The sequence below is a fragment of the Acinetobacter sp. UBA1496 genome (genome assembly GCF_002324975.1).
Taxonomy (GTDB): Bacteria; Pseudomonadota; Gammaproteobacteria; order Pseudomonadales; family Moraxellaceae; genus Acinetobacter; species Acinetobacter variabilis.
Genome location: NZ_DCRI01000091.1, coordinates 8,672 through 118,614, shown reverse-complemented (window position 1 = coordinate 118,614; position 109,943 = coordinate 8,672). Strand labels below are relative to the sequence as shown.

General features: G+C 42.6%; 94 protein-coding genes, 7 tRNA genes and 3 pseudogenes. 39 read left to right on the top strand and 65 right to left on the bottom strand.

Going from position 1 to position 109,943, the window contains the following annotated elements:
• From B3143_RS10345 to B3143_RS10335, 3 genes are all read right to left on the bottom strand, one after another.
• A partial coding sequence (locus B3143_RS10345) for an AbiH family protein (protein WP_286740390.1) occupies positions 1-979 on the bottom strand: 979 nt, incomplete at its 3' end.
• 79 nt (positions 980-1,058) lie between these two features.
• Entirely contained in the window at positions 1,059-1,436 is a 378-nt protein-coding gene (locus B3143_RS10340; RefSeq protein WP_004787040.1) for a hypothetical protein, read from the bottom strand.
• 143 nt (positions 1,437-1,579) lie between these two features.
• Positions 1,580-2,989 carry an FAD-binding oxidoreductase gene (locus B3143_RS10335; protein WP_286740388.1) on the bottom strand — a complete coding sequence of 470 codons (1,410 nt, stop codon included), beginning with the start codon at positions 2,987-2,989 and terminating at the stop codon, positions 1,580-1,582.
• 354 nt (positions 2,990-3,343) lie between these two features.
• Here B3143_RS10335 and serA point away from each other — a divergent pair, with 354 nt between their 5' ends.
• Positions 3,344-4,576, top strand: coding sequence for a phosphoglycerate dehydrogenase (gene serA / locus B3143_RS10330; protein ID WP_286740386.1), 1,233 nt, complete (start codon positions 3,344-3,346; stop codon positions 4,574-4,576).
• A gap of 124 nt (positions 4,577-4,700) precedes the next feature.
• Entirely contained in the window at positions 4,701-5,567 is an 867-nt protein-coding gene (locus B3143_RS10325) for an EamA family transporter (RefSeq protein WP_286740384.1), read from the top strand.
• Positions 5,568-5,612: 45 nt separating this feature from the next.
• Here the strand turns inward: B3143_RS10325 and B3143_RS10320 are convergent, their stop codons facing one another.
• Positions 5,613-6,740 (bottom strand): hypothetical protein, encoded by a 1,128-nt coding sequence (locus tag B3143_RS10320; protein ID WP_286740382.1) that lies wholly within the window; start codon positions 6,738-6,740, stop codon positions 5,613-5,615.
• 332 nt (positions 6,741-7,072) lie between these two features.
• Here B3143_RS10320 and B3143_RS10315 point away from each other — a divergent pair, with 332 nt between their 5' ends.
• Positions 7,073-7,957 carry an EamA family transporter gene (locus B3143_RS10315; protein ID WP_286740380.1) on the top strand — a complete coding sequence of 295 codons (885 nt, stop codon included), beginning with the start codon at positions 7,073-7,075 and terminating at the stop codon, positions 7,955-7,957.
• 63 nt (positions 7,958-8,020) lie between these two features.
• On the opposite strand, the gene B3143_RS10310 is transcribed toward B3143_RS10315, so the two are convergent.
• From B3143_RS10310 to truB, 3 genes are all read right to left on the bottom strand, one after another.
• Positions 8,021-8,488, bottom strand: a complete 468-nt coding sequence (locus B3143_RS10310; RefSeq protein ID WP_005233643.1) for a hemerythrin domain-containing protein — start codon at positions 8,486-8,488, stop codon at positions 8,021-8,023.
• Between the two features lie 127 nt (positions 8,489-8,615).
• Positions 8,616-9,383, bottom strand: coding sequence for a sulfite exporter TauE/SafE family protein (locus B3143_RS10305; RefSeq protein WP_286740377.1), 768 nt, complete (start codon positions 9,381-9,383; stop codon positions 8,616-8,618).
• 15 nt (positions 9,384-9,398) lie between these two features.
• Positions 9,399-10,304 (bottom strand): tRNA pseudouridine(55) synthase TruB, encoded by a 906-nt coding sequence (gene truB, locus B3143_RS10300; protein WP_286740376.1) that lies wholly within the window; start codon positions 10,302-10,304, stop codon positions 9,399-9,401.
• Between the two features lie 153 nt (positions 10,305-10,457).
• On the opposite strand from truB, the gene B3143_RS10295 reads away from it, so the two are divergent.
• The 3 genes and pseudogenes from B3143_RS10295 (at position 10,458) to B3143_RS10285 (ending at position 13,649) form a co-directional block, all read left to right on the top strand.
• Entirely contained in the window at positions 10,458-11,486 is a 1,029-nt protein-coding gene (locus B3143_RS10295) for a lipase secretion chaperone (protein ID WP_286740375.1), read from the top strand.
• 665 nt (positions 11,487-12,151) lie between these two features.
• Positions 12,152-12,499: pseudogene (locus B3143_RS15195) on the top strand (triacylglycerol lipase); the annotation flags it as partial.
• A gap of 169 nt (positions 12,500-12,668) precedes the next feature.
• Positions 12,669-13,649: a lipase family alpha/beta hydrolase gene (locus tag B3143_RS10285; RefSeq protein WP_286740400.1), complete on the top strand. Its 981-nt coding sequence runs from the start codon at positions 12,669-12,671 to the stop codon at positions 13,647-13,649.
• A 65-nt stretch (positions 13,650-13,714) separates the two neighbouring features.
• Here B3143_RS10285 and rplS read toward each other — a convergent pair whose 3' ends face one another.
• The 12 genes from rplS to ispH all read right to left on the bottom strand — a co-directional run bounded on the left by rplS (position 13,715) and on the right by ispH (position 25,474).
• A complete protein-coding gene (gene rplS, locus B3143_RS10280) occupies positions 13,715-14,086 on the bottom strand; it encodes a 50S ribosomal protein L19 (RefSeq protein ID WP_004787066.1) in 372 nt (123 codons plus the stop codon).
• Between the two features lie 194 nt (positions 14,087-14,280).
• Positions 14,281-15,021 (bottom strand): tRNA (guanosine(37)-N1)-methyltransferase TrmD, encoded by a 741-nt coding sequence (gene trmD / locus B3143_RS10275; RefSeq protein ID WP_286740374.1) that lies wholly within the window; start codon positions 15,019-15,021, stop codon positions 14,281-14,283.
• A gap of 42 nt (positions 15,022-15,063) precedes the next feature.
• Entirely contained in the window at positions 15,064-15,612 is a 549-nt protein-coding gene (gene rimM, locus B3143_RS10270) for a ribosome maturation factor RimM (protein WP_286740372.1), read from the bottom strand.
• Positions 15,613-15,642: 30 nt separating this feature from the next.
• Positions 15,643-15,900 (bottom strand): 30S ribosomal protein S16, encoded by a 258-nt coding sequence (gene rpsP, locus B3143_RS10265; RefSeq protein WP_004281198.1) that lies wholly within the window; start codon positions 15,898-15,900, stop codon positions 15,643-15,645.
• Positions 15,901-16,042: 142 nt separating this feature from the next.
• Positions 16,043-16,513, bottom strand: a complete 471-nt coding sequence (locus tag B3143_RS10260) for a type IV pilin protein (RefSeq protein ID WP_286740370.1) — start codon at positions 16,511-16,513, stop codon at positions 16,043-16,045.
• A gap of 1 nt (position 16,514) precedes the next feature.
• Positions 16,515-17,024 (bottom strand): type IV pilin protein, encoded by a 510-nt coding sequence (locus B3143_RS10255; protein WP_286740369.1) that lies wholly within the window; start codon positions 17,022-17,024, stop codon positions 16,515-16,517.
• Between the two features lie 4 nt (positions 17,025-17,028).
• On the bottom strand, positions 17,029-21,477 hold the full coding sequence (locus tag B3143_RS10250; RefSeq protein WP_286740367.1) for a hypothetical protein: 4,449 nt from the start codon (positions 21,475-21,477) through the stop codon (positions 17,029-17,031).
• A gap of 10 nt (positions 21,478-21,487) precedes the next feature.
• Positions 21,488-22,237: a PilX N-terminal domain-containing pilus assembly protein gene (locus B3143_RS10245; RefSeq protein WP_286740365.1), complete on the bottom strand. Its 750-nt coding sequence runs from the start codon at positions 22,235-22,237 to the stop codon at positions 21,488-21,490.
• Between the two features lie 9 nt (positions 22,238-22,246).
• Positions 22,247-23,263 carry a PilW family protein gene (locus B3143_RS10240; RefSeq protein ID WP_286740363.1) on the bottom strand — a complete coding sequence of 339 codons (1,017 nt, stop codon included), beginning with the start codon at positions 23,261-23,263 and terminating at the stop codon, positions 22,247-22,249.
• A gap of 1 nt (position 23,264) precedes the next feature.
• Entirely contained in the window at positions 23,265-23,789 is a 525-nt protein-coding gene (gene pilV / locus B3143_RS10235; protein ID WP_376745099.1) for a type IV pilus modification protein PilV, read from the bottom strand.
• Positions 23,789-24,361: a pilus assembly FimT family protein gene (locus B3143_RS10230; RefSeq protein WP_286740359.1), complete on the bottom strand. Its 573-nt coding sequence runs from the start codon at positions 24,359-24,361 to the stop codon at positions 23,789-23,791. The genes pilV and B3143_RS10230 overlap by 1 nt, the downstream gene beginning before the upstream one ends.
• 162 nt (positions 24,362-24,523) lie before the next feature.
• Entirely contained in the window at positions 24,524-25,474 is a 951-nt protein-coding gene (gene ispH, locus B3143_RS10225) for a 4-hydroxy-3-methylbut-2-enyl diphosphate reductase (protein WP_286740358.1), read from the bottom strand.
• A 135-nt stretch (positions 25,475-25,609) separates the two neighbouring features.
• Between ispH and gmk the strand changes: the two genes are divergently transcribed.
• The 6 genes from gmk (at position 25,610) to bfr (ending at position 30,415) form a co-directional block, all read left to right on the top strand.
• Positions 25,610-26,233, top strand: a complete 624-nt coding sequence (gmk, locus tag B3143_RS10220) for a guanylate kinase (RefSeq protein WP_004787090.1) — start codon at positions 25,610-25,612, stop codon at positions 26,231-26,233.
• Positions 26,234-26,310: 77 nt separating this feature from the next.
• Positions 26,311-26,592 carry a DNA-directed RNA polymerase subunit omega gene (gene rpoZ, locus B3143_RS10215; RefSeq protein ID WP_004650579.1) on the top strand — a complete coding sequence of 94 codons (282 nt, stop codon included), beginning with the start codon at positions 26,311-26,313 and terminating at the stop codon, positions 26,590-26,592.
• Between the two features lie 217 nt (positions 26,593-26,809).
• Entirely contained in the window at positions 26,810-28,915 is a 2,106-nt protein-coding gene (locus tag B3143_RS10210; protein WP_286740357.1) for a RelA/SpoT family protein, read from the top strand.
• Between the two features lie 75 nt (positions 28,916-28,990).
• A complete protein-coding gene (locus B3143_RS10205) occupies positions 28,991-29,374 on the top strand; it encodes a RidA family protein (protein WP_005233608.1) in 384 nt (127 codons plus the stop codon).
• Positions 29,375-29,529: 155 nt separating this feature from the next.
• Positions 29,530-29,724 carry a bacterioferritin-associated ferredoxin gene (locus tag B3143_RS10200; protein ID WP_004787097.1) on the top strand — a complete coding sequence of 65 codons (195 nt, stop codon included), beginning with the start codon at positions 29,530-29,532 and terminating at the stop codon, positions 29,722-29,724.
• Positions 29,725-29,950: 226 nt separating this feature from the next.
• Entirely contained in the window at positions 29,951-30,415 is a 465-nt protein-coding gene (gene bfr / locus B3143_RS10195; RefSeq protein WP_286740356.1) for a heteropolymeric bacterioferritin subunit Bfr, read from the top strand.
• Between the two features lie 54 nt (positions 30,416-30,469).
• Here bfr and B3143_RS10190 read toward each other — a convergent pair whose 3' ends face one another.
• From B3143_RS10190 to B3143_RS10115, 16 genes are all read right to left on the bottom strand, one after another.
• On the bottom strand, positions 30,470-32,107 hold the full coding sequence (locus B3143_RS10190) for a PglL family O-oligosaccharyltransferase (RefSeq protein WP_286740355.1): 1,638 nt from the start codon (positions 32,105-32,107) through the stop codon (positions 30,470-30,472).
• Positions 32,108-32,199: 92 nt separating this feature from the next.
• A complete protein-coding gene (locus B3143_RS10185; protein WP_286740353.1) occupies positions 32,200-33,666 on the bottom strand; it encodes an O-antigen ligase family protein in 1,467 nt (488 codons plus the stop codon).
• 48 nt (positions 33,667-33,714) lie between these two features.
• Positions 33,715-34,185 carry a pilin gene (locus tag B3143_RS10180; protein WP_286740352.1) on the bottom strand — a complete coding sequence of 157 codons (471 nt, stop codon included), beginning with the start codon at positions 34,183-34,185 and terminating at the stop codon, positions 33,715-33,717.
• Between the two features lie 199 nt (positions 34,186-34,384).
• The gene (locus tag B3143_RS10175) at positions 34,385-34,945 is read right to left on the bottom strand and encodes a TPM domain-containing protein (RefSeq protein WP_286740351.1); all 561 of its coding nucleotides are present in this window, start codon (positions 34,943-34,945) and stop codon (positions 34,385-34,387) included.
• A complete protein-coding gene (locus B3143_RS10170; RefSeq protein WP_376745098.1) occupies positions 34,939-35,982 on the bottom strand; it encodes a TPM domain-containing protein in 1,044 nt (347 codons plus the stop codon). Before B3143_RS10170 ends, B3143_RS10175 begins: the two co-directional genes overlap by 7 nt.
• A gap of 36 nt (positions 35,983-36,018) precedes the next feature.
• Complete coding sequence (locus tag B3143_RS10165) at positions 36,019-36,612, bottom strand: LemA family protein (protein WP_376745097.1); 594 nt, start codon at positions 36,610-36,612, stop codon at positions 36,019-36,021.
• 185 nt (positions 36,613-36,797) lie between these two features.
• Entirely contained in the window at positions 36,798-38,219 is a 1,422-nt protein-coding gene (locus tag B3143_RS10160) for an FAD-dependent oxidoreductase (RefSeq protein ID WP_286740350.1), read from the bottom strand.
• A 72-nt stretch (positions 38,220-38,291) separates the two neighbouring features.
• Positions 38,292-42,767: a glutamate synthase large subunit gene (gltB, locus tag B3143_RS10155; RefSeq protein ID WP_286740392.1), complete on the bottom strand. Its 4,476-nt coding sequence runs from the start codon at positions 42,765-42,767 to the stop codon at positions 38,292-38,294.
• Between the two features lie 486 nt (positions 42,768-43,253).
• Positions 43,254-44,069, bottom strand: a complete 816-nt coding sequence (locus tag B3143_RS10150; RefSeq protein WP_286740348.1) for a hypothetical protein — start codon at positions 44,067-44,069, stop codon at positions 43,254-43,256.
• A 12-nt stretch (positions 44,070-44,081) separates the two neighbouring features.
• Complete coding sequence (gene aroB, locus B3143_RS10145; RefSeq protein WP_286740346.1) at positions 44,082-45,161, bottom strand: 3-dehydroquinate synthase; 1,080 nt, start codon at positions 45,159-45,161, stop codon at positions 44,082-44,084.
• 28 nt (positions 45,162-45,189) lie between these two features.
• Positions 45,190-45,726, bottom strand: a complete 537-nt coding sequence (gene aroK / locus B3143_RS10140) for a shikimate kinase AroK (RefSeq protein ID WP_005233593.1) — start codon at positions 45,724-45,726, stop codon at positions 45,190-45,192.
• 36 nt (positions 45,727-45,762) lie between these two features.
• Entirely contained in the window at positions 45,763-47,928 is a 2,166-nt protein-coding gene (pilQ, locus tag B3143_RS10135) for a type IV pilus secretin PilQ family protein (RefSeq protein WP_286740344.1), read from the bottom strand.
• A gap of 16 nt (positions 47,929-47,944) precedes the next feature.
• A complete protein-coding gene (locus tag B3143_RS10130; RefSeq protein ID WP_034169727.1) occupies positions 47,945-48,472 on the bottom strand; it encodes a pilus assembly protein PilP in 528 nt (175 codons plus the stop codon).
• Positions 48,472-49,188, bottom strand: a complete 717-nt coding sequence (locus B3143_RS10125) for a type 4a pilus biogenesis protein PilO (protein WP_180013423.1) — start codon at positions 49,186-49,188, stop codon at positions 48,472-48,474. The genes B3143_RS10130 and B3143_RS10125 overlap by 1 nt, the downstream gene beginning before the upstream one ends.
• Entirely contained in the window at positions 49,185-49,823 is a 639-nt protein-coding gene (locus B3143_RS10120) for a PilN domain-containing protein (RefSeq protein WP_005233586.1), read from the bottom strand. The genes B3143_RS10125 and B3143_RS10120 overlap by 4 nt, the downstream gene beginning before the upstream one ends.
• Positions 49,823-50,881: a pilus assembly protein PilM gene (locus B3143_RS10115; protein ID WP_004787132.1), complete on the bottom strand. Its 1,059-nt coding sequence runs from the start codon at positions 50,879-50,881 to the stop codon at positions 49,823-49,825. The genes B3143_RS10120 and B3143_RS10115 overlap by 1 nt, the downstream gene beginning before the upstream one ends.
• A 166-nt stretch (positions 50,882-51,047) precedes the next feature.
• Between B3143_RS10115 and ponA the strand changes: the two genes are divergently transcribed.
• Positions 51,048-53,576 carry a penicillin-binding protein PBP1a gene (gene ponA, locus B3143_RS10110; protein WP_286740339.1) on the top strand — a complete coding sequence of 843 codons (2,529 nt, stop codon included), beginning with the start codon at positions 51,048-51,050 and terminating at the stop codon, positions 53,574-53,576.
• 58 nt (positions 53,577-53,634) lie between these two features.
• Here ponA and B3143_RS10105 read toward each other — a convergent pair whose 3' ends face one another.
• The 9 genes and pseudogenes from B3143_RS10105 to B3143_RS10065 all read right to left on the bottom strand — a co-directional run bounded on the left by B3143_RS10105 (position 53,635) and on the right by B3143_RS10065 (position 64,003).
• Positions 53,635-54,438, bottom strand: a complete 804-nt coding sequence (locus B3143_RS10105; RefSeq protein WP_286740337.1) for a putative RNA methyltransferase — start codon at positions 54,436-54,438, stop codon at positions 53,635-53,637.
• A gap of 58 nt (positions 54,439-54,496) precedes the next feature.
• Positions 54,497-55,615, bottom strand: a complete 1,119-nt coding sequence (gene mraY / locus B3143_RS10100; protein WP_286740335.1) for a phospho-N-acetylmuramoyl-pentapeptide-transferase — start codon at positions 55,613-55,615, stop codon at positions 54,497-54,499.
• Entirely contained in the window at positions 55,616-57,019 is a 1,404-nt protein-coding gene (locus B3143_RS10095; protein WP_286740333.1) for a UDP-N-acetylmuramoyl-tripeptide--D-alanyl-D-alanine ligase, read from the bottom strand.
• A gap of 8 nt (positions 57,020-57,027) precedes the next feature.
• Positions 57,028-58,524 (bottom strand): UDP-N-acetylmuramoyl-L-alanyl-D-glutamate--2,6-diaminopimelate ligase, encoded by a 1,497-nt coding sequence (locus B3143_RS10090; protein WP_286740332.1) that lies wholly within the window; start codon positions 58,522-58,524, stop codon positions 57,028-57,030.
• 11 nt (positions 58,525-58,535) lie between these two features.
• Positions 58,536-60,359: a penicillin-binding protein PBP3 gene (gene ftsI, locus B3143_RS10085; RefSeq protein ID WP_286740330.1), complete on the bottom strand. Its 1,824-nt coding sequence runs from the start codon at positions 60,357-60,359 to the stop codon at positions 58,536-58,538.
• A gap of 15 nt (positions 60,360-60,374) precedes the next feature.
• A complete protein-coding gene (gene ftsL, locus B3143_RS10080; RefSeq protein ID WP_286740328.1) occupies positions 60,375-60,707 on the bottom strand; it encodes a cell division protein FtsL in 333 nt (110 codons plus the stop codon).
• Between the two features lie 10 nt (positions 60,708-60,717).
• Positions 60,718-61,629, bottom strand: coding sequence for a 16S rRNA (cytosine(1402)-N(4))-methyltransferase RsmH (gene rsmH / locus B3143_RS10075; RefSeq protein ID WP_286740326.1), 912 nt, complete (start codon positions 61,627-61,629; stop codon positions 60,718-60,720).
• A 191-nt stretch (positions 61,630-61,820) separates the two neighbouring features.
• Entirely contained in the window at positions 61,821-62,840 is a 1,020-nt protein-coding gene (locus tag B3143_RS10070; RefSeq protein WP_004787154.1) for a sulfate ABC transporter substrate-binding protein, read from the bottom strand.
• Between the two features lie 267 nt (positions 62,841-63,107).
• Positions 63,108-64,003 (bottom strand): annotated as a pseudogene (locus tag B3143_RS10065) (sulfate ABC transporter substrate-binding protein).
• 395 nt (positions 64,004-64,398) lie between these two features.
• Between B3143_RS10065 and B3143_RS10060 the strand changes: the two are divergent.
• The 6 genes from B3143_RS10060 to B3143_RS10035 all read left to right on the top strand — a co-directional run bounded on the left by B3143_RS10060 (position 64,399) and on the right by B3143_RS10035 (position 67,810).
• A complete protein-coding gene (locus B3143_RS10060; protein ID WP_004787160.1) occupies positions 64,399-64,704 on the top strand; it encodes a hypothetical protein in 306 nt (101 codons plus the stop codon).
• Between the two features lie 139 nt (positions 64,705-64,843).
• Positions 64,844-66,352: a glutamate--tRNA ligase gene (gltX, locus tag B3143_RS10055; RefSeq protein ID WP_004787161.1), complete on the top strand. Its 1,509-nt coding sequence runs from the start codon at positions 64,844-64,846 to the stop codon at positions 66,350-66,352.
• 57 nt (positions 66,353-66,409) lie between these two features.
• Positions 66,410-66,485 (top strand) — tRNA-Ala (locus B3143_RS10050).
• A gap of 36 nt (positions 66,486-66,521) precedes the next feature.
• A tRNA-Glu gene (locus tag B3143_RS10045) sits at positions 66,522-66,597 on the top strand.
• A 143-nt stretch (positions 66,598-66,740) separates the two neighbouring features.
• Positions 66,741-67,082: a hypothetical protein gene (locus B3143_RS10040; RefSeq protein ID WP_004787163.1), complete on the top strand. Its 342-nt coding sequence runs from the start codon at positions 66,741-66,743 to the stop codon at positions 67,080-67,082.
• Positions 67,083-67,474: 392 nt separating this feature from the next.
• Positions 67,475-67,810, top strand: coding sequence for a sel1 repeat family protein (locus B3143_RS10035; RefSeq protein ID WP_286740323.1), 336 nt, complete (start codon positions 67,475-67,477; stop codon positions 67,808-67,810).
• A gap of 47 nt (positions 67,811-67,857) precedes the next feature.
• Here B3143_RS10035 and ettA read toward each other — a convergent pair whose 3' ends face one another.
• Positions 67,858-69,519, bottom strand: coding sequence for an energy-dependent translational throttle protein EttA (ettA, locus tag B3143_RS10030; RefSeq protein ID WP_005233568.1), 1,662 nt, complete (start codon positions 69,517-69,519; stop codon positions 67,858-67,860).
• Between the two features lie 318 nt (positions 69,520-69,837).
• Between ettA and B3143_RS10025 the strand changes: the two genes are divergently transcribed.
• The 11 genes from B3143_RS10025 (at position 69,838) to B3143_RS09975 (ending at position 82,910) form a co-directional block, all read left to right on the top strand.
• Positions 69,838-71,115 carry an O-acetylhomoserine aminocarboxypropyltransferase/cysteine synthase family protein gene (locus B3143_RS10025; RefSeq protein WP_286740321.1) on the top strand — a complete coding sequence of 426 codons (1,278 nt, stop codon included), beginning with the start codon at positions 69,838-69,840 and terminating at the stop codon, positions 71,113-71,115.
• Positions 71,116-71,410: 295 nt separating this feature from the next.
• Positions 71,411-72,298: an SDR family NAD(P)-dependent oxidoreductase gene (locus tag B3143_RS10020; protein WP_286740318.1), complete on the top strand. Its 888-nt coding sequence runs from the start codon at positions 71,411-71,413 to the stop codon at positions 72,296-72,298.
• 215 nt (positions 72,299-72,513) lie between these two features.
• A complete protein-coding gene (gene hisIE / locus B3143_RS10015) occupies positions 72,514-73,296 on the top strand; it encodes a bifunctional phosphoribosyl-AMP cyclohydrolase/phosphoribosyl-ATP diphosphatase HisIE (protein ID WP_286740316.1) in 783 nt (260 codons plus the stop codon).
• A 19-nt stretch (positions 73,297-73,315) separates the two neighbouring features.
• A complete protein-coding gene (locus B3143_RS10010; RefSeq protein ID WP_286740315.1) occupies positions 73,316-74,818 on the top strand; it encodes an AAA family ATPase in 1,503 nt (500 codons plus the stop codon).
• Positions 74,819-74,857: 39 nt separating this feature from the next.
• Entirely contained in the window at positions 74,858-76,252 is a 1,395-nt protein-coding gene (locus B3143_RS10005) for an AAA family ATPase (protein ID WP_286740314.1), read from the top strand.
• Between the two features lie 437 nt (positions 76,253-76,689).
• Entirely contained in the window at positions 76,690-79,527 is a 2,838-nt protein-coding gene (locus tag B3143_RS10000) for a monovalent cation/H+ antiporter subunit A (RefSeq protein ID WP_286740312.1), read from the top strand.
• 4 nt (positions 79,528-79,531) lie between these two features.
• Positions 79,532-79,897, top strand: a complete 366-nt coding sequence (locus tag B3143_RS09995; protein WP_286740310.1) for a Na+/H+ antiporter subunit C — start codon at positions 79,532-79,534, stop codon at positions 79,895-79,897.
• The gene (locus B3143_RS09990) at positions 79,897-81,705 is read left to right on the top strand and encodes a monovalent cation/H+ antiporter subunit D (protein ID WP_286740308.1); all 1,809 of its coding nucleotides are present in this window, start codon (positions 79,897-79,899) and stop codon (positions 81,703-81,705) included. The genes B3143_RS09995 and B3143_RS09990 overlap by 1 nt, the downstream gene beginning before the upstream one ends.
• The gene (locus B3143_RS09985) at positions 81,705-82,223 is read left to right on the top strand and encodes a Na+/H+ antiporter subunit E (protein WP_286740306.1); all 519 of its coding nucleotides are present in this window, start codon (positions 81,705-81,707) and stop codon (positions 82,221-82,223) included. The genes B3143_RS09990 and B3143_RS09985 overlap by 1 nt, the downstream gene beginning before the upstream one ends.
• Complete coding sequence (locus B3143_RS09980) at positions 82,220-82,495, top strand: monovalent cation/H+ antiporter subunit F (protein ID WP_004787192.1); 276 nt, start codon at positions 82,220-82,222, stop codon at positions 82,493-82,495. Before B3143_RS09985 ends, B3143_RS09980 begins: the two co-directional genes overlap by 4 nt.
• A gap of 10 nt (positions 82,496-82,505) precedes the next feature.
• Positions 82,506-82,910, top strand: coding sequence for a Na+/H+ antiporter subunit G (locus B3143_RS09975; protein ID WP_286740304.1), 405 nt, complete (start codon positions 82,506-82,508; stop codon positions 82,908-82,910).
• 72 nt (positions 82,911-82,982) lie between these two features.
• On the opposite strand, the gene B3143_RS09970 is transcribed toward B3143_RS09975, so the two are convergent.
• The 11 genes from B3143_RS09970 to tpiA form a co-directional block, all read right to left on the bottom strand.
• Complete coding sequence (locus B3143_RS09970; protein WP_004810065.1) at positions 82,983-83,387, bottom strand: ribosome-binding factor A; 405 nt, start codon at positions 83,385-83,387, stop codon at positions 82,983-82,985.
• Complete coding sequence (gene infB / locus B3143_RS09965) at positions 83,387-86,098, bottom strand: translation initiation factor IF-2 (RefSeq protein ID WP_005233539.1); 2,712 nt, start codon at positions 86,096-86,098, stop codon at positions 83,387-83,389. Before infB ends, B3143_RS09970 begins: the two co-directional genes overlap by 1 nt.
• A 10-nt stretch (positions 86,099-86,108) precedes the next feature.
• Positions 86,109-87,593: a transcription termination factor NusA gene (gene nusA, locus B3143_RS09960; RefSeq protein ID WP_004787201.1), complete on the bottom strand. Its 1,485-nt coding sequence runs from the start codon at positions 87,591-87,593 to the stop codon at positions 86,109-86,111.
• A gap of 35 nt (positions 87,594-87,628) precedes the next feature.
• Positions 87,629-88,153, bottom strand: a complete 525-nt coding sequence (gene rimP / locus B3143_RS09955) for a ribosome maturation factor RimP (protein ID WP_034169753.1) — start codon at positions 88,151-88,153, stop codon at positions 87,629-87,631.
• A gap of 224 nt (positions 88,154-88,377) precedes the next feature.
• Positions 88,378-88,454: transfer RNA gene (locus tag B3143_RS09950), tRNA-Met, on the bottom strand.
• Between the two features lie 88 nt (positions 88,455-88,542).
• Positions 88,543-88,619, bottom strand: a tRNA-Met gene (locus B3143_RS09945).
• A 72-nt stretch (positions 88,620-88,691) separates the two neighbouring features.
• Positions 88,692-88,768: transfer RNA gene (locus tag B3143_RS09940), tRNA-Met, on the bottom strand.
• An 81-nt stretch (positions 88,769-88,849) separates the two neighbouring features.
• A tRNA-Met gene (locus tag B3143_RS09935) sits at positions 88,850-88,926 on the bottom strand.
• 53 nt (positions 88,927-88,979) lie between these two features.
• Positions 88,980-89,064 (bottom strand) — tRNA-Leu (locus B3143_RS09930).
• Positions 89,065-89,117: 53 nt separating this feature from the next.
• Entirely contained in the window at positions 89,118-89,447 is a 330-nt protein-coding gene (gene secG, locus B3143_RS09925) for a preprotein translocase subunit SecG (protein WP_004787204.1), read from the bottom strand.
• A gap of 13 nt (positions 89,448-89,460) precedes the next feature.
• Entirely contained in the window at positions 89,461-90,252 is a 792-nt protein-coding gene (tpiA, locus tag B3143_RS09920) for a triose-phosphate isomerase (RefSeq protein WP_262736410.1), read from the bottom strand.
• Positions 90,253-90,531: 279 nt separating this feature from the next.
• Here tpiA and pilB point away from each other — a divergent pair, with 279 nt between their 5' ends.
• Genes pilB through coaE form a run of 4 tightly spaced genes read left to right on the top strand, consistent with a single transcriptional unit; the run spans position 90,532 to position 94,968 of the window.
• Entirely contained in the window at positions 90,532-92,241 is a 1,710-nt protein-coding gene (pilB, locus tag B3143_RS09915) for a type IV-A pilus assembly ATPase PilB (protein WP_286740302.1), read from the top strand.
• A 30-nt stretch (positions 92,242-92,271) separates the two neighbouring features.
• The gene (locus B3143_RS09910; RefSeq protein ID WP_004787210.1) at positions 92,272-93,501 is read left to right on the top strand and encodes a type II secretion system F family protein; all 1,230 of its coding nucleotides are present in this window, start codon (positions 92,272-92,274) and stop codon (positions 93,499-93,501) included.
• Complete coding sequence (locus B3143_RS09905; RefSeq protein WP_286740299.1) at positions 93,501-94,361, top strand: prepilin peptidase; 861 nt, start codon at positions 93,501-93,503, stop codon at positions 94,359-94,361. Before B3143_RS09910 ends, B3143_RS09905 begins: the two co-directional genes overlap by 1 nt.
• A gap of 1 nt (position 94,362) precedes the next feature.
• Positions 94,363-94,968, top strand: coding sequence for a dephospho-CoA kinase (gene coaE / locus B3143_RS09900; protein ID WP_286740296.1), 606 nt, complete (start codon positions 94,363-94,365; stop codon positions 94,966-94,968).
• A 38-nt stretch (positions 94,969-95,006) separates the two neighbouring features.
• Here coaE and B3143_RS09895 read toward each other — a convergent pair whose 3' ends face one another.
• The 3 genes from B3143_RS09895 to B3143_RS09885 form a co-directional block, all read right to left on the bottom strand.
• Positions 95,007-95,924, bottom strand: a complete 918-nt coding sequence (locus tag B3143_RS09895) for a DMT family transporter (protein ID WP_286740294.1) — start codon at positions 95,922-95,924, stop codon at positions 95,007-95,009.
• A gap of 43 nt (positions 95,925-95,967) precedes the next feature.
• Positions 95,968-96,717 carry a 23S rRNA (guanosine(2251)-2'-O)-methyltransferase RlmB gene (gene rlmB, locus B3143_RS09890; RefSeq protein ID WP_005233526.1) on the bottom strand — a complete coding sequence of 250 codons (750 nt, stop codon included), beginning with the start codon at positions 96,715-96,717 and terminating at the stop codon, positions 95,968-95,970.
• 142 nt (positions 96,718-96,859) lie between these two features.
• Entirely contained in the window at positions 96,860-97,183 is a 324-nt protein-coding gene (locus B3143_RS09885; protein WP_004787221.1) for a pyrimidine/purine nucleoside phosphorylase, read from the bottom strand.
• A 437-nt stretch (positions 97,184-97,620) separates the two neighbouring features.
• Here B3143_RS09885 and recN point away from each other — a divergent pair, with 437 nt between their 5' ends.
• The 3 genes from recN to ruvX all read left to right on the top strand — a co-directional run bounded on the left by recN (position 97,621) and on the right by ruvX (position 100,742).
• Positions 97,621-99,282 carry a DNA repair protein RecN gene (gene recN, locus B3143_RS09880; RefSeq protein ID WP_286740293.1) on the top strand — a complete coding sequence of 554 codons (1,662 nt, stop codon included), beginning with the start codon at positions 97,621-97,623 and terminating at the stop codon, positions 99,280-99,282.
• A 469-nt stretch (positions 99,283-99,751) separates the two neighbouring features.
• Positions 99,752-100,306: a YqgE/AlgH family protein gene (locus B3143_RS09875; RefSeq protein WP_004787233.1), complete on the top strand. Its 555-nt coding sequence runs from the start codon at positions 99,752-99,754 to the stop codon at positions 100,304-100,306.
• Positions 100,299-100,742 carry a Holliday junction resolvase RuvX gene (gene ruvX / locus B3143_RS09870; RefSeq protein ID WP_034169762.1) on the top strand — a complete coding sequence of 148 codons (444 nt, stop codon included), beginning with the start codon at positions 100,299-100,301 and terminating at the stop codon, positions 100,740-100,742. Before B3143_RS09875 ends, ruvX begins: the two co-directional genes overlap by 8 nt.
• Positions 100,743-100,979: 237 nt before the next feature.
• Here ruvX and B3143_RS09865 read toward each other — a convergent pair whose 3' ends face one another.
• On the bottom strand, positions 100,980-101,600 hold the full coding sequence (locus B3143_RS09865; protein WP_286740292.1) for an alpha-ketoglutarate-dependent dioxygenase AlkB family protein: 621 nt from the start codon (positions 101,598-101,600) through the stop codon (positions 100,980-100,982).
• Positions 101,601-101,760: 160 nt separating this feature from the next.
• Between B3143_RS09865 and B3143_RS09860 the strand changes: the two genes are divergently transcribed.
• Positions 101,761-103,563 carry an ABC transporter ATP-binding protein gene (locus tag B3143_RS09860; RefSeq protein ID WP_286740291.1) on the top strand — a complete coding sequence of 601 codons (1,803 nt, stop codon included), beginning with the start codon at positions 101,761-101,763 and terminating at the stop codon, positions 103,561-103,563.
• Between the two features lie 166 nt (positions 103,564-103,729).
• On the opposite strand, the gene B3143_RS09855 is transcribed toward B3143_RS09860, so the two are convergent.
• The 5 genes and pseudogenes from B3143_RS09855 to B3143_RS09835 all read right to left on the bottom strand — a co-directional run bounded on the left by B3143_RS09855 (position 103,730) and on the right by B3143_RS09835 (position 108,499).
• A complete protein-coding gene (locus B3143_RS09855) occupies positions 103,730-104,236 on the bottom strand; it encodes a hypothetical protein (RefSeq protein ID WP_286740289.1) in 507 nt (168 codons plus the stop codon).
• Between the two features lie 42 nt (positions 104,237-104,278).
• Positions 104,279-104,596, bottom strand: a complete 318-nt coding sequence (locus B3143_RS09850; RefSeq protein ID WP_286740287.1) for a hypothetical protein — start codon at positions 104,594-104,596, stop codon at positions 104,279-104,281.
• Positions 104,593-105,645 (bottom strand): annotated as a pseudogene (locus B3143_RS09845) (glycosyltransferase family 2 protein). The gene B3143_RS09850 and the pseudogene B3143_RS09845 overlap by 4 nt, the downstream one beginning before the upstream one ends.
• A gap of 686 nt (positions 105,646-106,331) precedes the next feature.
• The gene (phoU, locus tag B3143_RS09840; protein ID WP_004787240.1) at positions 106,332-107,051 is read right to left on the bottom strand and encodes a phosphate signaling complex protein PhoU; all 720 of its coding nucleotides are present in this window, start codon (positions 107,049-107,051) and stop codon (positions 106,332-106,334) included.
• 98 nt (positions 107,052-107,149) lie between these two features.
• Positions 107,150-108,499: a TolC family outer membrane protein gene (locus tag B3143_RS09835; protein WP_034169765.1), complete on the bottom strand. Its 1,350-nt coding sequence runs from the start codon at positions 108,497-108,499 to the stop codon at positions 107,150-107,152.
• 281 nt (positions 108,500-108,780) lie between these two features.
• Between B3143_RS09835 and B3143_RS09830 the strand changes: the two genes are divergently transcribed.
• A complete protein-coding gene (locus B3143_RS09830) occupies positions 108,781-109,818 on the top strand; it encodes a hypothetical protein (RefSeq protein WP_312074688.1) in 1,038 nt (345 codons plus the stop codon).
• Positions 109,819-109,943: the final 125 nt, after the last annotated feature.

Below are 109,943 nucleotides of genomic sequence, written 5' to 3'. Positions count from 1 at the left end.
ACTTTCGCAAGAGATCTAATTTTTGATGATATTTAGTAAATCCATATGCTTTTAGATTTATCAGCCCCTCACCTTTGATATCTGAAATACCTAAAACAATATTTTGCTTTCCACCACATTTTCCGTGTAAGTATTCAACTTTAATTTCATTTTTATAGAATTTTCTGAATGTATTTGTATAGTTAAATGAAAAAATATGATTCGGAATTTCCCAATTTTCATTTAAAACCTTGTATTCATATTTAGGCTTCAATTGGTCAACCACCAAAGATAAATACAAGTTAAAGATTTCTATAAAATCCTCTAATTTTTGATGTAAGTTGGATATGATTTTGTCGGTTTTGACTTTATAAGTTCTATTTTGATAAAAAACATAATCATTTTCGATATGAAACTTAAAATCCTGATCTTCTTCTGTATCATATTCAACTTCAACTACTTGATAATATATCCCCAATTCATCATCTTCAAACTCTCGTTGAGCATAATATCCACTTTTAATTATTTTTAACAATTCAAGAATATTACAGTATTCTCTTGTTAAAAAAATCTGACCTACTGAAACGTCCTCACCAAAGCCTATTTCTTCTGAAGATAAGCCCCGCTCACTTATTATCGTTTCTATTCTTGAAACAAAAGTGGAAATTACCTTTAGCACTTCTTCAATTTTCTGTTCAAAGTCGATCCATGTTTTGATCTCTTGAACGTGATTTTTAAAATATTGATACCAACTATTTTCAGTTAATGAATTTCTAATTTTAGAAAGTTGTTCTTTGTCTAAAACAATATTTTCTGTTAAATAATATTGTTTTGTTTTCGCTATAAACCCATCTTCACGATATTTTGAAAACAACTCATCAAAACTCATAGATTCACTTTCTGATGCTTCAATAGCCGTCATCACATCCATAAAATGATCATATTTGGTCGGCAAATAGTGTGACAAATCAAAACCATTCCCCACAATTAAAATATTCATTTTTATAGAACCCCAAAAGCAAAAAAGCGCATCCTGAAGATACGCTTTTAACGAAGTTTTGTTTAAAGATCAAACATTATTATGGACAGACTGCTTTCTGGAAAGTTTTGGTATTTGAACCACGTACACATTGATAGAGCTTCTCAGTATTGTGCATTTTCCAGTTCTTCTCTTCTTTTCTGAAATGATAAATGGTTTGAATCGATCTGACCGAATCATCCATCAGACCTGTTTCAGTTACTTTCACCTGTCCAACTGTAGGTGACTCAACACGATTAAAGAACTGACGAATCTCGACTGTTGCCAGTTCTTCACGCAGGTCAGGCCTCATTTTAAGCACCTGATCCAAAGGTGTATCTGAAGAAGACTGCACTTTTGCAATCACTTTCTGGGTGGTTGTACAACCTGATGTCATCACACCCAGACCTAAAATTGTAACCGCCAATAACCGTAACATATTGTTTAACCCAGATTATCTTTATTATGCAGAAATTATCATGCCGGGCTTTTCAGCTTAACGCTATTTAGACTCTGTAAGTCCAGTTACAGAGCAATAAAAAAAAGCGCACCTTTCGATGCGCTTTTGTAAATCTATTCTGATTAAAGATCGAATAGTTTGCCTGGGTTCATGATGCCATTTGGATCGAACACTTTTTTCAAGGCTTTCATGTATTCGATTTCTTCAGCTGAACGAGTGTATTCAAGATAAGGTTTCTTGGTCATACCCACGCCATGTTCCGCAGAAATTGAACCGTCATATTTTTTCACGGTATCAAATACGTACTTGTTCACGACTTGGCATTTTGCAAAGAATTCATCTTTGGTCAGGTCAGCCGGTTTCAGGATGTTCAAGTGCAGGTTACCGTCACCGATATGACCAAACCAGCAGATTTCGAAGTCTGGGTAGTTTTCATTCACGATCGAATCGATTTCTTTAATGAATGCCGGTACATGAGTGATCAGTACAGAGATGTCATTTTTGTACGGAATAAACGGAGCAATCGACTCAGAAATGTCTTCACGCAGACGCCATAAGCTATGTACTTGCTCAAGAGTTTGGCTCATCACGCCATCCAGCACCCAACCCTGTTCCATACAGTGCTCGAAGATTTCCATCGCCTTGTCCATAATCGGCTCAAACGGCGCTTCAAATTCAAGCAATACATAGAATGGACATTCAGTTTCAAATGGACGCTGTACATGACCATTGGCCAATACTTTTTGCATCGCCAGCTCACCGAAGAACTCGAATGCAGTCAGGTCGATTTTTGCCTGGAATGCATGTAACACTGGCATGATCGCATCAAAATCAGGTACGCCCAGTACCAGCACTTGCAGGTCTTGTGGCTGACGCTCAAGTTTGATTTCTGCTTCAGTGACTAAACCTAAAGTACCTTCACCACCGATGAACAGGTGTTGTAACGCATAACCAGTCGCGTTCTTGATCATGCCTTTGTTTAGACGCAGTACATCACCTTTACCAGTCACCACAGTCAGGCCAAGCACCCAGTTACGGGTCATGCCGTATTTGATCACTTTAATCCCGCCAGCATTGGTCCCGATGTTTCCACCGATCTGGCTTGAACCAGAAGAGGCAAAATCTACCGGGTAATACATGCCCTGCTCTTCAGCATAGTTTTGCAGCTGTTCAGTCACTACACCGGCCTGTACGCGTACCATACGGTCAGCCGGGAAGAATTCCAGAATCTGGTTCATCTTGTCCATGCTTACCACAATCTCGCCATTCGCAGCGACAGCGCCTGCAGATAGACCTGTACGACCACCTGATGGTGTTACTGCAACATTGAACTGGTTGGCAAGCTTCACAATTGCTTGAACTTGTTCAGTCGAAGATGGGAAAACGATGACCGATGGGTTTGGATCAAAGTGTTTGGTATGATCACGACCCCAATTCTGGAGGCTGTCCGCATCAGTTTTAATACGGTTTTCACCCACAATTGCAGTCAATTGGGTCAATAACTCTGGGGTTAAAGCGACTGGAGCATTCATCGTTTGCAGACCTAGCATGAATTAAACAAGAGAGACCTCGCCGGTTTATTTGTATATTTTTCAGGCATTAAAACCTGTATACAAAGCAGGCGAAACATGATGATTAAAGCACCAAAACTGGCAGCTTAAACAGCATGGCGCAATATTATAAGCTATTTTTGGGGCTTTCCCTTAAAAAATGACAATTTTGATAATATACCTTTGAAAATGATAGTTTAATTCAACCAGTTCTATCATTTTCACTACTATCACTTGCAAAAATAGCTGATATTGTAGTCATCAAGGAAATGTATAACCGCCCTATTCCTGTGCTATTATACGGCGACTAAATTTGGCCTTTGTAGCGGAGCCGTAATGAGCCAACATCTATCTCTACCTAAAGATAAAATCCGTTTTCTATTGTTAGAAGGCGTTCACCAGAACGCAATCGACACATTGAATGCAGCTGGATATACCAATATCGACTATCGCAAAACAGCGCTTGAGGGTGAAGCACTGAAAGAAGCGATTAAAGATGCACACTTCATTGGTATCCGTTCCCGTACTCAGCTCACTGAAGAAGTGTTTGAAGCTGCGAACAAACTGATCGCGGTAGGTTGTTTCTGTATCGGTACCAACCAAGTGAATCTGGATGCAGCAATGCGTCGCGGTATTCCGGTATTCAACGCACCGTATTCAAATACACGTTCAGTTGCTGAACTTGTACTTGCTGAAGCGATTCTTTTGCTTCGCCGTGTACCTGAAAAATCTATAGATACACATGCAGGCGGCTGGAACAAATCTGCTGTAGGTTCGTTTGAAACTCGTGGTAAGACTTTAGGTATCGTTGGTTACGGTTCAATTGGTTCACAACTTTCTGTCCTTGCTGAAAGCCTGGGTATGAAAGTGATCTATTTCGACACAGTGACTAAATTACCACTCGGTAATGCACGTCAGGTCGGCACAATGGGCGAACTTCTTGCAAATGCCGATGTTGTTTCTATTCACGTTCCTGATGTTCCGTCTACACGTAACTTCATGACCAAAGAACAATTCGCGCAAATGAAAGAAGGTTCAATCTTCATCAATGCGGCACGTGGTACATGTGTTGTGATCGAAGATCTGGCTGAAGCGTTGAAATCTGGCCACCTTGCAGGTGCTGCGGTTGACGTATTCCCGAAAGAGCCTAAAGCAAATGGCGAAGAATTCGTTTCTCCACTACGCAACATTCCAAATGTGATCCTGACTCCACACGTGGGCGGTTCTACGATGGAAGCTCAGGCAAACATCGGTCTGGAAGTTGCTGAGAAATTTGTAGCTTATTCAGATAAAGGTATGACGCTTTCTGCGGTGAACTTCCCAGAAATTGCGCTTCCATTGACTGAAGGCAAACACCGTCTGCTTCACATCCACAAAAACATCCCGGGTGTTCTGTCTAAGATTAACAATCTGTTTGCTGAACACGGCATCAACATCTCTGGTCAGTCTTTAATGACCAAAGGTGATGTAGGTTATCTCGTAATGGATGTAGATGCGACTGCATCTAAAGAAGCACTTGATACGCTACACGAAGTTGAAGGCACGATTCGCGTACGCGTATTGTTCTAATTCAACTACTGAAAAAACCGCAGGCTTCGGTCTGCGGTTTTTTTTATTTTTTAGGGATTTATTTTCCCTGAGTACAGTCCGCTCCTGTGCGCCGTATTCGATTACTTCGAAGCCAAATTTAGTCATGCCAGATTTTAAAATTGCACCGATGGTGCAAGCGCCACTGATTTTGCTAATCGCCATGATCAGCATGCAAAGCAGTGGCTCCTTTGCCAAATATCTGTTTGGCCAGTTCCCGATCCTGACCGTTTCAGCCATGCGCCTGCTCTTAGGTGCAGCCGTGTTGGCGTTGATTTTTAAAATCTGGCAAATCAATTTCCGTCAGGTCAAATGGTCAGCGATTATCAGTTATGGCATCGCGCTGGCTGGCATGAATATGCTGTTCTATCTGGCGATTGATCGCCTGCCACTTGGTATTGCAGTTTCTTTTGAATTTATTGGGCCCTTAAGTGTTGCGCTTTTTCATGCCCGGCAGAAGTTTGATTTTATCTGGGTCGGACTGGCAATTCTAGGGCTGGTGCTGCTGTTTCCCTTTGATCAGACTGCACAGCCGCTTGACCCGATTGGTATTCTATTTGCCTTGAGTGCAGGTGCCTGCTGGGCACTGTATATCGTCGCGGGACAGAAGCCTTCTGGGGTTTCCGGCAACCATACCGTGTGCTTAGGCATGTTTGTGGGCATGCTGGTGCTGATGCCGATTGCCCTGTTCGCGGGAATGCCTGCTCATGTGTTTGAGCCAAGTAGCCTCATGTATTTTGTTATTTTGGCTACTCTTGCCAGTGCCTTACCCTTTACTTTGGAAATGATTGCACTGCGTAATTTAACTGCTTTGAGTTTTGGCACTCTAATGAGCCTGGAACCTGCGGTTGCAGCACTCTCCGGTTTCGTATTCTTAGGCGAGACTTTATTGTGGACACAATGGCTGGCACTGGCCACTATTATCAGTGCATCGATTGGCTGTACGGTGACCACACAAAGAAGAAAGCATTAAATAAAAAAGGCGCTCAAGCGCCTTTTTAAGATGATTGATTTAATTTTAGCGTGGCGCTGCATCTTTAATAGCTGTATTTAATGCAGTAGCTGCTGTCACATTATAGCCATCACATGCCGAAGCAAGATGGTCATACAGGTAATCTGTCCATTTAAGCATTAGAGGAGTTGCACCCTCTTCCTTTAAATTGTCCAATGCAGCTTTTCTTGCCTGAGCAATATAATCGGCATGATCAATATGCTCTCCATGTTCCGAGAAAGTACTGGAATAAATTTCACCCTGATATTCGATCACCCCAAAGTATTTGTAATATTGCTGCGCATCGTCTTTATATTCGGCTTTTTTAAATTTCAGATTAGCCATCGTGCCATCTAAAATGGTTTTCGCCATCTCTTGAACAGACTCGCCTGTCTGCCATTCAGCCAATGTACGATAGCCAGTTTTAATATCCGGATCAAATTCAATAAATTCTTCCTCAGGATGTTCTGCCAGAATACGGAAACATTTAGATCCGTTCGGGAAAGTACGCGCCTTCTGCAAACCGACGAAATTGGTAGCAAACTGATTGTAATATTTACGTTCAGCATCGGTAGTATCAGTATTAAAGAAAACTCTGGTTTCGGTATCGTCATACATCTTCACGACAGCAATATTGGTACGTTCAGTTAAGGCTTTACCTGACAGGTCGTACCACTCCAGGTGTCGATGATTGCTGATGTTATTTTCCGGAATAGTGACGGGACGACTAGTAAATTGTTCAGAAGCATTTTCCAGTACTTTTTCCAGTTTATAACCTAATGCTGTACGGGCACGATCTGCAGGGAATACGCCTTTCTCTGTAACATAAATTGGGAAAGTCATGTCTTCATCAAGATCATATTCAGTATCAACAGCCCGGTTATCATCTGCATACAAGATGCCGTCAGTAATTTTATTTTTATGACTGGCCAATAGAAGCTTTTCCGACTCCATATCTGAAGCATCAATATTCGGCAGGTTGAACTGATAGGTATAGAATTCAGAAATTGTATCTGATGTTCCAGGATTGCTCGGATTACCAGGATTGGTTGGGGTGGGTTGACCTGCGACTGGCTCGTTATTATCAGAATCAGAGCCACCACATGCAGTCAGCATAAGGCTCAAGACAGCACAAGAGAGTAATCTTAATTTCATTATTATCTACCTTATTATTTTTTCATCGTTTTATTTTTCATTGTTATTTTAAAGTTGACCCAAACCATGAGGTCTAAGCCATTTTAATAAATATAAAATTAAGATCAAATTAAAAATTGATTAATTTGTAACCACAGTCTCATCAACAATTAACGTTGAATTTAATTTTTTCGGTGGGGGACGAAATCAAAAATTCAAATTCACTGATCCAAAATCCGCTTCGCATTCACAAAATATTCTTCTGCCCTACTCATCAAAAATTAACCGGTTTGATATACTTCCGCTTTCTCCTGTATCTCGATTATACCCTTCTGGTATAAGTAGTTTCTCCCATGCCAAACGTCCAACTTGTTGCTGTGTTGTACATGGTTCTCTCCATGACTTCATACCAGATCAGTGCATCCTTCGCCAAGCAACTTTTCCTAGTGCTTGACCCGATCACCGTCACTATTTTAAGACTCTGCTTTGCCGCCATTATTGTTTGTGTCATGTTCCGTTCCTGGAAAGTTATTCGACGTTTACAATTCCTGAAATGGCGGGATCTGCTCTGCTATAGCGCTTCTCTGGGCGTGATGAATATCCTGTTCTATATGTCGCTCGGGAAACTCCCGCAAGGAATTGCAGTCGGACTAGAATTTATTGGCCCGCTAGGCTTGGCCTTAATCTCAATTCAAAATCGTAAGGATTATGTCTGGGTGTTACTGGCAATTTTAGGTATCGTGCTGATGGTGCCATGGGGGGAAGCCAATAGCAGTAACTTTGACCTGCTTGGTGCAGCCTATGCCCTAGGAGCTGGCCTCTGCTGGGCCCTATATATCTATTTTGGGCAACGCGTGGTACAGCAAAATATCGGGATGCATGCACTGACGATTGCCATCAGTATTTCAGCCTTGTGTTTGTTGCCAATCGGACTATATAACAACGCCTCTGCTTTGATTGATACTCAATATTGGGGCAAGGCCATTACCATTGCAGTACTGGCAACCGCCATTCCTTATGCACTGGATTTAAAAGCGCTCCAGCACTTGAATAAAACCAGTTACGGCACGCTTTCCAGTCTTTCTCCAGCTCTGGCAGCACTAGTAGGTTTTATCTTGCTGGGTGAAAAAATTACGCTACTTCAAACGGTCGCACTGGTTTGTATTATGCTGGCTTCAGTTGGCGTGACTATGCGGGAAGCACGGCAGCAATATAAAACCCGGAAAATAGAAAGCTGAATAAATAAAAAAAAGATGGTACTCTGGCCATCTTTTTTTATCATGAAAATTTGAATTTCAATATTAGCTTTTAACCAGCATGTCTTTTTTCATTTCTTTATAACGCTGATATTCAGTTTTGTACTGATCCGCTAAAGCCTGTTTTTGTTCATCTCCCAGAATTTTCCCGGCCTGCTGGAAGAAAGCATGCTCTTCTTCTTTCAAATGATGATGAACTTTATCTGAGAGTCTCTTGGCAATTGCAATCCAGCTAGGGCTACTAAATTCAGTTTCAGTCAGTTCCTCAATCATTTCATCCATTTCATGATGTTCTGCCAAGGCGTGACGGGTAATATTCAAGCCGGGATCTGTCATCATCAAAGGAATATAAAAGTAACGGTCTTCTGCCGTTTCATGCGCAAACAGTTCATTCTTCAGCTGCTTGAACAACTCACGACGTTCCGGTGAATCCCCCGAAGTTTGCAGTAATTTTTCTGCCAGATCACGCTGGATTTCATGACTTTCCCTTAATGCTTCAAAAATGGTGGTCATGTAATTGTTCTCCTGTTTTTGTCATGCCTTTGCTTCAGCATAGAGTGAAACCGGCAAATGGTCAGGAATATTTATAAGGCGAATTTGTATAAAAAACTTTAATATTGAGAATAGTTTACATCTATTTTTAGGCTAAAAACATCTGATAAGCCATACGGCAAATCAGCAAACTGACCAGGATCAGAAACAGAATCCGGATAAAACCGCTGCCATATTTAAAGGCCAGTTTAACACCCAACAGCGAACCGCAAATATTCGCAGCCGCCATCATGGCACCCACCAGAAATAGCACATGACCTGTAGGAATAAAGAAACTCAGTGCCGCAAGATTGGTAGTGAAATTGGCAATTTTCGACAGTGTTGAGGCATGCAAGAAATCCACACTCAGATAACGAATAAAGAAAAAGATAAAAAAACTGCCTGTCCCCGGGCCAAAAATTCCGTCATAAAAACCGATGGCCAGACTGCCTAGTGCTGCCAATATTAGCATCTTTTTATTCAGCTTTTGCTCGACGTGTACCCGACCAAACTGCTTTTTCATGAATGTATAGATTGCAATCACGATCAGCATGATCAGCACAAAAGGCTTGAGAATATCCACCGGAATCAAGGTGACACTGGCTGCTCCAATAAATGAGCTAATAAAGCTGCACAGCGCAATTACACCAAGTAAAACCCATGGCAGTTTGACCTGTCTAAGATAGGAAAAGGCTGCCGAGCCTGTACCAAAAATGGAGGCCAGCTTGTTAGTGCCAAATACTGTGGCGGGTTGCAACTGCGGCAGGCTACTCATAATTGCCGGGATTTGGATCAAACCGCCACCACCAACGGCAGCATCAATCGCTCCTGCCATAAAGGCAAAAAGCACCAGACTGAGGATAATCTCGATGTCCATTGTTATTCAACGCGACTAGAGATTAAGAACACGTTTGGGTACCAGACGTTTTTTATCCGTGATTTCAGCCAGGCCTAAGCATTTCTCACCATCAAAGACCAACACCTGTGGCTCTGCCGGATGGTCGATATTACTTTCCATACCTCGGCTAAAATATTCTGCACGACCTTCCGGTGCCTGAATCTGCGGGAAATGCTGTACCGGTGCATAAGCTGGCAGTAATATCGCTTCACGTTCTGCCTCAGTCAAGCTTTCCAGATATTCAATGGTATAGCTTGGGATAATATCAAAATGACCGGTTTGAATCCGATGAAGGTAAGTCAGATGACCATAGGTACCGAGTGCTTTGGCAATATCTTCGCCGAGTACCCGGATATAAGTGCCTTTGGAACAGGTCACATCCAGCGTAATACTATTTTCAGTAAAAGATAAAAGCTCAATTGCATAAATGGTTATTGGACGTGCTTCACGTTCGATCTCAATGCCCTTACGCGCCAGCTCGTACAGCGGACGACCTTCCTTTTTCAGAGCCGAATACATCGGTGGCACTTGCTGGATCTCGCCAACAAACTTGGCAATTGTCTCCTGAATCAACTCTTCATTCAGTTCAGGGACTGGTTTTTCCAGCAGAACTTCCCCTTCGACATCACCTGTAGTAGTGCTATGTCCTAGAAAAACTGTAGTCTGGTAACGCTTGGTTGAATCCAGCAGATAATGCGAAAACTTGGTCGCCTCACCCAGACAGATCGGTAAAAGACCGGATGCCAATGGATCTAGTGCACCAGTATGTCCAGCTTTTTGCGCACGATATAACCAGCGTACTTTTTGCAATGCAGCATTCGAGCTGATGCCTAGAGGCTTATTTAATAGAAATACACCGCTGATATGACGACGCTGAATTTTAGGAGATGAGGATTTCATGGCAAAAAGTCAGACATTTTATAAATTGGCGCAATGGTAAAACCCCTGCCAATTATTTACAACTTTTCTACAGCATATAAGGGGCAATATCTCCTATCCTGCCGAATGCAAAATTTAAAATAATCCGATAATTAAAATAAAGGTGCATAGGATATGCAGAAATATAAACTATGGATCGTGATTGCGCTCATTGTATTGTGCTTGATTACCCTGATTCTATGGCTGGCTCCTAGGGATGAAGCACAGGCACGTGTCTTAGGCCCGCAATCCACCAATGAAAGCAGCGCTCAACAGGCAGCAGCACTGGCTAATGGCCCCGTAAATAACATATTCCTGAGTCCAAGCCAGCAGGATACGGAAATTAATTGCCAGATGCAGATGGATGCCAGCAATCGCCTGATTGTCAATGAACAGACCCGTAACTGTTTTGAATATTTTATTACCCAATATGGAGAAAAAACCCTCGAACAAATCCAGCGAGATTTTAAGGCCTATATTCAGCAAAATTATCAGGATCCTGCACTCTCACAAGTTCTAGATCTTTGGAACCGTTATATCCAGTATCGTCAAGGTTTGGGAGAACTGACTTCACCTGTAGGTCTGGATCAAGAAGATCCAGCTTACTACCGCAGTATCTATGCCAGCACCCAGAATCTGCGTAAGTGCTTTTTCTCTGATTATGAAATTGAAGGACTGTTTGGCACTGACGATACCTATCATGAATATACCTTAGACCGTATGGCAGTCATGGCGGATAAAAAATTGAGCGAAGCAGAAAAAGCCCAGAAACTAAAAGAACTGTTTGCACAGTTACCGCAGGACTGGCAAGAAAACCTGGAGCAACTGAATAAACTGGAAGATCTACGCAAACTTACGGCTGATATTAAAGCGCGTGGTGGTTCTGCGGAAGAAATCCGTCAGATGCGACTGAATCTGGTCGGGCCTGAAGCAACCCAACGTCTGGAAAAACTTGATGATGAACGTGCGAATTGGAAATCCAGTGTGACGCGTTACTTGGGCGAGCGGGATAACATCCTAAAAAGTGGCCTGAGTGAAAATGCCAAACAGCAGGCAGTTGATCAGTTGCGTCAGAAACATTTCCAGCGCCCTGAAGAACGGCTCCGTGTAGGTACATTTGAACAGGTCCATGATCAGGGTGGAACCTTACCCTTTGCCAATTAATTTTCAGCTAAAATTGCTCATTGACGCCGTAGCTAAACAGTACTGCTACGGCGTCGAATATCTTCTCTTATTCCCTTTCTTTTTGTCTCATCTCTTATATAAAAACAGTAACGACAATCATCTATTTTGAGAGTTTAACAGAGCCATTTTCCTCTGAAAGCCTTGATTTTCTTTGACTGATTACTTTTTTTAACATAGTTATTTGTTTCCAACTATTTCAGACTAAACATTCATCAATCTTAGATTTCAAAGATTTAACAATAAAATACATACGTATATAAATTGCAAATTTATGAACTCATCAATGCTCACCGGGCATGGCCCAAAATGATATGGAATTGGCTCATCAGCATGAAAAAATGCTTCTGCTTCAAAATAATAATTTTTGCACGTGATTGAAGATTAGGTCTGCACGATCGAGACATCCAACTTCAATATTTAACGCGCATCAATACTCCCGAGCAATGATTGCTTTTTATAACAATAAAATGTACAAAGGAACGGTTATGCGTACTTTTATTAAAACAACACAGATGCTGGCGCTTTCCTTGGCAGCAGGCCTCGGTTTTGGCTTTTCAACACAAATCCAGGCAGCAGCAAGTGCAGTTCAGGTCACTGAAAAAGCCAAATCAGACTATGCCAAAACCAAGTATCCCATTGTGATGGTGCAGGATGGTGTCTTAGCCTCCACGGAAAACTGTAATAAAAATCTGAAACCAAAAGACCGTAACGGTATCTATTATTATTCTTGGACCGGTGTGGCTCAAGCGACCAATGCACTGGACATCGATACCATCCTGATGCAGCTTGGCCCTCTATCTTATGGCAATAAAGACAATGATGGCATGGTCGCCCGTTGTAGTGCATTCATTGGTAAAGTGATTAATGACCAGTACAAGCTGAACCATACCGATCTGGCCAATATGATGTTTGGTCTTAAAGGCCTGTTTGCTCCAGATCCGGTGGCGATCTACCGTCAACATGCCAATCGTTTAAAACTTCAGAACCTCTAATTTTTATCGCCCTTATATCTACGGATATAAGGGTTTTTCGTTATTTTTACTTTAAAAAACTAAGGAGATAAAAAACTCAAAATGCTTAATGGGTCAGCTTTCAAGCTGGCTATTCCCCACATTATGGCGAGGATCGCCTTAACACAACAACAAGAATGAGGAAATAATGATGAAATATGGAGTATTAACGGCAGGACTGCTCATGGCAGCGACCTGTTTCACCGCTCATGCCTCCACCCAGGCCAGTCAGGTGACGGCGAAAGCCAGTTCACAATATGCCAAAACCAAATATCCCATTGTATTTTCACATGGTATGGCGGGTTTCATCCGGGTTGGTACTGATCAGTTTGGACTGGATTACTGGTATCAGATTTTACCTGATTTAGCCCGTAATGGTGCGAATGTCTGGGCAACACGTGTCTCCCCTTTTAACTCATCTGAAATTCGCGGTGAACAACTTTTGGAGCAGGTTAAGGAAATTGCCGCAATTACCGGAGCAGATAAAGTTAACCTGATCGGACATTCACATGGTGGACCAACAATTCGTTATGTGGCTGGCTCAGAACCTAAACTGGTAGCTTCATTAACCACAGTAGGTGCACCACACAAAGGTTCGCCGGTTGCAGACCTGATTCTAAAAGCTGAAGGGACTGCTATTGAAGCGCCACTGGTCGGTACGATAAATCTGGTTTCTAAAGCTATTACCTGGGCTCAAGGTCTGGACCCAAACTCTTATCCATATGATTCACTTGCGGGTGGTAGCAGTCTAACCCTGGCAGGCTCTGCAAAATTTAATCAGAAATATCCAATTGGTATGCCAAGCACTGCTTGCGGTGAAGGTGCTTATAGCTGGAAGCATGCGGATGGGCAGATTTACAATTATTCATTCACAGGTGTAGGCCAAGTCACTAACCTGCTTGATCCTGACTCAGCACTTAAAGTCACTGCTTTGCTCATTGATGGGGGTAAAGAAAATGATGGCCTGGTATCACGCTGTAGCGCCAAGTTCGGTAAAACCATTCGTGATAACTACAACTGGAATCATCTGGATGAAGTGAATATGGTACTAGGATTGAAAAACCTGTTTGCTCCAGATCCAGTAGATGTTTACCGTCAACACGCCAACCGACTAAAACTACAAGGTTTATAAAAAAATAGCGAGCATAAAAAAATGCGCCCAGAGGCGCATTTTTTTGCTTTAAAGCAAGGCTAAAATTAACCTTGTTTACGAGCTGGCAACTTTTCACGAATACGTGCAGCTTTACCAGAAAGTTCACGTAGGTAGTAAAGTTTAGCACGACGAACATCACCACGACGTTTAACTTCAATCTTAGCAACGATTGGAGAGTGAGTTTGGAATACACGCTCAACGCCAACACCGCTAGAAATTTTACGTACTGTAAACGCAGAGTTCAAACCACGGTTTTTCTTAGCAATTACAACGCCTTCAAACGCCTGTAGACGTTCACGGTCGCCTTCTTTTACTTTTACTTGGACAACTACTGTGTCACCTGGTGCAAAAGCTGGGATGTCTTGTTTAAGCTGAGCATTTTCAACAGCTTGTACTAAAGGATGCTTACCGCTCATGGGGTATCTCCAATATGTGCGAGTCAGAAGAGGTCTGATTATCGCTGGGTATAGAGGCTGAATCGCATAGACCCGATTGACTTTCCCTTTATGCTTGACCGCTTCAATGCATAAAGAGCCTATTTAACATTAAGTAGTTTAGTTTGCTCGAAGCATAGCTTCTCGCCTTGCGCTCGGGTAAAGCAATGCTTTACTCACCCTCGCTCATCTTTTAGCCATTTCTTTTGCTGCTTGGTCAGTTCAACTTTTTCTACCAACTCAGGTCGGCGTTCCAAAGTGCGCTGATAACGCTGCAAAAACCGCCATTTCTCAATATTGGCATGATGTCCCGATTTCAAGATGTCCGGTACATCCATACCTTCAAAATGGTCTGGCTTGGTATATTGTGGGCAATCTAACAGACCATCCACAAATGAGTCTTGCACGTGTGATTGTTCATCTGACATTGCACCCGGAAGTCTCCGGATAATACTGTCCAATAAAACCATCGCAGGGAGCTCGCCACCCGATAACACGTAATCTCCAATCGACCATTCCTGATCAACATATTTCTGGATCAAACGTTCATCGACACCTTCATAACGACCACACAGTACAATCAGTCCGTCATATTTAACGAAATCCTGTACCGCAGGTTCATTTAAGGTTTTTCCTTGCGGTGACATATACACCACTGGAACATGAACTGCACCCGCTTGCGCTGCAAGCTCTTTGGCACGATGAATTGCTTTCGCTAATGGCTCAGCCATCATCACCATACCGGGACCACCCCCAAATGGACGTTCATCCACCCGTTTGTAGTTCCCTTCAGCAAATTCGCGTGGATTAATACAATGAATTTGCATTAAATTGTGTTTTGCTGCGCGCCCGCTAATACCGTAGGCTGTAATCGCTTCAAACATTTCAGGAAAAAGCGTAATGACTGCAAAGAACACCGCAGACTCCTCATTTTCCTGCTGCGTTAATCCTGTTAAGGATTAATAATCTACGCCCCAATTTACGTAGATACGACCAGCTTCGAGATCAACTCGCTGTACCACATCTTTATGCCATGGAATCATTCGCTCTTCGCCATCGACACTTTCAGCAGTAGCGCGAACTACCATCACGTCATTGGCACCTGTCTCAAACATTTCATGGATTTGACCGAGATTAACTTCCTGCTCTTCTTCATCCAGACCTAATACAGTTAGACCTTTCAAATCAGACCAGTAATACTCATCCACGCCTGGTTGAGGCAGTTGCGATTTAGAAATCCAGACATTAGCACCAACCAGACCGTCTGCTGCGGTACGATCACTCACACCTTTTAGCGAAACAACCAAGCCCTTGCCATGTGGTTTCCAACGTTTTACATCGACAATTTGCCAACCTGCTTTGGTTTCAATGTACCAAGGAAGGTAGTCAAATATATTGCTCATAGGTTCTGTATTGGAATAGACCCAGAGCCACCCATTTAATCCATATGCTGAACGCAACTGTCCAATCTGAATACGATCTTCGGGAACATTCTGTGTTGGTGTCATGGGCAAGCTACTACCTAATTTATATAAAAATTATGCAGCAACTGCAGCTTTCTTAGCTTGAGCAGCTAAAGAAGCAACACGATCAGAAGGTTGAGCACCTTGAGAAACCCAATGAGCAAAACGGTCAGCATCTAAACGAAGTTTTTCTGCTTTACCTTGAGCTGTAGGGTTGAAGAAACCAATACGTTCGATGAAACGACCGTCACGTGCATTACGGCTATCAGTCACAATGATTTGATAGAACGGACGTTTTTTAGCACCACCGCGTGCAAGACGAATAACAACCATGATAGAACCTTATAGTTTTTACGGATTATCCATGTACCGACCACCGGAACACTTCAAACCCCTTTCATAGAGGGCAATATTTTACGCGAAGTTTGCCCTGAATGAAAGATCAAAAGTTGGTTATCCACAATTTTGAATTTGGTTAGCGTCCATCCCAGTTTGATGTGGCAGATGGAGTACATGCTGTACCAGAATTATCTGTACCTTGGGTCCAACAACGCTCACCTTTAAAATTCAAACCAATATGACCATCACGATATTGTGTTGCAGTCGAAATTGGGGTTGCAATCAAGACCCATCTTTCAGAACCTAAAGGTGTCGTATCTTTTAGACTCCCATCTGTATCAATCCATTTTAAAGCTACTGTATAAAGAGGAGTTCCTTGTTCCGGATAGACCGCTTTAATCCCAAAATCATTAGCAACTGTGCCTTTTACCTTAAAATTTGCAATTTTATAACGCTGTATCTGGGAAGCAATCTGCAGCATACTTGCCTGCATCTCCGTTCTTTTTGTTTTACGCACATGCTGTTGATAGGAGGGATAAGCAATTGCAGCCAAAATACCAATAATAGCAACTACGATCATGAGCTCAATTAACGTGAATCCCTTCATATCACCAATCCTCTGAACCTATACCACAAGTACTATAGGTAACTAATTTACTAGTTTTATTCTTACAACGCAGACCTGTACTCGTTAATAAAAAACTATAGTTTCTTGCATCATGACTTTCAGCTTTAATTGCCCATGCATTTCCAAGTGCATCATCTTCAGTTAAAAGAGGATTACTATCCCCATGATCTACAATTGTCAATGTATAAGTTGGGTTGAGAGTTAATGTCTGGGTTCCAGAATTGAAATTTGTTCCACCTGTATATAAATAACTTGCATTAAATCCTTTATAACTAAAATTACGTGATTTAAATCTTTGTAGTTGTTCTGATAATTTTCCTATTTCTTGTTGTGCCTGTGCAGCAACTCCTTTACGAATGAAATATTGGTACGAAGGAAAAGTAATCGTTGCAAGAATTGCAACTATAACCACAACGACCATCAGTTCAATCAGGGTAAAACCCTGATTGAATTTAGACACCTTAAAGACTGAGTTCTTATTCTTTTGCATTATATCATTCCATTTTCGCATAGCGTTCAAACCAACGGTTTGGAATGAAACGGATTGACCCACCAGCAGCAATAAACTTTTGTCCAACCTTACAGTCCGCACCCTCACATGGACTACAATTTTCCCCCTCACAAATATCATCCGGATCAGGCACAACAATTGATTTAGTATTACTGCCATCTACTGAACCAACATTCAAACCGATAATACCTGCACCCAAATTATATTTATAATTTGCATTTTCTGGACAAACACCTGTCGGCAGACATAAACGCTGCGTAAAACTATGCCCCTTAACTCCTGCACCACAACTTGTGGTTGTACCATTATTTGACGCATCATACATAGTGACATATAGACTGCCTTCCATAGCAATCATCGGTGTTATCCCTTTAATAATACTTGGACCAGCCTCACTAGTACCATTAAATTTCTTTTCAAAATGGTAGTACCACCCACCCCATCCACTATCAGGATTTGCTAATGCGCCTTTCACTAAAGTTTCATCCACATCATCCCGAACTACTTTATTAATATATTTCAGTTTTGTTGTAGAAGCATTTTCATCTTTAGTTGCTAATATTCTTGCTCCTAAATTTGTATTTGGAAAAAACTTCCCATCAGGATGAATATCATAATCATAGATTGCATATACACCATCATATGTAAGTCCTAGCGTGTCTTTTTTACCCGTTACTGAAGGTGAGTCTGTTGTTCCTAAAAGTGGTGAACTCTTATTTCCTGAAATAAATGTTGCAATTACAACATGTGCACCTTCTTTACGATGAGCACTATGATGAGCTGTAAAAACAGGGGCTATGTAGAAGCGAGGGCTTGTGCCATCAGTCTTATGCAAATTTAGAATTTTACTGACTTGAGAGTTAAAACTATCTTTTGTTCCGCTAAAATCAATTCGGAATGCTTGGCCTGCCAGATCTCCAAAATAAAGATGATCAATAATTCCATCATTATTACGATCAATAGTTTTAATATCACTTGCTACACTATATTTCAAATCATCATGTGTTGCATGTGCAACCTCATCACCCTTACCGTTTTTAGCTGAATCCGCATACCATAAAAGATCACCATTATCAGCATCAAACATATAAACGCCAGAGCCTCTTTTATTATCTTGAGGTTGAATATAATCATAATGTTCGTAACCGGCATAACCTGTACGTATTCCATCTGTATATAAACCATCTCCATGATCACCACCAGCATCGTAGCCACCACCCACAAACATAACCAGCTTACGTTCACCCTTCCAGTTTACATAATCAAGTTTTGGCTTAGACCAACTTTGTGCCATGTTTTCAATCGCAGAGAATGATTTACCAGCAGGGTTATCTTTGGAATAGACTTTTCCGCTTGAGGGATCAATATGAAACTTAAGCTTTGGATTATCAATATCAGTTAAGTCTAGGGAATAGTAACTGCGACCTCCCATACGCATACCACCATACACCCATTGTTTACCATCAAAATTTTCTTTTTCTGCTGGAGTTTTTCCAAGAATGGGGCGGGATGCACCTTTAACAGTTAACGTACCATCATCTTTAGTAACATATACTGTATGAGCTGTCCATTCTCCATCTAAACCATAATATAAGGCATCCTTACCACCTGCTAGATTCCCGGCATTCACCTTAAAAGTTTCAGCTTGCTTTTCTATCATCTCTTTAGGAACGAAGCTGAATTTTTCTTTACCGCTAGAAGCATCTACAATACTTAATAAACCTTGTGTCGTTCCAAACATAATATAGTCTTTACGACCAGTGGTACTAATTTGAATCTTTCCAGTGGTTTCATTTTTCGCTGCAACCGCTTTACCTTCTTGAGTCAATAAAACAGGTAGGGAATGATAGATACTTCCCATTTGGCGTAAATTTTCTTCTGCAGTAGCTGTTGATAAATCTAAATTATTTGTATCTGTAGAATCAGAAATATTGATTCCAAGAAGTGCCATTAGACTGCGAACACGATCAGCATCATCTGTTTTTGTTTTTTCGTCAGTTGTATAGTCATAGCTAATTTGTTTAAGATCAAAATCTCTAGTAATTTGCTCATCTTCATCTGCAGTACCATCAAAATTATATTCTGTCAGCAATTTACGACCAGCGTTTGTGGTTGCTTCTCCTTTATCGTTTACATCATTAACCAGTCCCAAAAGAAGCTGACTTAAAACCCCACCTTTTTTGAAAATTGGTGTGTTTTCACCATACGTTACTCCGGTTTTGGCCCAATCATCAGTCAGATCCTGTAATTTACTTTTCTTAACGACGGCAAATGCACTCCCACCCGATTTAGATGAATAAATCCCTCCATTCACAACATGATATTTTTTAAGATTACCAAACCAGAGCTGCTGCCTATCAGAAGGATTTACTTTTGGCTCAAACTGTGGTGAGTAAGCAAAAGGCTGAATAACTTCAGGATTTAAAGCATCTATTGGAATAGTGGATGAACCCGTACTCATACTTGGAACATCTTTATTTAATGAAGTGATGAAATCATTAATACTTTTGGATACATCTTCTGGACTTGAACCAGAGATCCATCCGCCTCCTCCAACGTTACCCCAATCTTTTGCATCTTTTACGTCATCAGTTTCTGTACCACCAGCTCCAAAACTACTACCAAAACCCACTACCGCAGTTTGAATTTTGACATTTGCTGGATTTTTTTCTGGATCTAATAGGGCCTGTGCGAATTTACCTACGCAAGCCCATCCATTTTCTACCCGATCATAAGCTGATCGTTTGCCAAGAGGACTACTTAAACAGCTAAACTCATTACCTTTAGAACCTAATGCTGTCTTCATTAAACCGTAGGCAGTGCCACTTTTTCCATCTTCACCTGTAATTACTCCTCCAGGTTGTGGCTGACCATCTGTTAAAAAATAAATCCCTTGTCCACTACATTCTTTTTTCGCTGAATTATCTTTTTGAGAAGTAATTGATACTGGTGCATTATATTTATTATCTTTAATAGAATCCGATACAGATAATTCAAATCCCGAATAATTTTCTGGACTTGGACCAGTATAGTAGTAGCCATTATATGAATAATTTTGACCATTACTTCTATAATTGAAAGTAGAAGAACTACTATCTTTAGTATACCCGGATGGCGCAGTAAAATTTACTCCATCATTATACCAATAATTCCAGCTAGTACATTCTGTTATACTCCATACATTGCTAGAGCATTTCGCGTAGTTTCTTTTACTATTAGTTACCCTTCCATCATCCATACCGAAATACACTTTCAAGTTCGTTGGCATATTAGTAACTGTGGTCGTTCCTAATAAATATGCTGCTGCCTCAGCATATGCATATGGTGTAGGAGTACCATTATTTGCCTTTAAATCTTTTAAAGTAGAAAGTAAAAGATCCCTTTGTGTTGTATTTCGAACTTCATCCTTATATTTTGTAACTGTCTCAGTATAGGACTCCGTGCGATATCTTGTTTCTTGTTTTGTAGTATCTATTTTTTCTCCATATTCTTTACAATCATTTTGATTCCCTTCACTACAGTTTTGAATAAATACAGATGTATTAAACCTACTAGGCTTATCAGGAGATCCTGTTTTAGTTATTGTTGGATCCCATCTCGAACAATCTTTATTATCGGTACCATTCCATTGATCACAAGTTCTATAATATATTTTAGTGCTCTTTCCACTTTTATTAGAATAGATACGCCATAATGTTTTCTTATAAGAATAAGGGACCTCTACTATATATGGAACTTCTCTTGTTTTTTCAACTAGTTCTTCATAAGGAACTTGGACTGTATAGGTACTTAATACCTCTCCTAATGCACGTGCAGGTATACGAATATATCCATTAGTTCCAGCAAAGGTCGATAATCCTAAAATAATTTTATCATCAATTTTTGGTACTGGCGGGTTACCTAATAATGCATACCGCAAACCATCCTTTAAACGAGTTAGACGATCAAAACAACGGTATGAATTATCGGCCTGCTTTTCACAACCTGGTATCCATTTTCTGTCAACATGACCTTCAGGATGGGACCAGTAACCTGTAACTTTTGGCCTAGTATTGGCATTTGACGCTGTAACTGGACAATAATAACGTGTGTAATAAGTTGTAGTAGTTGTATCTGAACTAACGTTAGATTTAGAACCTACACAGACTTCATAGTCTTCTTGTATGCTCATAGAGGTATTAGTATACCCATCTCCATACCCCATACTACCCGACAGATCCAGCATCAACATAAGTGTAGTCGTACCAATACTATCTTCTGGAATTTTATAGATTTCTAAATCAGCGGCATAATTCAATGTACTTGCACAAATTAAAGTTGTTATTGTTGCTGCAACAGCACTTACTTTTAATTTTTGAGTTACATCTGAAATATTCATTTTTTTATCCAATACATCATCGTAACGAGTTTTTCTCAAATTTAATTTTTTCATGATATTTCCCCTATGATGCACGTACTGGTTTCAAGGTATATTCCATTTCTTGCGTACTGTATGGAACATTAACACTGGCCAAACAATCAGTAACTGTATCATTTTCAACCACTTGATCTTTAAAACTTGTATAATCACTCAAACATTTATTAATTTGTGTATCTGAACTTTCACTTAATTTAGGAACGATAGAAGTCGCTGTAATAACAACTTTTTGAATGCCCGTACTTTTTGAGGTTTCCTTATCATCCCCTTCCATAAGATGCTTCCAGTCACGGTCACTTGATGCAGCCCGAATACTTACTTGAGTCATTACAGCATTACGTCCACTCAAGAAATCGCCTATACGATTAACCTGACAGAAACCATTTTTCCCCATTTCAGTGTTCTTGATGGTCGTGCCTTCCCAATAAGTAACACTTGCAATACGACTTCCCACAAAGTTATCTGGAGTTTCACCGCGAATACAGAAAACAAGTTCTTTACCTTTATTTTCAGGTCTTAACGTATAGTTCAGCATGCCATCACCAATACGCATGTTTGTAAAAACAAGTTCATCATCAGTTTTATTTTCTAAAGTAAAAAATACCGAATCACTGGTTTGCTTAAGTAAAGCCTCAGCTTGAGCATTCGTTGAAATTTTCAAAGAATTGATACTTCCTCGTATAGCCCAAGTTCCAACTAATGTCAGAAGAACTAGCATCACTAACACTACAATTAAGACTGCTCCTGATTGAGTATTTCTAGGATTCCTATTCATCCCTACCCCCTACTCAATACCAAAGCCATTGCGAATAGCAATGGTTTGGGTCACGACACTACGTAAATATAAATTATTCTTATTATCCAGATTAAGAATGGCACTTGTATTTAAAACATTGTATGGTTTATCTTCATCAAAAAATTCATTATTCCCTACTGTATCTGTAGAACGAACCAATAACCCTATTTGTATTGAGACGATTTGTGGTTTTTCACCAGTTAATGATCGATAATCTTCAATACCCAAATAACTGAAACAATCCAAACGTGAATCTGCTTCAATATTCTCTGTCACACTCTCTTCCGTACCATCTTCTTTTTGATTTTTTTTAGTGCTAGTAATCGCATTACAGTGTGCATTAGCACCATCATAAGCTACACCTAAACGCACACTAAAATGATCAACTCGTGGAATAATAATTTCTCCATTCCCACTTAAGCCACTTAATGTTGTATTTGTTTTAGCAGTATCTTCTGTATAACGAGTGGCCTTACAGGCCAATGCTAGTGGTTCGTTTGGATCATTTCGATTTGTGTCTTTTCGTAGAAAATAGCGTTCTACTACATAGTCACTTACAGTTAAACCCGTACCTTCACAATCAAATTGATTAGGCGTACTGACTTTATATTGAATAACTAATTGATCACTTGCTTGATCTTCTAAATTAGATTCACCAATTCCACCACGAGATAATAAATTATCATTAATTGTAAAATTTAAATTTCCATCGACGTCTTTATTATTAGAAATATTTGCTGGTGATAACACCACTCCTCCATATAAAACATCATCTTTGATATATGGTTGAGAAGAATTTAAATTAGCCAATCGAATAGAATTAATGACAGAACCTAATCCAAATAAAGCTGAACTTTGTAAATTCATCATGGCTTGCTGCATAGTTACACTACGTTGACTGGTTAAAAATAACTGTAAGGCAATAGCACTAATTAATAACCCTAATACAAGCGAAATCATCAATTCAATTAATGTGAAACCGCTCTGTTTAGTATAGATTTTCATATTAAAATGCCTCCATAACTAAACATTTAGAACCCACAACGTATGCACCAGTAGTTATATCAACACAGTTACTAAGATCCGAGGCAGTAATATTTGTTTTTTCCCATGCAACATATATGCAATTCAATGTACTTTTCACACAATCTTCGATAATTACAGTTTGTCCATTATCTGAAGCCTTAGCCAAAATTTCTGTGGCATCATGTTGAGCCATCATAGTGGAATCACATTTAGGAATTTCTATATTTTTAGGAGTAGTAACTTTATTAACCCCAATACATGCATTTACTGAAACAGCATTGTTAATAGCATTTTTATAATCTGATAAGGCTGTACGATTAACTCTCATGCGCTCAGCCAAATCCCGCGCATTATTCATTGCAACAGTATGTTCAGTTGCCTCTTGAGCAGCATCAATTGCTCTTAATTGCAAAGCCGAAAATCCCAATACTCCCAATGCAAGTATAAATAAAGCTACCAAGACTTCTATTAAACCAACGCCCTTTTGATTAGTACTATTTATCATCAACATACACCCGTTTTTATAATATCTACTGTGCCAGTTTTCGAAACAAAAATAGTCTTGCTTGTTTTAATTTTGGAATTACACAAAGTAAATTCTAAAGGTACTATTTGAGGAATTTTCTTGGGATTATCATCAGGATTTGTATCACATGGTGTTGTCCTAGCCGGAGGAACCAGATTACAAACTGGATTGTCTATAAACTTTTCACGCTGCTTTGCTGTTCCTAATCCAGTAAAAACAACATCAATTGCATCACTTGTAAGCTCAATATCATCATTTCGAGGAATCCAATAAAATATAGTTGCCGTATTTGCAGGGCAAACTACTTTTGTCTCACTCGTCTCTGAATCTGTTTCTGTTGGACAAGTCAACTTAATCGTAATATTTTTCCGCAATGAAATTGCTTGCCCTCTTGCCTCTCCAAAAACTAAAGCAAAATCGCGAGCAGTAGTATCTAATTTTCTTTTCGCAACCAAATCCCCGAAAGAAGGCGCTGCTATCATGGCAACAATCGACAACACCCCAATCGTCACCATCAGCTCAATTAACGTAAATCCCTTATTCTTTCGCATCCCGTCCCCAAACAACAAAACTTTCCCCTATTAAAAATAATATCTATAAATTTTACAAAACCTACACAGAGTAGATAAAAGGCATAAAAAAACAGATAACTGTCATATTATAGCTATCTGTTTATTTTTTAATAAAAAATAAATTGTTAAATAGTTGGCAATTTAAGCCTGTGTTACAGGAATACGTAACTCTTTTGGCAGACTAAATGTAATATTCTCTTCTCGTCCATCCAGCTCTTTGGGTGCCTGTGCACCCCAATCCTGTAAACGCTGAATCACCTGCTTAATTAAAATTTCCGGGGCGGAAGCTCCAGCAGTTACACCAATTTGAGATTTACCTGCAAACCATTCCTGCTTTAGCTCATCGGCATTATCGACCAGATAGGCCGCCTTCCCCATACGTTCCGCCAGTTCACGCAAACGGTTTGAATTTGAAGAGTTTGGAGAACCTACTACTAGAACCACATCACAACGTTCAGCCAAGTCGCGCACTGCATCCTGACGGTTTTGCGTGGCGTAGCAAATATCATCTTTACGCGGGCCTTGGATCAGGGGAAATTTCTGGCGAAGCGCATCAATGACTTTCGCTGTATCATCAATGGATAAAGTGGTTTGCGTGACAAAAGCTACTTTTTCAGGATTGCGTACCGTTAAAGCAGCGACATCTTCTTCATCTTCAACCAGATAAATCTCACCACCATTTTTTTTGTCATATTGTCCCATGGTGCCTTCAACTTCTGGGTGACCCTCATGACCAATCAGGATCGCTTCCACTCCTTCGCGTGCATATTTCGTCACTTCAATATGTACTTTAGTGACCAACGGGCAAGTCGCGTCAAAAACTTTTAAACCACGGCGTTCAGCCTCAAGCTGTACGGCTTTCGAAACACCATGTGCACTAAAAATCACGATATTGTCATCTGGAACTTCATCTAGCTCATCGACAAAGATTGCACCGCGCTGGCGTAAGTCATCAACTACGAATTTGTTATGGACTACTTCATGACGCACATAAATAGGTGGATTAAAGCATTCTAGGGCACGGTTCACGATCGCAATGGCACGATCCACACCGGCACAGAAACCACGCGGGTTAGCTAAAACAATTTCCATAAAAATCCTCAATACTCACTCAATTTATGGCGCTACAATTGAAATAAATGTAAAACAATCGACGTACAACTATTTAGTTTAAAGCCGGTCTACTCTAAAATAGAGAAGATATTTTATCATATCAGGAAAAATATCATGTCGGGTCTCTTGTTTGTCGTTTCTGCAGCGTCTGGAACGGGCAAAACATCCCTCGTTAAAGCATTACTTGAACGCGTCAACAATCTTCATGTTTCTGTTTCTCATACGACACGCGGTCAACGACCTGGCGAACTCGATGGCGTACATTATCATTTCTCGACCAAAGAAGATTTTTTAAACCTGGTCGAGGAAGGTGGTTTTATTGAATATGCCGAAGTCTTTGGTAATTATTACGGCACAGCACAAGCGACTGTAAAAGAACAACTTGCTAAAGGTCATGATGTATTACTTGAAATTGACTGGCAAGGTGCACAACAAGTTCGTCGACTTTTTCCTGAGTCTAAACAGATTTTCATTCTTCCACCAAGTCAGTTTGATTTGCGTCAGCGTCTTTCTAATCGTGGTACAGACTCTGTTGAAGTGATTGAACACCGTCTTAGCTGTGCAGTCGAAGACATGCAGCAGTATGTCAATTTTGATTATGTCATTATCAATGATGACTTTAATAAGGCATTACATGATCTTGAATCTGTGATTATTGCCAATCGACTAGTCCTTTCCCAGCAAGCGACCCGCCATGAAAAATTGATCCAGGCTCTAATTACTCCAAGCGAACAGTGATTAAAACTTGAGTCTCCAGACAAAGCATTTTATACTGTGCAGTCTGTTGAAATTTACTATTCAAAACGAGAATTCTTATGGCACGCGTAACCGTTGAAGATTGTTTAGACCATGTAGACAACCGCTTTGAGCTTGTACTAGTGGCAAGCAAACGCGCGCGTCAATTGGCACGTCAAGGTATTGAACCAACTGTAGAATGGGACAATGACAAACCGACTGTAGTTGCTTTACGTGAAATCGCTGCAGGTCATGTATCAAAAGATATTTTGAAACAACGTGATCAAGATTATCAAACTTCAAGTTTAGACCTTGCACTTTCTGCAAATAATCTAAATTTAGATGGTTTTTCTTTCCAATAAGAATAAACCATTCTAAAAAGCCTAGTTTTAAACTAGGCTTTTTTTGTTCTGTGACTTTTATATTTTGTGCAGAACGGTTATAACATAAGGGTTAGCTCTAAAGTCAGTATAAATTTTTCACTCGTTGATATGAAAAAACTGACCCACTTTATGTTATACATTTCATACGAGCTTTCTCTGTTTTATTTGTTAAAAAATCCAGTTTTAAAGGTGTTTTATGCCAGGCCCACAGGTCAGTGAAGCTAAGCAACAGTTAAAAATCATCATCGACGCGTACTTAAGTGAAAGCGATGTCGAACGTGTGCTTGCGGCCTGTGATTATGCCGATATTGCCCATGATGGCATTACTCGTAAAAGTGGTGAACCTTATATTCTGCACCCTATCGCAGTGAGCTGTATTCTGGCCCATATGCGTCTGGATACTGAAACCTTAATGGCAGCGCTTCTGCATGATGTCATTGAAGATACCGACTTCAATAAAGATGACATTACTGAAAAATTTGGCAGCACGGTTGCAGAGCTGGTTGATGGGGTCACCAAACTCAGCCATTCTAGCGATAAAGAATATAATAAAGCAGCCTCTTTCCGAAAAATCCTGCAAGCGACTCTACAGGATCCACGTGTCATTATTGTGAAACTGGCAGATCGCTATCACAACATGACTACACTGGAAGCATTACGGCCGGATAAACGCGCCCGTATTGCCCGAGAAACCTTTGAAATTTTTGTTCCAATGGCACGCTTGGTCGGCATGAATGAAATGGCAGATAATCTGGAACATCTCTGTTATCAGAATCTGGATCTGGATATGTACAATGATGTCCAGGCCGCCCTTTTAGAAACCAAGCCTAAACGTTGTGAATATCAGGCCGAATGGGAACAGAAACTTAACGAATTACTACAGCAATATGCGATTGAAGGCCGGGTTAAAAAGAAAAACAATAATATCGAGCTATTACGCCATTTTGTAAAAAATGATATTGATCTACAGGAACTTACGCATAGCCACGCATTTGAAATTATTTTACAGAGCATTGCCGACTGTGACCGCCTTGCCGATATCCTGACTGAAAGTTTTACGGTTCAAAATTATCAAGACAATATCCGTCGCCCCCTCCCAGGCGGCAACCAGTCATTAACCATGCGCTTAAAAGGTGAAGAGACCACCCTATCGCTGACCATTCAAACTGAACTGATGCGTAAAGCTGCGCGCTTTGGTGTTGTACTGGGCGAAAATGCGCCTCAAGCCTGCCGCTCTGCTATTCAGGCATCTATGCAAAATCTAAACGTATTGGTTGATGGCGAATGTGCCAAGACTACGTTCAGTGAATTACTGGATTATCTGCATCAAGAAAAAATTTGGGTTTACACCCCTCACGGTCATCTGCATGAATTACCGCAAGGTGCGACTGCTGTTGATTTTGCCTATGCCGCCAGCCTGTTCCTGGGTAACCATGCTATTGGCGCCAAAATTAATGGTGAAACCAAACCACTTTCTACACCATTATTGAGTGGTCAGGTCGTTGAAGTCATTACCGATGTTCTTGCAACCCCAAACCCGGACTGGCTCAGTTTTATTAATACCCAAAAAGCCCGTCGTGCCATTCAGAATATTTTGCGTGATCAGGATATTGATGAACAGCGCCTTGTCGGTCAACAGGCTCTTAACCGTGCCTTAAAACTTTTCCAATGTTCTATTCTTGATCTGACCGAAGCTGACTGGAAAAATGTACTGGAGTGGCGCCATGTACCGACTAAAGAACAACTATTTGAACAGATTGCTGTAGGTGACTTATTACCGCAACTGGTTGCCAACCATTTATTCGCACATGATCAGCATCAAAATGTAAATAGTTCAGGTCGCCTTATTCAGGGTACAGAAGGTGTAGATGTTAAATATGCACATTGCTGTAACCCGGTACTTGGTGATCCAATTCAAGGTCATCTGACTCGTCGTGGCTTAATTGTGCATCGTGCCCGTTGTCATAATTTATTGCAGGAACAACATATGCATCCTGAAAATATTATGCCTCTACAATGGACGACCGAAGATCTGGATGATGTCAGCTTTACTGCCTATCTCTGTATTGATCAAGCCATGGACGATGAACAGATTTCCGATCTGATTTATCAATGTCGTAAAGGCCATACAGGTGTAGAAATGGTACGTAATTATGATGGCAAAACTTATGTAAATATTGTGGTGCATAACCGTAAACAGATTGCCAAGATTATTCGTGATTTACGCATGCATTTTGGTTTTCCACGTATTACTCGCTTAGAACAGTCGCTCAATATTGCTGAAACATCTAAAGCCAGTTAATCATTTAAAACGATAATGCTTTTGTCAGTTGAATTGATCTAATATGATGTATGTTGATGATAAAAGGAGAAATTGATGTCCCGCCAAGTGATCCATACTGAAAATGCCCCGGCTGCCATAGGCACCTATTCACAAGCAATTCTAGTCGGGGATACACTTTATTTATCCGGCCAGATTGGTCTGGATCCATATAGTATGGAACTGGTTGAAGGCATCGAAGCTCAGATTCGCCGTGTATTTGATAACCTGAAAGCGGTTTGTGAAGCAGCAGGTGGCTCATTGGCTGATATTGCGAAACTGAATATCTTCTTAACTGACCTCTCTCATTTTCAGCTCGTCAACCAGATTATGGGTGAATACTTTGCTCAACCTTATCCAGCACGTGCTGCCTTAGGTGTTGCAAGTTTACCTAAAGGTGCTTTAGTTGAGATGGATGGCATCGTTGTTATCAATCAATAAGTTATAGAAAATTAAGAGATACCACCTATCAGGTGGTATTTTTTTATCTGAATCATCAATCACTATAAAAAGCATTTTCAAATGATTTTTATTGACAAACGATAACAATTATCAATAATATCTCTTATCTTATTTATTCACTGTGGTTGTATCCTATGTACGTTTGTCTATGCCGTGGCATTACAGATCAAGACATTAAAGATGCTATTGCAAATGGCGCCGAAAGTTACCGCGATGTACGCGAAATGCTTGACCTAGGCACGTGTTGTGGCCGTTGTGCTCCAGAAGCGCGTATGATCATCAGTGATGAAATTTCCCAGATTGCTGCCCGGCTAGCGGTTGCTGCCTAAAGCGGATAACGATAATTATAAAATCAATGGTCTCGTATCATTACTCCTCCCCCGCCTCTGACTCTGGCGGGTTTTTATTGCTTTATATTTCACCCGAAGCTTTTTGATTGCGATTTTCATTTGCAGTTCAATAAATTACTCGCCATTGCTCGCTCGATTGATTTAAGATAAGTTATTCAAAAACCCATAGCGATAAATGGGTCAACAGGCTATATGGAGTGATACGATGAAAGGCAATCGTGATGTAATTAATCAGCTGAACCAGGTGTTGTATCACCACCTTACTGCAATTAACCAATATTTTCTGCATTCCCGCATGTTTAATGACTGGGGCATTGAAAAACTGGGTTCGGCAGAATATAAAGAATCCATCCGCCAGATGAAGCATGCTGACAAGATTATTGAGCGGATTCTATTTCTGGAAGGTCTGCCAAACCTACAACACCTAGGCAAACTCTATATCGGTCAGCATACGCAAGAAGTGCTGCAATGTGATGTGCGCAAAGTCAAAGAGAATATTGAAACCATCCAGCAGGCAGTGGCTTTAGCAGAAACTCAAATGGATTATGTGACTCGAGACCTAGTACGTGAAATTCTGGAAAAAGAAGAGGAATATCTAGACTGGACTACGACTCAGCTAGATCTCATCGAAAGTATTGGTATCGAAAACTATATTCAAAGTCAGCTTTGATTTCTGAAAGATATAAAAAAGCCATCATGATGATGGCTTTTTATTAGATTCAAATTATTTCGGCATATCTTTGAGGACATCTTCATAACTCAGTTCAGTCTTTTGGATCGTATTCAAACGCCAGAGCTGATGATGAGCCTCCTCAACATAACCATTATAAGCAAGCAGCCGAATATATTTTAATAAGTTGTATTTAGTTGGATAACTCACCACTAATTTTTCATATTCATGGATTTCGTTTTGACTCATCTTGGTATAGGGATTTACACGAATCCAGTCAATACGATGATTAAATTCAGTCAGCAAGAAGATCGGCTTTTGATTGGTAATTTTTCCAGGCTTTAATTCATAACGGATGCTCTGCCCCAATTTTGGCACCGCTGTATCATAATCACGGTAAATCACTGCAATTAAAATAACACCGGTAATAAAGATTACTTTCATCAACCATGATGGCATGACAAGCTGTTTAGTTACATCAGCTCGCTGTGACAATACTGTACCAATAATAAAACCAACTGGTAGCAGGAAATAGGCATAATGCTGTGGGAACTCAAACATGGCATGGGTGACAAAGGCACCGATCATTAATATGCCAATGACTGACTCCGGTGTCTTGACCCAGCGCTGCATTTGATAGCCCAGATAGCCGAAATAAGCCAGGAAAGGCACACCAATCACTGCCCCGTTCCAGATCAGGAAATCAATAATAAAGTTATGTGCACTCCGGATCCAGACTGGACCCTGTACCGTATCGGTAATTGAGACAAATGCGACACTGGTCTGATACCAGCCATAGCCCCACCACGGCTGTGCCTGAATGGCAGCCAACATCTGTTCCCAAATGGCGAGCCGTGACATATCTCCTGTGGCACGGGAGACAACATCACGACTTTGCACCACCTGTGCATCCATAGTCTGTACAGCCAACTGACTCAATAATGGAAAAGCGACAATACAGGAAATAAAAAAGATGAACCACGCTATGCTGTAATACCATTTCAGGCGAATAATACCTTTATATTGATAGAACACCAGATACAATATAATTGCGGTCGCGGCAACCCATGCAGTACGTGACTGGCTTAAAGCCACTCCCATCACAATCACAGCAGCGCAGGCAAACAGCCACTTGGTCTGGATTTTTTTCTTTTCATACAGATAAAGACAACTCATTAATGCCATGACTAAAAAAGTTGCCATATTATTTGGTTGGGCGAAGTTAGCATAAGGCCGCTGAGTACCACTGATATTGACCATGCCCGGCAAAGTTGTATCCAGATTCATCCACTGGCATAGTGCAATTAAACCTGTAATTGTTCCTGAAGCTAAAAACACATAGCTAAGGTTGATAAAGGCTTCTTCCCGATTATAAGCTCCTGTTGAAAGGTTATAACCCAACATACTTGCGAGCCAAAAGCTAAAGACAAAAATAAAGCCCATCATGGCGGTACTAAAGAAAAATACTTGCCCCATAAGAAATTGAATCAGCGGGACACAGGCAAGTATCAATAATGGCAAACTAACTACAGGAATTCTTAATTTTTCTTTTAAGCAAATTGCAGCTAATGCAAATAGTGCAAAAAAGGCATACAGCTCACCTGTATAGGTCACCCAAGGACGATAGTGCACGGGCATAAGCCATGCGAGGGAGATGAGGATAGCTGCGATGAGGGCAAGCATGAATTTCATGGAAATATCAAGCAGTGGAAGTTTGGCACATGATAAACAAAAACTAGATTAAAGGGTAATCTGCTTTTTATTTATCATGATATGCTTCAGTACTAAAAGCTCACTTCTCTGCTTCGATTTAAATTTTCATCATAAAAACCATTTTGTATATAATATTGAATATGAATGGGATAAGCATAACGATATATTACTCTTCTCATTTCATGCTCAGTTAATGTGTTACAATATAATTTGGAATAATCATACATTAAATCCATTAAAATGGGAGCTTCCAAACTTTCAAAAATCTCACACTTTTGAGATTGTGAAAAAAATGCTTCACGCGAATATTTTTTAAATTCAAGATAAAAAATAGATATTAAAATATTGTAAATTAAAAATAAAATTAGAAGAGTAAACCTGCTGATTTTATAAATCTTAAAATTTTTAGATAAGGATAATGCAGGTATAACAAATATTAAAAAATATAAATATCTGAATGGATATTCAAGCAAAGAGTGTATGATAAATGGTGTTAAAAATAGCAGTATCTCATAACCATAAGTCTTATCTTTAATTACCTTTATAAAAAATATGATTAAATAAAAACTAAGAATTATGCCGCCAATAACCCCAAACCATAAAAATAAGTCTAAAAATAGATTATGAGAAGATACGTAAGGTGTTTTAAAATTGAGATTTCCAAATAATCTGGATGTTCTAACTCCATTTATACCATAACCGACCCATGGGTTGGCTAAAATTGAACTAATACTATCGCTCCATAATGCTAATCTTGAATCATTTATTGTTTCATTGAGGTTTTTTACAGAATTTCTAGAATTTTTTGAAAAAAGGTAATTAGATAAAAAATATATTAGAATTAAAGTTCCAAAAAAGGTCATACTAAATTTAATACTTTGTTTAGTCCTAAAAATAAATCCTAAAAAAGCTAAAGATAATAATGCAAGAACGCCTGTTCTTGAGCCTGTTAGAAAAACAAAGAGTATTAAATAGATGGAGATAATATATAGTAATTGTATTTTAATTATTTTTTTATTATATAGTAATATGCTTGACACTATTCCCATCATAAAAAGTGTGGATAAATGATTTGGTTGTCCAATATTTCCATAAAAACGTTTAGTGCCTGTATGTTCGAGTATAAAAATACTATTAATATTAAAATATTGAAATAAGATAATTATGGAATTGATTAAACATAAAAATATAATTGTTTTTAATATTAGAATAATATGTTCTTTATTTTTTTGGGTTTGACTAATTATTAACACCAGCAGAATAAATATTGAATAAATGCTTACCAAAATAAAGTCTTCTAGAAAATAATAATCTAATAATAAATATTGTATAAAAGAAAATAACAACAAAATGATAGGAAAAATAAAAAGTTCATTGATTTTAAATTCTTTATTTCTTATTAAAGGCAAGGATAGAAAGCAAGGTATTAATAATATAAAAAATTCATTTTCAGCAACAAGCCAAGGAGCATAATGATATGGATATAGCCAACCTAGAACTAATAAAGCTAAACTAATGATGCTTATATATTTATACATATATATAAAACAAGGGCTAAAATAGCCCTTGCCTATGTTTAGCTCTTATTAAGCTACTGAACAACCTTTAGGAGCTATACCTGTATTAATTTCAGTACCAGTTGCGTTAGCAATTTTACAAGCCCAACCACCAACATTACCACCATTATTTGATGCATCTGGTGCCACATCCGCACTACGCTCTAATGTCAATGTAGCACCAGTGATTGTAGCAGAACCTTGTAATACACAATTAATTGATCCAGTTGTACCAGTCGCAGGTGCTGTAACAGTAACACGAGAACAGTTATTAGTACTAGTTTTTAGACCTATAGCTGCAGCAGATAAACCTGATGAATTTCCTTCAGAAAGTGCAAGTTCAAACTGAGTTTTAGCTGGACTAATTTCAGCTAAGGCAGCCGTAATTTGTGAACGAGCTGTATATTTTTGATATTGCGGAATCGCAATCGCAGCCAAAATACCGATAATTGCGACAACAATCATTAATTCAATAAGAGTAAAACCTTTTTGAGCGTTCATAACATTCTCCACAAATGTTTTTTGTTTATTTATAAGCTTAAAGAAAAGCTAATTTATACTTAGCAGCAAACGTGCCAAGTTTTATTATAATAATTTTGGCAGAAAAAACAGCACTTTAAAAAAATATTTTTCTTTTTGTAATTATTATGTTTTATTTTGGTCAACTAACTGACAAAAATTGTCAATTAATTGACCAGAATCACCCCAGAATGATTGGTTTATTCCCTAATTCATTCTTTAAATCATCTATTCTACGATCATAGTATTGATCTAAAACTTTTCCAATCTGTTTCACACCTTCAATTACACCGTCTTTAAATTTCTGCTGGACTAGATGCTGAATAATGTTTTGGCAGATTTTATCCCAGACTTGTTGGGTCGTCGCATTTTTAATTCCACGGTCAATCACGATTTCAACCTTATGTTCACAAAGATTCAAATACAGGAGTACTCCACTATTATATTCTGTATCCCACACACCGAGCTCAGCAAACAACTGCCGGGCACGACACAGCGTATCCTGATAATAGGCAGAGCGAGAAGGTAAACAGCCTTCAATCACCACCTGTATTTCTCCGACGTGCCCATGCTCAGCTTCTTCTACAGCTAATGCAATCGCGTTCTGGTCTTGCTTAGAGAAAAACCGCTTGGTTGCAGGCATATAAAAGAAGTGCTTAACCCAGCGCTTAAAACTTGGTTGAGCATGTTCTTCCAGCTTAGGCTGCGTGACAATATCTGTTGTATCTGTAGTTGTTACCATGAGCCTGATGCTCCTCCCCCACCAAAACCTCCGCCGCCTCCACCGAAGCCGCCACCTCCAAAACCACCACGCCCACTACCGCCACCACGACCTCCACCTGCCATAAAGGCATGCAGGATCAACTGAGCAAGTGAGGTCACGAGCAAGAAGAAAACTCCAGCACCAATTAATAGGCTAGCGACCAATCCCATGCCATTAACTAATCCAGCTGCAGTACCTGCTACTGCAGCAGTCGCTGCACTCAGCTTCCTGCCAAAGATCATAGAACCAATGACACCAGCGACGATAATAAAAACAACCGAACCAAAAGTCGCTTGAGAGGCCTGTTGCGCTTTGTAAGCCTGCTCCTGACGTTCCTTAAGCTCAGCTGCTGCTTGAGCTGCAATTTCTGGATCCAGATTTAGAATACGCTCAATTTCTGCCAGCCCAGCATCTATCCCTTGCGCATACTGACCCTGCTTAAACAAAGGTGTAATTTTGTTATTAATAATCCGTCCAGCCACAATATCCGGCAGAACGCCTTCTAACCCATATCCAGTTAAAATCTGGATACGATGGTCATTTACCGCAATGGTCATTAACAAACCATTATCATGTTCTTTTGAGCCCAATTGCCAGCGATCCGCCACACGCATGGAATAGTCAAAAATATCTTCCTGACCCGTGGTAGGTATAATTACTACGCCGATCTGAGCCTTACCTGCCTGATAGAGATTAATGATTCTTTGACTAAGTTGCTGTTTTTCTGCTGCCGTTAATAAATTTGCCTGATCAATCACCGGTTCATTCATGCTAGGCAAGTTGCGCTGAACCTGACCTTCTGCCATATCATTGGCAATTTGGGGCTGCGGCGCTGTATCTGCAGATTCTACATTTTGATCCGTAGTATTCGTTTTAGGCTGCAAAATTTCACGTGCAACAATGATTTCTTCTGTATCGGTTGCCGTTGCTGTTTCACTCCAAGCAGGGTTCATCAGGCTCATAATAAGACTAAGGAATATACCTGTACAAAGCTTTACAGCGCTCATATGCATCATTGCAGCCACCTTATTAGTGATTACCCAAGATCAAACTTAATTAAATGAAACCTTAGGTGCCTGTTGCGCACTCTGCTCTGCACTAAAGTTTGGCTTGGTATCCATCCCAATGACTTTGGCCGTCATTACCTGCGGGAACTGACGTGCATAAGAGTTAAAATCTTGTACAGTGGTAATATAGCGGTTACGTGCTACCGCAATACGGTTTTCAGTACCCTCAAGTTGTACCTGCAGGTCACGGAACTGCTCATTGGCTTTCAGATCAGGATAATTTTCAGTTACTGCCAGTAGACGTGACAAGGCACTGGTCATTTGTGCTTGAGCTTCCTGATAACGCTGGAACAGTTCAGGATCTTCCAGCACTTCACGATCAACTTTCAAACCTGCAACATTGGCACGTGCCTGAGTCACTTCAGTCAATACCTGCTCTTCATGCGCCGCATAGCCTTTGACGACATTGACCAGATTCGGCACCAAGTCTGCACGACGTTGATACTGGTTCTGTACTTCAGACCATGCCGCAGTTACTGCCTCATCCTTAACTTGTAAGGTGTTATAGCCACAACCTGTAAGTGTCAGGGTACTGGCTAACATCAGAGCAATGAAAGATTTTTTTAATTCAGGGATCATCTTTTATCCTCAATTCTTTATTGATATTTATTTAATAAATTTGATTTTAAACATAATTTTCAACCGTATTGTTAAATTTTATAATTTTTTCTTTCCTCTGCTTAGCGTTCTAGCTGCTCTCCATTTTCTTGAGAAAAAGAAAAACCCGCTGAATGCGGGTCTTTCTAAAAATGATAAGGAGCGAATTAAACGTCAAGATAATCCAGAATACCTTCTGCTGCCTGACGACCTTCCCAAATCGCAGTCACGACCAGGTCAGAACCACGGACCATGTCGCCACCGGCAAAGATTTTTGGATTTGAAGTCTGGAATTTGTATTGCTGTTGTTCAGCTGCAAGTACGCGACCAGAACCATCCAGGTTGATTTCTACGTCAGTGAACCAGTCTGCAGGGCTGGTACGGAAACCAAATGCCAGCAATACCGCATCTGCAGGCAGAATTTCTTCTGAACCTGGAATTGGTTCTGGACTACGGCGGCCACGGCTGTCTGGTTCACCCAGTTGAGTCGTTACTACTTTTACGCCAATTACTTTGCCATTTTCACCCACGATTTCGATAGGTTGACGGTTGAACTGGAATTCCACACCTTCTTCACGCGCATTTTTTACTTCACGACGTGAACCCGGCATGTTCGCTTCATCACGACGATAAGCACAAACCACTGACTCAGCACCTTGACGGATTGAAGTACGGTTACAGTCCATCGCGGTATCACCACCACCGAGAACAATGACTTTTTTGCCTTCAACACTGATGTATTCGGATGGGTCTTTTTCCCAGCCCTGGCAACGGTTCACGTTAGCAATCAGGAAATCCAGTGCATCATACACACCATCCAGATCTTCACCAGCAAAGCCACCTTTCATATAAGTGTATGTTCCCATACCCATAAAGACAGCATCGTAGTCAGCGAGTAACTGGTCGATGGTGACATCGGTACCAATTTCAGTATTCAGACGGAATTCAACACCCATGCCTGTGAAAATTTCACGACGGCGTTTCATCACGTCTTTTTCCATCTTGAATTCTGGGATACCGAAAGTCAGCAGACCACCAATTTCAGGACGTTTATCAAATACCACTGGTTTAACACCATTACGTACCAGAATATCAGCACAACCTAGACCTGCAGGACCTGCCCCAATGATAGCCACTTTTTTATCAGTCCATTTCACATGAGACATGTCTGGACGCCAGCCTAAAGCGAAAGCGGTATCATTAATATATTTTTCGGCATTACCAATGGTGACTGCACCAAAACCATCATTTAGGGTACAAGCACCTTCACACAGGCGGTCTTGAGGACAAACACGACCACAGACTTCTGGCAAAGTATTGGTCTGGTGACAAAGTTCTGCCGCCTGGAAAATACGGCCTTCTGCAAGTAACTTCAACCAGTTTGGGATATAGTTATGAACCGGACATTTCCATTCACAGTACGGGTTACCACAACCTAGACAACGATGTGACTGATTTGCAGCCACTTCAGTTGTGAAAGGTTTATAAATTTCCACAAATTCTGCTTTGCGGACGTCAATCTCTTTTTTCTCTGGATCTTGGCGTGCGACATCCAGGAATTGAAAGTCATTATTTAGGCGCTCTGCCATCTCTCTCTCCGTGGGTAGACCCAAGGCTTTATTCGCATTACCTTAGGTCTGCCTATATCTGCAGTAGTGGAATTATTGTGGATCAGCTTGAGTTGTTTTCAACAAGGTCAATAAGTTAGCTGCTTTCGGTTTTACCAGCCAGAACTTACGACTATAGAAATCAAACTCATGGCGGATCTTGTACGCCCAAGCACTACCTGTTTCTGCAATATGTTCATCTAAAATGCGAAGCAAGAAGGTCTGATGTTCTTCCATCGCTTCAGTTGAGATACGGTTCAGTTCAATCAACTCATGGTTGTAATGATCTACGAAATCATTGTCCAGGTCCAATACATAAGCGAAACCGCCGGTCATACCTGCACCGAAGTTATGGCCTACTTTACCCAGGACGGTCACGATACCGCCAGTCATGTATTCACAGCAGTGATCGCCTGCACCCTCAATCACGGCAAAGGCACCTGAGTTACGAACTGCAAAACGCTCACCTGCAGTACCCGCAGCAAACAATTTACCACCAGTCGCACCATACAGACAGGTGTTACCAATGATGGCAGTATTTTGGGTCTGGAACGGAGAACCTTTTGGCGGGAAGATCGAGATACGACCACCTGCCATACCTTTACCCACGTAGTCGTTTGCATCGCCTTCAAGACTAATGTGCAGACCACCGGCATTCCAGACACCGAGTGACTGACCCGCTGTACCAGTCAGATTTACTTTAACTGGATGTGCTTCCATACTCAGGTTGCCATAACGTTTGGCAATTTCACCTGACAGACGCGCACCAATCGAACGGTCACAGTTACCTACTGTGAAGCTGTATTCACCACCTGTACCTGCTTCGATTGCTGGAAGAATTTCTTCTACCATCTTCTCAGCCAGAATACCTTTATCGAATGGTTCATTACCCTGTACTTCACAGTACTGTGCTTTGCCTTCTGCTGCTGGATGTGACTCTAGCAGCTTGCTCAGGTCAAGGTGAGCATGTTTGTCAGTTTCACCTGGCAGGATTTCCAGCAAATCTGTACGACCAATCAGGTCTTTCAGGCTAGATACGCCAAGTGCCGCCAACCATTCACGAGTTTCTTCAGCAATGAAAGTGAAGAAGTTGATCAGCATTTGTGGTTCGCCGATGTAGTGCTCTTGACGCAAATGATCCTGCTGAGTCGCAACACCGGTCGCACAGTTATTCAAATGACAGATACGCAGGTATTTACAACCTAAGGCAATCATTGGTGTTGAACCAAAACCAAAGCTTTCTGCACCCAAGATCGCTGCTTTTACGACGTCCAGACCAGTTTTTAAACCACCATCAGTTTGAACGCGCACTTTGCCACGTAAGTCGTTTACACGAAGTGCTTGATGCGCTTCACTTAAACCTAATTCCCATGGAGAACCTGCATGGTGAATCGAAGACAATGGAGATGCTGCTGTACCACCGTCATAACCAGAAATAGTAATGAAATCGGCATACGCTTTCGCAACACCTGCTGCAATCGTACCTACACCCGGCTCAGATACCAGTTTCACCGATACCATTGCTTGCGGATTGACCTGTTTCAAGTCAAAGATCAACTGTGATAAATCTTCGATTGAATAGATATCGTGATGTGGCGGTGGCGAAATGAGGGTAACGCCCGGTACAGAATAACGTAAACGGGCAATCAAGCCATTCACTTTACCACCAGGTAACTGACCACCTTCACCCGGTTTCGCACCTTGAGCCACTTTAATCTGAAGTACTTCTGCTGATGTTAAGTACGCTGGAGTTACACCAAAACGGCCTGATGCAATCTGTTTGATTTTTGAGTTACGGATGGTGCCATAACGCGCTGGATCTTCACCGCCCTCACCAGAGTTAGAACGACCACCGATGGTGTTCATAGCAATCGCAATCGCCTCATGTGCTTCAGGAGATAAGGCACCCAAAGACATACCCGCAGAGTCAAAGCGAGGCAGAATATCTTCTACAGACTCAACCTGATCCACTGGAATTGAGTTGTCAGTTTTCAGCTTGAACAAGTCACGGATGGTTGCAATCGGACGATTGTTTACCAGCTCTGCATATTCTTTAAAGTCTGCATAATTACCTGAACGTACTGCTTTATGCAGTGAGTTAATCACATCCGGGTTAAACGCATGGTATTCCTTACCGAAGACAAATTTCAGCATACCACCCTGATCGATTGGCTTACGGTTTTTCCAGGCCAAATCTGCCAGTTGCTTCTGGTCATTCTCAAGGTCAGTAAAAGTTGCCCCCTGAATACGGCTCGGAACACCTACGAAGCATTTGTTCACAACTTCATTGGATAAACCGACTGCTTCAAACAGCTGACCGCCACGGTAAGAAGCCACAGTTGAAATACCCATCTTAGACAGGACTTTCAGCAGGCCTTTTTCAATCCCCTTACGGAAATTGTTTTGCGCATATACCGGATCACCCAGCAATTCACCTTTAGCCACCAGATCATTGATCACGTCATATGCCAGGTACGGATAAATTGCTGTCGCACCAAAGCCAAGCAGAACGGCAAATTGATGTGGATCACGTGCGAAACCGGTTTCAACAATCAGGTTCGCATCAGTACGTAGGCCAGTATTGATCAGATGATGGTGTACTGCACCAGTGACCATCACAGCATTGGCTGGCAAGTAACCTTCACGGATTTTCTTGTCTGAAAGTACCAATAAAGTTTTGCCGTCACGAATCGCTTGCGCTGATTCTTCGCAAATACGAGCAATCGCAGCTTCTAAGCCTTCAGTTTCAGCATAGTTCAGATCAATATCTGCAATCTCATAACCTGTACGGCCTAGCGTACGGATCTGATGCATTTTTGAATTAGACAGAACCGGACTTGAAATAATCAGACGGTCTGCATGTTCTGGACCCTGTTCGAAAACGTTTTGTTCACGACCTAAACAGGTTTCTAGTGACATTACAATCGATTCACGTAATGGATCGATTGGCGGATTCGTTACCTGAGCGAACTGCTGACGGAAATAGTCTGATACATGACGCACCTGACGTGACAGAACCGCCATCGGTGTATCGTCACCCATAGAACCTACAGCTTCCTGACCGCTTTCAGCGATTGGACGCAGCAACTGGTCTCGTTCTTCGAAAGTTACCATGAACATTTTCTGTGCCGCTTTCAGGTTGTCACCTTTCAAACCTCGCTCACATAAATATTCTTCAAGTTCAGGGCTACCTTGTAGACGTACAGCATTTTCACGTAACCATTCACGGTACGGACGCATACGTTTCAAGTGATTATTCACATCCTGAGTGTCTAGCACTTTACCAGTATAAGTATCGATCACCAGCATTTGGCCAGGACCTACACGTCCTTTAGAAATGACATCTTCAGGTTCATAACCCCATACACCGATTTCTGAAGCCAGTGTGATGTAGCCATTTTTAGTGATGACCCAACGTGCCGGACGCAAGCCGTTACGATCCAGCATACAGATCGCATGACGACCGTCTTGGATAACTAAACCAGCAGGGCCATCCCATGCTTCCATATGTTTAGAGTTGAACTCATAGAATGCACGTAAATCAGCATCGAGCGTTTCAACGTTCTGCCAAGCAGGTGGAACCAGCATACGTAGTGCACGGAACAGATCCATACCACCACCCACTAGAATTTCCAGCATGTTATCCAGACTAGATGAATCTGAACCAGTACGGTTTACGATTGGATTCAGCTCAGTCAGACCTGGCAGTAACGGGTTTTCAAATTTAGGCGTACGCGCCATTGCCCAGTTACGGTTAGCCGTAATAGTGTTGATCTCACCATTATGTGCCAGGTAACGGAATGGCTGAGCCAGTGGCCAGCGTGGCAATGTATTGGTAGAGAAACGTTGATGGAAAACTACGATATGTGATGCCAGACGCTCATCAGCCAGGTCAGTATAGAAGTCAGCAATCGCTGCTGGCATCATCAGACCTTTATAGCTGATTACAGTTGAGCATAAGGTCGTCACATAGAAGTATGAATCACTGGCTAACTGCTGTTCAGCACGACGACGCGCAAGGAACAATTTACGGTTGAATTCAACTTCAGTTACACCGATTGGGCAGTTAACAATCACCTGTTCAAAAGCTGGTAGAGACTGCATTGCAATCTCACCAAGCGCATCATTATTCGTCGGTACAACACGCCATGCGATAACACGACAGCCTTCTTCTTCAATTTCTTTTGTCAGGACTTGTTTTGCATGTGCGGCTAATGCTGGATCCAGATTCAGGAATACTGTACCCACAGCAAAAATCTCACTTAAGGTAATGTCGCTTAAGCGTTTGGCCTCTTCACGGAAGAATTCTTTAGGCATTGCCAGCAATAGACCACAACCATCACCGGTTTTGCCATCAGCAGCAATACCGCCACGGTGGGTCATACAACTTAAACTATGAATTGCGGTCTTGACCAGATCATGACTAGCATCACCCTGCATATGGGCGATTAAACCGAAACCACAGTTATCTTTAAACTCATCCGGTTGGTATAAACCTTGAGCGGGAGCTACATTATTAGGCGATGGCATGTGCATAGCGTACCCTTCTTTTCACTAAGCCCAATAGGCTATTAAACAATCTAAATTCTGCTGTGCGTGACTGTCTGATTTGCTCCGCAAGCTAAGCAGCTTTATAGAGCAAAATATCATTGAGTATCTTTTCAACATAATCCTTTTTCAAACGGAATGCATGAAAAATAACATTCATTTTGCTGATGGATAAGATAAAAATAAGCAACAAAGATGACAATTACGCCTATTCATCGAATCATTTTCGCGCCAAAACAGGGAGATTAATTCAATTCATGCACCAATAAAGCAAATTTCATGCCAATTTAAGGAGCAAAAATCAAAACAACACAAATGACAAAGATTTAGCCTACAAAAGGAAAATTATGATTATTTATGGTGCGTATTTTTTGCACCAAAAGCGCACATTTATAATAAAGATAAAGTGTCTGTGCGCTATTTTAGACCGGCCTAGTTAAATGGATCACTAATCTCGTTTTCTTGAGGTCAAGCATTGCCATTTGATGAGCGCGGAATTCCTTCGACATGACTTTGAGATTTCTGTACATCCACTACATTACCTTTCTGATCACGTCGAACAATCGTGGTACTTGTGGTGCTTTCTTTAGGAGTGACCACAGGCGCTGAAGGTTGAGCTTTCGGTCTTATCTGTACAGATTCATCAACTTTCGGTAAAGGTACATTTTTCAACTGAATTTCATAAAGTTTTTGATTACTTGCCAGTTCTTCCGAACCCATACTTTTGACCAAACTGGCATATTGTTGCATGGCCACAACTTTAGGCTGGACGGATTTAGGCAGATTGAGGTTGAGCGCTAATAAAGCCTGTTGAGCTTCTGCTGCGGTTTTATACAAACCATATAACAATACATATTGTTCAGGCTGGTTCTCACCTGAAAGCCTTAAATAAACAAAAGGCTTACGATCCTGCTGCTTTTTCAGGAAGGTTTTTAGAATGGCTTCATTACCTACATGAAATAGCTCAATCGCATGCTGTTTCTTTACTTCACCAATATATTTGGTTCCGCGGAATTCAGGCTCATGACTAACATTGACAACAATTCGAGTATTGAGATCAAGAGGCTTAACTTCATCAGAAAGTGCACCAAGATGGGTCATTGAGGCCACTTTTTCCGGTTGAATCTGTAATTCAACTTCGGTTTCCGGCTTCTTCTCTACTTCTACAACTTCATCTGTATCGGTAATAGCCCAAAAAACCAAGGCAGCAAATAGACAGCATACGCCACAGACCAGCCAGAAATAATGCTGAATCTTTTGCCAAGGGGTACGTAATGCTGTCATAAAAATTTAAACCTATGCCTGATGAGCTAAAATCGCCTGTTGCATCAACTCGACATCAAAGTCTCGAGTAATGACCGCTTTTCCAAGTTGCTGCAATAATACAAGACGAAGCTGCCCATTTAAAACTTTCTTGTCGTGAGCCATGTAAGCCAAGAAATCGTCAAGTGGGATTTTAGGACAAACAATAGGTAATTGCGCACGAGAAATGATTTTTTTTGTACGCTCAAGGTCTTCTAATGAAATCCAACCCATGCGATTGGATAAATCTGCTGCCATCACCATCCCCGTGGCTACCGCTTCTCCATGTAACCATTCACCATAGCCCAGATAGGACTCGATCGCATGACCAAAAGTATGACCGAGATTAAGTAAAGCACGCTCACCCTGCTCTTTTTCATCATTCGCTACAATACGGGCTTTATGCGCACAAGAACGATAAACCGCTTCGGCCAGCAATTGCTCATCACGAGCAATAAGACCTTTCATATTGGCTTCTAACCAGACCAGAAATTCTTCATCACCGAGCAAGGCATATTTAATCACTTCAGCCAAACCGGCAGATAGCTCACGATCTGGTAAAGTTAACAGCTGTGACATATCTGCCAGCACCACTTGTGGCTGCTGGAAAGCACCAATCATATTTTTACCCAGTGGATGATTAATCCCGGTTTTACCCCCCACACTGGAATCCACTTGAGAGAGTAAAGTCGTTGGCACCTGAATAAAATAGACACCACGCTGGAAACAGGCAGAGGCAAAGCCGGCCATATCTCCAATAACACCACCACCGAGTGCCAGAACCGTACAGTCGCGGTTAAAGCCTGCCTCAAGCAATGCATCAAAAATTAGGTTTAGATGTTCAATATTTTTGTATTTCTCACCATCCGGCAAAATACAGGTCGCCACAGTTTTACCCAAATTTTTCAATGCAGCCTTATAGCGATCCAGATAGAGTGGTGCCACCGTCTCATTACTGACAACCATCACCTGTTTGCCATGAATATAAGGCTCAAGCAATTCCTGAGGATTCAAGTTACTACCAATAAAAATAGGGTAACGACGTTCACCGAGTTCGACATGTAAGGTTTTCATGAGGGGATAACCACTTTTTCAACTGAACTTATTTTTTTGGAAGGATGAGATTCAGAATACGCTGCGCCAGATCTCGTGCAGCTCCCTGATTGGTCTCAATAATGTAATGTGCGACTTCCCGGTATAACGGATCCCGCACTGCAAGCAAATCTCTGAGTTTCTGTTCAGGATTTTCGACTTGTAACAAGGGACGGTTTTTGTCGCGATAGGTTCGCTGAAGCTGAATTTCAACTGGAGTGTAAAGATAAACAACGATGCCTCGCTGCTTTAAATAATCCCGATTAGGAGCCTGAGTAATTGCACCACCACCAGTTGCAAGTACCAACTGTGGACGTGAGGTTAACTCATCAATTACAACAGTTTCACGATGACGAAAACCCTTTTCACCCTCTTTTTCGAAGATCCAGGGAATCGTAGCCCCTGTTTTCCGCTCAATTTCATGATCGCTGTCCAGAAATTCTCGTCCTAACAGTTCTGCTAAATGTCGTCCTACTGTTGTTTTACCGGCCCCCATCGGCCCTACCAAATAGATATTTGGCAGGGTTTCAAACTCTTTGCTTGGCAAGGAGTCACCTATTCATTTTGTTAAATTCAAAATATATTAATGATTTCTTGAAACACTGTCATTAACAATTCGAGGTGTAACAAAAATCAGTAACTCACGCTTGTTATCTGATTTAACATCTTTACGGAACAAACGACCTAAATAAGGTAGATCACCCAAGAAAGGAACTTTAGTTTGCGCATTTCGAGTTTCTTGCTCAAAAATACCACCTAACACCACTGTTTCACCATTATCAACCAGTACATTAGTATTGATCTGATTTTTATTAATGGTTAACTGTCCAGTTGGTGTCGGATTTCCTGGTGAGTCACTGGTAATATTCAACTCCATCTGTACTTTACCATCTGGAGTAATACTTGGTGTTACATCTAAACTTAAAGTTGCATCAATAAACTCTGTAGTCGACACTGCATTAGCACCACCGCCTTCTGAAGACTGATAAGGAATTTGGGAACCAGATGCCACAGTCGCTTTTTGCTTGTCAGCAGTGAGCACTTTTGGCGTAGAAATCACTTCACCATAACCGTCTGCCTGTAGCGCAGAAAGTTCAAGATCCAGCATAAAATCCGAAAGGCTAATTAAGCCAAAAGCAATACGGCTAGCCCCTTGACTGGTTACCCCTAAATCTACATTCAGGTTATCTGGGCGCTGAATATCATAGGTAAATCCGCCTAGATCACTTTCCTGAGGGTCTCTCAAATCCCATAGGGTAGTGTCACTCCCCCCCACAAGAAGGTGATTATTATTGGTAATCCCTTGAGACAGGATTCCCCATTTCACACCCATTTCTTTGGTAAAATCAGTCGTTGCACGAACGATACGCGCCTCAACCATCACCTGTTTCACTTGCACATCAAGCAGATCGACCATATTACGGATTTTATCAATGAAAGGCTGGGTATCATTCACAATAATCGTATTGGTACGAGCATCAATAGAGATAGAGCCACGTGAACTTAATAAACTTTCTCTATCATCATTGTTACTCGTGCCATTCGAACTCCCTGATCCTGATGCGCTCTTATTTTGAGTAATCAGTTTTTCAATATCTGCTGCTTTTGCATAACTAAGCTGCATATATTCAGTTTGAATCGGCGCAAGTGCAACACTTTGCTTTAAGGCCTTAGCTTCTTCCTCTTCAGCCTTAATTAATTCTGCCACTGGTGCAATCCAGATCACATTACCATTACGACGCTTATCCAGATTTTTGGTTTTTAATACAATATCTAAAGCCTGATCCCAAGGAACTTCCTTGAGGCGTAAGGTAATATTACCCTGTACGCTATCTGCAGCAACCATATTGATATCGGTAAAATCGGCTAATAACTGTAGAACTCGACGGACTTCAATATCCTGAAAATCTAGAGAAATCTTCTTACCTGTATAAGCGACTGATTTAGGACGTAAAGGCCCTTTAACTTCTGGACGCTTCAAACTGATAGTCAGCTTATTATCTGTCTGGAAAGCCATATATTCATAGCTTTCCGCAGACTGAATGGTAATCACGCCTGATCCATTCTGGTTGACTGCATCTACGGTTGAAACGGGCGTGGCAAAATCATTCACATTCAAACGTCGGGTTAAATGTGCCGGAATCTTGGAGCCCAGAGTCCGCACAATCACTTTGGTTCCCTGCTGCTGTACATCGACTGGTGTGTTCTGACCTGCCAGATCAATTACCACCAGTCCTTCACCTTGCGCACCCCGCTGGAAACCAATATTGGTAATCCCTTGAGCGACCTGCTGTTGTACAGGCTGAGCAATAGCAACTGGAGTAGCAGAATTAATTTTTAAAATAAAGGTATTGCCTTCCACACGTGTCGTAAATGCACCTGCATTAGCGAGATTCACCGTCAGTCGAGAACGCTGTGCATCTGAGCTAATATCGACTGAACTAGCTTCAGCAGTCGCGACTGGAATACTAGACTGTTTTAGATTTTGTTGTGCCTCATTAAAATCCAGAATCAGGCGTGATGGAGATTCCAGCTGATAGGCTTGAGGCTGAGGTGGCAGACCATTAAACATCACTCGGATTTCAGTTCCCTGTCCAGGAATCTGCATTGGTACCACATTGGTCATTGAAACCTGCGCACTCGCTGCTTGCATCACAGCAATCGCGACAGCCCCCATAGAAAACTGACGAAACACATGATTCATTGTATTAGCATCCCCAAAAATAAATTCTTTAATACTCTTATTCATTTTTATTCCTTAAAACTTATGGCGCTGGCCCAATCAAAACCAGACTTCGTGGACGTTCCACATATCCCTCACGGCCATCTGGAATAATCTCAATCAAGTCAATCTGTGTCGGCGTAATTCTCGTTACACGACCGTGATTAAGTCCCATATAGCTGCCACGTTGTATCCGTTCAATTTCCCCATCAGGCGTTTGAATCAAAGCCAGAATCTGCCCCGCCTGATTCCGCATACTGCCTTTCATGCTTAAAGTTTCTAGTGGATAACTCTCTAAAGGCTGTAATTGGCGTGACAAGTTTGGATAAACCCGCTTACCTGCCATAATTTTCAATTCGGCTGCTAAAGAGCTTGGCAAGAAAGGGCTTTTCAGCTGATGAGCTGCGTAATTAAACATTTCTGTCGGAATAAAATCCGGCGCCGGTTCAATCGGTAATGGTGGTTGATTACGAATATTGGCCATTTCCTGATTGACTGCATCAATTCTTGATTCACAGCCCACCAATAAAAATCCGAGCGTTAAAGCTGAAGTAATTTTAATAATATTCATTACTGAGCTCCCTGCGTATCAGTTGTGGCTGGAGTAGATGAAGCATCTGCATTACCAACATAACGGTAGGTTTTCGCTTTTACCACATAATCAATGACAGGAATTTCAGATTTCTTTTCTTTATTTTCAGTCCCTGTAATGGTGAAGTCATGCAGTGTAACGATGCGCGAAAGTCCTGCAATACTGCTCACAAAAGAACCAAAGGCATGATAATCCCCAGTGGCTTCAATCGCGATCGGCTGCTCAATAAAGAATTCCTGCTTGATTTCAGGTTCAAGACGAATATTCTTGAATTTCAGTCCAGAGTTCACCCCACTCAGGTTAATATCTTCAACCAGGCCAGGAATTTCAGTTTCTTTCGGTAGTTGTTCTAATTGCTGATTAAAACGTGCTTCCATTTCTTGCAACTGAATCTGGTACTGCTGTAAATTACGCAGCTTGGATTCCTTTTCCCGGAATTCATTTAACAGGTTTTGTTCTTGAGCACTGGCTTGTGAAATCGCTTCTATTTTGCCGCGAATAAACCCGAAATACCCCAGCATAAAAACCAGAATAACAATAAATATCCAGCAGGTAATTTTGACTGATAATGGCCAGCTACCATAATTATTTGGATCTAGTGTATTGAATTGTTGAAAGAACTTTTCAACTGTCATTTTTTTTCTAGGAACAGCCACTACGTCTTGGCTTAATTCATCGAATCCGTCATTACTCATGATGATGCCTCCGCTGTAGTTGTGGCTGGTGTTTGTCCTTCTTTAAGTGTTGGCTCAGCGATTTGATCCAGATCAACCGTGACCGTAAAGCTGCCATAAGATTCTTCCACTCGAGGAATCACTGATGATGGCGCTTTATCTTTTGGTTCTTCAGCAACCAGGAAAGCATTCATAAATGCATTACGATACCAGGTAGAAGCCTCCAGATTACGTAGTAATTCAGCCACTGTATTCGGACTTTCCGCCTTACCTTCAATGGTGAATTTATCGCCGGTACGCTGGAATTTGGTAATGTACATATTGCTTGGTGTGACCCGTACAATTTCATCAATCAGGTGAACTGCGATCGGCCGTTGAGTCTGTAAACCCTGAATCAGCTTCATACGTTCAACAATTGCATTACGCTGGTCTTGTAAGCCATCCAATGCTTTCAGCTGTACATCCAGATTCTGGTTAGTACTGACCACCAGCTGGTTTGCCTGTTCCTGATCCTGAAGTTTTTGATCGTAATAGAACCAGGTTGAACCTGCTGCTGCCAATCCTAGAAAAAGTGCCCCTGCGCAAATCGCTACAAATTCATTATTTCTTTTAATTCTTAGCTCATCGCGCCAAGGGAGTAAGTTAATCTTTGCCATTAATCAAAACTCCTCAATGCCAAACCACATGCAACCATGAGTGAGGACGCGTCATTTTCAATTTTTTTAATATCAATTTGAGGAGAAAAGCCCATTTGCAGGAATGGATTGGCAATGGTGACCCGGTAGCCGAGTTTTTGCTGTAATAGTTTTGCCAGACCTGGAATATTGGCATTCCCCCCTGCCAATAAAATATGGTCAATCTCGTTAAACTGAGATGAAGAGAAGAAGAACTGTAATGAACGCGCTGCCTGCTGCACGACTGCATCTAGAAAAGGTTCCAACACTTCGATATCATAATCATCGGGTAAGGCACGGGTTTTTTTAGCACGTCCTGCTTCCTCAAAAGACAATCCATAACGGTTCTGGATTTCCTGAGTCAGCTGTTTGCCACCAAAAACCTGCTCACGGGTATAAATGATCTTGTTATTCTGCATGACGGATAAGGTCGTCATACTATGACCAATATCCAGGATCCCGACAGTATTTACCCCCATCGGTAAGGTATCCGAAAACACCTTGAATGCATTTTCTAATGCAAAACTTTCGACATCTGCAATTTTTGGATTGAGATTGGCAATTTGCAGTACTTCAGAACGCGCTTCAACATTTTCGATTCGGGTTGCTACCAACAGGACATTGACCCGGTTCGGATTGGTTAAACGGTCTGGCAGAACTTCAAAGTCCAGGCTGGCTTCATCAAGTGGGAAAGGAATATATTGCTCAGCATCTTCACGAATCTGAACTTCACGTTCATCATCCGACATATCGGCATCCATTTCGATGATCTTGGTGATGACCATAGAAGTTGGAATCGCAAAGGCTGACTGACTGGACTGGGTATTGGCCAAATTAATCGCACGCCCCAACGCATCACCCACCGCTTCTGGATTTAAAATGTTTTTTTCAACGACACTACTTTCTGGTAGTGGCACCAAAGCATAACTTTCTACCCAGTACCGACCGTTCTTTACAGAGAGCTCTAAAACTTTAACAGAAGTCGAACTAATATCGACTCCTATTAACCCCTTATTTGGCTTACGATATAACCTGCGCACAATACAATTCCTATTATTTTTTTATCCCCAATAAAAACAAACTCATCAATCTGTGCCGGCCTATAATTTTATACAGATACAATAACTCATCTAACAATATGTATATCTAAAGGATATACTGACCGGTAATTAGTTTGCCATTAGCTCTTATTAAAACTTACTTGTTATGAAAAAGCTATCTTGTTCAGGCCTTGTTCATCCATTTTTTTTGATCATTATCATTATTTTGATCTCAATTCCGATGGGTTTCTATGGCATGTATCTCTATATTGCCCCATCTTTGCCTGAAATGTCTACGCTTAAAAAGGCACCTTTATTAAAGCCTTTACAAGTTTTTAGCTCAGATAATAAGCTCATTGCAGAGTATGGTGGCAAGCTTTCTGTTCCTGTGAATTATGAACAGATTCCGAAAGAATTTATTCACGCCTTCCTCGCTGCAGAAGATTCTAGTTTCTTCGAACACAGCGGGATCAGCTTTAAAGGTTTAGGACGTGCAGTCAGTGAAACCATTACTGGCTCTGATGTACAGACTGGTGGTTCGACCATTACCATGCAGGTCGCCAAAAACTACTATTTAAGTCCCGAACGTACTTTAAAGCGTAAGCTGACTGAAATTTTCCTGGCACGTAAAATAGAACAGAATTTAAGTAAAGAAGAAATTCTGACTTTATATGTCAATAAAATTTTCTTGGGAAAAAATGCTTACGGCATCGCGGCAGCAGCCAAAATCTATTACAACAAAAGTTTAGATGAGCTTTCGATTGCGCAAATGGCAATGATCGCCGGTCTTCCTAAAGCACCTTCTCGCTACAATCCGGTGGCCAATCCTAAACGTGCACTGGAACGCCGTAACTGGATTTTAGGTCGTATGCTGCAATTGGGTTATCTGAATCAAAGCCAATATCAGGAAGCCATTGCTGAACCGATTAAACTGGATATGCCTGACCGCAGTACGCGTAACAAATTTCCCTACGTCGGTGAAATGGTTCGCTCTGAACTGGTAGAAAATTTTGGTGAACAGGCCATAGATTCAGGTTATAAAGTTTACACGACGATCCACAGTGAACGTCAGGCTTATGCTGAACAGGCGGTACAGGATGGTTTAGAAGCTTATGATCGTCGTCATGGCTGGCGAGGTGCTGAGGCTCATGATCAGCCCCTGCAAAATTTCCGTGTCTATGCCAACACTTACCCTGCTGAAGTGACTAAGGTCAATAATAATAGCTTTGAAGCATTGATGCAGGATGGTACAACCGTAACTGTGCCTTGGTCAGGCATGTCCTGGGCTCGTCCTTATCGTAGTGCAGATAGTGTAGGTGCTGCACCAAACAGAGCATCACAGATTGTTAAAGTTAAAGATATTGTTCGTTTAAGACCTAATGAGAATAAAAGTTCCTGGGCACTGGTACAAACACCTCAGGTACAGGGCCAATTAATTGCATTAAACCCGAATAATGGTGCGATTGAAGCCATTGTCGGTGGTTATAATTTTTATCAATCCAAATTTAACCGTGCGACTCAAGGCTGGCGTCAGCCGGGTTCAACTATTAAACCCTTCGTTTACGCTCTGGCTTTAGAACGTGGTATGACTCCACACACCATGGTCAATGATGCACCGATTACTATTGGTAAATGGAGTCCGCGTAATTCGGATGGCCGTTATTTAGGGATGATTCCTTTACGTCGTGCTTTATATCTGTCACGTAACACGGTTTCAGTTCGCCTATTACAAACCGTCGGTATTGAGCGTACACGTCAGTTATTTATGGATTTTGGCTTGCAGGATAACCAGATTCCACGGAACTATACAATTGCTCTAGGTACACCTCAGGTTTTACCAATCCAAATGGCTACTGGTTATGCTACGTTCGCCAATGGCGGTTATCGGATTCAGCCACATTTTATTACGCGGATCGAAGACGCCTATGGCAAGACTATTTTTGAGGCTAAGCCTGAATATGCCTGCATCTCGTGTATTAATGCTCAGGAAGAAAGCCCTCAACCAACAGGCGCGCTCACTCCTGATGATGAAGCAATTGAAATCAATAACAAAACCTTAGCACAGAAACCAGAGACACCAAAAATCTCGGCTGAAGACAGTAATTACCGTCAGGCAGAACGTATTCTAAAATCTAGTTCTGCTTATGATATGGCCAATATCCTGCGTGATGTGATTCAGCATGGTACAGGACGTGCTGCTTTAAGAATTGGTCGTAGCGATATTGGGGGTAAAACTGGTACTACCAATGATGCCAAAGATGCCTGGTTTGCAGGTTTTAATGGCAAGCTGGTCACCGTTGCCTGGGTCGGTTTCGACCAGCCAAAAACTTTAGGTCGCCGTGAATATGGTGGTGTCGCAGCCTTACCAATCTGGACCGACTTTATGGGTAATGCCTTAAAAGGTACACCAGAAGCTTGGGTTCGTCTGGATCGTAATGCTAAAGCACCAATTAACCGTAATAAAGTAGTGCAAGGTGAGCAGGAACAGCATGATCCGTCGTCTCCACCTTTAGCGACGCCTCTGTATCGACCTGCTCCGGTTGTAGCACCTAAACGACAAAGCAATGATTTTGAAGATTTGCCTGATCAGGAAATCCGCATACCGGATGATGAAAGAGTGGCGCCAAGAGACCAGCCAACACAGCCAAATCGGGTGTTGGATCCTTTGGAAAACTTGATTGAAGAAATTGAATAATCTGAACCAATAAAAAATCCCTCATTATTGAGGGATTTTTTATTTCTGGATTTTAAATTTATTTCTTCTGAAATACATAAATCTGGAATTGGGCCATTAAATCAAATTGATCCTGCTGCTCAAGTGCCAAACGGCGTTCAGGTTTAGCTTTATAAGCATAAGGGGTCATGGTAATCAGGTTTTTTAAATCTGCTTGAGCCAAAGTCATTGGCGCATCAACCACCTGTTCACTTACCAGATTAAATGCATCCTGCAACTGCTCAACAAATTTATGTGGCTCGTGTGCTTTTACTTCCTCAAATAAGGCTTCACGCATCGCATATAAATGTTGTGGTGCAGGGGTTACCACCATCAAATAAGATTTTGCCTTTAATACCCGTAAGATTTCTTGTTTCGGAATCGGACTAAATAAGCTGGTACACAGATCAATGGATTGATCCAGTACCGGCAAGGTCGCCCCTGTTCCTACCACCCAGGTAATTTCTTTATTCAGTTTAGCTGCAACCTGAACTGCATTTTTGGCAATATCTACGCCGACACATTGCATTACTTCAGCCTGCATAGCATTGGTGTAATAACCTTCGCCACAACCAATATCGAGCAAGTTTTCAATCCGCAGTTCACGGATTTTCTTGACTACAGCCTGTTGCAGAGGCGCATAGTGACCCGCACTCAGAAATGCACGGCGTGCCTGCACAGATTCAGGCGTATCACCTGGATTTTTACTATGTTTATGCTGCACCACATGCAAATTCACATAACCCTGCTTGGCCACATCATAGCTATGCTGATTGTCACAGCGCCATGTACGTTCATTTAAGCGTAACTGCTCACGACAAACAGGACACATCAGTAAGTTCATTTTTTAATTTCTCCAAAACAAAAAAGCCGGCATGCGCCGACTTTTTCAAATGCATTTCTTAGCGTAATTTTAAGGTCATTAGGCCAAAAACTACCAGCATAATTGTAATAATCCAGAAACGAATGACGACTTGAGTTTCACGCCAACCTTTCTTTTCATAATGGTGATGTAAAGGTGCCATTAAGAAAACGCGTTTATTACGCATCCGCAGTGAACCAATCTGCAAGAATACAGAAATTGCTTCCACCAGGAATACACCTGCCATAATCGCAAACACGATTTCCTGACGCACCATCACGGCAATCGTACCCAGCATTGCACCTAAAGATAATGCACCCACGTCACCCATAAACACCTGAGCTGGGTGAGCGTTATACCAGAGGAATGCCAGACCGGCACCAATCATCGCAGCACAGATGACTACCAGTTCGGAAGAATATTTCACATAAGGAATATGTAAGTAGTTAGCGAAACGTACATCGCCTGCCAGATAAGCAAATACCCCTAAACCTGCTGCAACCAGAACAATTGGCATGATCGCCAGACCATCCAGGCCATCGGTCAGATTTACGGCATTGGATGCACCATTAATCACGAAGTAAGTGAAAATAATGAAGCCAATTCCCAGCGGAATCACGGACAATGGAATGGTGTGATCCTTAAAGAATGGAATCAGCACATCCAGCATATTGGCAGTTACAACCGGATTCGGTTGCTGCTGTGCAATCACATACAGTGCAATACCAGCACCGATTGAACCTACAGACGTCCAAAAGAATTTCTTGCGTGCAGGTAAACCGGCATTGTCTTTATAACGGATTTTAATCCAGTCATCTGCCCAGCCCACGGCGCCAAAAATCACCATCACCGAGAGCACAATCCAGAGATAAGGATTCGTCAGGTCTGCCCACAGTAAGGTGGAGATCCCGATCGAGAGCAGGATTAGTACCCCACCCATGGTCGGTGTACCCATTTTCTTGGCATGATTCTCAGGAGCAAATGAACTTACTGCCTGACCATATTTTAGTGCCTGCAATTTGCGAATCATGATCGGACCCAAGACCAAACCGATAGTCATTGCGGTCAAGACGCTGAGCAAAGCACGTAAAGTTAAATAACGAACCACCTGAAACGTGCTATCAAAGCCCGCCAGATGGTCAAATAGCCATAACAGCATTTAGAGTTTCTCCATCAATGCAGCCATCAATGTTTCCATATGGGTAAAACGTGAACCCTTGAACAGGAAAGACATTGGCTGAGGATGATGTGTTTCAATCAAATCAATTAAAAACGGTAATGCCTGCTCCTGATTCAGGAAAGCCTGCATCTTCTTACCATATTGCGTACTACGTGCACCTTCTTGTGCAGCTGGAGCAAATTCACCCACAGCCACCACAAAATTAATGCCTTTGACCGATACCAGATCCCGACCGAGTTTATAATGCTCGATCGCGGCAGATGAACCCAGTTCACCGATATCACCGGTCACCATCACCCGAATACCCTGCTGCTGCGCTAAAACTTCAGCCGCTGCACGCATCGAGCTTGGATTGGCATTGTAGGTATCATCAATAAATAAAAAATCTTTATGCGGTATAAAGTTCAAACGACCTTTGGCACCAACAGCTTGTTCAAGGCCAGCCACGATATCGTCCAGACTAATACCAATCGCCAAAGAGAAAGCCACTGCCGCAGTTGCATTTTGCACATTATGTTCACCAGCAAATGGCAGATTTACGGTTTTACTGCCTTGCGGTGTATTTAGCGTGAAAGTCGCAGATTGCGGATGTAGTTCTACGTCAGTTGCATAGACGTCACCACCCTGACCAAAACTCAAAGTTTTCTCGGTTTTGACGGCTGCACGGATCTGCTCGGCATAGTCATCTGCTGCAGGCACAATCGAAGTTTCAGAAATATGCGAATAGATTTCAGACTTGGCGCGACAAATCCCATCACGGCCACCAAACTCACCTAAGTGTGCGGTACCGATATTAATAATACCGGCCGCGTGCGGCTGTACCAGATTGGAAGTGTAATCAATTTCACCCTGATGGCTTGCACCCAATTCCATCACCGCATACTGATGTTCAGCACGTAATTCCAGTAACATCATTGGGACACCCAAATCATTATTCAGGTTACCGCGAGTGACTAAAGTCGGTGCCAGACGCGACAGGATACTACCCAGCATTTCCTTAGTCGTGGTTTTACCGCTACTACCAGTCAAAGCAATGACTTTAAGCTGTGAGTTTTGCTGACGACGATAAGCGCCAAGATGACCCAATGCCAGACGAGTATCTTCAACTACTAGCTGGCAAATATCTGTGTCAACAGGTTGGCTGACAATCGCGATTCCACAGCCCTTCTCAGCCACTTGAGCAATAAAGTCATGCGCATCAAAACGCTCACCTTTAAGTGCTAGGAAAACATCCCCTGCTTCGGCATGACGGGAATCAGTTAAAATCCGCTTAATCTGACCTTCAGGTTTTTTATCATTCAGCCAATAACCATGAGTGGCTTGCTGTAACTGTTCAATTGTCCATGGCTCTAGAGGCACGGTACTTGTTGTTGAAGTATGCATGTAAAATCCTAATGCGCTGGAAATGCTAAATCACGGTTGTGATGCTGGGCATCAATCGCGGCCTGTACCTCGACCACATCATCAAACCAATGTCGCACCCCATCAATCTCCTGATAATTTTCGTGTCCCTTACCGGCAATCACTACAATGTCACCTGGCTGCGCCTGGTCGACTACAAAGCGGATTGCTTCACGACGGTCATGAATTTCATGATAGATTTTGTCTGAAAAATCGATACCTTGCTTCATGTCAGCGAAAATCTGGTTTGGATCTTCAGTACGTGGGTTGTCCGAAGTCAACACTGCAATATCAGCGCCCTCAAGTGCAGCCTGAGTCATCAGCGGACGTTTACCACGGTCACGATCACCGCCACAACCAAAAGCAACCCAGAGTTTTTGACTGACATGGCGCTTCAGTGTAAGCAAGACCTGAGTCAGAGCATCTGGAGTATGTGCATAATCCACGACAAATAAACGCTCGTCATCACGAATAACCTGCATACGGCCTGGGGCACCTTTCAGCTCAGGTACAGTTGCGATTAAATCGGCTAATGTAAAACCGGCTTGCTCTGCCACAACCAAGCTCGCAACCAGATTTTCGATATTGAAATGACCCAACAAAGGACTATGCACAGTAAATGTATCTTGTGCAGTGATCAATTTAAATTCAGCACCGGAAATACTGTACTGGATATCCTGAACCTGATAATCGGCTGCTTGTGACAAAGAATAAGTTAGAATTTTCGGCTGATTTGGATTGGCTTTCGCAGCATTCAAGATCACCTCTGCATGTGCGTCATCAATATTGATGACTGCAACTTTCAGAGATTCATAGCTGAATAAACGCGATTTTGCTTCTGCATAAGCTTCCAGCGTACCATGATAGTCGAGATGATCTCGACTTAAATTGCTATAAGCCGCAATTTCAATCGCACAACCATTCAGACGACCCTGCTCCAGACCATGCGAACTCGCTTCAATTGAAGCAAATTCCGCATCTGCCTGTGCATAGGCATGCAAGGCATTTTGCAATTGCAGGGCATCGAGTGTGGTATGAGAAGAGGCTTCCAGATTCGGCAAAATACCATTCCCTGTAGTCCCCATAACTGCGCAGGCTTTGCCTTGCAGCATCAGCAACTCAGCAACCAGACGGGAAATTGTGGTTTTACCATTGGTACCAGTTACGGCCAGAATACGGGCAGCCTTGACTAGCTGAGTCGCTTGCAGATAGCGCTTCTGCCACTCGCCCATCAGGTGACGGACATTGGGTACTACCAAAGCTGGAGTAACACCCAACTCCTGCTCAGAAATCACGGCCAGTGCACCCAATGACAGGGCTTTTTTGGCATATTCTGCAGTTTTTTCAGGTTGAGACAAGCTGGTCAGGGCAATAAAAATTTGCCCCAGTTTAACTTTGCGGCTGTCCAGTTCGAAACCCTGAAAGGATTGTCGCATCCATTCAGCAGGTTCTTGAACGGCGTAGAGATCTTGAAATGTAATGAACATTGATCACCTATTTACTGGACTTTGGGAGATTCTAAAGGTTTGTCCAACGGGACATTCAGCAGGCGTAAAGACTCCTGCATCACACGGGCAAAGACAGGTGCAGATACCGTACCACCATAGTAGGTGCCTTGTGGGTTTTCTACCACCACCACCATAGCGATCCGTGGGTCACTGACTGGTGCCACGCCGGCAAATAAAGCACGGTATTCATTGGTCGAATAACCTTTACGGTCGGCACGCAATTTATGCGCAGTACCCGTTTTACCTGCAACACGATAACCAGGTACAGTTGCACGGGTTGCTGTACCACCAGGCAAAGTTGCTGTTTCCATCATCAGCAGAACCTGTTCTGCGATTTGAGGATCAATCATCTGCTCGCCTTGTGGCTGTTCTTCTAACTTATATAGACTTAAAGGCACTTTCACACCTTTGTTCGCCAGCATGGCATAGGCATCAGCCAGTTGCAGCACAGTCGCATTCAGACCATAACCATAAGCCATGGTTGCTACTTCAGACACATTCCATTTACTTGGCGGCAGAATCAAACCAGAACTTTCACCCGGAAATTTCACTGCGGAACGCTGACCAAAACCAAGACGTTTATAGAAAGTCGGTAAAGTTTCATACGGCAGTGACAAAGCTAATTTAGCTACACCGACGTTTGATGATTTCTGGATAATGCCACCCAGTGTTAACTGACCGTAGTTATGCGTATCACGAATAGTGTGATTCCCGACCCGCATACTACCTGGAGTCGTATTGATCACCGAATTGGCCGTATATTTCCCACTCTCTAGAGCCATCGCCACTGTTAGCGGCTTCATGGTTGAACCCGGCTCGAAGGAATCGACAGCACCACGGTTACGCATTGCATCTTTATTTAATAAGCCATTCTTGTCATTCGGGTTATAAGAAGGCCAAGAAGACATTGCCAGAATTTCACCAGTTTTGACATCGACTGCAATCGCCGTTGCGGAGCGGGCATTATTGGCAACACCCGCTGCAGTGAGTTCACGGTACATAATGTACTGTAAACGTGAGTCGATACTCAGGGTAATATTTTCACCCGGTTCGACTTCTTTAATCACTTCCGGTTCTTTAACCCGGTTGCCTTTTTTGTCACGGATAATCTGCTGTTCACCATCCTGACCGGCAAGACGGGTATTCAGCTGCATCTCCAGACCTTCGATCCCAGTTCCTTCACTATTGGTCAGACCAATAATCTGGGAGTTTGGCTGCGGCTGCGGATAATAGCGCTTATAGTTTTTCTCGGTATAGACGCCCTGGAAATTACGCTTCATGATCAGTTCCGCCTGTTGTGGCGGCACTTCTTTTTTCAGGATCAGATAACGTGAACGTGGACGCTCTTCCATTTTTTTGCTCAATTCAGCACGATCCATACCCACTGCATCAGCCAGCTCATCCAGATTCAGGTTTTTATCTGGGAGTTGACGTTTCAGTTTACGGCTATTCGGCTCTTTCTGTAGCGCCAGCATGGTCTCATCATAAAGTTTTTTATTATCAAAATAGTCACGTGGGTCAATCACGATTTTCATAATCGGCGTACTGATCGCCAGCGGAATACCATTACGATCATAAATTACGCCACGCATAGCCTTGACGGTATTGGTTCGCAGAATATTGGCATTGGCTTTATTTTGCAGAAAATCCTTATTAATAATCTGCACATAAAAAGCTCGGCCGATCAGTGTCACAAAACACAGCAGCACCACGGCCCACATGATGTAAAAACGGTTGATATAAACATTTAAGGCATTTTTCTCGGCGACGGACTGCTTTTTACGTACCGGTTGCTTCTTTCTCTTGTCTACCATGTTCGAGCGCTAGCCTTATTTTTTCTCATCTGAAGGTTGTGGTAAGGAAATTACGACACTCTGTGAAATCGGAGGTGAATACATCCTTAACTGGGTCACTGCACGGGTACCAATCTGCGCGGTCGCACCAAAGGTCTGCTGTTCAATCAGCAAACGTCCCCACTCTGCATTCAGGTCATCCCGTTCACGCAGATAGGTACTCAGTTTGCGGTTATCCTGACGGTATTCAAAGACCTGGAAGACGACAAATATCGCACTGATGAAGACCATCAACATTAATATGAGGTAAACAATGACTTTTTTCAGCCATAACTTTTCTGTTTTTTTATCAACCACTTCAGTCTTCATGATGTGCCTATTAAGCTAAACGTTCTGCCACGCGCAGCCATGCGCTACGTGAACGAGGATTGGCTTTAACTTCCTCATCACTTGCCTTGACCCGGGCGATTTTCTTTAAACGTCGCGTATCCTTTTGTTGTTGCGGCATTCCCCAGCCTGAGTTTTCTTCAAGCGTTGATTCTTTTTGAATAAACTGTTTAATCAACCGGTCTTCTAGTGAATGGAAGCTGATCACAGCCAAACGTCCCTCCGGTTTCAAAACCTCAACCGCTTGAGGGAGGAAAGTTTCAATATCTTCTAATTCTTTATTAATAGCAATACGAATTGCCTGGAAAGTTCGGGTGGCAGCATGTTTATTTTTTTCCCATTTTGGATGGGCAACTTTCACAATTTCCGCCAGTTTGGCTGTGGTATCAATATATCCAGCAGCCTTGATCGCTTTGGCTATACGGCGACTATAACGCTCTTCACCATACTGAAAAATCACATTAGCCAGTGCTTCTTCTTCAATATCTACCAGCCATTCGGCTGCAGTCGGACCTTGCGAGTTGTCCATGCGCATATCCAGCGGGCCATCTTTCATAAAGCTGAAACCGCGTTCTGCCTGATCCAGCTGCGGTGAAGACACCCCTAAGTCAGCCATCACACCATCTACACTTGCAATACCCCGCTCAGCCAGTGCCTGTTTTAAATCAGCGAAGCTGGCATGAATAATTTTAAACCGTGAATCTTCCTGTTCCAGTTCTGCAGCAACAGCCAATGCTTGCGGGTCTTTATCGAAGGCGTAGACGCGTGCATTTTCATCCAATTTGGAAAGCAATAAACGTGTATGCCCACCGCGGCCAAAGGTTCCATCCACATAAATTCCCGTATTGCGACCAGCCAATAAGGCATCAATCGTTTCGTGAAGTAATACAGAAATATGTGACATAAAAACTCAATCAATAGGGCGAAAAATTTAACTGCACATTATCACTCTGTTTAGCTAAAGCTCCAAACGACTTTTTGTAGATAAATATTAATTTCTATAGAGAAAACCGTTTTTATTTTTCGACAGTCGATAAAAAAGCCTCCATCGAGGAAGCTTTTTTTATATTTTAAATTTATTTTTTAATCAACAGATTAGCGCTTCGAGTTATAGATCTGGTCGAAGATTGCGCCATTCACAAAGTGAGTTTTCTGTGCATTGGCCCAGCCACCGAACACTTCATCAATAGTAAAGGTTTTAATTTTCGGGAACTGTGATGAATATTTGGCTAAGACTTTCTCATTACGTGGACGGTAGAAATGTCGTGCTGCCATATCCTGACCAAGTGGAGAATAAAGATAGTTGATATAACCTTTAGCTAACCATTTGTTACCATTTTTATCCACTGTACGATCTACGATGGCTACAGAGGGTTCAGTCAAAATGGTCAAAGATGGATAAACGATATCAAACTTATTTTTACCCAGAGTTTTTTGCGTTACCAGAGCTTCATTTTCCCAAGTTAACAGCACATCACCAATATTACGTTCAGCAAATGTAGTCATCGATGCACGTGCAGCAGAGTCCATCACTTTGACGTTTTTATAAAGCTTGCCGACAAATTCTTGGGCTTTGGCTTTGCTACCACCCGGCTGTTTCTCTGCATAACCCCAAGCTGATAGGTAAACCCAACGTGGCAAACCACCCGTTTTCGGGTTTGGTGTAATAATTTCTACGCCCGGTTTAGTCAGATCTTTCCAGTCTTTAATTCCTTTAGGGTTACCCTTACGCACCATGAAGACAATCGTTGAAGTATAAGGTGCAGAATTATGCGGGAACTCTTTTTGCCAGCCTGGCTGAATCTGACCAGATCTTACGATCTCTTCAATATCGTTTGCCAATGCCAAAGTAACCACATCACCTTTTAAACCGTCGACCACAGAACGGGCCTGTTTACCTGAACCGCCGTGAGACTGTTTAAAGTTCACATCAATACCGGTTCGTTTTTTCCAGTAGGCACCAAAAGATTTGTTGAATTCGTCATAGAATTCACGGGTTGCATCATAAGAAACGTTCAGGAATTCACGATCCGCGGCTTGGCTCGCAGTTGCAGTAAATGTCAGACCTGTTGCCAATAAGGCAGCACTAACCAGTGATTTTAATTGAGTTTTCATAAGAGCATCGGGAGATTATCTTTATTAGATATAACTATATGAAATAAAGTTATTTTTCGCAATTGAGCAAACAAAGTGCATACAGGGTAATATTTAGTTATTTTTTGTTTTAATTTGATGTTTTATATAATAAAAATATCTAGATTAAAGACTTATCCTATTTTTATAGCATTTTATGCATTAGATATAAAAAAAACGGATAATAAATTATCCGCTTTCTAAATTAAGGTTCGGTAATTAAAATCATTTACGGTTTTCCGCAGAGATCTAATCGTAAATCGCCCCATTCACAAAATGGGTTTTCTGCGCTTTTGCCCAGCCGCCAAAGACTTTATCAATAGTAAAAGTCTGGATTTTTGGGAATTGCGCCGCATATTTTGCTGCTGCTTTGACATCACGTGGACGGAAGTAATATTTCGCTGCCAGCTCCTGCCCTTTTGGTGAATATAAATAGTTTAAATAACCTTTGGCTAAATTGCTGTTGCCATTTTTATCCACGGTCTTGTCGACAATCGCTACTGATGGCTCAGCCAGAATGGAAATCGAAGGATAGACAATTTCATACTTATCTTTACCCAGACCTTGTGTAGCCAATAATGCTTCATTTTCCCAAGAGAGTAATACATCGCCGATCCCGCGCTCAGCAAAGGTCGTTAAGGACCCACGCGCACCTGAATCCAATACTTTGACATTAGCATAGAGTTTTTTCACCAGTTCTTTGGCTTTGGCGTAATAATTTCAACGCCTGGTTTGGTTAGGTCATTCCAGTCTTTAATCTGTTTTTGATTACCTTTACGAACCAGAAATACAATTGTAGAAGTATAAGGAGCCGAATTACTTGGGAACTCTTTCTGCCAGCCCTTTTCGATTAAACCGGTATTGACGATTTCTTCGATGTCATTGGCCAGTGCCAAAGTAACTACATCGGCCTGCAAACCATCCACCACAGAGCGTGCCTGTTTACCTGAACCACCATGCGACTGTTTAAAATTGACCGCTTGCCCGGTTTTCTGTTTCCAGAACTTACCAAATTCTTCGTTATATTCCTGATAGAATTCGCGGGTCGGATCATAGGAAACGTTGAGAAAGTCTTTTGCAGCATAGCCAGGAATGGCACTTCCGCCAAGTAATACTAAAATAGTAAATGTTATTATCTTTTTCATGATTAGTGCTCATTGCTAATTTATCTTTATCCAGCACTATATAAATAAAAAAGTAATTAACAATCATGCGCTTATAATATTTTATTCAATCATATTCTATTTTTGATATATATACTCACAATTCATTTCGGATACATTTTCTCCTAAAAATTTAATATCCTGCTACAATATAAGACAGTTCTTCACGATCTCTACACATTTATCTGTTACAAATAGGCAACTTAAATGTGGAAATTCTAAGATTTAGTAATTTTCCACAGAGAAATATTAGTTTTTTGTAAAAAATGTGACCTGGTTCTACTTTTTTATATCTGAATGTGATTAGATTGTAGTCAGTATTATAACAACATTTTTAGCAAAACAAGATTAACCAGAGCTAAGGAGGAAGTTTGGATATGAAATTTAAAATATTCACAGCCAGCATCCTAAGTCTTATCATGCTGTTCTCGATTCAACTTGGCCATGCCGTAGTTGTAAAAACAGAGCTACCTAAAGCCTCTGTAAATGCAATTGAAGTGAAAACCTCACCAATTGAAAAAGCAATTCAGCAACATAAAGCTGATAAAAATGCTTTTCATACTGAGGATGAACTTAAAGCGCTGACTGCGTTCAAATCAAATCCGACTCAAAGCTTTTTTGCAGCTCAAAACCTGCACTTTACCCGTTTTGTGCAAAGTATTTTTTCTCCGAGCAATTCATAAGACTTAGTTTTAGTTCTCCACCTTCGTTATATTTTGCTCATCCTGAAAAGCCACATCATTCAATGTTGAATAAAGCATTAAGTGATGTGGCTTTTTCGTTATAATAGCTGCAATTTTATATTTAAGATTAGATCCGGCTATGACTGTTCGTACTCGTATTGCACCTTCTCCTACCGGTTTCCCGCATGTGGGAACTGCCTATATTGCCCTGTTCAACCTGTGTTTTGCCAAACAGCACGGTGGTGAATTTATTCTTCGTATTGAAGATACGGATCAGCTGCGTTCTACTCCTGAATCTGAAAAAATGATTCTGGACTCACTACGCTGGTTAGGCCTGAACTGGTCAGAAGGCCCAGATGTCGGTGGTCCACATGCACCATACCGTCAGTCAGAACGGATGAGCATCTATAAAAAATACGCAGAAGAACTGGTAGATAAAGGTCATGCCTTCTACTGTTTCGCAACAGCGCAAGAACTGGATGAAATGCGTGCTGAACAGCAGGCGCGTGGCGAAACTCCACGCTACGATGGCCGCGGTCTAAAACTGTCTAAAGAAGAAGTGGTACGTCGTCTGGCAGCTGGTGAACCGCACGTGATCCGTATGAAAGTGCCGACTGAAGGGGTATGTACCTTTAATGACATGCTTCGTGGTGAAGTAGAAATTCCCTGGGCGCAAGTCGACATGCAAATTCTGCTAAAAACTGATGGTCTGCCAACTTACCATCTGGCAAACGTGGTTGATGATCACCTAATGCAAATTACGCATGTGATTCGTGGTGAAGAATGGATTCCATCTGCACCGAAACATCAGTTGCTGTACAAATACTTTGGTTGGGATATGCCAGTCCTGTGCCATATGCCGCTACTGCGTAATCCGGATAAATCAAAACTGTCTAAACGTAAGAACCCGACTTCAATCAACTATTATAAAGACATCGGTGTATTGCCAGAAGCGTTGCTGAACTATCTTGGCCGTATGGGCTGGTCAATGCCAGATGAGCGTGAAAAATTCACTTTGGCTGAAATGATTGAACACTTTGATATTAACCGTGTCTCTCTGGGTGGTCCAATCTTTGATGTTGAAAAACTAAACTGGTTGAATGGTCAGTGGATTAAAGCTCTCTCTCCTGCTGAACTGCTAGATACCTTACTGGCTTGGAAAGCAGACCGTGCCAAACTGGAAGAAATCGCTGCTGCAATTCAACCACGGATCAATCTGCTGTCTGAAGCAGTGAATTGGTCAGCGCATTATTTCAACCATTTCCCGACTTTGACTAAAGAACAGTTCGAAAGCAAAAAACTTTCTGAAGAACAAGTTCGTCAAAGCCTGCAATTTGCGATCTGGCGTCTGGAAAGCCTGTTCACCTGGAACAATGACACTGTCAGCCAAACACTGATGGATCTGGCGAATCAGATGGGCGTTAAATTACGTGACTTTATGCCAGCGTTCTTTATTGCCATTGCCGGTTCAACCGCTTCTACCCCAGTTATGCAGACCATGGTTACCATTGGTCCGGATCTGACTTTTGCCCGTCTGCGCCACGCGCTGGAAGTTGTCGGTGGCCCTAGCAAAAAGGAAGTAAAAGCTTGGGAGAAACTGAATGAGAGTCTGAAACTGCCGAAAAATGAAGCAGTTGATCAAGCTTAATTTATTTTTTAGTTGACGGCTGAACGTTATATCCATAATATAGCGCTCACACAGACTGGGGTCATAGCTCAGTTGGTAGAGCGCTACAATGGCATTGTAGAGGTCAGGAGTTCGATCCTCCTTGACTCCACCAAATAAGTCTTGCTTTACCTATGTATTTGCCTCATTTGTCCCTATCGTCTAGAGGCCTAGGACATCGCCCTTTCACGGCGGTAACCGGGGTTCGAATCCCCGTAGGGACGCCATATTCAAGATGGCAACATCTTAATAAAAAACCCAAGCATTGTGACTTGGGTTTTTTATTGTCTGTCTGTTTTATATTGGCGGTATTTCGGTTTTTGCGTATCTTCCGATAAAATAATCAGTAATTTAGAATTTTGGAGTTGTAATGCAATATCGTTGCCCTAAATGTCAAAGCCCAAAAATCATGCCCGTGGCTCAGCCAGGTCAACCGGCGGCGCGTCCTGTCGTGCCTAAAAGCCTGATCATGCTGGTGCCTGCCCTGTTTGTATTATTGCTATTGGTCATCATTAGCATCGCGATGTGGATTTTTGGAGATGGTGCAGGTACGACTTTACAGACCGCTACTGTGATCGTGTTTATAATCTGTCTGATCGCAGGCTTCATGTTCTATAAAGATTTGCCTGATTTTAAAATTTCCATGCAGGCTTTCATGCAAAGCCAAAAGAAATGGAAATGCCGTGAATGCAATCATGAGTGGGAAATCTGATTTCTAGAGTTCACTCATTTTCAAAGCCGAAAAATCTTGCATGCTTATGCAAGATTTTTTTATTAGTAAAACTAAATCTTCTAACCCCTAATATCAAAATGTCGACTAGAACAACAAATTCATATTTCTTCCAATTTGCTTCACTTTTAAAATGAAGTTTTTTATTTCTACTGCTTGTTTTTGCTCATTAAATACACAAAAATATCAACATGAGACTAAAAGCATGCAATTCATTACCGAAATAAAACCGCTTTATATTGTAGTCTTTAGTGGATAGTTTAATTAATTATTAATAATGGCAAAGGTGAGGAATAAAAATGCTTAAACTTAAAAAAGTCATACATTTTCTGTTTTCTCACGATGAACCAACAAATTCAGACATGGAAAATTCTATGTCTGAAGCAGATACCTATTATCTGGAAGCTGTGCAGCTTGAAAAGCTTTGCCATATTTTAAAGCAACGCCAAGCCGAACATTTTCAAATTACGCAGTTAGAGCAGCAAGAAAGTTATCAACGAAATGCTTTCTGGAACTACTTAAGTGCAGCAACACGTGGACACACCAAAGCGCAATACCGATTAGGTAAACACTTTCTTAAAGGTGGTCTAGGTTTAGATCAGAATTATTTTCATGCTGAAGAATGGCTGAATAAGGCTAAACAGCAAGGTCATTTAAAAGCTGCGCGGCTGTTATCGAATACTTATAGCCAAATGAGTGTCCAATATTAAAGAAAAAAACCAGCCTGAAGGCTGGTTTTTTTCTTTATGCGCTTTGATTAAGCACCAATTTTGCGGTATTTCTGACGCTTCGCTGCCAGATCATCACCATATTTCTTACGGCGATACTCTTCAAACTCGGTATAGTTACCGGTGAAGAACTCTGGAGTCTCATCTTCAAATGACAAGATGTGAGTCGCAATACGATCCAGGAACCAACGGTCATGCGATACCACCATCACACAGCCTGGGAATACCAGAATTGCATCTTCTAACGCACGTAAAGTTTCTACGTCCAGGTCGTTTGATGGTTCATCGAGCAGGATTACGTTCGCACCTTGTTGCAGGATTTTCGCAAGTTGTAAACGGTTACGCTCACCACCTGACAATTCACCTACGCGTTTTTGCTGATCTTGGCCTTTAAAGTTAAAGCGTCCAATATAAGCACGAGATGCAATTTCGTAATCACCCACTTTCAGGATATCCAGACCGCCAGACACTTCTTCCCAAACGGTTTTATTGTCATCCAGGGTGTCACGGATCTGACCCACATAAGCAACTTTTACAGAATCACCTAAAGTTACCGTACCGGTATCGGGTTGCTGTTCGCCCGTCATCATACGGAACAGTGTAGTTTTACCTGCACCGTTTGGACCTACGATACCGACAATCGCTGTTGGTGGTACTGTGAAAGACAGGTCTTTATACAGCAGTTTGTCACCAAAGGATTTGCTGATCCCTTCAACTTCAACCACCTTGTTGCCCAGACGTGGACCAGGTGGAATATAAATTTCAGAAGTTTCATTACGTTGCTGGAATTCGCGAGAGTTAAGCTCTTCAAAACGCTCCATACGTGCTTTATTTTTCTTCTGCTGGCCTTTCGCATTTGAACGAACCCATTCAAGTTCTTTTTTCAATGCTTTAGCAAAAGATTCTTCCTGCTTGTTCTCTTGTTCTAAACGTGCATTTTTCTGTTCCAGCCAAGAAGAATAGTTACCTTGGTAAGGAATACCATGTCCGCGGTCAAGCTCCAGAATCCACTCGGCCACGTTATCCAGGAAGTAACGGTCGTGCGTAATCGCCACGATAGTGCCCGGGAAGTCTTTCAGGAAGCGTTCCAGCCAAGATACAGATTCTGCATCCAAGTGGTTGGTTGGTTCGTCAAGAAGCAACATGTCTGGTTTAGACAGCAGCAAACGGCACAATGCAACACGACGGCGTTCACCACCTGAAAGCATGGTTACATCTGCATCCCATGCAGGCAGATTTAATGCTGCTGCAGCCTGTTCCAACTGGTTATTCAGGTTATGCGCATCCCAAGTTTGGATAATTGCTTCCAGTTTTTCCTGTTCTTTCGCCAAAGCATCGAAGTCTGCATCCGGATCTGCATAGTCTGCAAATACCTGATCAAGGCGTTCTAATGCATCAAGTGCTTCACGTACGCCGTCTTCAACGTTGCCACGAACGTCTTTGGTTGGATCAAGTGGTGGTTCTTGCTCGAGGTAACCGATTTTGATACCCGGTTGCGCACGTGCTTCACCAGAGAAATCTTTATCTACGCCCGCCATAATACGAAGCAAAGTAGATTTACCTGCACCGTTCAGACCAAGCACACCAATTTTTGCACCTGGGAAAAATGATAAGGAGATATCCTTGAGGATTTCGCGCTTCGGCGGAACCATCTTGGACACTCGGTTCATCGTATAAATATATTGGGCCACGTAGGACTCCTCAATTGAAAAACCAAATGGGGAAGAAACAACCTCCCCCTGCTCAATCATGAGCGAAAAAATAATCGGCTATTATACGCAGAAAGTCTTAAAAACATAAGCCATTCACGTGAAGTTAATGCCTTGTTACAAGTTTAATCCTGTTTATTTTTCAAACAGTATTTCTGACACCTAAACTTGCATTATTTTGCTGATGCTATATCGTTAATTAAGATATTTATTTGAATAAATATGCACTTTTCTTCATATTTCAAGTGCTAATATTTGAGCAGTTTCAATACAGCAGAAAACACAAGAAGACCAACGATCATGACTTATAAAGCAGAAACTTTAGCGATTCACGCAGGCTATAGCCCGGAACCTACTACTAAAGCTGTTGCGGTTCCCATTTATCAAACTACCTCATATGCTTTTGACAATACTCAGCACGGTGCAGACCTGTTTGATTTAAAAGTTCAGGGCAATATTTATACCCGTATCATGAACCCCACCACGGCAGTGCTGGAACAACGTATTGCAGCTATGGAAGGCGGGATTGGTGCGCTGGCATTGGCTTCGGGTATGGCTGCGATTACCTATGCGATTCAGACCATTGCTGAAGCGGGTGACAATATTGCTTCAGTGTCTACTTTATATGGCGGCACCTATAACCTGTTTGCGCATACGCTGCCTAAACAAGGGATTGAAGTTCGCTTCTTTGATTATCAAAACCCAGAGGCATTACGTGGCCTAATTGATGACAAAACCAAACTGGTTTTTGTGGAATCGATCGGTAATCCACTAGGTAATATCATTGATCTGGAAGCGATTTCCAAGATTGCCCATGAATATGGCGTACCAGTCATCGTTGATAATACAGTTGCCACCCCAGTCCTACAGAAATCTTTTGATTTCGGTGCCGACATCGTGGTGCATTCACTGACCAAATATATTGGTGGTCACGGGAATTCGATTGGCGGCATTATCGTGGATAGTGGCAAGTTCCCATGGGGGCAACATGCCAAGCGTTTCCCTGCTTTGAATACACCGGATCCGAGTTATCATGGTGTGAATTATGTCGAAGCTTTAGGTGAAGCGGCGTATATAGCGCGTGCTCGTGTCGTACCTCTGCGTAATACCGGGGCAGCGATCAGCCCGCAAAATGTATTTTTAATTCTGCAAGGCTTGGAAACTTTGAGCCTGCGTATGGAACGTCATACTGAAAATGCGCTGAAGGTTGCAGAATATTTACAACAACATCCGAAAGTAAAATGGGTCAATTATGCCGGTCTGAAAGATCACCCGCAGCATGCTTTGGCACAAAAATATGTGAAAGGTAAACCGTCTGCCATTCTGACTTTTGGTGTAGAAGGTGGTCGTGAAGGCGGTGCCCGTTTTATTGATGCCCTGCAACTGTTTACCCGTCTGGTCAATATTGGGGATGCCAAGAGTCTCGCCTGTCATCCTGCAACCACCACCCACCGCCAGCTCAATCCTGAAGAGCTTAAATCAGCAGGTGTGAGTGAAGATATGGTTCGTTTATCAATCGGGATTGAACATATTGATGACCTGATTGAGGATCTGGAACAATCTCTCACAGCAGTTTAAGCGCCATTTTAAAGCAGAAAACTCCAGCAAAAATGCTGGAGTTTTTTTATTTATTTTTTGAATACAATCACTTGCTTTGTTATTTATTTTCATGATAAAAATCAATTGAAACGGCGAACACAAATAGAGCAATTACTCTAATTTTTATTTTATTTTCAATAGTTTAATGTATAGATTTTTTTAAATAATTAGTTATCATATTAGTACTCATCTTCGCTCTTATTTCTGTTAGAGCCATCTTTGATTTTTTAATAAAAATAATTTGAACGCAGTCTTCAAATTAGGGATAACAAACGTGAAAACTAGACTACAGAAACAATTGGAAAAACGTATTGCAGGTAAAACTGTTCTTATTACAGGCGCATCCAGTGGTATAGGTTTAACGACAGCACATCAGCTGGCAGATGCTGGCGCACATGTTTTACTGGTCGCGCGTACCAAAGAGACCCTAGAACAAGTAAAAAAAGAAATTGAATCCAAGGGCGGTAAAGCTTCAGTATTTCCATGTGATCTCAACAACATGGAATCCATTGATGAAGTGTCCAAACAGATTATTGCTTCAGTCGATCATATCGACATCCTGATTAACAATGCGGGCCGCTCGATTCGCCGTGCGGTGCATGAATCAGTGGATCGTTTTCATGATTTTGAACGTACCATGCAGCTGAATTATTTTGGTGCAGTACGTCTGGTGATGAATATCCTGCCGCAAATGATGATTCGCCGTGCAGGTCATATCATCAATATCAGCTCGATTGGTGTATTGGCGAATGCCACCCGCTTTTCGGCTTATGTCGCATCTAAAGCCGCACTGGATGCTTTCAGCCGCTGTCTGTCTGCAGAAGTCCATTCACATAAAGTTGCAATCACTTCAATTTATATGCCTTTGGTTCGTACACCAATGATCGCACCGACCAAGATCTATAAATATGTGCCTACCCTGTCTCCGGAACAGGCAGCTGAACTGGTTGCTTATGCGATTGTGAAACGTCCGAAGAAAGTCGCAACCAATTTGGGACGTCTGGCTTCGATTACCTATGCGATTGCACCAGACATCAACAATGTCCTGATGTCGATCGGTTATAACCTGTTCCCAAGCTCTTCAGCATCAGTGGGTCAGCCACAAAAACTGAACTGGGTACAAAAGGCCTATGCGCGAATCTTCCCGGGTGAGCACTGGTAATTTCGTCAAGAATATTCTGGCCGCCTAAGGGCGGCTATTTTATTTCTGCACTTTAGAGATTCAATCGCTCAGGTTTATAATCTGAATACGCCCAACGACACATCCTGTCTTTTCAGGCACAGATTTTTGCCGCAAATGCGACGAGATCACGTACACTATGGACGGATATTTCCTATCCATCTTTTTATATTCTGATTCAATTAATGGAAACCCTTATGAACAACGTGCAATGGCTCGATGAAGTAAAATTTAACGAACAAGGTCTGATTCCTGCCATTGCCCAGCACCATCAAACTGGTCGTGTATTGATGGTCGCCTGGATGAATCGTGAAGCGCTGGCTTTAACTGCTGAAAAAAATCAGGCGGTATATTTCTCCCGTTCACGCAATAAGTTATGGCATAAGGGCGAAGAATCTGGTCATTTCCAGACTGTGCATGAAATCCGTCTGGACTGTGATGCGGACGTGATTATTTTACAGATTGAACAGCAAGGTGGTATTGCCTGCCATACCGGCCGTGAGTCATGTTTCTATCGTAAACTGACACCAAATGGCTGGGAAATTGTGGATGCACAAATCAAAGATCCTGCTGCAATTTACGGTGAAAAATCAACAAATCCACATACGCTTGCCATGAATGCCCCAACCGCTCAGTCTGAACAGGTTGAAGTATTGTCATACTTGGGCGAGATGATGGCAGAGCGTAAGAAAGCTGACCCGGAATCCTCTTATGTGGCCAAGCTGTATCATAAAGGCCTCAACAAGATTCTGGAAAAAGTCGGTGAAGAAAGCTTTGAAACTGTGATCGCGGCTAAAGATTTTAAAACTGAAGCCTCTGAAGACAACAAGAATGACCTGATCTATGAAGTGGCTGATCTGTGGTTCCATACCATTGTGATGCTCGGTTACTTCGACTTGGATCCGCAACTGGTCCTGAATGAACTGGCACGCCGTCAGGGTCTATCTGGTCTGGTTGAAAAAGCCAATCGTCAACATTAAGTCGTGAATGAATCTACCTGTGTCTGATCTGCAAAAACCCAAAGCGACCTATGAGCAGGCAACTGCCATTGATAACGCACGTCTGGGAAAATCTTTTAAAGTCATTGCCTATGCGGGCACAGGTAAAACCACGACCCTGCAAATGATCAGTGATGCCATGCCGGAACGGCGCGGTATGTATCTGGCATTTAATAAATCGATTGCCTCAGAAGCACAAAACAAATTTCATCGGGGTGTGGACTGCCGAACGTTTCACTCCCTGGCTTTTCGCAGTGTTCCACGCGGAGTCACGGATAAGCTACGCCTACCGCGTTTGAGTCCAAGCTTCATTGCCAAAGAATATCGCCTTGAGCCTATGACCTTGCGCCGGATGATGGGCGGACGTTATGAAAAATATGTACTGATGCCTTCGCGTCTGGCCAGTCTGGTCGCGAATGCAGTTGGCTATTTCTGCTCGACCAGTTCGCAATATCCTGCCCCGCGGCATATTCAGGCACCGAGCTGGCTACATCCAGATGATATTGAAGCGCTGCAAAAGAAACTTTATCCCGCTGTAGAACGCCGTTGGCTAGAGTCGATAGATCCAAATCATCAGGCCGGGATTGGGCATGATATTTACTTGAAACTTTGGGCATTGTCTGAGCCTAATATTCCTGCCGACTATGTGCTGTTTGATGAAGCACAGGATGCCGACCCACTGATGCTGGGAATTTTACTGAAACAGCGTAGTACTCAGGTCATCTACGTCGGTGATGCACATCAGCAGATTTATGCCTGGCGTGGTGCAGTGAATGCCATGCAGCAGCTGCCACTACCTGAATCTCGGCTGACCACTTCATTCCGTTTCGGGCCTGAAATTGCGCTGAATGCCAATGCCATTTTGGGAGCATTGAATGAAACTGTGCCCCTACTCGGTAATCCGCACTTAAATTCCAAAGTGGTCAATAAACCACATACTAAACTACGCGATGCGATTCTATGTCGGACCAATGCGCGTGCTATGGAACTATTACTTGCCGGTTTAGTACGTGGCGATAAAGTCAGCCTGCAAGCGGATCATGTCAAATTAAGCCGTTTTGTTGATGCCGCCGCGATGCTGAAACAAGGCAAGCGTGTGGTTGATGTACCTGAGCTGGCCTGGTTTAATTCCTGGCATGATGTGCACGAGTACTGCGAGACCAATGAAGGTAGTGATATCAAACCTTTAGTCAAACTGGTCGATGAACATGGTACTGATCCCCTGAAAACTGCCCTCGCCAAAATCACCCCAATCGGGCAAGCGGACTACATTATCTCTACCGCGCATAAGGCCAAAGGTTTGGAGTGGGATCGGGTACACATTGAGGATGACTACCAGTTCAAGCTGAACGAGAAAGACCATAAAATTAGTGACGAAGAGTTACGTCTGCTGTACGTGGCCTGTACTCGTGCTAAAGTAAGCTTAAATATTCATCACATTTATGACCTCATTCAACAACTGAAAATCAGGATGCCACAGTCACTGCGCCAAGCCGTCGGCTAAGGTAAAACATAGATGTAAAAATCACGCTACAGGTGATCCATGCACATCGAAAAAATACAACTTAAACATGCTCTGCACTTTTCTAATATACAGCTTGATTTTGATCTGCAAAAAACACCTGTGACTTTAATTCTAGGTGATCAGGGTTCTGGTAAAACCACCTTGCTGCGCTTGAGTTATCAGGCTTTGACCTGGTTTTCTGCACGTTTTCGTGACTTACGTACCGCAGGTTTAAGCATGCTGGATCAGGATATCCTGCAAAACCGCCTGCAATCCAAAATTGATATCCAGGTGCGTTTTCCTGACGATTTGAGGTCATTGCCTGAATCAGCACAGGAAGAAGCTGCCCCCGCCCAATCCTGTTCTTGGCAGTTATACAAAACTTTAAATAGTCAGGGCATTGGCTTTGCCAAAGCGGAAACCCAGCAACTCGATGCCATGGTGAGTCTCTATCAAAAGGCAAGGCAACATGACCCTTTGCTCGGTCTGCCTATGGTCGCCTACTATCCGGCTGAACGCTTCGTCAATGAAATTAATTTACTCAGCAAAAATAATCAGGCCATTTTTCAGACTGCGCATGCCTATGAAATTACCGCCATTCCTTTTACGACTTTTGCACGTTTCTTTGAATGGTTTCGTGAAGTCAGTGATATTGAAAATGCACAAAGTGCCAAGATCATTGACCAGATTCTAGATCAGGCGTTACAGCAATCGGACGATATTCAAGCAGATCAGCTGGCCCAGCAAATTGAAAAAGCCAAAGCGCATATGCATACGCCAAGCCTGACTGCCTTGCGTGAAGCTTTATCCATTGTGCTGCCGGAACTTCGCCAGATTTATCTCGATTACCAGCCCAAGCTGCAATTAATGGTGCGTTATCATAATCACACTTTTAGCTTTCAGCAGTTGTCGAACAGTATCCGGAACTGGATTGCACTAGTGGGAGATATTGTACGACGCCTTTGTCTGCTTAATCCACACAGCTTATTTCCTTGTCAGGAGGGTACTGGCATTTTGCTGATTGATGAAATTGACCATCAACTGGATCAGGACATGGCTGCCGTCATTTTACCGCGTCTGCATCAGGCGTTTCCTAACTTACAGATTATTGTGACTGGAAACCGGCCGGAATTGCTGGAACAGGCTCAGGATTTTCAGTGTCTAAAACTGGAAAATAAACAGCTGCATCCCATCCATCTGAATCCAATGCAGGTTCAGTATGATCATTTCTATGCAGAATTGCCGCTTGAGATTAGCCAAAATCATACTGATATAGAAAAAGTTGAAGATGCACTTCAGGAACCAGAAACAGTCAACCTGACGGCTCAGTCTGTTTTGCAACTGATTCAGGAACAGCTAAGCACAGAACAGCAACAGGAGCTTTTACAGCTCTTGAGTCAGGATAATTCACAAAGCCTGCCTCAATCTTCTTAAATAGTTCTGAAACGATAATGCAATTTAAAAAATGAAATCAGGATGCAAGAATATGTTTCGATTTTCTGCATTCCTGATCAAGAAGTTATAAATTTTTATCAATAAATGCAGGGAGTTTGATCTTTATTTTCGGTCAAATTTGTACGAGATGTTCAAGCATGCAGCCCATATCAAAACCAAGCTTACGTATAATCCACAAGTTCTACATAAAAACATTGATGTTGTGGTTATCCTGTAATATGATCGGTTTTACTTGCAATTTTCGTTGTAAAATCGGAATTTGCTATCGTTTATAAGTTGCGCAATACAACTGTTTTATTCTGTTTGAATATCATTCTGGCTTTCAAGATCGAGAAGTTTTGGGTCGCTCTTTGTGGTCCTGTAATCCTTGAAAGATAAAGATTCACCCTAGGTTGACCTTAACCTATATCACGACAATGGATACGAGTGTGCTGCCAATTATTATATTGTTACCGTTAGTATTAGGCACAACCCTTGTCTCGTGGCTGAAGCAATTTTCACGCGGGGTAACGGCTTTAGGAGCAATTGCCGTCAGTCTCAGCAGTTTCTTATTACTGTTGAGTCAGGCGCCTGCTGTATTTAATGGAACGGTAATTACCCAGACTTGGTCCTGGCTACCCCAGCTTGGAATCGATTTCAGTTTCCGGCTGGATGCTTTGGGCATGCTGTTTGCTCTGCTGATTAGTGGAATTGGCACCCTGATTTATATATATGCCTATTACTATCTCAGCCCTAAAAACTCTCTAAGTAAACTGTATTTCCTGCTGATGCTGTTTATGGCAGCAATGCTCGGCATTTCATTGTCTAATAATCTTCTGATTCTCCTGATCTTTTGGGAACTCACCAGTATTTCTTCCTTCCTGCTGGTTGGTTACTGGAGCAATTACGAAGCGGCTCAACGCGGCTCTCGTATGGCTCTGACCATTACCGGGATGGGCGGCTTATCTATGCTGGGTGGTTTTATTCTGCTTGGACAGATTACGGGTACCTATCAGATTGACCAGATCCTGATGATGGGCGAACAGATTCAGGCGCATGCTCTATTTGTACCGACATTATTATTAATTTTACTCGGTGCTTTTACCAAAAGTGCGCAGTTCCCATTTCACTTCTGGTTACCAAATGCCATGGCAGCACCGACGCCGGTGTCTGCCTATCTGCACTCTGCCACTATGGTCAAAGCGGGCCTGTTTTTAGTTGCGCGTTTATTGCCAATTTTCACAGGCGCGGCACTGTTCCATAATATTGTTACTTTTATCGGGTTATTTACCCTATGTGTGGCAGCATTCTTTGCCATCTTTAAAGAAGATCTGAAAGGTCTGTTGGCCTATTCAACTATTAGCCATTTAGGCCTGATCATGTGTCTCCTGGGTATTGGCTCACCATTAGCCGTCGCAGCAGCAATTTTCCATATCATTAACCATGCAACCTTTAAAGCTGCCTTGTTCATGATTGCCGGGATTATTGACCATGAATCCGGTACCCGGGATCTGCGAAAATTGTCCGGTCTTTGGCAAATGCTGCCTTTTACCGCAACGCTGACCATGATCACTGCCGCCTCCATGGCTGGTATTCCATTAACTAATGGTTTCTTGTCCAAAGAGATGTTCTTTACCGAACTGGTCGCAAACTTAAGTGGCCCAGTCATGATCGGTGCAGCTATTGCAGGAACACTGGCCGGGATTTTCGCTGTCACCTATTCGATTCGTCTGGTACATGGCGTGTTTTTTGATGGTCCATTAGGCCAGCAAGTCCCAAATAAAGATGCGCATGAGCCACCATTTGGTATGCGTGCACCGGCTATTTTACTGGCTTTCCTGTGTATCGCAGTCGGCCTGTTACCAGGATTACTGGTCGAAAAGATTGTAAATAGCACCACACAAGCGTCAACCCAGAATTTTGCCTTTGAAGGCACACATCTCGCCCTTTGGCACGGTATTAATCTACCTTTGGTGATGAGTATTATTGCGATATTCGGCGGTGCGATTTTCTATTTTGCACTGGCTAAAGGCGGTGCAATTCGGGAAATTGATCTGGATCCAAAACTCGGCAAACTTCAAGGTCGTGTACTATTTGATCTGTTCTTGAAAAATCTGTTACTGAATTCAAGACATTTCCGCCGTGCGACTGAAAATGGCAAACTGCAAAGTTATATTTTATGGATTGTACTGTTTACCATTGGTCTGGTGGGCTACCCTCTTGTAGTCAATGGGATTGACACCGGTGGCCGGGAACTGACCCATGCACCGGTTCTGGCCATCGTTCTATGGTTATTGCTGTTCTCTGCCTGCTGGATGATGCTTTGGTTCCATCATGAACGGATTAAGGCCATCCTGATCAGTGGTGCGGTCGGTCTGGTCGTCACCATGGTTTTCATTGGTTTCTCGGCACCCGACCTGGCTTTAACCCAGATTACAGTCGATGTAGTAACGACGGTTCTGCTACTGATGAGCCTGTCTCTACTGCCACAACTGACGCCTTATGAATCCAGCCCGACCCGACGCTGGCGAGATGCAGTGATTGCAGTCTGCGGAGGTCTAGGAATTGCAACAGTTGCCTGGCTGGTTATGACGCGTGACCATAATTCAATTTCCTGGTTCTTCATCCAACAATCGATTCCGCTTGGTGGCGGTACAAACGTCGTCAACGTAATTCTGGTCGATTTCCGTGGTTTCGATACCTTCGGCGAGATTACCGTACTTGGAATTGCCGCAATCGGGGTGCTGAGTCTGATGGATGGTATGCGTGCTCATGGTACCACCATTACCCAAGGCCTGACTTACCGTTTTAACCCCTCCCCTTTGATGCTGCGTATTACAGCATCGTGGATTTTACCGGTAGCACTGGTAGTTAGTCTGTATATCTTTATGCGCGGCCATAATCTTCCGGGTGGCGGTTTTATTGCCGGTCTGGTCACCTCATTGGCCTTGATCATTCAATACGTTGCCATTGGTCAGGATCATGCAGAAAAAATGCTGGGAGCTAAATCTGGACGTCTCTATGAGATCTGGATTGGTATCGGCCTGACTATTGCAGGCCTAACTGGCATCGCAGCCTGGTTCTGGTCACGTCCTTTCCTGACCAGTGCTCATATTCATGTCCATCCACCATTACTTGGCGATATGCATCTCGCTTCTGCTGCCCTATTCGATGTCGGTGTCTATGTCACCGTAGTCGGGGCGACCATGCTGATGATTTCTGTTCTGGGTGACTCCCGTCACTCAAGTATGACTGGTCCAGTACCAAGAGGATAATAGAATGATTAGTTTAGAACTTTTGTTAGCCTCAGCAATTGGCCTACTCACTGCCACCGGGATCTATCTGATTCTGCGGGCACGTACCTTTCCGGTCGTTCTTGGACTGGCCATGATTGGCTATGCAGTGAACCTGTTTTTATTTGCCATGGGTCGTATTCAGATGAATTCGCCTGCAGTGCTCACCGAAGCCACGCAGGTCACCGACCCTTTACCTCAGGCGCTAGTGCTGACCGCCATTGTAATCGGTTTTGCCACCACCGCCTTTATTGTACAGCTGGCCTTACGTAGCCGTTATGAATCAGGAACAGATCACGTTGATTCCAAAGAAGAGATACCGCAAAATGACCCACGTGAGGATGAGCCGTAATGACTGATCTTCTCAACTTCTTGAATCAACACACTCCTATTTTCAGTATTCTTTTACCGGCTTTTACTGCCTTTATTTTAGTACTGTTGGGTAACCCGGGTTCCGGTTCTCTGATTACCGACTGGCGTCAGCCGTGGCGTCGTGGCGTGAGTCATATTTCGACCCTATTGGGTTTGATTATGGCGGTTGGCTATCTGATTAATAGCAGCCAAGGGCAGATCAGTGTCTACACTTTAAGTGAATGGGCCGCCCCTTTTGGTATTGTACTGGTTCTGGACCAACTCTCTGCCTTGATGCTAGTACTGACCTATACACTCGCTTTGCCAATCGTTTGGTATGCCAGCAAAGAATGGGATATTCGCGGGCGCTATTTCCACGCCATGGTCCATTTTCTATTAATGGGGCTTAGTGGTGCCTTTCTGACCGGTGACTTGTTTAACCTGTTCGTGTTCTTCGAGATCCTGTTAATGGCATCCTATGTCCTACTTTTGCATGGGCAAGGCAAGGCACGCTTCCAGCTCGGTGTACATTATGTGGCTATTAACCTGCTCGCTTCTGCCCTGTTCCTGATCGGGCTCGGCATGATTTATGGCAGTGTCGGCAGTCTGAATATGGCTGATGTCGCTAGACTGATGCCAACTTTGGCAGGCGATGACCATAAGCTGGCCGTTGCAGGCGGACTGATGCTATTTGTGGTGTTCGGGATCAAGGCAGCCATGTTACCGGTAGGCCTGTGGCTTCCTAAAACGTATGCTGTTGCGACTACTCCGGTGGCTGCCCTGTTTACCATCATGACCAAAGTCGGGATCTACGCGATTATCCGGGTCAATGGCACTGTATTTGATGATGAATATAGCCACCAGATTCTGATGAACTGTCTGCTGGTCATTGGGGTGATTACTTCACTGTATGGGGCATTTGGTGCCATTGGGACTGAACGTCTACGTCGTTTCGTCGGCTTTATGATCCTGTCTTCGGTCGGCACCATTCTGATTGCGATTGCCATGAACAGCACTCAGGCTTGGGCAGGTGCCTTGTACTATATGGTGCACAGTACCCTGATTGGCGCAGCGTTTTATATCCTATGTGGCTGGATTACCTCACAGCGCGGTGAATTTAAAGATCACTTTAAAATCGCCCCACAGATGAAACAGAATAAGCTGGTTTCCATTGTATATTTCATCATTGCCTTGATGATGGCCGGCTTGCCACCTTTCAGCGGCTTCTTCGGTAAAGTGTTTATCCTGCAAGCTTCAGGACAGTCTGAGCATCAAATGCTGATTATCTTTACGGTTCTACTAGTCAGCTTACTAAGTATTCTGGCTTTTACCCGGGTCGGTTTTATTCTGTTCTGGCGTTCAAGCCGACCGGAACAGGATGAAAATTCTGAAGAATTCAGCAAATATGAAGCCTTACCAAGCAAGGCACCAGCACGAAATGACCGGGTCATTTATCTATTATTGCTCAGTCTGACAGCCTACGTAGTTTTTGCTGCACCGATCTATCAATATAATTATCAGACTGCAGCACAGATTAAGACCAATCCGATTTATGAAGCAGCATTATTAAAACGTGATGCTGAAGGTAAGTTTATTAGTGTGCAGCCATTTGATCCGGGTTATTTACCAGAAACCAAATATGGTGGTGAGACGCCTGATCCAAATGCGCATCTGATTCCTTATGTCATTTCAGAAAATACCTTAAATGGCGAACATATTTCTGAATTTAAACAGCGTCAGATTGATAAACAGTATATTGAACAGAACAAATACGACGACAATCAACTTAAACCGGCGGAGGGACTTTAATGGCTGAATCATTACTTCAACGCTGGTTCCCACATCCTTTCGTTTCGGTCATTGTGGCGATGAGCTGGGTCATGCTGGCCCATAATATGGAAGTCGGCACACTCCTTATGGCAATATTTCTGGCGATCTTGATTCCGAGAGTGGTCGCCCCTTTTATTGATTACACACCGAATATCCGGTGGGTGCCAGCGATGCGCCTGTTTTGGGTCGTTGTTTGGGACATCATTGTCGCAAACATTAAGGTAGCGATTCTGGTGCTGGGACCGACCAAAAATCTGCATCCCAAATGGTTTCGTGTTCCTCTGGATACCGAACATGAAGAAGTAAATACTTTACTGGCGATGATCATTACCACGACACCTGGTACAGTTTCTGCGGGGATTGATCAGGACCGTGGCGATATTCTGGTGCATGCCTTAAGCACGGATGATGAAGAGGCCGAAATTGAAACCATCAAACAGCGCTATGAACAACCATTGATTAAAATTTTTAGCGCACAATCAGGAGCTGAAGCATGACCATTCTGCCATATGCATTGCTGATTTGTCTGGGTGCTGTCACGATTTCCATGTTGCTGTGTCTGATTCGGCTGGTCATGGGCCCTTCAATCGTTGACCGTCTGCTGGCACTGGACACCCTATTTTTAAATGCAACCTGTCTGGTGGTGATTCTGGGAATTTACTGGAGCAGCACTTTCATGTTTGAAGGTGCCTTACTGGTGGCCATGCTGGGTTTTGTCTCTACCGCTGCCCTTGCCCGCTATTTCACCACTGGCCATGTCATCGACTAGGAGTTTTTAAATGCCTTTGATTTTAGAAATACTAGTTTCGATTTTTTTATTGATTGGCGCGTTCTTTATGCTGGTGGGTGGTATTGGAATGATACGTCTACCCGACCTGTTTATGCGTCTGCATGCACCGACCAAATCCAGTACCTTAGGATTGGGAAGCTTCCTGATCGCTTCTATTATTTTTTCAGCCATCTATGGCCGTTTAGGTTTTGCCGAAGTACTGATTACCCTATTTGCCTTCATTACTGCACCGGTATCTGCCAACCTGATGGCACAAGCCGCCTTGCATTTACGTTTACGCTCGATGAGTGGTGAAGTGCCAGAAACTCTGGAACGTCCATTGCCTTGGCAGAAAACCCGCCGTCGTGCATTTTATGAAAAGAAAATGAATGATCAAGACTCAAGTAATGGTTAGCCCGTTCTGCTTAAAAGTTCAGTAATAAAAAAGCCACCCTAAGGTGGCTTTTTTATTGAGCTTTACAAAAGCTTATTCTTCATCTTTCTTGTCTTCAGCAGGAGGTAAATCCTTCACTGCTTCAGCAATCAGACCAAACATATAGTTACCATATGCATTGGTTTTGTCGTAATGGAAACGTAGACGAGGTGTAATACGTGTCTTGATCCGACGGCTCAGTTCATGACGCAAGAACCCGGATGCCTTATTCAGAACATCGAGTGTTTCTTTATTTGCCGCTTCACTTTGCTCATCACCAAGTTCACGACCCATTACTGTGACATAAACTTCTGCATATCCTAAGTCTGGGCTTACCTTCACGGCTGAGATGGTCACCAGACCACCCAGACGTGGATCCTTCAGCTCCTGACGGATCAGTTCAGACAACTCGCGTTGTACCGTATCCGCCATACGCTTCAGACGTTGACTACCCGCCATTAAAGACTCCGTTTAATCAATTGCACATCATACACTTCGATTTTATCGAGAGGTTTGATGTCTTTATAGCCTTTCACCGCAAGACCACATTCCATACCGGCACGAACTTCTTCCACCACTTCTTTGTAGCGACGAAGAGATTCTAGCTCGCCCTGGAAGATCACCACGTCATCACGTAATACGCGAATCGGTTTATTACGGTGTAATACGCCTTCAAGTACCATACAGCCTGCTGCAGCACCAAATTTGCTTGAATGGAACACTTCACGTACTTGAGCAACACCCAAGATGGTTTCACGGTGTTCAGGAGCTAGCTTACCGCTCATCGCTGCTTTCACGTCATCAATCAATTGATAGATCACTGAGTAGTAACGAATGTCGATACTGTCTGCATCTGCTTTTTGACGTGCAGTACTGTCGGCACGTACGTTAAAGCCAAGAAGAACCGCTTCTGAAGATTCAGCAAGTGTTACGTCAGATTCAGTAATCGCACCAACACCAGAACCAATGATACGTACTTTTACTTCATCCGTTGAAAGCTCAGCCAATGCAACATGCAGTGCTTCCAATGTACCGCGTACATCAGTTTTCAATACCACATTGACGATCGGCACATCTTTTTTGCCCATAGACGCCATGATGTTTTCAAGACGCATTGCAGATTGACGTTCAAGACGTTTTTGACGTTCACGATCCATACGCGCATCGGCAACTTCACGTGCTTTCTTCTCGTCATTCACAACAAGAACTTCGTCACCTGCCATCGGCGCTTCTGGAAGACCCAGAATTTCGACTGGAATCGAAGGACCTGCAGACTTGATACGTTTACCGTTTTCATCGGTCATGGCACGAACGCGGCCATAAGACGAACCAGCAAGTACTAGGTCACCCACTTTCAACGTACCGTTCTGTACAAGAATAGAAGTTACTGCACCGCGGCCTTTATCAACACGTGCTTCAATCACAACACCTTGTGCCGCACCTTCTTCAGATGCTTTCAATTCAAGCAATTCAGACTGAATTAAAATCAGGTCAAGAAGTTCGTCAATACCCGCGCCAGTATGTGCAGATACTTTCGCTACAGGAACGTCACCGCCCCATTCTTCAGGTACGATTTCTTTGGTGGTCAATTCATTCAATACGCGATCTGGATCAGCAGAGTCTTTATCCATCTTGTTGATTGCAACAATGATTGGCGTACCCGCCGCACGAGCGTGATCGATTGCTTCTGCAGTTTGTGGCATCACGCCATCATCTGCTGCTACAACTAGAACTACGATATCAGTCGCTTTGGCACCACGTGAACGCATTGCAGTAAACGCTGCGTGTCCCGGAGTATCAAGGAATGTAATAGTGCCTTTATCAGTCGTTACATGGTAAGCACCGATATGCTGGGTAATACCACCTGCTTCGCCTTGCGCCACTTTGGCACGACGGATACGGTCTAGAAGCGATGTTTTACCATGGTCAACGTGCCCCATGATCGTAACAACTGGCGCACGAGTAGTTTGCGCACCACGTGCTTCTTCAGCCTGTTCAAGCAGGTTATCTTCGACTGCAGTTTCAGAAACCAGTACCGGGTTATGGCCCATTTCTTCAACCACAAGTGCCGCGATTTCCTGATCGATCGCCTGGTTTTGAGTAACCAGTTCACCCATTTTCATCAGTGACTTGATGACTTCACGAACCTTAACTGCCATTTTCGCAGCCAGGTCAGCCACGACAATCGTTTCACCGATTTCAACGTCATAAACCTGTTTTTTCACTGGTTTTTCAAAACCATGCTTATTCGCTTGGCTAGATTTCAAACCACGTTTATGTGAGTTATCACGGAAAGACTGCTCTTCACCACGACGACCACCTTTCTTCGGTGAACGTGTATTTGAAGTGTTAGTACCACGTTTAATTTCGCGGTCTTCTTTCGCAAATGAGTCTTCATATGCCTGGCCAACCAGACCAGCCGCAAGTGGAGAATCATCAATCACACGAATGGTTGCAGTGGTATCTTCAGAAGAATACTTCGACGCCATCTTGCGCATTTGCTCAAGGGTACGTTGTTGTGCTTCTTCAGCTGCCTTGCGACGTGCTGCTTCTTCAGCTGCTTTTAATTGAGCGGCTTGAGCTTCACGCGCTTTTTTCTGTTCTGCTGTTTCAACCTGTTTAACCGCTGCTTTCACAATCGGTTTATTAGTTGATTTGCGTGTTACCACAACAGCGGCTTTAGGTGTTTCCTGTTTCTCAGTTTCTTGTTTCTGAGCTGCACGCATTGCTTCTAGTGCTTTGCTTGCATTGTTTGTACCTGATTTAGGTGCATCAGCAGGTTTTTTAGCTGGTGCTGACTTCTGTTCAGCTTCTGCTTTCGCTTGCTGTTCAGCTTGAGCCTTCGCTAAAGCTTCTGCTTTAATTTGTTCCGGGTCTGGCTTGACGAATGTATGTTTCTTGCGAACTTCTACATTAATCGTTTTCGCCTTACCTGAAGTACTTGCCACTTTAGCAGTACTGGTCGTTTTACGTTTCAACGTGATTTGTCCTGCATGGCCATCTGAACCTTGTGTCTTTTTCACATGATTCATTAAGCGATCTTGTTGTTCGGTGGTAATAATATCGTCAGCTTTACGCTGTGGTAAACCTGCCTCACGAACCTGCTCTAGGAGCTTATCAACATGGCGACCCACGCTGAGTGCTAACTCTTTAATCGACTTGTCCGTCATATACTACCTCCTAGTTAAACCATGATTCGCGCGCTTTCATAATAAGTTGACCGGCTTTCTCAGCACCGAGACCTTCGATATCTTCAATATCATCAGTCGCTTGGTCAGCTAAGTCATCTACGGTTACCACACCACGAGCTGCGAGAGCTTGCGCGATCTCTGCTGTCATGCCTTCCATTGCAACAAGTTCTTCACTTGGCGCTTGTACGTTTTCTTGCTGTTGTAATGCATCAGCAAGTGCAATTTCTTTCGCACGGCTTTGCAGTAGTTCAACCAGTTCCGCATCCAGTTCGATTTCATCAAACGTTTCTGGCGGTACGTAAGCAATTTCTTCAAGCGAGGTGAAGCCCATTTCTACCAACGCCATCGCCAAATCTTCAGCAATATCCAGACGTGTAACAAACATGTCCAGGTATTTTTGTGCTTCGCTCTGCTGACGTGCGTAGTATTCTTCTTCCAGCATCATATCCAGCTTGTAGCCAGTCAATTCAGATGCCAGACGAACGTTTTGACCTTGTGAACCAATTGCACGAGCTAGCTGATCACTAGTCGCGAAAATGATGTCTGCAGTACGTGCATCTTCATCGATCACAATACTAGATACATCTGCTGGTTCTAATGCGCTTGCGATATATTGCGCAGGATCATCAGACCAAACCACCACATCAATACGCTCGCCATTGAGCTCTTGCTGTACAGCCTGGATACGTGTACCACGCATACCAATACAAGCACCCACCGGGTCAATACGGTGGTCGTTGGTTTTCACTGCAATTTTAGCACGAACACCCGGTTGACGAGCTGCGGCCTTAATTTCAATGATTTCTTCAGAAATTTCAGGAATTTCTTTTTTCATCAATGCAATCAGCATTTCCGGTTTAGCACGTGACAACAATAATTGTGCACCACGGCCTTCACGGTTAACGCTATATAGAATCGCATTTACGCGTTGTTTCGGACGAAGGATTTCCTTCGGAATCATCTCTTCACGTGCCAGATACGCTTCTGCGTTGTCACCCAAGTCAATGATAAAACCATCTTTGGTTTGTTTTTTCACTTCACCATAGATCAGCTCACCGACTTTAGATTCATACGCATCGGCAACCAGCGCACGTTCTGCTTCGCGAATCTTCTGTACAATCACCTGTTTCGCGATCTGGGCAGCAATACGACCGAAATCGATTGATTCTACTTCCAGTTCACGGATATCACCAATCGACCATTGTGCTGGATCCACATCAGAGATCGCATCCTGACAAGCAGGCATTTCATGATCTTCATCAGCCACCACTTCCCATTGACGGAAAGTACGGTAATCCCCAGTTTTACGGTCAATTTCTACACGAAGACGAGCTTCTTCCGAGTGAGTCCCCTCGTAGAATTTCTTCTTAGTCGCTGCAACCAAAGCTTGTTCTAGCGCTTCAAAAATTGCTTCACGACTTACACCTTTTTCGTTACTAACCGTTTCAACCACGGTAAGAATTTCACGTGCCATAAGTCACCTATTCGTTCAGATTCTTATTAATTGAATTAATCTTGATAGACCAAGTTTGCTTTATCGATATTGTGACTGTCGATATCCAAAATCTGTTGCTTTTCTACTTCAACTTGAATCATTTCATTTTCAAGGTCGACTGCAACCAGTTTTGCTTGGAATTTACGACGATTATCGACAGCACTGATCAGACGTAGTGCTACGGTATGACCAATATAGCCTGACATCTGTTCGAGCTGGAAGAATGGACGATCCCAACCTGGTGAAGACACTTCAAGCGAATATTCACCTGAGATTGGATCATGTACATCCAAGATCGCGCCGACTTGCTGTGTGACACGCACACAGTCCTGAACCCCAATACCACGACCCTGCTCTTCTTCGCCATCTTCATTGACAACAGGTGCTGCATTTTCATCGACCGGTTTGTCGATATAGATCCGTAATAATGAACGTTTGCCTTGTGGCAGGAATTCAATCCCCCACAGGTTTACATCACAGGCTTCAACTGCTGGTGCAATCAAGTCCTGAAGTGCTTGAGTTTTATTTGATAGCTTCATTTACTCTCGTCATCTGGTGCGATTTTATGATCTATTTGACCACTACAAACCAATACAAACTATAGTAGTAGTGAAACATGGAGATTTGACCAAATATTGTCGACACTACACGATAGCCAATAAAAAAGGGCGTAAATCGCCCCAATTAATACACAATTTGAACTTTTTTCAAATCCCACTGTGCAAAAAGGCCCACCATAGTTGTGAGCCTCTTTTAAGAAACTTGGTAGCGGGAGCTGGATTTGAACCAACGACCTTCGGGTTATGAGCCCGACGAGCTACCAGACTGCTCCATCCCGCATCAACGTGCAAAAATTATATACAAAAGATGCGAACTTTTCAATCACAACCACATCATTCTGCATATTTGTTATCTGTTACTGAAAAATTGGTAGCGGGAGCTGGATTTGAACCAACGACCTTCGGGTTATGAGCCCGACGAGCTACCAGACTGCTCCATCCCGCATCAGCATACAAATAACATTCAGCTTAACATTCTATCATTAAACCGCCTTTAAAGTTTGCATCTTTAAAGGATTGGTAGCGGGGGCTGGATTTGAACCAACGACCTTCGGGTTATGAGCCCGACGAGCTACCAGACTGCTCCACCCCGCAACAACATGCAAATAATCCTTCTCAACTTAAATCAGATTTAAGCTGCCTTTTAAAAGTTTGCGTCTTTAAAAAAGGATTGATTGGTAGCGGGAGCTGGATTTGAACCAACGACCTTCGGGTTATGAGCCCGACGAGCTACCAGACTGCTCCATCCCGCAACAACAGAAGTTTTTTTAGCTGCATACACCAACTTATGTTCTGGATTATAAGTTGGTGCGGAAGGGGGGACTTGAACCCCCACGCCCGAAAGCACTACCACCTCAAGGTAGCGTGTCTACCAATTCCACCACCACCGCAGCTGTGACGCATTCTAGTCGCATCACTGAAAAAAAGAAAGGTTTAATTAAAATTATTCGGTCGTTTGTGGTGCAGTTGGTGAAGTTTCAACCGGTTGCGCAGGCGCAGTTGGAGCTGATTGAATTGAAGACAAACTGTATGCATCAGTGGTCTGTTTCTTGGCAAGAATCGCCAAAGTAATACTGGTTACAAAGAACAATGCGGTAAAAACTGCCGTCAAACGGGTCATGAAATTACCCGAACCCGAGGCACCAAAGATCGTTGCCGCACCGCCGCCACCGAATGATGCACCTGCATCCGCACCTTTACCATGCTGAACCAAAATCAAGACAATCATCAAAATCGCTAAGATAATATGTACTACCAGCACAAAAGTTTGCATGCTGAACTCCTAATTATTGTGTATTTGCAAATGCTTGAGCAATTTGATGGAACGACTCAGCATTGAGTGATGCACCACCCACCAATGCCCCGTTAATGTCAGGACAGGCTGCTAACTCTACTGCATTTTCCGGTTTTACACTACCACCATATAAAATCGCCATAGTCGCAGCATAACCTGTAATCTGGCTCAAGCCCTGACGGATCTGGGCATGCATGGCCTGCGCATCTTGCGGAGAAGCTGTTTTACCGGTACCAATGGCCCAGATTGGCTCATAAGCAATCACGATATTTTTCCACTGCTCGCCTGCAACCACAGTCGCGATATCACAAATCTGTTGCAGAACCACTGCTTCTGCCTGCCCTGCTTCACGCTGTTCCAGACTTTCGCCCACACAGTAAATTACGGTTAAGCCGGCATTTAAGGCATTCTTGATTTTAGCATTTAGAATCTGTGAACTTTCAGCAAAAATTTCACGGCGTTCAGAGTGTCCAATCAATACATAGCGAATCTGGCTATCAGCCAATAATTCAGCACTTACTTCCCCGGTATAAGCGCCTGTACCTGAAATACGTGATACATCTTGTGCTACGGTATATACAGGGCGATTTGCAGAAGCAAATGCAGTTTGAATTTGAGTTAAGGCAAGGGTTGTCGGTGCCACACCCAAATGACATTTCTCTGTTGAAACTGGTGCAGACTCAAGCAAGTCTTTGAAATTTTGAACCAAAGCCTGGGCATCTGCTTGCATTGGATTCATTTTCCAGTTGCCCACTACCCAAGGGGTAATCGTCGAAACCGACATAAATAACCTATTTCACTGACATATCTTGAATTGGGCACATTCTACACGGAATTGTAAAATTTAAAGAATAGTTTTATTCATCCTATTTCTCAGTTTAGACTATTCAAAATGGATATTTTTTGTTATCACTGAAAAAAATGCCCGGTTCTTCCGACCAGTTCAAGCTTTTACTGAATATCAGGAAGATTGCAGCATTCTCAGCTATGGTATTTTTGTATAACAAACGTATAATTTTAGAATAGTAAATTAAAAAAATTGAATTGATAGGCATATTGAAGCATGACAGCATTGCAGGGGTCACCAAGATTTACGGGGTTTATTCGTCGCCTGGTCGATGAAGGGGTATTATCGGCTGAAGATATGCGTACTGCTTTAGCCAATGCCAAACAAGAAAAAACGGATATCGTGGCCTATTTGGTCAGTCATCATAATCTTTCCCCTACCACCATTGCTGAAACGATCTCAGTAGAATTTGGTGAGCCTCTATTTGATATTAGCGCTTATGATCCAGGACAAATCCTACGTGAAGATATCGATGAAAAGCTAATTACTAAACATCGAATTTTGCCAATTTATAAGAATTCCAATGTTCTTTATGTTGCCACGAGCAATCCAACCAATATTGAAGCAACGGATGCAATTCGTTTTGCCACCAAACTAAATATTGAAACCGTTATTGTTGAACACAATAAACTCGAGAAACTGATCGAGCAAAACTTTACTGAAGAAAGTACTTTTGATTTCGATGATGATTTCGATCTAGACGTTGATGTCGACACAGCCGATCCAAATAAAGAAGAAGACGAAAAAGACAAGGGTGAAGAAGCCCCGATTGTTAAATATATTAATAAATTACTGATTGATGCCATTCGTATGGGCGCATCGGATCTACATTTTGAACCTTATGAAAAAATGTATCGGGTACGCTATCGTGTCGATGGGGTTTTACGTCAGATTGCAACACCGCCGCTACAACTAGCAAACCGTTTGGCGTCACGTTTAAAAGTTATGTCGCAAATGGACATTTCTGAGAAACGCGTGCCTCAAGACGGCCGTATTAAATTAAAGCTTTCAAAAAACAAAGCTATCGACTTCCGTGTTAACTCACTCCCTACCCTGTTTGGTGAAAAACTGGTTCTACGTATTCTAGATCCGTCTAGTGCCATGCTGGGAATTGATGCTTTAGGTTATGAACCTGAGCAGAAAGAGTTATTCATGGAAGCCTTAGATAAACCGCAAGGGATGTTACTGATTACTGGTCCTACTGGTTCCGGTAAAACCGTATCGCTTTATACGGGCTTAAACATTTTAAACCGTGAAGATACCAATATTTCTACTGCGGAAGACCCAGTCGAGATTAATCTTCAAGGGATTAATCAGGTTAACGTGAATAATAAAGTTGGCCTGACTTTCGCAGCGGCATTAAAATCCTTCTTGCGCCAGGATCCTGATATTGTTATGGTCGGTGAGATCCGTGATCTGGAAACAGCTGAAATTGCAATCAAGGCAGCACAAACAGGTCATATGGTGATGTCAACCCTGCACACCAACAGTGCTCCAGAAACTCTGACCCGTTTACGTAATATGGGCGTCCCTTCTTTCAATATCGCGACCTCGGTCAATCTAGTGATTGCGCAGCGTCTGGCCCGTCGCTTGTGTTCGCAATGTAAAAAACCGGCTGATATTCCTCAGCAAAGTTTGCTGGAAATGGGCTTTACCGAATCAGATTTACAAAGCCCTGAATTTCAGATTTATGAGCCAGTCGGCTGTAATGAATGCCGTGAAGGGTATAAGGGCCGGGTCGGTATTTACGAAGTCATGAAAGTCACACCTGAAATTTCAAGAATTATTATGGAAGATGGCAATGCCATTGAAATTGCTGAAGCTTCCGCGCGTGCAGGATTTAACAATTTACGCCGATCAGGGTTAGTGAAGGTTATGCAGGGGGTGACTTCTTTACAGGAAGTCAATCGTGTAACCAGCGAATGATCGTGCTGAATATAAAATAAGGATAAAGCTATGGCAGCAGTAAAAAAAGGCCAGATGACACCGATCTTCAGTTATGAAGGAGTTGACCGCAAAGGCGCCAAGATCAAGGGGGAATTGCCGGCACGAAATATGGCCTTAGCAAAAGTGAACTTGCGCAAACAAGGCATTACGATCAAAACCATTCGAGAAAAGAAAAAAAATATTCTCGAAGGTTTGATGAAGAAAAAAGTTTCTACACTGGATATCACTATCTTCACCCGTCAGCTCGCCACCATGATGAAAGCGGGGGTGCCTTTAGTACAAGGCTTTGAAATTGTTGCAGAAGGTTTAGAAAATCCATCTATGCGTGAGGTTGTGCTTGGAATTAAAGGCGAAGTCGAAGGCGGGAATACTTTCGCTGGTGCTCTACGTAAGTACCCGCAATATTTCGATAATCTATTCTGCTCTTTGGTCGAATCTGGCGAACAATCGGGTGCTCTGGAAACCATGCTGGATCGTGTCGCAATTTATAAAGAAAAAAGTGAACTGTTAAAGCAAAAAATTAAAAAAGCCATGAAATATCCAGCTACAGTTATTGTAGTAGCTGTGATCGTCACAATTATCCTGATGGTGAAAGTAGTCCCTGTATTCCAGGACTTATTCTCTTCATTCGGTGCGGACTTACCTGCATTTACTAAAATGGTAGTCAATATGTCCGAATGGATGCAAAAATATTGGTTTCTTTTGATTATTGGAATTGGCGTAGTGATTACTGCTTTCCTTGAAGCGAAAAAGCGTAGCAAAAAATTCCGTGATTTACTGGATAAGGCCGCGCTCAAAGCACCCATCTTTGGTGATCTGGTCTATAAAGCGATCATTGCCCGTTATAGTCGCACTCTCGCCACCACTTTTGCTGCCGGTGTGCCATTAATTGATGCGCTTGAATCGACTGCTGGTGCAACCAATAACGTGGTCTATGAGGAGGCGGTATTAAAAATTAAGGAAGATGTTGCAACCGGTCAACAGCTTCAATTTGCCATGCGTGTCACCGATAAATTCCCTTCTATGGCCGTACAAATGGTTGCGATTGGTGAAGAATCCGGCGCACTAGATGCTATGCTGGATAAAGTCGCAACCCATTATGAAAATGAAGTCGACAATGCGGTCGACGGTTTAACTTCCATGATGGAGCCCTTGATTATGGCCATTCTTGGTGTCCTTGTTGGTGGCCTTGTTATCGCAATGTACCTTCCAATTTTCCAAATGGGTTCCGTGGTTTAATGCAAGATTTTATTTTATATTTCAGTCAAAACTCAACTGCGCTTTATCTCGCAGTTGGGCTTTTTAGTCTCTGTATTGGTAGCTTTTTAAACGTTGTCATTTACCGCACCCCTAAAATGATGGAACAGGAATGGCGTACAGATTGCCAGCTGTTTTTGCATCCAGATCAGCCCATTATTGATGAAAGCAAAATTACTTTAAGCAAGCCAGCTTCAACCTGCCCGAAATGTCAGACTCCTATTCGCTGGTATCAAAATATTCCAGTGATTAGCTGGATCTTATTACGCGGTAAATGTGGCAACTGTCAGAATCCAATCAGTATTCGCTATCCATTTATCGAACTTCTCACAGCTGTTTGTGCATTAATAGTGGTAGCAACATTCGGGCCTACAATAAAGATGCTGTTTGGTTTGGTTTTTACCTATGTCTTAATTGCCCTCACCTTTATTGATTTCGACACCCAATTATTACCCGATCGCTATACCCTGCCGCTGGCTGCACTTGGCCTGGGTATTAATAGTTATGTGATTTATACTACCCCTAGTTCTGCCATCTGGGGCTATATCATTGGCTTCTTGTGCTTATGGGTAGTGTATTATCTATTTAAGCTGGTGACCGGCAAGGAAGGTATGGGCTATGGAGATTTCAAACTGTTAGCAGCCCTAGGTGCCTGGATGGGGCCTATGCTCCTACCACTCATTGTATTATTGTCATCATTAGTGGGTGCGATTATTGGGATTATCCTGCTTAAAGTCCGTAAAGAAAACCAGCCCTTTGCCTTTGGTCCTTATATTGCCATTGCCGGCTGGATTGCCTTTTTATGGGGTGAGCAGATCATGAAAATCTATTTAGGTCAGTAAAATGAAATTTGTACTCGGTTTAACTGGTGGAATTGGCAGTGGCAAGTCTGCTGCCAGCCAATGGTTTGAATCTCAAGGGATTGCTATCGTAGATGCAGATATTGTTGCCCGTGAAGTCGTTGATATTGGTCAACCAGCCCTACAGCAGATTCAGCAAGCTTTTGGTGATTGGGTTTTACTTGAGAATGGCTCATTGAATCGCCGTGCTTTACGTGAACATATTTTCCAGTCCCCAGAAGCACGAAAAACGCTGGAAAATATCACCCACCCTGCTATTCGCACTTCAATTATTCAACAGTTGCATGCAGCGCAAAGTCCTTATGCGATTTTAGTTTCTCCTTTATTGTTTGAAACCAATCAGCATGAACTGACACAACATACATTATTAATTGATGCTGCTATTGAACTGCAAATTCAACGGGCTTCGCAGCGCGATGGACAAAATGTAGAGCAAATTCAGAAGATCATTGCCGCACAAATGCCGCGTGAACAAAAGTGTGCCATGGCTGATGACATTGTGCTGAATGATGGTGAGCTGGAACATCTCTATGCCCATCTCACACCATTGCATGAAAAATATCTTCAGATGGCTACTCAAAATCATTAACCCGAACTCAGTCAGTCTCCAAATAAAAAGCAGCCCTTTTAGGACTGCTTTTTTTGTTGTTCCAGTTTTTGACTCAGGCTATCTCGATGCATAAACCAGCGCCAAGGCTGTATGGCACCAATTGCCATACCTACCAAACCAGAGACAATCGCGAGACTTAGAGGTTCATTTAATAACGGTACAGCCAGTATGGCAGCAATAAATGGTGCGAGGGTCACGATACTGCCCGCTTTAAATGCACCTAAACGCTTAATCGCTTCCACATAAGTTAGTGTCGCTACAATCACCACAAAAATACCGTGAAAGAGAACTTGGGAAGCCATTTGCCAAGGTTCAGCCGCATCCAGATGTTTGGGGAAGAATAGCAGATAAATTGGCACATAAACGATGGCTGACCAGATCGCCACACTAGCCATAGAATGCCAGGCAGATAGCTTCCATTGACGTAGCAGTACAGTGAACACCCCCCACCACATCGCACTGATGAAAAACAGCAGATCGCCTAATCCCAAGGCAACACCAGACTCCCGGAACATCAGCCAGCTCATACTGCCAATCGCAAGCAGCATAATCGCCATACTAATCCAGGTATGTCGGTCAAACCCCTGTTTAAATAATACAAAAGCAGCCACTGCGGTACTAAGCGGAATACAGCCATTGAGAAATACGGCAGCATGAGCTGCAGGTGCATAATGGAAAGCGGTATAGGCTGTCAGGCAATACCCCACTCCACCGATCATGGCTAAGAGAAAGGATTCCTTACTCCATAAAAAGGCTGTGTCCTTTTTATAAATCAGGACCGGCATCAGAATCAGAAAAGCCAATAGAAAACGTAATCCAACCAGATCCCAGGCACCAATCCCCCACTGGGCACTTAAGCGCGTGCTTAAGGTAAAACCTCCCCAAATACACATGGTAATTAAGACAAAGGCATAACCTTGCGTTCGGGGAGACATAGACTTCTTCTTTAACAGTATTTAAGTAAACAATAAAAAGGACTTAAGCTTGACGCTGACGACAGGCCTCATAAAGAGCCATCCCTGTTGCCACACTCACATTCAGACTTTGTAGATTGCCTGCCATCGGAATATAAACCGTCTGATCACATTGGCTTTGGGTAATTGGACGTAAACCAGTATCTTCCGCACCCATCACCACGCATACACCTGTTCCGGTAAAATCAAATTTCTGGATAGGTAAAGCTTTTTCATCCAGCATCGTACCAACCACACGTACATTAAATTCATCTTTGATTTGACCCAAAGTGCGCGCCAGATTGGTCACCTGAATAAACTTCACTTTTTCTGCACCACCCGCTGCTACTTTACGTGCAGTTGGCGTCAGGCTTGCTGAACGGTCACGCGGTACAATCACAGCCGCTACACCCATCGCTGCGGCAGTACGAATACAAGCACCCAGGTTATGTGGATCAGTTACCTGATCGAGTGCTAATAGAAGTACTTGAGAATCTTGCTTCAATAGATCTTCCAGATCCTTTTCATTTAAGGTTGGATGCGGACGAACTGCCGCCACAACGCCTTGGTGAAAAGGCAAACCTGCCAGTTTTTCTAACTTGTCACGACTAGCCTGCTGGACACTGATGCCGAAAGGCTCAGCCAATTCCAGCACACGTTTCAGGCGCTGATCATCACGACCTTTCAGGGTAAAAAGAGTCAAGACACGTTCAGGCTCAAGCTCCAGCAGTGATTCTACTGAATGGACGCCATAATAATACTCAGGTTTAGCCATGAACGACCTCGAAAATAAATTGGGAAATAGGCAGCAAAAGAAAAATCCTGCAAAGCCAACTTCACAGGATTCTGTATCAAGCTTAGTTTAACCGATTCAGAACAAAATTTCTTGATCGGTTACAGCTCATCTGTAGGTCTGTTTAGCCTTCAAAATGGCAAACATAGTCCAGCACGTCATCAGTTTCGATTTTGAAACGGCTATTGCCTGGCACATAGAACGACTGACCAGCACGGAACAGTTCTTTCTCTTCGCTGTCAGCGATTTGCACACGGCACTCACCTGAAATGATTTCCATACGCTCAGGGACATGTGTTTCAAAAGTTAATGCATTTTCTGAAGGTAAAATTACCCCTAAGGTTTTTTTAGTGCCATCTTCAAATTGCACCACATGGCTGATGCATAACCCGCCAAAATACACATTCGATTTTTTAAGTACTGATACATGATCAAACTGAGCTGACATGCCATTTCTCCAGATAAAGCATTTTGTAATATTTTAATTGCTGTAGTTTAAATGTGCACCCGCAACTAATCAATCGAAGTTTATCGGACTTGAATGAAATTATGGGGTACCCCTGCTTGTCTTTATTCCAGGCTGTTTAAGTGATTTCAGCAGATCTTGGAAAATGCCGTGATTTTTCCCGCCATTTATAAGCAAAATATATTCCGATCTGATTTAATTTAACCTTCAAGCATGTCAGAAAAATGAAAATATCTTTTGTAACTTCAGTGGCCTAATCTTGGTTCCTGTGACACAACATTCAAATAGGCGTGTATTAATCCATGAAATTTAAGATAGAATGAAATCGATTTATCCTGATTTATAATAACAGCCGCGTTGCTAGACTAAAGCAACTGACATGCTATTTCATTCAAACTTTTCGCAGCCCGGATGCGTTTATGCTGACACATTTAACTCTGATCAATTTTGCTTTGGCCGAGCATCTTGCTATTGATATTGATAAAGGTTTTAACGTTCTTACTGGTGAAACCGGTGCAGGTAAATCCCTGTTACTGGATGCTCTATCTGCTTGCCTGGGTGAACGAACCGATACCAATTATGTGCGTTATGGCACCGAAAAAGCGGATGTAACCGCGACCTTTAGCTATCAGGAAGACAGCCCTGAAGCAGGCTGGTTAAAAGAGCATGAACTCGATGATGAGTCAGGGGAAATTCATTTACGCCGGGTGATCTTTGCCACTGGACGTAGTAAGGCCTGGATCAATGGCCGCCCAAGCAGCCTGTCAGAACTTAAAGAAATTGGTCGCTTACTGGTTCAGCTGTACAGCCAGCATAGTCAGCAGCAACTTCTAGAACCGCCTTATCCCAAACACTGGCTAGATCGCTATAGCAATTTTTATGCACCAGCTCAGGAAGTACGTGACGCTTATAACACCTGGCATAAAAATATTCGCCAGCATCAGGCCGCGCTAGATGCACAAGCGACCCGTAAGCAACGCATGGAAACTCTGGAGCTGCAACTGGAAGAACTGGAAGAAGTCATCCAGACAGATTATCAGGAAATTGAGCAGGAATTTGACCGTCTTTCACATCATGAAGCGATTATGCAGGACTGTGTCTATAGCCTGAATGGCCTGGATGAAGGTGAACAGAATATTTCGCAGGAACTGGCTTCAATTTTACGCCGTATGGAATCGCATGCCGGTCGTAGCGAGCAGCTTTCCCAGATTTACACTTCATTGCTCAATGCCCAAAGTGAACTTGAAGATGCGACGGCGACCTTACGCCAGTTTATGGATCGGCAAAGCTTTGATCCGGAACGTATGGAAGAACTGAATTCCAAACTGGAGGTGTTTCACCGTTTAGCACGCAAATACCGCACCCAGCCAGAATTTCTGAAAGAAGAATATGAGGCCTGGCAGGCTGAGCTTGAGCAACTGCATCAGCTGGAAGACCCGGAAACTCTGGCTGAACAGGTCGAGGTCTCTTATCAGGAGTTTCTAAGCAAAGCTCAACATCTGGATCAGATTCGCCGTGCTGCGGCCGAACCGCTGGCGAAGAAACTGACCGAACAGGTGAAACAGCTTGCCCTACCTGAAGCACATTTTGAATTTAAATTTGAGCCTTTGGAACATCCATCAAGTGAGGGTTTGAGTTTTATCCAGCTTCTGTTTACTGCCAACAAGGGCATTCCAGCCCAACCTCTGGCACGGGTGGCATCAGGTGGTGAATTATCCCGTATCGCCTTGGTGATGCAGGTGATGAATGCAGAAAAAACCGAAGCTGAAGTGCTGGTCTTTGATGAAATCGATGTCGGGATCAGTGGCGGAACTGCGGAAATCGTGGGTCGCTTATTGGCTGATCTGGCACAGCATGTACAAATTCTATGTATCACCCATCAGGCGCAGGTGGCTGCACAGTCCGACCAGCATTTACTGGTGAAAAAACGCCAGACTGATCCAGCCAGCAGTACCATTATTAATCTGGAAGAAAGTGAAATTGTACAGGAACTTGCACGTATGACGGGTGGCGTGGAAATTAATGAAACCACCTTGCAGCATGCACGTCAGTTAAGACAGTTAAAGTTTCAGCAAGCATAAATCATGCTTAATAAAAACTCCCTGACTAGTGCAGGGATTTTTTATGAACAGCTTTTAGTTTAAAACAACTTATAAAAAAATTAATAAAAAATAAAGCCCTCCGCTTTAAATATAAAATTTAATATTTTCTTCTATTTAATTATTTAGTTTGATTATTAAACAATTAAAAATAGACCTCTTGCGAAAGTATCGTTTTACCTAATTTTTGAATTGGCTAAAACCTTATAAAATGTAGCTTTGGGCTGTTTAAATTTTGACTAATGCAAGAAGTCTATTAAAAAAATAAAAAAATACCTATTTGTAGTTTTTTTATACTCAGCATCTACAAAGCTAAGTTGTCAGTGGTGCATTTTTGTGGGATAAGTAAATAAAGGAATAGACAATTTGCAGAATTGAAAATCCAGTCTTTTGCCCTGATAAATCATCTACCACGATCACAAACGATATAGAATTTTGGAGAGCCGCTCAGGTGACTAAACAATATCTGACTCATCGTTGTCTGATTGCGCCACCCCATGCAAGTGACGATTTTTTTGCCCACACGGTCATTTATCTGGCCCGTCATGATGAAGATGGCGCTCAAGGGATTATTATTAACCGCCCTGCTGGCATTCAAATTAAAGAATTGCTGAATGATCTGGATATTGAGGCAGATAATGTCAATCCCCATGAAGTGTTGCAAGGTGGACCTTTGCGACCAGAGGCTGGTTTTGTCCTGCATACCGGTCAGCCGACCTGGCATTCCTCTATTGCTGTGGGTGAAAATGTTTGTATTACCACATCTAAAGATATTCTGGATGCGATTGCGCATAATGAAGGTGTAGGCCGCTATCAGATCGCATTGGGTTATGCCAGCTGGGGCAAACATCAGCTTGAAGAAGAGATTGCCCGGGGTGACTGGCTAATCTGTGAATCCGATATGGACCTGATTTTTAACTTACCTTATAACGACCGCTGGGATGCTGCCTATAAAAAAATGGGCGTAGACCGAACCTGGTTATCTTCCGAGATTGGACATGCCTGATGTAAACGCGCCAAACACTATTATGGCGTTTGATTTTGGTACACAGAAAATGGGAATGGCAGTCGGCCAATCCCTGATTGAAAGTGCCAATCCCCTCCCTTTATTTCCCATGAAAGATGGGATCCCGAACTGGGATGAGTTACTGAAAATCGTAAAAAGCCATCAGCCAGGCTTATTTTTAGTTGGTCTGCCACTGAATATGGATGATAGTGAATCTGAACTGTCGACACGGGCACGTAAATTTGCCCGCCGTTTACGTCATCAGACCAATATTGAAACCTTGATGGTGGATGAACGCCTGACCACTCGTGAAGCACGGGATGAACTGGATCATTATCAGGCTCAAGGTCGCGGCAAAAAATTGTCAGCGGACAGTATTGCTGCTGCCCTCTTGATTGAAAGCTGGTATCGGCATCCGGTTGGACTACAACCTTAAATTTCTTTTTGAATATCAGCCATAGCATCTTTCGAGATGCTATTTTTTTGAATTAAAGAATCTCTTTTTTAGTTCATCGGGATACTTTTAATCTAAAAACAATAGAGTGCCTTCATCAATCATTTTTTAATCATTCAATAATGAGCAAAGAAACTCCCTTATCCTAATTTCTCTCTGAGAGAGAAAGAACTTTAAATACGAATGGACTAATATTTTTTATTTTATGAAGAGATTTAACTAAGGAAAAAAATAACGAAAGGTCAGGTTAATTCTAGGTTCTAAAACCCGAGTCGTTTTCCGGATGCAATGTTTCCAGTAGTGTTGGGTCTGTCCTCGCATCACAATCAATTGACCACTTTGTAAAAGCAGATCTACTGTTTCATTCTCTGTTTTGTGTTTAAAGCTCATCTTGCGGGTTGCCCCCAAACTGAGGGATGCAATCACATTTTCCTGTGACGTTCCCTGATATAAAGCCGCTTCATCATCACTATGCCAGCCCAGACCTTGCGAACCATCTTCATATAAATTGGCCAGACAGGAATTAAAGGAATGACCCACCAATTTTTCAATATGCTGCTTTAACCGAAATAGCCCCGGTGTCCAAATATGAGCTTGTTTGAAACTTCCAGAATAATGATATTGATAGTGTTCATCGCCATACCAGACGACTTTTCGCCCAGTGACGTAGTGCTTGCCAAATAAAGTGACTTCATCCGCTTGCCAGGCCAGATGAGCTAGAAAATGCTGTAAATATTGCTGGCTCTGCTGCTCATTTAAAATCTGGCCATAATCCTCTACCACCCCATCAAAGGGTAATAAATTCATTTGAGGTTCTGGCGCAAACAGGTCCAAAGTCATTTTAAAATCAGTCTAAAAATTTCAGTATCTTGCTGAAAAGATTGAGACTTATCCAGAAAAATTACAATCCAATTTCACAAATAAATACAACATTTACTCTTGTGAGCACCTCTATTCCTGCCTAGACTAAATTCAACTTTGACAATAAAAATAATTGCTTATGAATTTATGGCAGCTGTTTTTAAAACTTCGTCCCTTTGTTAGCCCTTATCGGCTTTTGGTGATTGCGACCCTCATTCTGACCCTGATTGGTTCCTTTACTGCTCAGGTCAATGCACTGACCCTGCAATATGCAGTAGACAGCATTAATGCTCTTTTGGAACAAGGACAGGGACTGGATGAAGGCTGGCATATCCTGATCACTATCTCTGCCATCTTACTCGGTAAAGAAGTGGTGAATGCACTGGTCCAGTTTGGGCAGAAGTTTTATGGAGAAAAGCTGCGGATTTTTATTTCCCAAGATCTGGCTCAAGGCATTATTGAAAAGTTTTTAAAATACCGGCTGGCATTTTTTAATCAGGACAATAACCAGGCTGGAAAATTACAGACCCGGATCGACCGCGGAATTGGCTCCCTCACGCGACTGGTTCAGATCTTTTTTATTGATATTTTTCCTCTATTTACCAGTGCAATTGTCGCACTCGGACTGATGTACTATGCCAATTTTTATGTCGGACTGGTCGCCACAGCGATTGTACCGATCTACTTCTGGCTCACCTATAAACAGGCACAAAAACTTGGTGGATGGCGCCGTAGTCTAAGAGATGGCCGGGAAAAAAAGAGCCAAGGGATTCTCAGCATCATCAATTCAATTACAGTCATCAAATCCTTTAACCGGGAATCGATTGAATCAGACAAGCAGCTGAGCTTGCAGCGTGAGCTGACCGATAACCAGATGAAAACCCGGCAGACCAGCTTCCTATTTGATGGCCTAAAAACCTTTATTGAACAGATCGGCATAGTCCTGATTATCATCCTGACTTCCTATTTTGTACTGGATGGACAGATGAGTATCGGCATGATCATGTACCATGTGCTGCTCTTTAATAACGTCTCTGCCCCGATTCGCTCGCTGCACCGGATTTATGATGAAGTGAATGATGCCATGATTTATTCAGAAAGCTTCTTTAATATTCTGGAAGCAGATGCTGAAATTGAGCAAAGCGGACAGCAAAAACCACCTGTCCAAGGCCGATTTGAGCTAAGTGGTGTGAATTTTTATTATCCGAATGGGCATCATGCCTTAAAGGATATCAATATGGAGATTCGACCCAATACCATTACCGCACTGGTAGGATTATCGGGAGCCGGAAAATCAACCTTGATCAGTCTACTGGATAAATTTTATGAACCACAGGAAGGTCAGATCAAGCTGGATGGGATTGATTTAAAAGATTATGACACTCAATATCTGCGTGATCATATTGGATTGGTACTACAGAAAAACCATATTTTCCAGGGCACGATTTTTGACAATATCCGTTATGGCAAAACCAATGCCAGTATGGATGAAGTGATTGCTGCTGCTCAAAAAGCCTCGATTCATGAACAGATTTTACAGCTACCGGATGGCTATGATTCCGATGCCTTGCAACTGTCTGGCGGTCAGCAACAGCGGATTGCCATCGCACGGATGTTCCTGAAAAACCCGCCGATTATTTTTCTGGACGAGCCGACGGCAAGCCTAGATGCCATTGCGACCGAACAGATTAAACAGAGTCTGGATCAGATCAAGCAAGGCCGTACCGTGATTATCATTTCGCATAGCCTGTCTCAGATTGTTGATGCGGACTATACTTATGTAATGAAAGAAGGTTGTATTGCCGAACACGGTGAACATGATGCGCTTTATCATCAGGACGGCGTGTATAAGGAAATTTTTGATGCGATGGCGAAGAGCCTGAATATTGAAAAAATTGCCAAGACTTTTGAAGATGATGCAGAGGAAGAAACGCATAGTTAGGTTAGCTCTTCATTCAACTCTCTCTAAAAAAGAAAAGCGGTCTTTAAAGACCGCTTAAAATCAAGATTCATTATCCAGTGCTAAAACCGCATAATCCATTCACCCTTAATATAGCGGTAATCGTAATTCGGACCATAGAACGAAGCACTACGATTATATCCGGCATTCATCCGCAGAAATTGCGAGCCACGAACAGGACTTTGTAAGTTAAGTCGAATAATCGGGCAGACTGACTCGGATCCTGATTGATTTTTTCTCGGCCAAAGCCTGCCGTTAAGCCTGCAGACCAGCCAGCAAAACGCTGACGCCAGCCAAGAGCGAGCATCGATTCTTGATAATCTTCTGGGTTGAAGTACTCTCTACCCACATCTTCTTCACTGCTGCGATACATACGATAACGAGCCTGAAGCGTTAGACCTAGATCTAGTGAAGGCTGATAAATCAGTCTAAGGCGGCCATGATCACGGCGGTTATCATCCGAGAAAAACTGTGTTCCCGCTAACCCCACGAGAGTGACATGTTCACCTAAACCCTGATCCAGTGCTGCACCAACAAAAGTAAAATTCGTTCCTGCATCAAGTGCAGGCTGGGTTTCAACCCAGTCACGATTGACAAAAAGTTCTACTGCTGTCTTTTCTGCAAGTGCGGTACGGTAACTGCCATCAAAGGTCAATAAAGTATGATCACCTTGCTCAAATAACCCTGCTTCTAAGGTCTAGCCATTGGCTGTAGCGGACTCAATATCACGCCCAATAAATGAGACTTTCTGACCATCACGTTTCCAGTCATCTGCCCTATATTGATAAGCGCTGCCAAGGATACCCACATAATGATCGGCATCTTCATATTGAGGCAAGAATTCCGCTGACAATTTACGAATCTGGAAGCCTTCGCTATCGTCACTCAAAAAGAATTCTGTTCCAGCCGCTCGTTCACTTGATGTCTGATTTTCATCTAATCCGTTGGGCAGGCTGGCAGTACTCAAACTCATGAGCAGAGGAACACATACATATCCGATTTTCATAGTGTTCATTTTGTTCCCCAGGTTTTTCGTGTTCTCAACACTTCATCCATATAGCCTAAAATACTGGCAGGTTGAAGCAGGAAGCTATAGGCCAATACATACAATAAAAAGCCACTGAAGTTTTTGCGGACCTTCAGCTCCAGGTCATTAAACATTCTGCGTTCAATCGAATAATTTAAGAAACCCAACAGGAATGCCATTGGTAGTAGCACCAAAGTCATGATTCCGACAATCCAGTAATGTCCAAAACATGCCAGAATGATTCCCGGAATAAAGCCAAAGGTAAAGGCAATATCCAGCCACGGGAAAAACAGATTCCAGTAAATAAAAAATGTAGAGAGTCTTGGCTTGATTAAAATACTGGGATGCTTAATAAATGCTTCAATCATGCCACGAGCCCAACGCTGATGCTGTTTAACAAACACTTTAAGCGTCATCGGTGCATTGGTAAACAGGCAGGCATCCTCACAATGACCAATCCGATAACCTGCATTTAACAAGGCCCAGGTCAGCACAATATCTTCACCTACACATTCAGGCCAGCCGCCGACTTCAATCAGGGCATTACGTTCATAAATAGAGAAAGCACCTTGCGCTACCAGAGTTCCCTGATAGAGAGATTGCAGGCGTTTGGTTGCCGAGATACCCAGAAAATAATCCCATTCCTGAGTTTTGGTCAGCAAATTAGTACGTGAGTTACGTACCAGAATTTTACCCGCAACCGCACGTGTATTTGGAGGATCTGCCACATAGCGTTCAACAATATTGATCAAGGCAACACGATGGAGATAGGAATCCGCATCGACGGTAATCACCAGATCATGTTCGGCAAGTTTCAAGCCTTCATTTAAGGCATGCGCCTTCCCTGCATTTTGCTTTAAATCCAGTAAAGTCAGCTAGGGAAATCTTGATTCTGCTTTGCGGACAATCTCTGCGGTTTCATCCTGAGAACCATCATTGATCACAATAACCTGTAATTTTCCCGGATATTTTTGCTGATTAATACTGACCGAAGTGTCTTCAATTGACGCGGCTTCATTGTAAGCAACCACCAACATGGTAATCCCTGGATAAACTGCTAATGGCTGGCGTTTAGGGCGTCTGTCCATCATCAGGCTTAATGCCGCAAATGAGTTCATAAATCCTGGAATAATGGCAATACCATAAATCAGAAAAATAGCCCAAAAGTAACCAACATAAGTACTCAAATCATGCAACCAGTCCTGAGCAATCTAGATGGAAAATACGGTTCAAAAATACGCACCCATTAACGCGATCACAAACTTTAACTGCACAGAAAAGTAAATTCGGGAAGCTTCTCTTTGACTTTCATCAATGATCATGAATTTTCTCTTAAATATATAATTTCACTGAGTAAATGAAAGCAGGGTTAGGTTTAGACAAGAAGTATGTGACTGATAACAAAAGAGCTTCGTTTTTCTTTCTTATCTATTGGTTTGATGAGCACATGAAAAAATCTTTTCATTTTCTGAAAATAATTCCATTTTCATAAGTCAACCCGCATTTTGCTAAATTATATACAACTTTTGTATGTTTTTTGATAAATAGTTCACATTTCTTTTAATTAAATTTATAAAGCTTATTAGTAATTTTTATTTATGTGATGTTTCTTATAGTAATATTAGGGAACGCCTCTCCTGTCTAGCTTTCACAATATCAAGAACATTTTTTGAAATAAAAAAAGCCTGCACAATGCAGGCTTTTTATCATTATTTAGGTTTGCTTAACGCTGAAATTTTTGCTCAATTTCTTCGACACTGCTATGGCGTACATCTAGGCCCTTGACCATATAAATAACCTGTTCCGAAATATTACGTGCATGATCTCCAATGCGTTCCAGTGAGCGTAGCACCCAAAGCACATTGATCACCCGACTAATATGCCGTGGATCTTCAATCATATAAGTCATTAAGGTACGGGTAGCGGACTGATATTCCCGGTCAATGTCAGCATCTGCCTGCATCACGCGTAGCGCTTGGTCTACATCCAGACGAGCAAAGGCATCCAATGCATCATGAATCATCACCCGAACCTGATTACCAATATGTCGGGTTTCCATATAACCGCGTGGTGAACCACCCTCTTCACACAAAGTCTGGGCAATACGGGCAATTTTCGATGCTTCATCTCCAATCCGTTCCAGATCGGTATTGGCCTTGGACATGGCAAGCACCATACGCAGATCAATGGCAGCTGGATGACGGCGAGCCAAAATCAGGGTGAGCGCCTCATCAATTTCACTTTCCAAGCGGTTCACAGTATTGTCCTGAAACTGCACATCGACCGCCATGGCAGCATCTGTATCCAGCAGCGCATGAATGGCATTGGCTACCTGCTGTTCTACCATGCCACCCATGGTCATGAACTTGGTATTTACATCCTGCAATTCTTCATTGAATTGCGAAGAAATGTGATGACTGAGCACAGGATTATTGGGACTCAAGGAAATCTACTCCTGAACAGGAAAAGGCAAAAATACATCATGAACTGTGATTAAAGCATGACTATCATGAAAGTTTGATGACAACTTGTTAGCCTTCTTTAAGAACGGTCATATTCAATGAGCCAGGCATTCATCTCTGCCAATTCCTTTTCTGTCAATTGTCCTACTGAAGCCTGTAATTGCAGTACATGCAGCAAATAATCATATTTGGCATTCAGATAATCGGTCTTGGCAGAGAAGGCATTGCGCTGCGCCAGTAATACATCCACCATGGTTTTTAAACCTTCCTGATATTGAGCTCTGGAAGCTTGAGAAACGATATCTGAAGACTGCATCGCTGCTTTACGTGCATTCAGTTTAGCCTCATCCGTTTCTACCTGCAGATAAGACTGTTTGACATCGGTGTTGGCTTTGCGGATTGCAGCATCCAGTTGGGCCTCACTTCTCTGTACATTCACGCCCGCCTGACGAATACTTTTTTGGGTTCGGCCACCGGTAAACAAATTCCAGTTAATCTCGACACCAATCTGGTCAAAATCCCCATTGGTTGATAACACTGTTTCAGGGGTCTGCTTTAAATAGCCATAGGTTCCAACGGCTTCAACCTGAGGATAGAGAGCCGCCTGCTCCACCCGTTTGGCATCTTCAGAATAGCGTTTCTGCAAACGTGCCTGCAAAATTTCCAGATTCTGGTTTTGTGCCAGTTCGGTCCAGGAACCGATATTACTCGGAACAGGTTTCTGGAACTGGAAATCCTCACGCAGAACCGCCAGATTTTCCTGATAAGGTCCAATCAACTGAGCCAACTGTTCCTGAGCTAGAACCAACTGCACCTGTGTAGAAATCCGGTTAGCTTGCGCACTCTGATATTGGGCATTGGCTTCACTGACATCACTTCTCGCCACGAGCCCTTCTCGAAGTTTGGCATTCATCATCCTTAACTGTTCTGATAAAGCCTGCTCTTCTTGCAGATAAGCCGTAGTTAAAGACTGCTGACGTAAAACATTAAAATAGGCTTCTGCCACCTGCAAAATATGCTGCTGCTTTTGCAGACGCAAATTAACTTCGCTGAGTTCTACTGAGGTTTTGACCTGCTTATAACCTTGCCAGGCATCCCAACGAAATAGTGGCTGACGTGCAGTGACTGCAATCTGACGTGTGGTCGTACTCGAACCTTGTAATTCCCCAAATTCAACAGGCAAGCCTTCTATCGATGAATTATCAGCAGACTGGTTTTTACGGGTCACATTTCCAGATAAAGTCACAGTCGGCAATAAATTTCCGCTGGCAATGCCCAGATTGAGCTGATCCGACTGGTATTGCAACAGATTCGCCTGCCAGTTCGGATCATTCTGCTGGGCACGCTGATAAGCTTCAAGCAGATCCAGCGCAAACAGTGTCGGACTGGCACCCAATAAACAGGCACTGACGATGAGTTTTAATTTCATTTTATAGTTTTCACCCCTACAGCCATTTAAATCATCAGATTAAGGCGCTTTAAACCCAGCAATACTAAAGATTTCTTTTGATTTTTTACGTATGACTTTTATTACTTTTCTCTTATAGATCCACGATTTTATTCAATATTCCTCCTATTTTCCCCATCCCGCATCCTAGCTTAACAAAGCCATTCACAATACTACACATAGAACTTGAATTAGATCTATACAATATAGCTCCCGGTAAGGCAGTTATTTCTGATTTCATCTATATAGAGTCCTTAAGCATAGTGTTAACGCGAATTCATTCGATATTCAAAGTTTTTTTTGTTTTCAGCAGTTTGCTGTTCGTAGGCGGATGCGAGCAATCCTCAGAACCGCAGGTTGAAATGGAACAGGCCGAGGTTAAAACCGTTCAATCTCCCGCGAACGATTTCACCCTCATGTGTGAAAATATTGAAAAAAACATGTCCCAGATTGATGAACAGCGCACCACTTTTGCACTGGAACAGATTAATCAGGATCTTAAAGTGTGTCTGCCACTCATGGAACTGGCCGAGCAGAAACACCTGATGCAGCGTTCCACCGAAATGTATCAACGCTTTCTGCATGTGGAACGTACCGAATTCCAGCAACGTGCTTTCGAACAGTATGCTTTAGATATGGCTCAGCATCCTACTATTCAGCAAAGCCACTTTGAACAGTTGACCACACGCGACCAGTATTTATTGAAGCATAAAGGTCAGGCCTATGTAGAACTGCTGGATCAGGGCAATGGCACGCTGCAATATCGTCGTAGCCCGGAATACTTGGCGCGTATCTTTGCACCGTATTTACCGGCTGCCGAAAAGGTATTTATTGAAAATCTGGCTGAGCAGAATATGGAACCGGTTTTGGTCGAAAAACGCTTGCAGCTTGAAGCCGCCAATATTGCCGCTCGCGCTCTGTTCTGGGAAGATTATCTGCAAACCTATCCGAAAAGTAGCTATCAGCGCGATGCCGAATATCTGCTGAAACAATATACTTATTTCCTGTTTAGAGGCAGCGAGCAATCGCCAATCTCTGAGGATTATCGTGACCGTTATTCGGTAGAAACCAGCCATCTGGAAACTATTATCGGTCTGGCGCGTGGTCAGAAATCCAAGTTATCGACACAGGCACAATTATTTTTAGAGTTTCTGGACATGAATCCTGAACAGCGTCAGCGTGCCTTAGCTGCGGATTATCGTAACCGTTCCAGCACTGAACAGATTTTATATTATGCCCAAGTCACCCCACCCTCACAGAACTACGGTAAAGACTGCTTTAAGGATGCCATCTGTCTTTAAAACAATCTTTTCTTAAAAATCTATGAGATAGCCAAAAATCAGCATCCCCTTCCAATTTAAAGCTACTTTTTAAATACCAACTAAGCTAAGATTTAGCCTCGCTTGACGGAGCGCGAGTAATAACT

Coding starts and splice junctions, on each gene's coding strand:
- B3143_RS10340 (WP_004787040.1), bottom strand. CDS start 1,436: ATGTTACGGTTATTGGCGGTTACAATTTTAGGTCTGGGTGTGATGACA.
- B3143_RS10335 (WP_286740388.1), bottom strand. CDS start 2,989: ATGAATGCTCCAGTCGCTTTAACCCCAGAGTTATTGACCCAATTGACT.
- serA (WP_286740386.1), top strand. CDS start 3,344: ATGAGCCAACATCTATCTCTACCTAAAGATAAAATCCGTTTTCTATTG.
- B3143_RS10325 (WP_286740384.1), top strand. CDS start 4,701: ATGCCAGATTTTAAAATTGCACCGATGGTGCAAGCGCCACTGATTTTG.
- B3143_RS10320 (WP_286740382.1), bottom strand. CDS start 6,740: ATGAAATTAAGATTACTCTCTTGTGCTGTCTTGAGCCTTATGCTGACT.
- B3143_RS10315 (WP_286740380.1), top strand. CDS start 7,073: ATGCCAAACGTCCAACTTGTTGCTGTGTTGTACATGGTTCTCTCCATG.
- B3143_RS10310 (WP_005233643.1), bottom strand. CDS start 8,488: ATGACCACCATTTTTGAAGCATTAAGGGAAAGTCATGAAATCCAGCGT.
- B3143_RS10305 (WP_286740377.1), bottom strand. CDS start 9,383: ATGGACATCGAGATTATCCTCAGTCTGGTGCTTTTTGCCTTTATGGCA.
- truB (WP_286740376.1), bottom strand. CDS start 10,304: ATGAAATCCTCATCTCCTAAAATTCAGCGTCGTCATATCAGCGGTGTA.
- B3143_RS10295 (WP_286740375.1), top strand. CDS start 10,458: ATGCAGAAATATAAACTATGGATCGTGATTGCGCTCATTGTATTGTGC.
- B3143_RS10285 (WP_286740400.1), top strand. CDS start 12,669: ATGAAATATGGAGTATTAACGGCAGGACTGCTCATGGCAGCGACCTGT.
- rplS (WP_004787066.1), bottom strand. CDS start 14,086: ATGAGCGGTAAGCATCCTTTAGTACAAGCTGTTGAAAATGCTCAGCTT.
- rimM (WP_286740372.1), bottom strand. CDS start 15,612: ATGACACCAACACAGAATGTTCCCGAAGATCGTATTCAGATTGGACAG.
- rpsP (WP_004281198.1), bottom strand. CDS start 15,900: ATGGTTGTTATTCGTCTTGCACGCGGTGGTGCTAAAAAACGTCCGTTC.
- B3143_RS10260 (WP_286740370.1), bottom strand. CDS start 16,513: ATGAAGGGATTCACGTTAATTGAGCTCATGATCGTAGTTGCTATTATT.
- B3143_RS10255 (WP_286740369.1), bottom strand. CDS start 17,024: ATGCAAAAGAATAAGAACTCAGTCTTTAAGGTGTCTAAATTCAATCAG.
- B3143_RS10250 (WP_286740367.1), bottom strand. CDS start 21,477: ATGAAAAAATTAAATTTGAGAAAAACTCGTTACGATGATGTATTGGAT.
- B3143_RS10245 (WP_286740365.1), bottom strand. CDS start 22,237: ATGAATAGGAATCCTAGAAATACTCAATCAGGAGCAGTCTTAATTGTA.
- B3143_RS10240 (WP_286740363.1), bottom strand. CDS start 23,263: ATGAAAATCTATACTAAACAGAGCGGTTTCACATTAATTGAATTGATG.
- pilV (WP_376745099.1), bottom strand. CDS start 23,789: ATGATAAATAGTACTAATCAAAAGGGCGTTGGTTTAATAGAAGTCTTG.
- B3143_RS10230 (WP_286740359.1), bottom strand. CDS start 24,361: ATGCGAAAGAATAAGGGATTTACGTTAATTGAGCTGATGGTGACGATT.
- ispH (WP_286740358.1), bottom strand. CDS start 25,474: ATGGAAATTGTTTTAGCTAACCCGCGTGGTTTCTGTGCCGGTGTGGAT.
- gmk (WP_004787090.1), top strand. CDS start 25,610: ATGTCGGGTCTCTTGTTTGTCGTTTCTGCAGCGTCTGGAACGGGCAAA.
- rpoZ (WP_004650579.1), top strand. CDS start 26,311: ATGGCACGCGTAACCGTTGAAGATTGTTTAGACCATGTAGACAACCGC.
- B3143_RS10210 (WP_286740357.1), top strand. CDS start 26,810: ATGCCAGGCCCACAGGTCAGTGAAGCTAAGCAACAGTTAAAAATCATC.
- B3143_RS10205 (WP_005233608.1), top strand. CDS start 28,991: ATGTCCCGCCAAGTGATCCATACTGAAAATGCCCCGGCTGCCATAGGC.
- B3143_RS10200 (WP_004787097.1), top strand. CDS start 29,530: ATGTACGTTTGTCTATGCCGTGGCATTACAGATCAAGACATTAAAGAT.
- bfr (WP_286740356.1), top strand. CDS start 29,951: ATGAAAGGCAATCGTGATGTAATTAATCAGCTGAACCAGGTGTTGTAT.
- B3143_RS10190 (WP_286740355.1), bottom strand. CDS start 32,107: ATGAAATTCATGCTTGCCCTCATCGCAGCTATCCTCATCTCCCTCGCA.
- B3143_RS10185 (WP_286740353.1), bottom strand. CDS start 33,666: ATGTATAAATATATAAGCATCATTAGTTTAGCTTTATTAGTTCTAGGT.
- B3143_RS10180 (WP_286740352.1), bottom strand. CDS start 34,185: ATGAACGCTCAAAAAGGTTTTACTCTTATTGAATTAATGATTGTTGTC.
- B3143_RS10175 (WP_286740351.1), bottom strand. CDS start 34,945: ATGGTAACAACTACAGATACAACAGATATTGTCACGCAGCCTAAGCTG.
- B3143_RS10170 (WP_376745098.1), bottom strand. CDS start 35,982: ATGATGCATATGAGCGCTGTAAAGCTTTGTACAGGTATATTCCTTAGT.
- B3143_RS10165 (WP_376745097.1), bottom strand. CDS start 36,612: ATGATCCCTGAATTAAAAAAATCTTTCATTGCTCTGATGTTAGCCAGT.
- B3143_RS10160 (WP_286740350.1), bottom strand. CDS start 38,219: ATGGCAGAGCGCCTAAATAATGACTTTCAATTCCTGGATGTCGCACGC.
- gltB (WP_286740392.1), bottom strand. CDS start 42,767: ATGCCATCGCCTAATAATGTAGCTCCCGCTCAAGGTTTATACCAACCG.
- B3143_RS10150 (WP_286740348.1), bottom strand. CDS start 44,069: ATGACAGCATTACGTACCCCTTGGCAAAAGATTCAGCATTATTTCTGG.
- aroB (WP_286740346.1), bottom strand. CDS start 45,161: ATGAAAACCTTACATGTCGAACTCGGTGAACGTCGTTACCCTATTTTT.
- pilQ (WP_286740344.1), bottom strand. CDS start 47,928: ATGAATAAGAGTATTAAAGAATTTATTTTTGGGGATGCTAATACAATG.
- B3143_RS10130 (WP_034169727.1), bottom strand. CDS start 48,472: ATGAATATTATTAAAATTACTTCAGCTTTAACGCTCGGATTTTTATTG.
- B3143_RS10125 (WP_180013423.1), bottom strand. CDS start 49,188: ATGAGTAATGACGGATTCGATGAATTAAGCCAAGACGTAGTGGCTGTT.
- B3143_RS10120 (WP_005233586.1), bottom strand. CDS start 49,823: ATGGCAAAGATTAACTTACTCCCTTGGCGCGATGAGCTAAGAATTAAA.
- ponA (WP_286740339.1), top strand. CDS start 51,048: ATGAAAAAGCTATCTTGTTCAGGCCTTGTTCATCCATTTTTTTTGATC.
- B3143_RS10105 (WP_286740337.1), bottom strand. CDS start 54,438: ATGAACTTACTGATGTGTCCTGTTTGTCGTGAGCAGTTACGCTTAAAT.
- mraY (WP_286740335.1), bottom strand. CDS start 55,615: ATGCTGTTATGGCTATTTGACCATCTGGCGGGCTTTGATAGCACGTTT.
- B3143_RS10095 (WP_286740333.1), bottom strand. CDS start 57,019: ATGCATACTTCAACAACAAGTACCGTGCCTCTAGAGCCATGGACAATT.
- B3143_RS10090 (WP_286740332.1), bottom strand. CDS start 58,524: ATGTTCATTACATTTCAAGATCTCTACGCCGTTCAAGAACCTGCTGAA.
- ftsI (WP_286740330.1), bottom strand. CDS start 60,359: ATGGTAGACAAGAGAAAGAAGCAACCGGTACGTAAAAAGCAGTCCGTC.
- ftsL (WP_286740328.1), bottom strand. CDS start 60,707: ATGAAGACTGAAGTGGTTGATAAAAAAACAGAAAAGTTATGGCTGAAA.
- rsmH (WP_286740326.1), bottom strand. CDS start 61,629: ATGTCACATATTTCTGTATTACTTCACGAAACGATTGATGCCTTATTG.
- B3143_RS10070 (WP_004787154.1), bottom strand. CDS start 62,840: ATGAAAACTCAATTAAAATCACTGGTTAGTGCTGCCTTATTGGCAACA.
- B3143_RS10060 (WP_004787160.1), top strand. CDS start 64,399: ATGAAATTTAAAATATTCACAGCCAGCATCCTAAGTCTTATCATGCTG.
- gltX (WP_004787161.1), top strand. CDS start 64,844: ATGACTGTTCGTACTCGTATTGCACCTTCTCCTACCGGTTTCCCGCAT.
- B3143_RS10040 (WP_004787163.1), top strand. CDS start 66,741: ATGCAATATCGTTGCCCTAAATGTCAAAGCCCAAAAATCATGCCCGTG.
- B3143_RS10035 (WP_286740323.1), top strand. CDS start 67,475: ATGTCTGAAGCAGATACCTATTATCTGGAAGCTGTGCAGCTTGAAAAG.
- B3143_RS10025 (WP_286740321.1), top strand. CDS start 69,838: ATGACTTATAAAGCAGAAACTTTAGCGATTCACGCAGGCTATAGCCCG.
- hisIE (WP_286740316.1), top strand. CDS start 72,514: ATGAACAACGTGCAATGGCTCGATGAAGTAAAATTTAACGAACAAGGT.
- B3143_RS10005 (WP_286740314.1), top strand. CDS start 74,858: ATGCACATCGAAAAAATACAACTTAAACATGCTCTGCACTTTTCTAAT.
- B3143_RS10000 (WP_286740312.1), top strand. CDS start 76,690: ATGGATACGAGTGTGCTGCCAATTATTATATTGTTACCGTTAGTATTA.
- B3143_RS09995 (WP_286740310.1), top strand. CDS start 79,532: ATGATTAGTTTAGAACTTTTGTTAGCCTCAGCAATTGGCCTACTCACT.
- B3143_RS09990 (WP_286740308.1), top strand. CDS start 79,897: ATGACTGATCTTCTCAACTTCTTGAATCAACACACTCCTATTTTCAGT.
- B3143_RS09985 (WP_286740306.1), top strand. CDS start 81,705: ATGGCTGAATCATTACTTCAACGCTGGTTCCCACATCCTTTCGTTTCG.
- B3143_RS09980 (WP_004787192.1), top strand. CDS start 82,220: ATGACCATTCTGCCATATGCATTGCTGATTTGTCTGGGTGCTGTCACG.
- B3143_RS09975 (WP_286740304.1), top strand. CDS start 82,506: ATGCCTTTGATTTTAGAAATACTAGTTTCGATTTTTTTATTGATTGGC.
- B3143_RS09970 (WP_004810065.1), bottom strand. CDS start 83,387: ATGGCGGGTAGTCAACGTCTGAAGCGTATGGCGGATACGGTACAACGC.
- infB (WP_005233539.1), bottom strand. CDS start 86,098: ATGACGGACAAGTCGATTAAAGAGTTAGCACTCAGCGTGGGTCGCCAT.
- nusA (WP_004787201.1), bottom strand. CDS start 87,593: ATGGCACGTGAAATTCTTACCGTGGTTGAAACGGTTAGTAACGAAAAA.
- rimP (WP_034169753.1), bottom strand. CDS start 88,153: ATGAAGCTATCAAATAAAACTCAAGCACTTCAGGACTTGATTGCACCA.
- secG (WP_004787204.1), bottom strand. CDS start 89,447: ATGCAAACTTTTGTGCTGGTAGTACATATTATCTTAGCGATTTTGATG.
- tpiA (WP_262736410.1), bottom strand. CDS start 90,252: ATGTCGGTTTCGACGATTACCCCTTGGGTAGTGGGCAACTGGAAAATG.
- pilB (WP_286740302.1), top strand. CDS start 90,532: ATGACAGCATTGCAGGGGTCACCAAGATTTACGGGGTTTATTCGTCGC.
- B3143_RS09910 (WP_004787210.1), top strand. CDS start 92,272: ATGGCAGCAGTAAAAAAAGGCCAGATGACACCGATCTTCAGTTATGAA.
- B3143_RS09905 (WP_286740299.1), top strand. CDS start 93,501: ATGCAAGATTTTATTTTATATTTCAGTCAAAACTCAACTGCGCTTTAT.
- coaE (WP_286740296.1), top strand. CDS start 94,363: ATGAAATTTGTACTCGGTTTAACTGGTGGAATTGGCAGTGGCAAGTCT.
- B3143_RS09895 (WP_286740294.1), bottom strand. CDS start 95,924: ATGTCTCCCCGAACGCAAGGTTATGCCTTTGTCTTAATTACCATGTGT.
- rlmB (WP_005233526.1), bottom strand. CDS start 96,717: ATGGCTAAACCTGAGTATTATTATGGCGTCCATTCAGTAGAATCACTG.
- B3143_RS09885 (WP_004787221.1), bottom strand. CDS start 97,183: ATGTCAGCTCAGTTTGATCATGTATCAGTACTTAAAAAATCGAATGTG.
- recN (WP_286740293.1), top strand. CDS start 97,621: ATGCTGACACATTTAACTCTGATCAATTTTGCTTTGGCCGAGCATCTT.
- ruvX (WP_034169762.1), top strand. CDS start 100,299: ATGCCTGATGTAAACGCGCCAAACACTATTATGGCGTTTGATTTTGGT.
- B3143_RS09865 (WP_286740292.1), bottom strand. CDS start 101,600: ATGACTTTGGACCTGTTTGCGCCAGAACCTCAAATGAATTTATTACCC.
- B3143_RS09860 (WP_286740291.1), top strand. CDS start 101,761: ATGAATTTATGGCAGCTGTTTTTAAAACTTCGTCCCTTTGTTAGCCCT.
- B3143_RS09850 (WP_286740287.1), bottom strand. CDS start 104,596: ATGAACACTATGAAAATCGGATATGTATGTGTTCCTCTGCTCATGAGT.
- B3143_RS09835 (WP_034169765.1), bottom strand. CDS start 108,499: ATGAAATTAAAACTCATCGTCAGTGCCTGTTTATTGGGTGCCAGTCCG.